Source organism: Maribacter sp. PR1 (assembly GCF_028464145.1).
Classification (GTDB): domain Bacteria; phylum Bacteroidota; class Bacteroidia; order Flavobacteriales; family Flavobacteriaceae; genus Maribacter.
In genome coordinates, this window is record NZ_JAQPCG010000001.1 from 115,344 (window position 1) to 230,686 (window position 115,343).

Annotated in this window: 119 protein-coding genes (2 of these 119 cut by a window edge); 38 read left to right on the plus strand and 81 right to left on the minus strand. The window is 38.3% G+C overall.

The window, feature by feature from the left end:
• Positions 1-913, plus strand: the end of a protein-coding gene (locus tag PP182_RS00520) for an FdhF/YdeP family oxidoreductase (RefSeq protein WP_272649375.1). Its footprint begins 1,385 nt before the window's first position; only the last 913 of its 2,298 coding nucleotides appear in the window; its start codon lies beyond the left edge, outside the window; it ends in the stop codon at positions 911-913.
• A gap of 93 nt (positions 914-1,006) precedes the next feature.
• Positions 1,007-2,398: an exonuclease domain-containing protein gene (locus tag PP182_RS00525; protein ID WP_272649376.1), complete on the plus strand. Its 1,392-nt coding sequence runs from the start codon at positions 1,007-1,009 to the stop codon at positions 2,396-2,398.
• A 394-nt stretch (positions 2,399-2,792) separates the two neighbouring features.
• Here PP182_RS00525 and PP182_RS00530 read toward each other — a convergent pair whose 3' ends face one another.
• From PP182_RS00530 to PP182_RS00555, 6 genes are all read right to left on the minus strand, one after another.
• On the minus strand, positions 2,793-2,918 hold the full coding sequence (locus tag PP182_RS00530; protein WP_272649377.1) for a hypothetical protein: 126 nt from the start codon (positions 2,916-2,918) through the stop codon (positions 2,793-2,795).
• A 168-nt stretch (positions 2,919-3,086) separates the two neighbouring features.
• A complete protein-coding gene (locus PP182_RS00535) occupies positions 3,087-4,814 on the minus strand; it encodes a SulP family inorganic anion transporter (protein WP_272649378.1) in 1,728 nt (575 codons plus the stop codon).
• Positions 4,815-4,845: 31 nt separating this feature from the next.
• Positions 4,846-5,193, minus strand: a complete 348-nt coding sequence (locus PP182_RS00540) for a TfoX/Sxy family protein (RefSeq protein WP_272649379.1) — start codon at positions 5,191-5,193, stop codon at positions 4,846-4,848.
• 7 nt (positions 5,194-5,200) lie between these two features.
• Entirely contained in the window at positions 5,201-5,980 is a 780-nt protein-coding gene (locus PP182_RS00545) for an aldose epimerase family protein (protein ID WP_272649380.1), read from the minus strand.
• A gap of 1 nt (position 5,981) precedes the next feature.
• Positions 5,982-7,277, minus strand: a complete 1,296-nt coding sequence (locus PP182_RS00550) for a M20/M25/M40 family metallo-hydrolase (protein ID WP_272649381.1) — start codon at positions 7,275-7,277, stop codon at positions 5,982-5,984.
• Between the two features lie 152 nt (positions 7,278-7,429).
• Entirely contained in the window at positions 7,430-8,671 is a 1,242-nt protein-coding gene (locus PP182_RS00555; protein ID WP_272649382.1) for an ABC transporter permease, read from the minus strand.
• 3 nt (positions 8,672-8,674) lie between these two features.
• Here PP182_RS00555 and PP182_RS00560 point away from each other — a divergent pair, with 3 nt between their 5' ends.
• Complete coding sequence (locus tag PP182_RS00560) at positions 8,675-9,913, plus strand: exo-beta-N-acetylmuramidase NamZ family protein (protein ID WP_272649975.1); 1,239 nt, start codon at positions 8,675-8,677, stop codon at positions 9,911-9,913.
• A gap of 6 nt (positions 9,914-9,919) precedes the next feature.
• On the opposite strand, the gene PP182_RS00565 is transcribed toward PP182_RS00560, so the two are convergent.
• On the minus strand, positions 9,920-10,759 hold the full coding sequence (locus tag PP182_RS00565) for a sterol desaturase family protein (protein WP_272649383.1): 840 nt from the start codon (positions 10,757-10,759) through the stop codon (positions 9,920-9,922).
• Between the two features lie 48 nt (positions 10,760-10,807).
• Complete coding sequence (locus PP182_RS00570; protein ID WP_272649384.1) at positions 10,808-11,305, minus strand: YkgJ family cysteine cluster protein; 498 nt, start codon at positions 11,303-11,305, stop codon at positions 10,808-10,810.
• Between the two features lie 77 nt (positions 11,306-11,382).
• Between PP182_RS00570 and PP182_RS00575 the strand changes: the two genes are divergently transcribed.
• Both PP182_RS00575 and PP182_RS00580 read left to right on the plus strand, forming a co-directional pair.
• A complete protein-coding gene (locus PP182_RS00575; RefSeq protein WP_272649385.1) occupies positions 11,383-12,087 on the plus strand; it encodes a class I SAM-dependent methyltransferase in 705 nt (234 codons plus the stop codon).
• A gap of 45 nt (positions 12,088-12,132) precedes the next feature.
• Complete coding sequence (locus tag PP182_RS00580) at positions 12,133-12,999, plus strand: hypothetical protein (RefSeq protein ID WP_272649386.1); 867 nt, start codon at positions 12,133-12,135, stop codon at positions 12,997-12,999.
• Between the two features lie 23 nt (positions 13,000-13,022).
• Here PP182_RS00580 and PP182_RS00585 read toward each other — a convergent pair whose 3' ends face one another.
• Together PP182_RS00585 and PP182_RS00590 are read right to left on the minus strand one after the other, a co-directional pair.
• A complete protein-coding gene (locus tag PP182_RS00585; protein WP_272649387.1) occupies positions 13,023-13,655 on the minus strand; it encodes a 7-carboxy-7-deazaguanine synthase QueE in 633 nt (210 codons plus the stop codon).
• 52 nt (positions 13,656-13,707) lie between these two features.
• Positions 13,708-15,468: a PQQ-dependent sugar dehydrogenase gene (locus PP182_RS00590; protein WP_272649388.1), complete on the minus strand. Its 1,761-nt coding sequence runs from the start codon at positions 15,466-15,468 to the stop codon at positions 13,708-13,710.
• Positions 15,469-15,709: 241 nt separating this feature from the next.
• On the opposite strand from PP182_RS00590, the gene PP182_RS00595 reads away from it, so the two are divergent.
• The gene (locus PP182_RS00595) at positions 15,710-17,221 is read left to right on the plus strand and encodes a helicase HerA-like domain-containing protein (protein ID WP_272649389.1); all 1,512 of its coding nucleotides are present in this window, start codon (positions 15,710-15,712) and stop codon (positions 17,219-17,221) included.
• 5 nt (positions 17,222-17,226) lie between these two features.
• Positions 17,227-17,781, plus strand: a complete 555-nt coding sequence (locus PP182_RS00600) for a hypothetical protein (protein ID WP_272649390.1) — start codon at positions 17,227-17,229, stop codon at positions 17,779-17,781.
• 18 nt (positions 17,782-17,799) lie between these two features.
• On the opposite strand, the gene PP182_RS00605 is transcribed toward PP182_RS00600, so the two are convergent.
• Entirely contained in the window at positions 17,800-18,228 is a 429-nt protein-coding gene (locus tag PP182_RS00605) for a winged helix-turn-helix transcriptional regulator (protein ID WP_272649391.1), read from the minus strand.
• Between the two features lie 91 nt (positions 18,229-18,319).
• On the opposite strand from PP182_RS00605, the gene PP182_RS00610 reads away from it, so the two are divergent.
• Genes PP182_RS00610 through PP182_RS00620 form a run of 3 tightly spaced genes read left to right on the plus strand, consistent with a single transcriptional unit; the run spans position 18,320 to position 19,900 of the window.
• On the plus strand, positions 18,320-19,159 hold the full coding sequence (locus PP182_RS00610) for an alpha/beta fold hydrolase (protein ID WP_272649392.1): 840 nt from the start codon (positions 18,320-18,322) through the stop codon (positions 19,157-19,159).
• A 60-nt stretch (positions 19,160-19,219) separates the two neighbouring features.
• Complete coding sequence (locus PP182_RS00615; RefSeq protein WP_272649393.1) at positions 19,220-19,471, plus strand: DUF7218 family protein; 252 nt, start codon at positions 19,220-19,222, stop codon at positions 19,469-19,471.
• 3 nt (positions 19,472-19,474) lie between these two features.
• Positions 19,475-19,900, plus strand: coding sequence for a VOC family protein (locus PP182_RS00620; RefSeq protein ID WP_272649394.1), 426 nt, complete (start codon positions 19,475-19,477; stop codon positions 19,898-19,900).
• Position 19,901: 1 nt separating this feature from the next.
• On the opposite strand, the gene PP182_RS00625 is transcribed toward PP182_RS00620, so the two are convergent.
• From PP182_RS00625 to PP182_RS00640, 4 genes are all read right to left on the minus strand, one after another.
• A complete protein-coding gene (locus tag PP182_RS00625) occupies positions 19,902-20,873 on the minus strand; it encodes an aldo/keto reductase (protein ID WP_272649395.1) in 972 nt (323 codons plus the stop codon).
• A 207-nt stretch (positions 20,874-21,080) separates the two neighbouring features.
• The gene (locus PP182_RS00630) at positions 21,081-22,109 is read right to left on the minus strand and encodes a glycoside hydrolase family 43 protein (RefSeq protein ID WP_272649396.1); all 1,029 of its coding nucleotides are present in this window, start codon (positions 22,107-22,109) and stop codon (positions 21,081-21,083) included.
• Between the two features lie 100 nt (positions 22,110-22,209).
• The gene (locus PP182_RS00635; RefSeq protein WP_272649397.1) at positions 22,210-22,830 is read right to left on the minus strand and encodes a DUF2306 domain-containing protein; all 621 of its coding nucleotides are present in this window, start codon (positions 22,828-22,830) and stop codon (positions 22,210-22,212) included.
• Complete coding sequence (locus PP182_RS00640; protein WP_272649398.1) at positions 22,823-24,586, minus strand: alpha/beta hydrolase-fold protein; 1,764 nt, start codon at positions 24,584-24,586, stop codon at positions 22,823-22,825. Before PP182_RS00640 ends, PP182_RS00635 begins: the two co-directional genes overlap by 8 nt.
• 175 nt (positions 24,587-24,761) lie before the next feature.
• Here PP182_RS00640 and PP182_RS00645 point away from each other — a divergent pair, with 175 nt between their 5' ends.
• A complete protein-coding gene (locus PP182_RS00645) occupies positions 24,762-24,902 on the plus strand; it encodes a hypothetical protein (RefSeq protein ID WP_272649399.1) in 141 nt (46 codons plus the stop codon).
• A 55-nt stretch (positions 24,903-24,957) separates the two neighbouring features.
• On the opposite strand, the gene folD is transcribed toward PP182_RS00645, so the two are convergent.
• From folD to PP182_RS00665, 4 genes are all read right to left on the minus strand, one after another.
• Positions 24,958-25,842, minus strand: a complete 885-nt coding sequence (gene folD, locus PP182_RS00650) for a bifunctional methylenetetrahydrofolate dehydrogenase/methenyltetrahydrofolate cyclohydrolase FolD (protein ID WP_272649400.1) — start codon at positions 25,840-25,842, stop codon at positions 24,958-24,960.
• 39 nt (positions 25,843-25,881) lie between these two features.
• Positions 25,882-27,213: a signal recognition particle protein gene (gene ffh, locus PP182_RS00655; RefSeq protein WP_272649401.1), complete on the minus strand. Its 1,332-nt coding sequence runs from the start codon at positions 27,211-27,213 to the stop codon at positions 25,882-25,884.
• Positions 27,214-27,467: 254 nt separating this feature from the next.
• Positions 27,468-27,947: a hypothetical protein gene (locus PP182_RS00660; protein ID WP_272649402.1), complete on the minus strand. Its 480-nt coding sequence runs from the start codon at positions 27,945-27,947 to the stop codon at positions 27,468-27,470.
• A gap of 68 nt (positions 27,948-28,015) precedes the next feature.
• Positions 28,016-29,776 (minus strand): hypothetical protein, encoded by a 1,761-nt coding sequence (locus PP182_RS00665; protein WP_272649403.1) that lies wholly within the window; start codon positions 29,774-29,776, stop codon positions 28,016-28,018.
• A 113-nt stretch (positions 29,777-29,889) separates the two neighbouring features.
• Here PP182_RS00665 and PP182_RS00670 point away from each other — a divergent pair, with 113 nt between their 5' ends.
• From PP182_RS00670 to PP182_RS00680, 3 genes are all read left to right on the plus strand, one after another.
• Positions 29,890-30,396: an RNA polymerase sigma factor gene (locus PP182_RS00670; RefSeq protein ID WP_272649404.1), complete on the plus strand. Its 507-nt coding sequence runs from the start codon at positions 29,890-29,892 to the stop codon at positions 30,394-30,396.
• Positions 30,397-30,547: 151 nt separating this feature from the next.
• Positions 30,548-31,459, plus strand: coding sequence for a FecR family protein (locus PP182_RS00675; protein WP_272649405.1), 912 nt, complete (start codon positions 30,548-30,550; stop codon positions 31,457-31,459).
• Positions 31,440-33,968: a TonB-dependent receptor gene (locus PP182_RS00680; RefSeq protein ID WP_272649406.1), complete on the plus strand. Its 2,529-nt coding sequence runs from the start codon at positions 31,440-31,442 to the stop codon at positions 33,966-33,968. The genes PP182_RS00675 and PP182_RS00680 overlap by 20 nt, the downstream gene beginning before the upstream one ends.
• Before the next feature lie 4 nt (positions 33,969-33,972).
• On the opposite strand, the gene argS is transcribed toward PP182_RS00680, so the two are convergent.
• A complete protein-coding gene (argS, locus tag PP182_RS00685) occupies positions 33,973-35,754 on the minus strand; it encodes an arginine--tRNA ligase (RefSeq protein ID WP_272649407.1) in 1,782 nt (593 codons plus the stop codon).
• A gap of 124 nt (positions 35,755-35,878) precedes the next feature.
• Here argS and PP182_RS00690 point away from each other — a divergent pair, with 124 nt between their 5' ends.
• From PP182_RS00690 to PP182_RS00700, 3 genes are all read left to right on the plus strand, one after another.
• On the plus strand, positions 35,879-36,304 hold the full coding sequence (locus PP182_RS00690; protein WP_272649408.1) for a hypothetical protein: 426 nt from the start codon (positions 35,879-35,881) through the stop codon (positions 36,302-36,304).
• 62 nt (positions 36,305-36,366) lie between these two features.
• On the plus strand, positions 36,367-37,794 hold the full coding sequence (locus PP182_RS00695; protein WP_272649409.1) for an SDR family oxidoreductase: 1,428 nt from the start codon (positions 36,367-36,369) through the stop codon (positions 37,792-37,794).
• A gap of 3 nt (positions 37,795-37,797) precedes the next feature.
• Positions 37,798-39,171: an aldehyde dehydrogenase gene (locus PP182_RS00700; RefSeq protein ID WP_272649410.1), complete on the plus strand. Its 1,374-nt coding sequence runs from the start codon at positions 37,798-37,800 to the stop codon at positions 39,169-39,171.
• A gap of 73 nt (positions 39,172-39,244) precedes the next feature.
• On the opposite strand, the gene ctlX is transcribed toward PP182_RS00700, so the two are convergent.
• The 38 genes from ctlX to rpsL all read right to left on the minus strand — a co-directional run bounded on the left by ctlX (position 39,245) and on the right by rpsL (position 64,081).
• The gene (gene ctlX / locus PP182_RS00705) at positions 39,245-40,177 is read right to left on the minus strand and encodes a citrulline utilization hydrolase CtlX (protein WP_272649976.1); all 933 of its coding nucleotides are present in this window, start codon (positions 40,175-40,177) and stop codon (positions 39,245-39,247) included.
• A gap of 3 nt (positions 40,178-40,180) precedes the next feature.
• A complete protein-coding gene (locus PP182_RS00710) occupies positions 40,181-41,092 on the minus strand; it encodes a dimethylarginine dimethylaminohydrolase family protein (protein WP_272649411.1) in 912 nt (303 codons plus the stop codon).
• Positions 41,093-41,182: 90 nt separating this feature from the next.
• Positions 41,183-42,469 carry a citrate synthase gene (locus PP182_RS00715; protein WP_272649412.1) on the minus strand — a complete coding sequence of 429 codons (1,287 nt, stop codon included), beginning with the start codon at positions 42,467-42,469 and terminating at the stop codon, positions 41,183-41,185.
• A gap of 116 nt (positions 42,470-42,585) precedes the next feature.
• Positions 42,586-44,121, minus strand: coding sequence for a glycogen synthase (locus PP182_RS00720; protein ID WP_272649413.1), 1,536 nt, complete (start codon positions 44,119-44,121; stop codon positions 42,586-42,588).
• Between the two features lie 104 nt (positions 44,122-44,225).
• Positions 44,226-45,518: a phosphopyruvate hydratase gene (eno, locus tag PP182_RS00725; RefSeq protein ID WP_272649414.1), complete on the minus strand. Its 1,293-nt coding sequence runs from the start codon at positions 45,516-45,518 to the stop codon at positions 44,226-44,228.
• Between the two features lie 97 nt (positions 45,519-45,615).
• On the minus strand, positions 45,616-46,743 hold the full coding sequence (carA, locus tag PP182_RS00730; RefSeq protein ID WP_272649415.1) for a glutamine-hydrolyzing carbamoyl-phosphate synthase small subunit: 1,128 nt from the start codon (positions 46,741-46,743) through the stop codon (positions 45,616-45,618).
• 97 nt (positions 46,744-46,840) lie between these two features.
• Positions 46,841-47,425 carry a 50S ribosomal protein L17 gene (gene rplQ / locus PP182_RS00735; protein WP_272649416.1) on the minus strand — a complete coding sequence of 195 codons (585 nt, stop codon included), beginning with the start codon at positions 47,423-47,425 and terminating at the stop codon, positions 46,841-46,843.
• A 59-nt stretch (positions 47,426-47,484) separates the two neighbouring features.
• Positions 47,485-48,477 carry a DNA-directed RNA polymerase subunit alpha gene (locus PP182_RS00740; protein WP_272649417.1) on the minus strand — a complete coding sequence of 331 codons (993 nt, stop codon included), beginning with the start codon at positions 48,475-48,477 and terminating at the stop codon, positions 47,485-47,487.
• Positions 48,478-48,496: 19 nt separating this feature from the next.
• A complete protein-coding gene (gene rpsD / locus PP182_RS00745; protein ID WP_272649418.1) occupies positions 48,497-49,102 on the minus strand; it encodes a 30S ribosomal protein S4 in 606 nt (201 codons plus the stop codon).
• Between the two features lie 91 nt (positions 49,103-49,193).
• Entirely contained in the window at positions 49,194-49,586 is a 393-nt protein-coding gene (gene rpsK, locus PP182_RS00750) for a 30S ribosomal protein S11 (RefSeq protein WP_272649419.1), read from the minus strand.
• Between the two features lie 9 nt (positions 49,587-49,595).
• On the minus strand, positions 49,596-49,970 hold the full coding sequence (gene rpsM, locus PP182_RS00755) for a 30S ribosomal protein S13 (RefSeq protein WP_272649420.1): 375 nt from the start codon (positions 49,968-49,970) through the stop codon (positions 49,596-49,598).
• Positions 49,971-49,972: 2 nt separating this feature from the next.
• Entirely contained in the window at positions 49,973-50,089 is a 117-nt protein-coding gene (gene ykgO / locus PP182_RS00760; protein ID WP_010519235.1) for a type B 50S ribosomal protein L36, read from the minus strand.
• A gap of 13 nt (positions 50,090-50,102) precedes the next feature.
• Complete coding sequence (gene infA, locus PP182_RS00765; RefSeq protein WP_013305172.1) at positions 50,103-50,318, minus strand: translation initiation factor IF-1; 216 nt, start codon at positions 50,316-50,318, stop codon at positions 50,103-50,105.
• Positions 50,319-50,321: 3 nt separating this feature from the next.
• Positions 50,322-51,665: a preprotein translocase subunit SecY gene (gene secY / locus PP182_RS00770; RefSeq protein ID WP_272649421.1), complete on the minus strand. Its 1,344-nt coding sequence runs from the start codon at positions 51,663-51,665 to the stop codon at positions 50,322-50,324.
• Positions 51,666-51,679: 14 nt separating this feature from the next.
• The gene (gene rplO, locus PP182_RS00775; protein WP_272649422.1) at positions 51,680-52,132 is read right to left on the minus strand and encodes a 50S ribosomal protein L15; all 453 of its coding nucleotides are present in this window, start codon (positions 52,130-52,132) and stop codon (positions 51,680-51,682) included.
• Between the two features lie 11 nt (positions 52,133-52,143).
• Positions 52,144-52,323 carry a 50S ribosomal protein L30 gene (rpmD, locus tag PP182_RS00780; RefSeq protein WP_272649423.1) on the minus strand — a complete coding sequence of 60 codons (180 nt, stop codon included), beginning with the start codon at positions 52,321-52,323 and terminating at the stop codon, positions 52,144-52,146.
• Positions 52,324-52,420: 97 nt separating this feature from the next.
• The gene (rpsE, locus tag PP182_RS00785; RefSeq protein WP_272649424.1) at positions 52,421-52,945 is read right to left on the minus strand and encodes a 30S ribosomal protein S5; all 525 of its coding nucleotides are present in this window, start codon (positions 52,943-52,945) and stop codon (positions 52,421-52,423) included.
• 9 nt (positions 52,946-52,954) lie between these two features.
• Positions 52,955-53,311, minus strand: a complete 357-nt coding sequence (gene rplR / locus PP182_RS00790; protein ID WP_272649425.1) for a 50S ribosomal protein L18 — start codon at positions 53,309-53,311, stop codon at positions 52,955-52,957.
• 10 nt (positions 53,312-53,321) lie between these two features.
• On the minus strand, positions 53,322-53,864 hold the full coding sequence (gene rplF, locus PP182_RS00795) for a 50S ribosomal protein L6 (protein ID WP_272649426.1): 543 nt from the start codon (positions 53,862-53,864) through the stop codon (positions 53,322-53,324).
• A gap of 20 nt (positions 53,865-53,884) precedes the next feature.
• Positions 53,885-54,283 (minus strand): 30S ribosomal protein S8, encoded by a 399-nt coding sequence (gene rpsH / locus PP182_RS00800; RefSeq protein WP_272649427.1) that lies wholly within the window; start codon positions 54,281-54,283, stop codon positions 53,885-53,887.
• 66 nt (positions 54,284-54,349) lie between these two features.
• Entirely contained in the window at positions 54,350-54,619 is a 270-nt protein-coding gene (gene rpsN / locus PP182_RS00805; protein WP_099546261.1) for a 30S ribosomal protein S14, read from the minus strand.
• A 1-nt stretch (position 54,620) separates the two neighbouring features.
• Positions 54,621-55,172 carry a 50S ribosomal protein L5 gene (gene rplE / locus PP182_RS00810; RefSeq protein WP_272649428.1) on the minus strand — a complete coding sequence of 184 codons (552 nt, stop codon included), beginning with the start codon at positions 55,170-55,172 and terminating at the stop codon, positions 54,621-54,623.
• 2 nt (positions 55,173-55,174) lie between these two features.
• On the minus strand, positions 55,175-55,489 hold the full coding sequence (gene rplX, locus PP182_RS00815) for a 50S ribosomal protein L24 (RefSeq protein WP_272649429.1): 315 nt from the start codon (positions 55,487-55,489) through the stop codon (positions 55,175-55,177).
• Between the two features lie 13 nt (positions 55,490-55,502).
• The gene (gene rplN / locus PP182_RS00820) at positions 55,503-55,871 is read right to left on the minus strand and encodes a 50S ribosomal protein L14 (RefSeq protein ID WP_013993867.1); all 369 of its coding nucleotides are present in this window, start codon (positions 55,869-55,871) and stop codon (positions 55,503-55,505) included.
• Between the two features lie 3 nt (positions 55,872-55,874).
• On the minus strand, positions 55,875-56,132 hold the full coding sequence (rpsQ, locus tag PP182_RS00825) for a 30S ribosomal protein S17 (protein ID WP_079510393.1): 258 nt from the start codon (positions 56,130-56,132) through the stop codon (positions 55,875-55,877).
• Between the two features lie 13 nt (positions 56,133-56,145).
• Entirely contained in the window at positions 56,146-56,337 is a 192-nt protein-coding gene (rpmC, locus tag PP182_RS00830) for a 50S ribosomal protein L29 (protein ID WP_047246268.1), read from the minus strand.
• 12 nt (positions 56,338-56,349) lie between these two features.
• Positions 56,350-56,775, minus strand: coding sequence for a 50S ribosomal protein L16 (gene rplP / locus PP182_RS00835; RefSeq protein WP_094996005.1), 426 nt, complete (start codon positions 56,773-56,775; stop codon positions 56,350-56,352).
• Positions 56,776-56,796: 21 nt separating this feature from the next.
• The gene (rpsC, locus tag PP182_RS00840; RefSeq protein WP_272649430.1) at positions 56,797-57,516 is read right to left on the minus strand and encodes a 30S ribosomal protein S3; all 720 of its coding nucleotides are present in this window, start codon (positions 57,514-57,516) and stop codon (positions 56,797-56,799) included.
• Between the two features lies 1 nt (position 57,517).
• Positions 57,518-57,925 (minus strand): 50S ribosomal protein L22, encoded by a 408-nt coding sequence (rplV, locus tag PP182_RS00845; RefSeq protein WP_272649431.1) that lies wholly within the window; start codon positions 57,923-57,925, stop codon positions 57,518-57,520.
• A 3-nt stretch (positions 57,926-57,928) separates the two neighbouring features.
• Positions 57,929-58,207 (minus strand): 30S ribosomal protein S19, encoded by a 279-nt coding sequence (gene rpsS, locus PP182_RS00850; RefSeq protein ID WP_272649432.1) that lies wholly within the window; start codon positions 58,205-58,207, stop codon positions 57,929-57,931.
• Positions 58,208-58,220: 13 nt separating this feature from the next.
• Positions 58,221-59,045 carry a 50S ribosomal protein L2 gene (gene rplB, locus PP182_RS00855; protein ID WP_272649433.1) on the minus strand — a complete coding sequence of 275 codons (825 nt, stop codon included), beginning with the start codon at positions 59,043-59,045 and terminating at the stop codon, positions 58,221-58,223.
• Positions 59,046-59,054: 9 nt separating this feature from the next.
• A complete protein-coding gene (rplW, locus tag PP182_RS00860; protein WP_272649434.1) occupies positions 59,055-59,345 on the minus strand; it encodes a 50S ribosomal protein L23 in 291 nt (96 codons plus the stop codon).
• 4 nt (positions 59,346-59,349) lie between these two features.
• Positions 59,350-59,982: a 50S ribosomal protein L4 gene (gene rplD / locus PP182_RS00865; RefSeq protein WP_272649435.1), complete on the minus strand. Its 633-nt coding sequence runs from the start codon at positions 59,980-59,982 to the stop codon at positions 59,350-59,352.
• Positions 59,982-60,605 carry a 50S ribosomal protein L3 gene (gene rplC, locus PP182_RS00870; protein ID WP_272649436.1) on the minus strand — a complete coding sequence of 208 codons (624 nt, stop codon included), beginning with the start codon at positions 60,603-60,605 and terminating at the stop codon, positions 59,982-59,984. Before rplC ends, rplD begins: the two co-directional genes overlap by 1 nt.
• 147 nt (positions 60,606-60,752) lie before the next feature.
• Positions 60,753-61,058, minus strand: a complete 306-nt coding sequence (gene rpsJ / locus PP182_RS00875) for a 30S ribosomal protein S10 (RefSeq protein WP_007094989.1) — start codon at positions 61,056-61,058, stop codon at positions 60,753-60,755.
• A gap of 9 nt (positions 61,059-61,067) precedes the next feature.
• Positions 61,068-63,200: an elongation factor G gene (fusA, locus tag PP182_RS00880; RefSeq protein WP_272649437.1), complete on the minus strand. Its 2,133-nt coding sequence runs from the start codon at positions 63,198-63,200 to the stop codon at positions 61,068-61,070.
• A gap of 6 nt (positions 63,201-63,206) precedes the next feature.
• Positions 63,207-63,683, minus strand: coding sequence for a 30S ribosomal protein S7 (rpsG, locus tag PP182_RS00885; RefSeq protein ID WP_272649438.1), 477 nt, complete (start codon positions 63,681-63,683; stop codon positions 63,207-63,209).
• Positions 63,684-63,706: 23 nt separating this feature from the next.
• A complete protein-coding gene (gene rpsL / locus PP182_RS00890; RefSeq protein WP_272649439.1) occupies positions 63,707-64,081 on the minus strand; it encodes a 30S ribosomal protein S12 in 375 nt (124 codons plus the stop codon).
• A gap of 406 nt (positions 64,082-64,487) precedes the next feature.
• Here rpsL and PP182_RS00895 point away from each other — a divergent pair, with 406 nt between their 5' ends.
• From PP182_RS00895 to rlmB, 6 genes are all read left to right on the plus strand, one after another.
• On the plus strand, positions 64,488-67,721 hold the full coding sequence (locus PP182_RS00895; protein WP_272649440.1) for a SusC/RagA family TonB-linked outer membrane protein: 3,234 nt from the start codon (positions 64,488-64,490) through the stop codon (positions 67,719-67,721).
• Positions 67,722-67,747: 26 nt separating this feature from the next.
• Positions 67,748-69,478, plus strand: a complete 1,731-nt coding sequence (locus PP182_RS00900; RefSeq protein ID WP_272649441.1) for a SusD/RagB family nutrient-binding outer membrane lipoprotein — start codon at positions 67,748-67,750, stop codon at positions 69,476-69,478.
• 24 nt (positions 69,479-69,502) lie between these two features.
• Positions 69,503-70,462 (plus strand): hypothetical protein, encoded by a 960-nt coding sequence (locus PP182_RS00905; protein ID WP_272649442.1) that lies wholly within the window; start codon positions 69,503-69,505, stop codon positions 70,460-70,462.
• Between the two features lie 187 nt (positions 70,463-70,649).
• Positions 70,650-71,981: an aryl-sulfate sulfotransferase gene (locus tag PP182_RS00910; protein ID WP_272649443.1), complete on the plus strand. Its 1,332-nt coding sequence runs from the start codon at positions 70,650-70,652 to the stop codon at positions 71,979-71,981.
• A gap of 66 nt (positions 71,982-72,047) precedes the next feature.
• Positions 72,048-72,800: a hypothetical protein gene (locus tag PP182_RS00915; protein WP_272649444.1), complete on the plus strand. Its 753-nt coding sequence runs from the start codon at positions 72,048-72,050 to the stop codon at positions 72,798-72,800.
• Positions 72,801-72,933: 133 nt separating this feature from the next.
• Positions 72,934-73,674: a 23S rRNA (guanosine(2251)-2'-O)-methyltransferase RlmB gene (gene rlmB, locus PP182_RS00920; RefSeq protein ID WP_272649445.1), complete on the plus strand. Its 741-nt coding sequence runs from the start codon at positions 72,934-72,936 to the stop codon at positions 73,672-73,674.
• Here the strand turns inward: rlmB and PP182_RS00925 are convergent.
• Positions 73,671-74,399, minus strand: a complete 729-nt coding sequence (locus tag PP182_RS00925) for a rhomboid family intramembrane serine protease (RefSeq protein ID WP_272649446.1) — start codon at positions 74,397-74,399, stop codon at positions 73,671-73,673. The two genes, rlmB and PP182_RS00925, sit on opposite strands and share 4 nt — an antisense overlap.
• A 137-nt stretch (positions 74,400-74,536) precedes the next feature.
• Between PP182_RS00925 and PP182_RS00930 the strand changes: the two genes are divergently transcribed.
• On the plus strand, positions 74,537-75,814 hold the full coding sequence (locus PP182_RS00930; RefSeq protein ID WP_272649447.1) for a replication-associated recombination protein A: 1,278 nt from the start codon (positions 74,537-74,539) through the stop codon (positions 75,812-75,814).
• On the opposite strand, the gene PP182_RS00935 is transcribed toward PP182_RS00930, so the two are convergent.
• From PP182_RS00935 to PP182_RS00970, 8 genes are all read right to left on the minus strand, one after another.
• A complete protein-coding gene (locus tag PP182_RS00935; protein WP_272649448.1) occupies positions 75,811-76,707 on the minus strand; it encodes a hypothetical protein in 897 nt (298 codons plus the stop codon). The genes PP182_RS00930 and PP182_RS00935 overlap by 4 nt on opposite strands.
• A gap of 64 nt (positions 76,708-76,771) precedes the next feature.
• Positions 76,772-78,208 (minus strand): DUF5723 family protein, encoded by a 1,437-nt coding sequence (locus PP182_RS00940; RefSeq protein WP_272649449.1) that lies wholly within the window; start codon positions 78,206-78,208, stop codon positions 76,772-76,774.
• On the minus strand, positions 78,205-78,714 hold the full coding sequence (locus PP182_RS00945) for a hypothetical protein (RefSeq protein WP_272649450.1): 510 nt from the start codon (positions 78,712-78,714) through the stop codon (positions 78,205-78,207). The genes PP182_RS00940 and PP182_RS00945 overlap by 4 nt, the downstream gene beginning before the upstream one ends.
• A 90-nt stretch (positions 78,715-78,804) precedes the next feature.
• Complete coding sequence (locus tag PP182_RS00950) at positions 78,805-79,494, minus strand: YjjG family noncanonical pyrimidine nucleotidase (RefSeq protein WP_272649451.1); 690 nt, start codon at positions 79,492-79,494, stop codon at positions 78,805-78,807.
• Positions 79,487-80,782: a polysaccharide deacetylase family protein gene (locus PP182_RS00955; RefSeq protein WP_272649452.1), complete on the minus strand. Its 1,296-nt coding sequence runs from the start codon at positions 80,780-80,782 to the stop codon at positions 79,487-79,489. The genes PP182_RS00950 and PP182_RS00955 overlap by 8 nt, the downstream gene beginning before the upstream one ends.
• Complete coding sequence (radC, locus tag PP182_RS00960) at positions 80,783-81,481, minus strand: RadC family protein (RefSeq protein ID WP_272649453.1); 699 nt, start codon at positions 81,479-81,481, stop codon at positions 80,783-80,785.
• A gap of 70 nt (positions 81,482-81,551) precedes the next feature.
• Positions 81,552-81,740: a hypothetical protein gene (locus PP182_RS00965; protein ID WP_272649454.1), complete on the minus strand. Its 189-nt coding sequence runs from the start codon at positions 81,738-81,740 to the stop codon at positions 81,552-81,554.
• Between the two features lie 68 nt (positions 81,741-81,808).
• Positions 81,809-83,167, minus strand: coding sequence for a UDP-N-acetylmuramate--L-alanine ligase (locus tag PP182_RS00970; RefSeq protein ID WP_272649455.1), 1,359 nt, complete (start codon positions 83,165-83,167; stop codon positions 81,809-81,811).
• Positions 83,168-83,269: 102 nt separating this feature from the next.
• Between PP182_RS00970 and PP182_RS00975 the strand changes: the two genes are divergently transcribed.
• The 5 genes from PP182_RS00975 to PP182_RS00995 all read left to right on the plus strand — a co-directional run bounded on the left by PP182_RS00975 (position 83,270) and on the right by PP182_RS00995 (position 92,428).
• Positions 83,270-83,587, plus strand: coding sequence for a cupin domain-containing protein (locus PP182_RS00975; RefSeq protein ID WP_272649456.1), 318 nt, complete (start codon positions 83,270-83,272; stop codon positions 83,585-83,587).
• A gap of 7 nt (positions 83,588-83,594) precedes the next feature.
• Positions 83,595-84,380, plus strand: coding sequence for an SDR family oxidoreductase (locus tag PP182_RS00980; RefSeq protein WP_272649457.1), 786 nt, complete (start codon positions 83,595-83,597; stop codon positions 84,378-84,380).
• 91 nt (positions 84,381-84,471) lie between these two features.
• Complete coding sequence (locus tag PP182_RS00985; protein WP_272649458.1) at positions 84,472-90,570, plus strand: alpha-2-macroglobulin family protein; 6,099 nt, start codon at positions 84,472-84,474, stop codon at positions 90,568-90,570.
• Positions 90,571-90,683: 113 nt separating this feature from the next.
• Positions 90,684-91,412, plus strand: coding sequence for a carboxypeptidase-like regulatory domain-containing protein (locus PP182_RS00990; RefSeq protein WP_272649459.1), 729 nt, complete (start codon positions 90,684-90,686; stop codon positions 91,410-91,412).
• The gene (locus PP182_RS00995) at positions 91,412-92,428 is read left to right on the plus strand and encodes a transglutaminase domain-containing protein (RefSeq protein ID WP_272649460.1); all 1,017 of its coding nucleotides are present in this window, start codon (positions 91,412-91,414) and stop codon (positions 92,426-92,428) included. Before PP182_RS00990 ends, PP182_RS00995 begins: the two co-directional genes overlap by 1 nt.
• Before the next feature lie 50 nt (positions 92,429-92,478).
• Here PP182_RS00995 and PP182_RS01000 read toward each other — a convergent pair whose 3' ends face one another.
• The 7 genes from PP182_RS01000 to PP182_RS01030 all read right to left on the minus strand — a co-directional run bounded on the left by PP182_RS01000 (position 92,479) and on the right by PP182_RS01030 (position 98,544).
• Positions 92,479-93,210 (minus strand): LytR/AlgR family response regulator transcription factor, encoded by a 732-nt coding sequence (locus tag PP182_RS01000; protein WP_272649461.1) that lies wholly within the window; start codon positions 93,208-93,210, stop codon positions 92,479-92,481.
• Positions 93,207-94,277, minus strand: a complete 1,071-nt coding sequence (locus PP182_RS01005) for a sensor histidine kinase (protein WP_272649462.1) — start codon at positions 94,275-94,277, stop codon at positions 93,207-93,209. The genes PP182_RS01000 and PP182_RS01005 overlap by 4 nt, the downstream gene beginning before the upstream one ends.
• Before the next feature lie 152 nt (positions 94,278-94,429).
• Complete coding sequence (locus PP182_RS01010) at positions 94,430-94,624, minus strand: hypothetical protein (RefSeq protein ID WP_272649463.1); 195 nt, start codon at positions 94,622-94,624, stop codon at positions 94,430-94,432.
• A 242-nt stretch (positions 94,625-94,866) separates the two neighbouring features.
• Positions 94,867-95,394, minus strand: a complete 528-nt coding sequence (locus PP182_RS01015; RefSeq protein ID WP_272649464.1) for a DUF4136 domain-containing protein — start codon at positions 95,392-95,394, stop codon at positions 94,867-94,869.
• Between the two features lie 31 nt (positions 95,395-95,425).
• Positions 95,426-96,136, minus strand: coding sequence for an ion transporter (locus PP182_RS01020; RefSeq protein WP_272649465.1), 711 nt, complete (start codon positions 96,134-96,136; stop codon positions 95,426-95,428).
• A 12-nt stretch (positions 96,137-96,148) separates the two neighbouring features.
• The gene (gene obgE / locus PP182_RS01025; protein ID WP_272649466.1) at positions 96,149-97,150 is read right to left on the minus strand and encodes a GTPase ObgE; all 1,002 of its coding nucleotides are present in this window, start codon (positions 97,148-97,150) and stop codon (positions 96,149-96,151) included.
• Between the two features lie 287 nt (positions 97,151-97,437).
• Positions 97,438-98,544 (minus strand): adenylate kinase, encoded by a 1,107-nt coding sequence (locus PP182_RS01030; RefSeq protein ID WP_272649467.1) that lies wholly within the window; start codon positions 98,542-98,544, stop codon positions 97,438-97,440.
• 102 nt (positions 98,545-98,646) lie between these two features.
• Between PP182_RS01030 and PP182_RS01035 the strand changes: the two genes are divergently transcribed.
• The 3 genes from PP182_RS01035 to PP182_RS01045 all read left to right on the plus strand — a co-directional run bounded on the left by PP182_RS01035 (position 98,647) and on the right by PP182_RS01045 (position 102,385).
• Positions 98,647-99,801: a 5-(carboxyamino)imidazole ribonucleotide synthase gene (locus tag PP182_RS01035; protein WP_272649468.1), complete on the plus strand. Its 1,155-nt coding sequence runs from the start codon at positions 98,647-98,649 to the stop codon at positions 99,799-99,801.
• Between the two features lie 3 nt (positions 99,802-99,804).
• Entirely contained in the window at positions 99,805-100,293 is a 489-nt protein-coding gene (purE, locus tag PP182_RS01040; protein ID WP_272649469.1) for a 5-(carboxyamino)imidazole ribonucleotide mutase, read from the plus strand.
• Between the two features lie 67 nt (positions 100,294-100,360).
• The gene (locus PP182_RS01045) at positions 100,361-102,385 is read left to right on the plus strand and encodes a M3 family metallopeptidase (protein WP_272649470.1); all 2,025 of its coding nucleotides are present in this window, start codon (positions 100,361-100,363) and stop codon (positions 102,383-102,385) included.
• Positions 102,386-102,658: 273 nt separating this feature from the next.
• Here the strand turns inward: PP182_RS01045 and PP182_RS01050 are convergent, their stop codons facing one another.
• On the minus strand, positions 102,659-103,012 hold the full coding sequence (locus PP182_RS01050; protein WP_272649471.1) for a rhodanese-like domain-containing protein: 354 nt from the start codon (positions 103,010-103,012) through the stop codon (positions 102,659-102,661).
• Between the two features lie 178 nt (positions 103,013-103,190).
• On the opposite strand from PP182_RS01050, the gene PP182_RS01055 reads away from it, so the two are divergent.
• Together PP182_RS01055 and PP182_RS01060 are read left to right on the plus strand one after the other, a co-directional pair.
• On the plus strand, positions 103,191-103,748 hold the full coding sequence (locus PP182_RS01055; RefSeq protein WP_272649472.1) for a sigma-70 family RNA polymerase sigma factor: 558 nt from the start codon (positions 103,191-103,193) through the stop codon (positions 103,746-103,748).
• Entirely contained in the window at positions 103,748-103,975 is a 228-nt protein-coding gene (locus PP182_RS01060; RefSeq protein ID WP_272649473.1) for a hypothetical protein, read from the plus strand. Before PP182_RS01055 ends, PP182_RS01060 begins: the two co-directional genes overlap by 1 nt.
• On the opposite strand, the gene PP182_RS01065 is transcribed toward PP182_RS01060, so the two are convergent.
• Positions 103,972-104,793 carry a hypothetical protein gene (locus tag PP182_RS01065; RefSeq protein WP_272649474.1) on the minus strand — a complete coding sequence of 274 codons (822 nt, stop codon included), beginning with the start codon at positions 104,791-104,793 and terminating at the stop codon, positions 103,972-103,974. The genes PP182_RS01060 and PP182_RS01065 overlap by 4 nt on opposite strands.
• Before the next feature lie 127 nt (positions 104,794-104,920).
• On the opposite strand from PP182_RS01065, the gene gcvP reads away from it, so the two are divergent.
• From gcvP to PP182_RS01085, 4 genes are all read left to right on the plus strand, one after another.
• On the plus strand, positions 104,921-107,770 hold the full coding sequence (gene gcvP / locus PP182_RS01070) for an aminomethyl-transferring glycine dehydrogenase (protein ID WP_272649475.1): 2,850 nt from the start codon (positions 104,921-104,923) through the stop codon (positions 107,768-107,770).
• A 162-nt stretch (positions 107,771-107,932) separates the two neighbouring features.
• Entirely contained in the window at positions 107,933-108,988 is a 1,056-nt protein-coding gene (locus tag PP182_RS01075; protein WP_272649476.1) for a 3-oxoacyl-ACP synthase III family protein, read from the plus strand.
• Between the two features lies 1 nt (position 108,989).
• Positions 108,990-109,520 carry a methyltransferase gene (locus PP182_RS01080; RefSeq protein ID WP_272649477.1) on the plus strand — a complete coding sequence of 177 codons (531 nt, stop codon included), beginning with the start codon at positions 108,990-108,992 and terminating at the stop codon, positions 109,518-109,520.
• A 10-nt stretch (positions 109,521-109,530) separates the two neighbouring features.
• Complete coding sequence (locus PP182_RS01085; RefSeq protein WP_272649478.1) at positions 109,531-110,385, plus strand: glycosyltransferase family 2 protein; 855 nt, start codon at positions 109,531-109,533, stop codon at positions 110,383-110,385.
• 48 nt (positions 110,386-110,433) lie between these two features.
• Here the strand turns inward: PP182_RS01085 and PP182_RS01090 are convergent, their stop codons facing one another.
• From PP182_RS01090 to porG, 5 genes are all read right to left on the minus strand, one after another.
• Positions 110,434-110,943 (minus strand): OmpH family outer membrane protein, encoded by a 510-nt coding sequence (locus PP182_RS01090; RefSeq protein ID WP_272649479.1) that lies wholly within the window; start codon positions 110,941-110,943, stop codon positions 110,434-110,436.
• 49 nt (positions 110,944-110,992) lie between these two features.
• Positions 110,993-111,835 carry an OmpH family outer membrane protein gene (locus PP182_RS01095; RefSeq protein WP_272649977.1) on the minus strand — a complete coding sequence of 281 codons (843 nt, stop codon included), beginning with the start codon at positions 111,833-111,835 and terminating at the stop codon, positions 110,993-110,995.
• A gap of 104 nt (positions 111,836-111,939) precedes the next feature.
• Positions 111,940-114,543 (minus strand): BamA/OMP85 family outer membrane protein, encoded by a 2,604-nt coding sequence (locus tag PP182_RS01100; protein WP_272649480.1) that lies wholly within the window; start codon positions 114,541-114,543, stop codon positions 111,940-111,942.
• 4 nt (positions 114,544-114,547) lie between these two features.
• Positions 114,548-115,291, minus strand: a complete 744-nt coding sequence (locus PP182_RS01105; RefSeq protein ID WP_272649481.1) for an isoprenyl transferase — start codon at positions 115,289-115,291, stop codon at positions 114,548-114,550.
• 6 nt (positions 115,292-115,297) lie between these two features.
• Positions 115,298-115,343: the 3' portion of a type IX secretion system protein PorG gene (porG, locus tag PP182_RS01110; protein ID WP_419197717.1), read on the minus strand. 644 nt of this gene lie beyond the right edge of the window; only the last 46 of its 690 coding nucleotides appear in the window; its start codon lies beyond the right edge, outside the window; its stop codon occupies positions 115,298-115,300.

The following is a 115,343-nucleotide window of genomic DNA, read 5'->3' on the forward strand; positions in this document are numbered from 1 at the left end:
GCATCAGGGCAAGGCCAAGGTGTTCATTGCTTTGGGCGGAAATTTTGCATCCGCCGTTTCAGATACGCAATACGCGGCAGAAGCCCTTCAAAATTGTTCCTTGACCGTTCAAATAAGTACCAAACTAAACCGTAGTCACTTAGTTACCGGAAAAACCGCATTGATTCTTCCTACTTTGGGGAGGTCCGAAAAAGATTCAAAAAATGGTAAAGACCGATTTTTAACCGTGGAAAACAGTATGGGTAAGGTGCATAGATCCAAGGGTGTTTTAAAACCTAAATCTGACCAATTAAAAAGCGAGCCCGAAATAGTAGGTGGTATCGCAGATGCCTACTTTATGGGACAACATCCCGTAGCTTGGAAGGAACTAGCTGGGGACTATGACCAAATACGTAAAAAAATGTCCCAGACCTTACAGGGTTTTGAAGAAGTCCAAAAGGCATCTGAAGGTACCGGATATTATCTACCGAACAACGTTAGGGATCTAGACTTTAACAAACTAAAAAACGGGAAGGCCCAATTTAGCATTTGTAAGAGGGCCGCCCATAATCTCAAATCCAATGAGTTTCTTTTAATGACCATTAGGTCGCATGATCAGTTCAACACCACTATTTACGGTCTAAACGATAGGTATAGAGGAATAAAAAACGAACGTAGGGTCGTTTTCATGAACAAGGTCGATATGCAAAAGATAGGCTTTAATCCCATGGATGTTGTGGACCTTGTTAGTAACTACGAGAATATTGAAAGAAGGGCAAAGCAATTTTTGGTGATTCCCTATAACATTCCAAAAGGGAATCTTGGCGCTTATTTTCCCGAAGCTAATATGGTTGTTCCGCATAATCACTATGCGGAAAAAAGTAATACTCCGATTAGTAAATCAATCGTTGTTCATCTGGAAAAATACAAATAGGTACTATTCCCTAGTTCCACCTTCCAAATGAAATTGGATTACCATTTTTCAAAATAAATGGTCTAACTTTAATGGGTAAGTTTCAATTATATCTTGTACTGCATCGTTGACATAGAAACCACCGGGAACGGCATCAAAGGAAATCGCATTACCGAAATATCCATTTTTAAATATGATGGGCATGAAGTTATCGATGAGTTTACCTCTTTGGTAAACCCGGAGTGTGAAATCCCCTATTTTATTACCGGACTTACTGGAATTGATAATGATATGGTTAGGAATGCCCCTAAGTTATTGGAAATTGCACCTAAAATATTGGATATTACTTCTGAATCGATTTTCGTTGCCCACAGCGTCAATTTTGATTACAATGTGATAAAGAATGAATTTCAACAAATAGGTCTTGAATTCGTAAGAAAGAAATTATGTACGGTAAGATTGTCCCGAAAACTAATTCCTGGATATAATTCCTATAGTCTTGGAAAACTATGTTCTTCTGTGGGAATCCCATTGTCCGATAGGCATAGAGCCAGGGGCGATGCCCATGCTACCATGTTATTGTTCCATAAATTATTGAGATGCCATGGGGCGGAACAAGTATTTAAATCCTTTTTGAATGCAAGGTCACAAGAAGCTACATTACCACCATCACTCCCCAAAACGGAATTTGAAAAATTACCCTCCACACCTGGAATCTACTATTTTAAGGACCAAAAGGGAAACATTATTTATGTAGGTAAAGCCCTAAATATAAAAAAGCGCGTATTAAGTCATTTTTACGATAAGTCTACTAAAGAAATCTCACTTTGCCGTGAGACTGCTTATCTAGATTTTCAAGAAACCGGAAATGAACTTATTGCTCTATTACAGGAATCCTCGGAAATAAAAAAACATTACCCCAAATACAACAGGGCCCAAAAAAGAAGGGTACAGAAATATGCCATCTTTAGCTATGAAGATAGAAGCGGTATCCTTCACTTGGCATACAACAAAATAAAAATGGCTCCTAACCCACTCCTAGTTTTTTATAATATTTCCGAGTGTAGGGAATTTTTAGAAAAGCTTTGTGAGGCATTTGAACTTTGTGCCAAATATTGTCACCTACAGGATAATGTTGCCACATGTTCCCATTTTAGAATTAAGCAGTGCATTGGAATTTGTTCTGATTTAAAATATCTTGAAAATTACAACGAAAGAGTAAATAGCGCCATCCAATCATTGACAGAATCGAGGTCCGACTATATAATTAAGGTCAAAGGAAGAAATTCAGAAGAGGAAGCTTTCGTACTTGCCAGAGAGAGCCTATATATTGGTTTTGGTTTCGTGCCCAAGGATTCTGCACCTTTAGCTCCAGATGATATTGAAACATTTTTAATCAGACAGAATAATACTTTGGAAACGCAGCGTATTGTTGAAGCATTTATAAGAAAAAACCCTTCAAAGGTTTCAAGTTTTGACCCATTCAAAGAATGTTTGTTGAATTAGTCTTTCATTTTATGATACATCCGAATCACAAAATAAAGCCAAAGGACAAAGATTGCACCAACTATCAAGGAATAGATTAATACGACCTCCACTATTCCCTATATTTTAAATAGTTCATAAAACCTAGAATAGTTGGCGCCCAAAAGGCTATAAAAATTGCTTCCAATTTATTTCCTCTTAAGAACATAACTTCGGAAACAATAATAATAGAAAGAACAACTAAGAGCATGATAAAGTTCATTACTCCGATACGTTTAATAAAACTCTTTATCATACCTGCAATACAATCTTACTTAAAGGAATTAATAATAATTCGCCTTCAAAAGATATAAATCTTAAGACCCTTTTAAAAATACAAAATAATTTAATCTCTCTATGGTAGATGTTCAAGTTCTTATTTACCCTTGCCACTGTTCATTAGACTAAGCAGCACCAAAACCAAAGCGACCACAACTGCAGCAAAAACCCCAATCATTATAATACCGTTACTCCAATTCACTAAGGGAATTACCTCTTTCATATTTATTTAATTTAGAATTGTTCATTAATCTTCAACATGGATTCCTACTTATTTTCAATATCGAAGAACCCTAATAAAGATTTGCAGGTAAAAATAGATGCCCGCTCCATTGAATTTTATGATTTATATCATAAGTTGAAGTAGGTAGTACGATTTTGGTACATACAATTATTTGGTTTTCTTGTTTTCATAAGCCACCTTGGCTCCTAAGGTTGATAACTGATCGGCGTTATCGAAAAAGTCCACGGCCTCTTGCGTCTTTACAAATAAAAATTCCTTTTGAAGTTCGTTAATAATACTACTTGTAAAAATAATGTCGCGCATAGGTCCTATTGCTCCGGCAATATAAAACTGCAGTCCCTTTTCATGGATTTCATGAATTAACTTTGAAAGCACATCAGCTGCGGTGGCATCTATATAGGTAATTGCTTCCGCATTCAAAATCACCGCTTTTAGTGCCGACCCCTTGCCCTTTATCTGTTTTAGTAATTCTTTCTTAAAATAAGCCGAATTACCAAAATAAAGCTGGGAATCGAACCGGATTATTAATATATCCTTCCTAATAATGACCTCATCGTCAAATCTCTTGATATTCTTATAATAATCGGAGCCTTTTACATTTCCAAGTTCCGCAAAATGTGGTTTTGACGTGCGATACACCATTAATAGTAAAGCTAATAGTACCCCTACGACGATTCCTTGTGTTATTCCAATAAATAGGGTTACCAAAAATGTAACCATCAACACTGTAAACTCATCCTTCCTGTCTATCCATAATGATTTGGCATAATTAACATCAATAAGGCCAAAAACAGATACCATAATAATACTGGCCAATACAGTAATTGGAAGATACTGGAATACTGGTGTTAAGAACAAAAGCGTCAACACAACTAAGGTTACACTAAAAAAGCCGGACAAATTGGTTTTTGCACCAGACTCCTGATTGATTGCCGACCTGGAGAAGCTGGCTGTAGAGGTATATCCCTGAAAAAATGAACCCACCATATTAGCGGCTCCTAAAGCTATCAATTCCTTGTTGGGATCAATGGTTTCTTCCCCACTTTTAGTTTCCATAGCCTTACCAATAGAAATGGTTTCTAAGTAACCTACTAAGGACAAGGCTATGGCCATGGGCCAAAGATTTTTAAAATTTTCAAAATTCAAATTGGGGATTGTAAGGGAAGGTAGCCCCTTTGGCACTTCGCCCACCAATTTCATTCCATACTTTCCTAAACCAAGATAATATACCGCCAGAATTCCAAGTAACACCACCAATAATATGGCTGGGAAGCTTTTCTTCCACCTTTTGAACCCGAGTATACATAAAATCCCAATTATACCAATAACCAAATCCAGCGGGTTTGTATCTCCCAATCTCCCTAAGGTTTCTATAAGTATTTCATGAAAATGATCATTGGTGGGTACGGTTATTCCCAAAAGATGTTTTAATTGACTCACAATAATTATCATCGCAGCAGCCGAAGTAAATCCACTGATTACAGGCTTGGATAAAAAATTCACTAAAAAGCCCATTCTAAATATCCCGAGCAAAAATTGGGTAGCTCCAACCAATAACACCAATACAATTACGGTAGCAATGTAGTTTTCTATCCCAGAAATGGACAATGATCCTAGCGCTGCGGCTACCAACAATGAATCCATGGCCACTGGACCTACCGCCACCTTTCTTGATGTTCCCAAAAAGACATAGGTCAAAACCGGGAAAAGTGCCGTATAAAGGCCATAGACCGGGGGCAATCCGGCTATCATAGCGTAGGCCATACCCTGAGGTACCAGAACGATGCCAACGGTAAGCCCTGCAATAAGGTCCTTGGTAAAATAGGCTTTTTTATAGCTTGATGCCCATTCCAAAAAAGGTAGAAAACGCTTCACTTCTCAAAGTTAATTAAATAAAAAGCCTTTTTTAATCCTGCAGAAGTAACTTGTTAAACGCTAAGGCTTTCTCTACCCAAAAATCCAAGTCCTCCTCGGTATCGAAACCCTCGGGATATATATACAGGAAGCCTCGCATGGGTCTCCCGGTAAAGTCCATCTTTTTACTTCCCTCCTTCGTAAGTAATTCCTCGTAATTTAATTTACCCACACGAACCATGAGTCGGTCTTGTTGGTTGTCCTTATCGATATCAATTCCTATGCACATTTTCCCGTTGACCATAAAAAGATATCCACCCATCATTTTTTTCTCTTCCAACACCCCTGTTCCTTTTAGTTGGCGTCTTACCCTATCTACTACGTATTCACTATAGGCCATAATATTTTTATATAGGAATAAATGATACTTTAAATACTTTAGGTTTCACACGCTCTAAGAAATCAAATCCATCATTAAGATTGATTTGTTTAACTGCGTAGGGATAAAAGGTTATCGGCTCTATACATACCATATTTTCCACCTCTGTCCAAAGCATAAAATGATTGAAACCCTCCGTCCTAATCAATAGTTCTCTTACGTCCCTTAAGGTTATCGTGGATTGGCTAGGTATCTGAAGCGCCCTACTCCCCACAGCCATAACTTCAGGGATTGTAACCACTTTTTCACCTGCTATGATTTCTACTGATTCTGAGGTCAATTTAAATGCCGGGTGATATCCCAACATAAAAGGCATTCCTTCTTCACCATTGATTTTAAATTGTATTTCTAAACCCTGATCATTCAAAAAAAATATTTTTTTGAAGGTAAAGTCATAAGGCCAGGAAAGGTTTTCCGCAGAGGATTTGTTAGGATACTTAGAATTCCCAACCAAGGTATTAGCAAGATACTTTTTAATGAACACAGCTTTTGTTTCCGATGCTATGTGGGTTTCATATTGCATTTCCCGTAAGAGACCATGTTGATCTTGGATGGCCATACCGCGTGGCGTATTTACCTTAAAACCGGCCTCGTTGGTCGGACCTATAGTGGGAAACATCTCAGTATCGGAATTTCGCCAACCGGGGCTACCTTTTTGATGGATAAATTCATGTCCTTCCACTTGATAGCCAACCAATTCGCCTTGATCGATTCGAACTTCTTGATTGCCTAATTTAAGTATGGTCATACTATTCGTTTATTAACCTATAAATAAGTATCGCCGTTCTTTTGGTCAAAGCTTCAATGGTTTTTAGATTTACGGTTTCCTCGGGTGTATGTGCTCCTGAACCCATGGTCCCAAGACCATCCAAACAATCTACATACTGTGCCACGAAAGAAGTATCCGCGGCTCCTCTTTTCCCTGGGTCATATGCCAATACTTCACCTTGACCCAGATCTAGACTTACTTTGTTCAACTTCTTTAAAAGTTCCTTGTTACCTTCTGTGGGCCCCATGGCCGGATAACTGTCCGTAAAAGAAATAGTTGCCGATGTCCTAGGCAAATTATTGGAGACAACAGTTCTCATTTTATCCCTTGTCCTTTCTTTTTGATCCTCCGAAATAAATCGAAGCCCGCCTCGTACCTCCGCTTTTTGTGCCACAACGTTCGTCTTACCAAAAACAGTACCCTTACTTGTTTTGTCATCAAAGGTTACAAAAGTACCTCCAATCAACGTTCCCGGATTAAAGGTTAATAGATCTTCTCCTTTCACATCCCTATAAAACTCGTGCAATATCCGAGACATTTCAAATATAGCCCCGGCTCCTGTATTTTCACTAAAAATTCCTGAAGAGTGTGCTCGCTTTCCTTCCACTTCTACCTTCCAACCGGAAGAACCACGCCGGGCAACTGTTGCATAATTAAACCCTGTGGAAGTCTCAAAGCCCAACGCTATATCGCTGCGTTTGGCTGCATCGATCAAATCCTTACGACTTATACTTAAAGGGTCTCCAGTGCTTTCTTCATCCCCTGTAAAGGCCACTATGATTTGTGCATCGTCTAGCAGGTTATTTTCCTTTAAGGCTTTCATAGCATATAAAATAATAACATCCCCTCCTTTCATATCATTACCACCCGGAGCGTGTGCAATGCTATCATTGACCATGCTAAAAGTTTGAAAGGGGCTATCTTCTTCAAAAACCGTATCCAAATGACCTATCAATAATAATTTTTTACCCTGAGACCCTTGGGTTTCAGCAAAAAGATGTCCCGCCCTGTTCATTTCCTTTGGCATGGGAATCCAATCGGTTTGAAATCCGAGTGCATCAAAGGCAGTACTAAACTCTGACCCCACCTTTTTTACACCTTCCAAATTAAGAGTACCACTATTGATATTTACAACCTTTTCCAAGAAGTCGATGGCCTCGCTATTATTGGCTTCAATACTTCTAATGATTTTTCTTTCTGTTCTCGAAAGTTTTTGACAAAAGGCACTGTGTGTAGTAGTAATTATAACTAGTAGGAATAGTATTTTTTTTATCATTTCTCCTGGTTTAATTGATAATCGTGGATTCATTATTTAGAAGTTTGACACACTGAGGGTATTTCGCTTTAAATAGTCCTTAGTCATATCAAAGCATTTCTTCAAATGTACCTAAAACACGTTAAAATGAAATAGAACCCAATTAAATAGAATCATTCGAAACGAATTGCCTTGACCGGCGTTATTTTGGTAATGATATAGGATGGAATCAATAACATTAACAAACACAAGAACAGCACACCGATATTCAATGAGAGAATGGTAAAAAGATTAATGTGCACAGGAATATATTCAATATAGTATTCTTCTGGGTTTGGAAACTTAAATAATTTAAATCTATCCTGAAGAAAAATAAACCCAAGACCAATCAGATTTCCCCAAAAAAGACCTATCCCGATCAGATAGGCGGCATTATATAAAAAAACCTTGCGTATACTCCAATTGGTAGATCCCAAAGCTTTTAGAATGCCAATCATTGGGGTGCGCTCCAAAATTAAAACGAGAAGGGCGGTTATCATATTAATACCTCCCACGATAACCATTATACCAATGATCAAGGCAATATTGAAATCGAACAGCCCTATCCATTCAAATATTTTATAATACTTGTCCTTTAAGGTAGTAGTGTTTAAGTTGGATATTGTTTTATTATAGATTTCGGCACTTTTCAGATCGATATCCTCAAAACTTTGCAGGAAAACTTCAAAGTTACCCACTTCGTCATCTTCCCATTTGTTCATTTGTTGAATGTGACGGATATCAATAAAAATATATTTGCTATCAATCTCCTCAAATCCACTGTCATAGATACCAACAATATTGAATTTTCGTTGATTTGGAATTTTATTGGTGTCATCATCCCTAAGAAAAAAGGTAAAAAATGAATCGCCCACCCCTAATTTCAAGCGATTGGCCGTAATACTGGAAATCAAGACGTCCGAATTCAATACTCCATCGTAATCTGGTAATTTGCCCTCTACCAAATACTCTTCCATGGGCGTCCAATAATAGTCTTTGCCAACTCCTTTGGCAATGACTCCCTCAAAGGTATCTTCTGTACGGATAATGCCTCCTTTTGTCGCTACTGCCTGGATATGTAATATACCCTTGATATCGTTGAACTTTGGGTAAAACTCTTGATTGGTGGAAACGGGTACCACCGATACTTCAGAACGATTATTATCGTAATTGGAAATCTGTACATGACCATTAAAGGCCGTAACTTTCTCCCTAATCTTATATTTAAGCCCAACACCTGTGGCTATGGCAATAAGCATCATGATAACACCAATGGAAATCGCCGCTATCGCTATTTTTATTATTGGCGCGGAAATACTAATTTTATGTTCCTTACCCGTAATAAGCCGTTTGGCAATAAAATATTCTAAGTTCAAATGATGTTATTTTTAGACCAACTCAAAAATACCCTTTTTTTATCTTTTTTGATTTGCCTATCCTGTGGAAACTCGGGAAAAAAAAGTGTAGAACAATCAGATAAAGGCACAACAACCAAAGTCGAAAAAAGTTATGCCCCAATAACGGTTGCAGCCAATAGGACCAATGAATACACCCCCTTGCTGAAAGGTAAATCCGTTGGAATCGTGGCGAATCAGACTTCCGTTATTTTTACGGATTCGGGTTATACCCATTTGGTAGATTCCCTTTTATCAATGGATATTGATATCAAAAAAGTATTCTCTCCGGAACATGGTTTTAGGGGCAAAGCGGATGCGGGAGAAAAAGTAGAAGACGGTATTGACCAACAAACAGGATTGCCTATTGTTTCTTTATATGGAAAAAACAGAAAGCCTTCTGCGGATCAATTAAAAGGTCTAGATGTTGTGCTTTTTGATATCCAGGATGCTGGTACCAGATTTTATACCTATATCGCCACCTTACAACTCATTATGGAGGCTTGTGCCGATAGCAATATTCCTGTAATTGTTTTGGATAGGCCGAATCCCAACGCCCATTATGTCGATGGACCCACCATGAAAAAAGAACATTTTGGTTTTTTAGGAATGAATGAAATACCGTTGGTTTATGGTATGTCCATTGGTGAATATGCCAATATGATCAATGAGGAAGGATGGCTTAAAAGTTCTGAAAAAACGGATTTGACGGTAATCCCTTTAGAAAACTGGACCCACGAATCCGTTTATCATTTACCCATTAGACCTTCACCAAATTTACCAAACGATATAGCTATAAACCTGTATCCCAGTCTTGGCCTTTTCGAGGGTACCCATGTGAATGCAGGACGGGGAACAGAGTATCAATTTCAGCGATATGGTGCTTCCTTTATGGATTCTACCGCCTACAGTTTCTCCTATATACCGGAACCGAATTTTGGCTCCAAATACCCCAAAGAAGAAGGGAAAATCTGCTATGGAAAAGACCTTTCCAATACCTCGAGAATAAACCAAGTATCCTTGCGGTGGATATTGGATGCCTATAACAACACAAAGGACAAGAGTTTATTTTTTCTCACTGCTGGATTCACCAAACACGCCGGAACTGCCGAACTTCAAAAACAGATTGAAGCCGGACTTTCCGAGGAAGAAATAAAGAAATCTTGGCAAGAAGATTTAGAAAAATTCAAAAAAATTCGAGGTAAATATTTAATGTATGATTAGTTCAATTCAGTCTTTATCCAAAATGGTTGTAGGTCGCCTATAGGTATGAAAAGGCTGTTTTAAAAGACCCTGGATACTTGAATTCTCTTTTTCATCGGGAAAGGTGTCCACTCCGTAGACAATAGCATCCCTGTCCAAATATCTGTAAGTCCCCAATAATCGGTCCCAAATGGAAAAAATATTTCCATAGTTACTATCCGTATAGGGTAATACATAATGATGATGTACTTTGTGCATATCCGGGGAGACCACGACCCAACTCAAAAATTTATCGATTTTTCGTGGGAGCTTAATGTTGGCATGATTGAATTGTGACAATACCACCGAAAGACTCTGATAAAGCATTATTATCCCGATTGGGGCACCCACTACAAAAACTCCGACCAATGTAAAAACATATCTTATCAAAGATTCTAAGGGGTGGTGTCTATTAGCAGTGGTCGTATCCACATGGTGATCGGAATGATGCACCAAATGAACCATCCATAATGGTTTTACCTTGTGCTCTACCCAATGGGCTAAATAAGCACCAATAAAATCCAACAACATTAATCCCAATACTACATACAACCACAAGGGCATGTTCGGTAACCAATTGATAATACCGAAATCATTGGCTATGGTCCAGTCCGATGTTTTTAAAAGAAGAAAAGCCAAGGGAAAATTGACGATAATTGTGGTAAGGGTAAAAAAGAAATTAGGAAGGGCATGTCGCCATTTTCCATACCTAACCGTGAACAAGGGAACGATTCCCTCCAAAACCCAAAAAAAGGTAATTCCCCCTACAAGTATCAGGGATCGATGTAAGGAAGGAATGTTTTCAAAATATTGGATCAACTGCTCCATAAACTAAATATACAAAATTGGAATGTTTAATTGCATTTAGCGGAGAGTTCAAAAAATAGGAATACGACGTTTCATTTCCTCTACGATATTATAAGCTGCCGGGCAAATGGCTACATTTTTAATGGTCAAATGACTAATTTGCTGAAACTTTTTCCTATCCGTATGCGGAAACTCCTTGCATGCCTTGGGACGTACATCATAGATAGAACAATAATTATCCTGACCTAAAAAAGCACAGGGAACTTCTTGTAAAATATAATCGTTCTCTTCATCTATTCGTAAATAGGTATCTATAAATTCCTGGGGCTTTTGCTTAAAATGTTTCGCAATTCTCTCAATATCGGAATTGGTAAATAATGGTCCTGTGGTTTTGCAGCAATTGGCACAGGTAAGACAGTCCGTTCGTTCAAATTCCTGATCGTGCAATTCCTGCATTATAGAGTCCAATTTCTTTGGTGGCCTCCTTTTCAACTTGGCAAAGAATTTCTTGTTTTCCGGTTTTTTATCCGATGCCCGTTGTGGGAGTTTTTGCAGCACTTTTTCCATCTTCGAATTTTTCTCCTCAAAACTAGGCAAGTCGTTTTAAAAAGGAGATTTTTGTAAAATAAAAATTAAAAAGATCAATGGACATTTTGGGCAAGGCCTTGATGGATTACCATAATCGTTCATATACGGAGGAGATTATTACTCATTCTTCTTTAGACGAAGAAGATGTACTTCCCCTACCCTACATGTTTCGGGAATACAAACAAATGCCTGTGCTGGAACAGGTAGCGCTAAACCATTGTAAAGGAGAAATTTTGGATGTGGGTTGTGGTGCTGGAAGCCATAGTCTTTACTTACAGAAAAATGGATTCAACGTTACAGGATTAGACAAATCACCAGGCGCTATATCCGTCTGCAAACAAAGGGGGATATTGAAAACAATTAACAAAGATTTTCTTGGTATAGAAAAAATGCAGTTCGACACCTTATTATTCTTAATGAATGGAATAGGAATTGCAGGCAAACTAAAAAATCTGGACCGATTTTTGAACCAAATAAAATTAGTATTACGTCCAGAGGGTCAAGTTTTGCTAGATTCCAGTGATATTTTATATATGTTTAAGGCCGATGATGACGGAGGGTATTGGATACCTGATGATTTGAGTTATTATGGGGAAGTAACCTTTAAAATGACCTATAAGAATGAAGAAAGTGAACCTTTTGAGTGGTTGTACGTAGATTTTAACACCTTAAGTAGGGCAGCCAATTTTAATGGAATGGCGTGTGAACTTATAAAGGAAGGGGAACATAGCGACTATTTAGCACGTTTAACCTTTAAATAATACTAGTACCTTATCTTTATCGTTTTACTTAGGAAAAAATAGATTATGAAAGAACTTAGGATTTTGTATATGCTGGTGTTTGGGTTTTTAGCATTTTCATGCTCTAAAGATTCCGAACCAGAAGTGGTTATAGATAAGTCGGCCAATTTATTATCGGCAGGAGATTCAGCAAATGATATCCTATCCAACGAGACTTATGACAAAATCCAAATAGAAATTGCCTATGTTACTGGATTTAGACCTACTGTTACGGCAATTTCTGATTTTACGGATTTCTTAAACCAACATACCTTTAAACAAAATATTGAAATAATATACAATGAACTAGAATCCCCTAACGAAGAAAATTTAACCTTGCAGAAGGTTGCAGAATTAGAAAAAGAAAATAGAACGGCCTACAGCAGTGGGGATACCTTAGCAATATATATCTATTTTGCAGATTCCCCTTCCGAGGACGATGATGAGGATGAGGGTTTAGTTACTTTAGGGGCAGTTTATAGAAATACATCCATGATTATTCATGAAATTACCATTCGTAAGTTGGCCAGCCAAAGCCTTGCTATTTCCAATGCGGATGTAGAGGCTGCGACCCTAAATCATGAATCTGGACACTTATTTGGGCTTGTAAATTTAGGCACTACCGCATTATCTGACCATGAGGATACAGAGGCGGAGAACCATTGCAACGTTGATGGTTGCCTTATGCGTGCAGAACTACAATTTACACTTTCCGGAAAATCCAAATATGACCCTTTAACTGGTGTCTATGCGAAAAATCAGAATCCGGCCTGCATACTTTCAGGAGCCACTATCATGAGTTTATTAAGTCCTACAAAAACAGGTAAAACTGTTGAAGTACCTGGACTGGACGCTGCTTGCATAGCGGATATTCAAGGAAACGGCGGACGATAAAACGCCATTTTCTATCCTAAAGATCAAGGTATATTTAAGTATTTATGCGTCTGTAAGGAAACCTTCCATTTTGGATTTTTCATTACATAATCCACAATCATTGGGGTAACCTTATCCCGAACACTCCATTCAGGCTGTAAATACAGAATACAGTCCTTATTCGTCAAGGCAGCCTGCTCTTCGGCGAAAATTAAATCATGTTTATTATAAACGATGACTTTAAGTTCATGCGCTTCATTATAAATTCGACCAACCGGAAGTTTGTTTTTTTTTGGTGAAAGACAAATCCAATCCCAGTCTCCCGTTAGCGGATACGCTCCAGATGTCTCAATATGCGTTTTAAGGTTTCTGCCCTTTAACCTATCGGTTAACGGTCCCATATCCCAAGTAAGAGGTTCTCCCCCTGTAACCACAATGGTATCCGAGTATTTGGCGGCATTTTCAACAATGAGTTCGATATCGGTTGGCGGATGCGTTTCGGCATTCCAACTTTCCTTTACATCACACCAATGACAACCTACGTCGCACCCTCCTACTCGAATGAAATAAGCTGCAGTACCTTTGTGAAATCCTTCGCCTTGAATCGTATAGAATTCCTCCATCAACGGGAGTAGCAGTCCCTTATCCACCAACGCCATGGTATCCTTTTTTTCCATTCGGCAAAGATAAGAAAAGACATGGGCATAGTTTCAGCGGAGCGAACCAATTTTAGGATGAAGCGGCTTCTCCTTCAATGCAATCCACCACCTTGTAGACCTTGCCGTCATATTTGGTGAAAAGATAGAGCTCGCCCACGCCGTCCATGCCCCATCTAAGGTCTACCCGGGCACCGCCCAACAAGGCATCAAAGGTAGTGGCCTCTCCGCCTAGGAGAAATTCCATTTTTTGGATGGATGCTTGATGGCCACTCTGTACACTATCGACATCTGCGATAAAAAGGGTGCCACGTGGAATATCCCCAAAGAGATATTTGCCTTGTAATTGTCCTAACTTTCCATAATACACATAGCCCCCAGAAACAGCATTGCCCTCGTCATGGTCATATTGTATGATGGGATAGGCGAAGCCCTTGTCATCTTTGGGAAGTGGATAGACAACCTCAGTATTGGCACCGGAATCAAATACAAAGGTACCCTCCCTATTCGGCCAACCGTAATTACGCCCTTTTTCCACAAGGTTCACTTCCTCAACACTATGTCTGCCTATGTTGGAAACATACATGCGTTGCGCATCCAAAGCATCCCAAGAAATCCGATGGGGATTCCTGAATCCGTAAGCCCATATTTCTGGGATGCCCTCCTTATTCCCTACAAATGGATTATTGGACGGAATTCCATATTGACCATTGGTGCTGTTTCTTCCCAAGGGGTCTATACGAATCACCGACCCCCATATTTGGTCCTTTTGGCCAACCAATTGAGGCTGATTAGCATATATGGCCCCTCCATCACCAACGCAAAGGTATAGGCGTCCGTAATCGGAATCCCCCCTTTTTGCAAAAGGATTGAAGGAAACCTCTTGAAATCCGTGCACGGTACCTATCATATCTATTCGTAGTAGTTCCCTTTTTGATCCCTTGAACCGTAAAGCTCCGGGATTTTCGGTCTTCCATTCGGTAAGGACCCATTGCAACCCTACCTTTAAACTATCTGGCAGTGCGAAATCAGCTTCTTGTGTATGGGCCGGATCCGTATGGGTGGAATATAGCAGACCGTTTTCCTCAAAATTTGGGTGAAAATCAAAACTGCCCAAACCGGTTCCAAAACCCGGGATATTGATGAATTTGGGTAACTGCTGGGCCATGTCCAGATACGGTTTGACTTGGGAACCCTTGACCTCATATAAAATCCCATTAAGATCCGAAATGAAAAGTCGTTCACCAATAGAGGAAGGCAAGGCCGCCAATTTATTGATACGGGCCTTAGGGTGATGGTCCGCACTGGCGGGTACTTGAAATACCTCTTCTAAAACCAACAAGAGATTAGACTGGGTTATTTTTTCTGTAATGGGGTCCGTTATGGCCCCTGGTCTTTTCTTCTTGCTCTTTATTTCTGCCTCTGAAAACTTATGAATAAATCCCAATAATGCTTCCAATTCATCCACCGAAAAATGTTCAAAAGCAGGCATATAGCTCCTGTAGTTTTCGTAAAGCCGAACGCTTCTTTCATCACCAGCCTCTATTTTTTTCTTGGGGTTTTTTATAAAATCGATAAGCCAAGCCTTGTTCACTTTACCTGTAACACCAGCCAAATTTGGACCTATGATATCAGCATTAAAATCATGGCAACTGGCACAATGCATATTGAACAATTGCATACCCTCCTGCACGGATAGTTCATCTTGCTGGTAGTTGTCTACTAGGTCCTCTTTATCTTGACTCGTCTTTTCGCCATTGCTTTTACAGGAAAAAAGGACGAGACTGAGGCCGAAAAGCATGGAAATCTGCCTCTTTGGTATAAAAAATAACATATTCCTAATTTAAATGATATGTCGCTAAAGCAAGGTTAAACCCTTTTCAGCGCACTAAACATAATGATTTCACTTGATTTTTGAGGGCTTGCAACCCACACTGTACGAACCCTAAGATACATATAGCAACATAAATACGATATATAGGACTGGTGCTTAATGGTATCTTTTTTCAATCATGGCATACATTCTCTTTTTCTATTGCTCAAAAATCTTCTATTTTTAACAAAAAATAAAACGAATGGCTTCCAAGGAAGATTTTTTTGAACATATTGAAAAAGGGTATAGCACCAAAGGAGACTTTATTACCATGGGTGCGGCCATGTTGAACGGTGAAGCCATTAACAGTGCCTTGGTAAAGGTACCCCTCAAAACATTGAACCGGCATGGTCTAATTGCGGGAGCTACCGGAACCGGAAAGACAAAAACCTTGCAGGTACTGGCTGAAAATTTATCGGATAAAGGTATTCCGGTACTTTTAATGGATTTAAAAGGGGATTTGAGTGGACTTGCGCAACCCAGTCCAGGCCATCCAAAGATTGATGAACGCCATGCAAAAATTGGAATTCCTTTTGAGCCAAAACGTTTTCCGGTTGAAATTTTATCCTTATCGGAACAAGATGGCGTAAAACTAAGAGCGACAGTTTCGGAATTTGGGCCTGTGCTACTTTCTAGAATCCTAGATCTTTCCGAAACTCAGGAAGGAATTACGGCCGTTATTTTTAAGTATTGCGACGACAACAAACTACCGCTTTTAGATTTAAAGGATTTTAAGAAAGTGTTACAATATGCTACCGGTGAGGGAAAAGAAGAATTCACAAAAGAATACGGACGCATTTCTACAAGTTCTACTGGTACCATACTACGGAAAATAATTGAGCTTGAACAGCAGGGTGCCGATTTGTTTTTTGGAGAAAAGTCGTTCGATGTAAATGACCTTACACGTATAGACGAAGAAGGTAGAGGCTACATTAACATTTTAAGATTAACGGACATCCAGGATAGACCTAAGCTATTTTCGACATTTATGCTAAGTCTTCTTGCCGAGATCTACGATACCTTCCCGGAACTTGGGGATAGTGAACGTCCCGAATTGATATTATTTATTGATGAGGCCCATCTTATATTTAACGAAGCCTCTAAAGCGCTGTTAGATCAAATTGAGAGTATTGTAAAATTGATTCGATCAAAAGGCATAGGTCTTTATTTTGTAACCCAGAACCCAACCGATGTCCCTAATGAAGTACTGGCTCAATTGGGCTTAAAGGTACAACACGCTTTAAGGGCGTTTACCGCGAGAGACAGAAAGGCCATAAAGCTAACTGCAGAGAACTATCCTTTATCTGAGTTCTATGATACCAAAGAGGTGTTAACATCTTTAGGGATTGGCGAAGCCTTAATTTCAGCTTTGGATGAAAAGGGACGGCCAACACCCTTGGCGGCTACTTTGCTGAGAGCACCAATGAGCCGTATGGATATCCTCACTGAGAATGAATTGAAGGATGTTATTGATTCCTCCAAATTGGTTAAAAAATATGGAGAAGTCATAGACAGAGAGAGTGCCTATGAAATTTTAAACGAGAAAATAGAGAAGGCCGAAGAATTGGCAAAAGAGGAAAAAGAAGAGGCTCAAACGAAAAGAAGAACATCTAATACCCGAAGAAGTACCAGACAAAATCCAGTTATTAAAGTTCTCACCAGTGCTACCTTTATAAGAGGAGTCCTCGGTGTATTAAAAAAAGTGATGCGTTAAAATTTATGAAATCAATCAAAACAATCATTATCCTGTTTTCTTTTATAATGCTTACCCAATGTAAAAAAGAGGAGGATGCAACTTTTAAGATTACCACAAATAATGTAGGCAAACTGGATAAGGCCAGCCTTGCAAGAGACATTGACCTAATTTATGCGAAAGATTCCATTGTTAAAGATACTATAGAATCGAACTTTGGCCATGGCTCCAGTAAGATCAAAATTTTTGAAAAGGGAGGACCATTACTTCTAACACTTACTCCAAACTCCGATAGCATCCCTACAATACAAAACGTATTGATAAACGATAAGCGCTTTAAGACGGATAAGGGTATCAATATTGAGAGTACTTTCAAGGATATTCAGGAGAATTATGAAATCAAAAAAATAATTACATCCATTAATAATGTAGTTATCCTACTAAAGGATAGTGATATTTATTTTACGATTGACAAGGATCAATTGCCCGAAAGTCTTCGCTACAATGCCAATACAAACATCGAAGCGGTACAAATACCCGATGCGGCTAAAATAAAATATATGATGGTAGGTTGGGATTAATAGAAGTAATGAACTACCCTATTTTACTTGAAACTTTTTCTTATTCTTCAAAACCTTAGGGCTATTGATCTGCATCCACTCGGTAAGCTCTATCAATTTGTCTACATAATTTTTACCAAAATTTGTCAATCGATATTCTACACGTATGGGAACTTCGGCATACATCCTTCTGGTTAGATAACCATCGCTTTCCAAAGCTTTTAAACGCTCGCTCAACACCTTATTGGATATTCCATACACATATTTTTTTAGCTTATTGAACCGCAACACCGGAAAAAAACCCAGGTAAAGAATAATTAAGATGCTCCATTTGTCCGAAGCCAGGGAGAGCACATCTCGAACAGGGCACATTTCCGGAGGATTCTTATAATCGATATGCCCGAACATCTTTTTTAATTTTTTTGCCGTCTCAATCTGCTGATTATCAGCACTGGTTACCATTTCCATACTATGTTATTTAAAACTCCCCTGACCTATTTTAAAAAAGGTTTTATTACTTTTGATTACAATTACCTACTAAGTTACAAAAAGTAACCTAATGAAAAAATTACTAAATAGGGTTATTCCTAAATGCTATGGGGCCTTCTTAAACGTATATGTATTTTTTAATCCAAAAAAAGCTGCTGCCAAAGCATTTAAAATATTTTCTAAAGTAAGGAAGGGAAGTGTTTTACCCCATCAAAAAACCTATTTGGACCCTGTGAAGCATAAACGCCTTAATGTTTCCGATCACACGATACAAACCTACCAATGGAAGGGTTCCAGAGAAACCGTTCTATTAGTACATGGTTGGGAAAGCAATACTTGGCGTTGGCATAAATTATTAGAGAAACTCACGGAGGCCGACTTTAATATTATTGCTTTTGATGCTCCCGCACACGGTTATTCCTCTGGTAAATATTTATACGTACCTCTTTACGCAGAAATAGTGGAGCATATGATTCATTCCTTTCAACCCAAGCATTTAATAGGTCACTCTGTTGGTGGAATGACCATCCTTTACAACGAGTATAAAAACCCTAAAACAAACATTAAAAAAATAGTAACAATAGGCTCCCCTTCGGAATTTCATGAAATCATGGCTCATTTTCAAAATCTTTTAGGGTTATCAAACCGTATGTTACAAGCTCTGGAAAAATATATTAAAAAGAGGTTTGGATTTACCATTAGAGAATTTTCTTCCTCTATTTTCGTAAAAGCAAACAACAAAAAAGGACTACTTCTACATGACCGCCTAGATAAAATAACGCCCTACCATGCTTCTGAAAAGGTCCATGCGGTATGGGCCGAAAGTAAATTGATCAGTACAGAAGGTTTGGGGCATTCCATGCACCAAGAAGAGGTAAACGATCAAATTATTGCTTTTTTACAAGAATAATGTACCCTATCCATTTTCATACCCCTTTCACCTTTCATTTTTGGCTATTTTTAAAGAAAAATGCCTAAAGACAAGAAAAGATCCAGAGTTAAGAACGAGGATCAATACGAAGCCTTAGTTGAAAAAGGGTATAGCAAAGAAAAAGCAGCACGTATCGCCAATTCACCCAATTCGGGCAAAAAGGGAGGTAAAGCCTCTAATTACGAGGAGCGTTCCAAAAAAGAGCTCTATGAAAAAGCCAAGGAAATTGATATAGAAGGGCGTTCCAAAATGAACAAAAAAGAGTTAATTTCGGCTTTAAGAAATAACTGAAATATGAGCCACGTGTCACCCTTTCATATTGCCATACCCGTTCACAACTTGGCAGAATGCAGAAAATTCTATGGAGAAATACTAAATTGTAAAGAAGGAAGAAGTAGCGACCAATGGGTCGATTTTAACCTTTTTGGTCATCAATTGGTCATCCACTACAAACCAAAATCCGAAACGGAGGAACTTCACCATAATCCTGTGGATGGGCACGATGTGCCCGTTCCACATTATGGTGTTGTGCTACCTTGGGAAACCTTTGAGAGTTTCTCCGAGGAGCTTAAGAAAAAAAATGTCAAATTCGTGATTGAACCTTATATCCGATTCAAAGGATTGGCTGGGGAACAAGCCACGATGTTCTTTTTGGACCCTGCCGGAAATGCTCTAGAATTTAAGGCGTTTAAGGATATGGGGCAATTATTTGCCAAATAGCCTATTGCGACCAAGAAGTTGGCACCCTGTCCCAGCGATGCTTTTTAAGTTCCGCATAAAGTTCTTTAGGTAGGGACTTACCATCACTTGTTGCGGTATTGGCCAATACATTACGCTGTTTCCTCATTCCCGGAATTGTCGTACCTACATTCTTATTCTCCAAGATAAATCGAAGAGCCATCTCTGCCATGGTCATACCGTCCGGAATTAATGGCCTCAACGCATCAGCATGTTCTACGGATGAATTTAGATTCTCAGGAACAAAATAAGTGCCCCTCCAGTCCCCCTCTGGAAAAGTGGTCTCCTTTGTAATATTGCCGGTTAAAGTACCCTCATCGAAAGGAACACGTGCAATGACTCCAATATCCAGTTTTTCACAAAGTGGGAAAAGTTCGTCCTTAGGAGCTTGGTCAAAAATATTATAAATGACCTGCACAGCATCCAACAATCCTGTTTTAAGCGCTAAAATTCCATTTTCTGGCTCCCAACGGTTCATACTTATACCCATAGCAGCAATCTTACCGGATTTCTTTAAATCCTCAACGGCCCTTTGCCACTCTTCCCTGGAACTCCAGGTATCGTCCCAAGTATGAAATTGCATCAAGTCTATTTGTTCCAGTCCCAAATTTTTGAGGGTTTTATGGGTATATTCCATAATATGCTCCACGGGATATGAGTCTTCAAAGGCGTATTCCGGTTTGGCCGGCCATTGAAAGTTTTTTGGTGGAATCTTACTTGCCGTATATAGTTTTTGCGAAGGATGTCTTTTTACTAGGTCACCCAATAGTTCCTCACTATGACCTTCACCATAACCCCAAGCAGTATCAAAAAAATTGACTCCGTTTTCCACAGCCAAATCCAATGATTTTGCGGATTGTTCGTCATCCGAGGCTTTCCAACCTGCCATTCCCCACATACCATACCCTATTTCACTTACTTTCCAATCTGTTTTTCCAAATCTTCTATAATTCATTACTGGTAATCTTTTTAAATATTCATATTAAATTCTATTACACTTTTGCCTCTAGCTTTTCCGTGTTACATCAGATAAAATAATATAAATGCTATTTCATCAAAAGTCCCGGAATAAGGTCTCGCATCTCGACTGCGCTCGACATGAAGGCTCGACCTGACGCCTCAATCCGTTTTATTATGGACAAGGACTACACTTTTTTATTCACTATTTGATTATCCTTCTCTCAACTCCCTCAAAAGTGATTTTCACTGGTTTAATCGTTCCGTCTTCATTGAATTCCATTTTATCCAGGCAAGTTACTCTATGGTCCCTATCCTCATTGGGAATAGGTCTGCGATGGTACACCATGATCCACTCATCCTTGCCAGGCACATTAATTACCGAATGATGACCTGCTCCAGTAGCAACTTTCTCATCAGAATCCAATACGGTTCCGATACGTTTATAGGGCCCTGTTACGGCATCTGCCATGGCGTACACCACTCTATAACTTCCGTCCGTCCAATTTCCTTCGGACCACATAAAATAATAGATTCCTTTTCTTAAAAACATAAATGGACCTTCAACATAGCCCTCCGGAGTGATCTCCCTGAATAAATTTCCATCCTCCCAAGGAATAAAACCTGTAAAATCCTCATTCAGTTTTCCCAAGTTACAATGACTCCAGCCCCCATAGAAGAAGTAATGGGTTCCATCCACATCTTTAAATACAAACTGATCTATAGGTTGTGCGTCATTATAAAAATCCGAAATCAGTGGTTCACCTAAATAATCTTCAAATGGTCCTCGTGGATTTTCGGCAACTGCTACCCCAATGCCCCCGTAATGGTTAATATCGTTATTAGGGTCGTATGATGACCTTCCTGGTCTTTGAATATCGTTTGCTCCAAAAAATAAATAATACTTATCATTCCTTTCTACAATAGATGGAGCCCATAGCGCCTGCCTTAACCACTTTATTTTTGTAGTATCCAATATATTCTCATGTTTTTCCCATTGAATTAAGTCCTTTGAGGAAAAAGCATCAAAATGTAATTGTTTATCATAATCATCAGAATACGTAGGGTATATCCAATATTCATTACCAAAAACAACACCCTCCGGATCAGCATACCAACCTTCAAATATAGGGTTACCGGACATTGTTATAGATTCTGTCCTTTCTATAGTTGCAGACTTACATCCCAACATCAAAGAAACTGCAGAACACAGTACAAATAGTTTTTTTATCATTTTATGATATTCGAAAATAGATTCAATTATTATAATTCTTTTGGAAGATATTTAATTGATAGCGAATACACCGGTTTAACAAAGTAAAATTCAAGAATTTTCACCCTATTATAAGCCCTTTGCGCCTAACCCAAAAATAAGCAAAAACAAGATTAGGAACCCAAGCCAACCAGGCAACAATTCTATATGCAGGAATAAATGACCCAATAATAAGCGTTAACAAGGGCAACCAAATACGAAGCGTCACTGCACCAAAACATGCGGCGTAACTATAAATCATAAATACCCTATGTTTCTCGATATCACCATTTCTAATGGCCAAATACGCAGAAAGCGTAAAAAACAGCCAAACAACGGCCAAAGAGAAAAAGCCCAACTTCGCTATAAAACCACCCGTAGCATAAAATGCTATAAAACCACCACAAAGTCCGCTAATCAATGCTGTAATCACATAAAGTTTACCTATTGCCCTATGCCTTTCTAAATTTGAATTGCGAAAGCGTTTACTGAATTGAACCCAGCCCACCATAAGTGCAACGCCACCGAATAAAATATGCCCATAAAATCCAATGTTCCAAATAGTATTGGACAGCAGTTCCTTGCTTTTGGATAATAGCAATCCCATTTCTCCTTCTGCAAAAACATAGCTTAACGGATAAAGGCCTACACCAATGGCCAAAAAACCAAAAACAAACCAGGCTATTTTGTTTGTCTTATTCATATCTCCAACTCGTTAAATCGGCATTATTTGGGGCACTTTCAGCAATTCGCTCCATAATCTTTGGCACATACATAGAATTATATCGCAATCTACTTATGGCATTGGGCAATTCGGGGTCACCATTCCAACAATGCTCGGCTCGGTCCCCGTATAGGACCTCCCCATCATAATAGGGCTCCGTTGTACTTTCGAGAAAGTCCTCCATTAAATAGACTGCATTATTGAGGTAGTAGTTATCCATATCTCCACAATATATATGGATTTTTCCCTTAAGATCTTCTCCCAATTTATCCCAGTCGCGCTCCATGATATAGCGCAAATCATAATTTTCTTTCCAATACTCCGCTACATCATGGTCGATAACACCTGTCATTTTATCCCAAATCCTAACGGGATATCCATCTTCACCTTGGGGAGAATAGGTTGCCTCCCAAATATCCCATTGTTGACCGGACCTGGATTTATCACCCAGCACGAGTTCTAAATGATTTCCTTGTTTCAAAGTAGATTGAATGTTACCCAAATAATCCCTATGGGAAGGTACTTCCAATTTCTTGTGAGGGGCATCATAGTAATAAGCGTTTTCATCCTCATAGATATTGGTAAGACAATAGGCCCTAAAATCGATAGGGTCTGGACAAGCGGCAAAACAACCATTATACTCCTCTGGGTATTTAACTTGAACGGCCAATGCCTCCCAGCCTCCGGTAGAACCTCCATATAAAAAGCGTGACCAACCCTCACCCATACCCCGAAATTCCTTTTCAATGTAAGGAATAAGTTCATACGTGATGGCATCACCATAGGGTCCTTGACTGGCAGAATTAACGGCATAGGAATCATCATAATAAGGCGTTGGATGCTGAATTTCAATAATCAACATTCTTGGAAAGTCAGGTTCATTCCATCTTTTGTAAAAATCATAGGCTTCCTGCTGTTGAATAATATTGTAACCCTCCAGGTCAAAACGTTCCGAATATTCTGGCTCCAAGTCAGGATCCGGGGGAGTTGTTCTAAAACCTCCAAAATCACCCGGAAAATGTCCATGAAAAACCATCAAAGGATATTTTGCTTCGGGATGTTCTTCAAAACCTTTAGGTAATAAAACATGAGCTCCCAGGTACATATCCCGACCATAAAATTCTGACAGTTTCTCCGATTTTATTTTTATATGCTTTATCCATTCCGTATCCTCTGGTTCCGGTATCGGTGGAATGACTTGGTCCATTACCACTGAAACATTTTCAATACCAGTGCTGCCCACTCTAATCTTAAATGGCTTGCTATAGAGGTTGCCTGGTGAACTTCGCCACTGCTGACCTTCGCCATTGTCCATAGGTAATTTTACGGTGTGGCCTGTTGCCAAATTGAAGGTTTCATACACATGTAACAGCGCCTGAACATTGTATTCTCCAGGTGGAATCTCTGCCATACTAGAATAGGGATATCCAAATACAGTTTCATCAAAGGTTATCGCCTCACCTGGTGACAAACTATCCACGTTAACGCCGAAAATTAACTGCGTATTCAATCCATCATTTATCTGAAAACGAGGTTCTTTGCTATCGTCCGTAGAGAGCATCAACAGCAATCTTCCATCCATATTATCAGAGCTTGCCGACTCCGTAAAACTTACATCAATATTATAGGTTGATTCCTTTATTTTCTTGCAGGAAGAAAATATAAGAACACAAATGCAACTAAATAAGAAATATCGGGTCATAAGGTCGGTTTTTGGATTAAAAAGGTAGTCCATTTTACCAACAATCCAAAGTAGTCCCGATTTTTAGTTTGATAATATCTGAATGAAGAACTATTAAAAAGGAAAGCTTAAGGCTCGATTATACCAATACACGAATTTTTACGTTTTATGTTTGGCTGAGATTGAAACATTTCATGCTAAAACTTGAAGGACCCCAATTCTTAAGACTATGAAAAAACTAATGGCAATATTAATTATTTTACTCGCTATTTTTGCCGTAAGTAGCTGCGATTACGATGACAGTGATGATATTGATATTCTTACACCCAATGATTCTACGGAGACCGGGATAGAGGCTTCTAAACATTAAAATTAAAAACCTAATAAAGCAACTGTAGGGTAAAATACTTTCCCAAAAGCTATTTCTAATTTTTACTTGTATGCCTTTCTCTCGCTAACAACGTATTTTTAAGTAGCATAGCAATGGTCATGGGACCTACCCCACCTGGTACTGGTGTGATATATGAGGCTTTTTCCTTCACCTTTTCATAATCCACATCACCGGTAATATAATATCCCTTTTCACGGGTTTCGTCCGGAACACGGGTTATGCCCACATCAATTACGGTAACACCTTCTTTTACCATATCGGCTTTTAAAAATTTAGGAACCCCCAAAGCTGAGATTATAATATCCGCCTGAAGGGTCAACTCCTTTAAATTTTTGGTTCTACTATGTGCAAGGGTTACGGTAGCATTTCCTGGATTTCCTTTTTGGCTCATTAATATACTAATGGGCCTACCTACAATATGGGACCTACCTATAACTACGGTATGCTTACCCTCAGTATCCACGTTATAGCGCTTAAACAATTCCATGATACCAAAGGGAGTAGCAGAAATGAAGGTTTCCATATCCAAGGCCATTTTTCCAAAATTTGTAGGGTGAAATCCATCTACGTCCTTGTCCGGGTCAACGGCCATAAGGACTTTTTCCTCATCGATATGTTTTGGCAATGGAAGTTGAACAATATAACCATCAATCTCCGGGTCATTGTTCAATTGTCGTACCCTATTCAATAATTCGTCTTCAGTAGTCTCTTCGGGGAGATGTATCAAAGTAGACTCGAATCCTATCTTTTTACAAGATCGTACCTTACTGCCCACATAGGTTAAGCTTGCACCGTCATTACCCACCAAAACAGCAGCCAAATGAGGTACCTTCTCCCCTCGCTTTTTCATTTGTGCAACCTCAACGGTTATTTCTTCTTTTATCTGGTTCGATACTTTTTTTCCGTCAAGTATTTCCATGTTGGCCTTTTACTAAATTATTTTTGGTAACTATTATTCTTAACGGCCCAGACCGCTCATCATTTGCATCATTTTTTTACCGCCACCACCTTGCATCATCTTCATCATTTTGCTCATCTGGTTAAACTGTTTTAGAAGTTGATTTACTTCCTGTACCTCTCTACCACTACCTTTGGCAATGCGTTTTTTTCTACTTGCATTTAATTTTGATGGATTAGATCTTTCATCAGGGGTCATTGAATATATAATCGCTTCAATATGTTTAAAGGCATCATCATCGATATCCATGCCCTTGAGCGCTTTTCCGGCACCAGGAATCATCCCCATGAGGTCTTTCATGTTACCCATTTTCTTTATTTGCTGAATCTGTCCTAAGAAATCATCAAAACCAAATTTGTTCTTGGCTATTTTCTTCTGAATCTTTCTTGCTTCCTCTTCGTCAAATTGTTCCTGAGCCCTTTCCACCAGAGAAACTACATCTCCCATTCCCAGAATACGATCCGCCATACGCGATGGGTAGAAAACATCTATGGCCTCCATCTTCTCACCGGTACCAATAAACTTAATCGGTTTGTTTACCACCGATTTAATGGAAATGGCAGCACCGCCTCTGGTATCACCATCCAATTTGGTAAGGATAACACCATCAAAATTTAAAAGATCATTAAAGGCTTTTGCCGTATTTACGGCATCTTGTCCTGTCATTGAATCTACTACGAACAAGGTTTCCTGTGGTTTTATCGCCTTGTGGATATCGGAAATTTCGTTCATCATCTTTTCGTCTACGGCCAAACGACCAGCAGTATCAATAATGACAACATTGTTTCCTTCGGCCTTTGCCTTTGCTATACCCGCTTTTGCTATGGCTACGGGGTCTTTATTTTCCCTATCCGAAAATACGGGTACGTTAATTTGTTCACCGACCACATGCAATTGGTCTATCGCTGCAGGACGATACACGTCACAAGCCACCAATAATGGGTTCTTGGATTTTTTAGTCTTTAAAAAGTTGGCAAGCTTACCGGAAAAGGTCGTTTTACCAGACCCTTGCAAACCGGACATTAAAATGACCGAAGGATTGCCGGAAAGGTCGATGCCTTCAGACTCACCCCCCATTAACTGTGTCAGCTCATCCTTGACAATTTTGACCATCAATTGGCTTGGTTGCAGGGTATTTAGAACATTTTGCCCCAAAGCCTTTTCCTTCACTCTGTTGGTGAATTCTTTGGCTATTTTAAAATTGACATCTGCATCTAGAAGTGCTCTACGAACCTCTTTGGTAGTCTCTGCTACATTAATTTCCGTTATCTGCCCGTGACCTTTAAGTACGTGAAGGGCCTTATCTAACTTATCGCTTAAATTATCAAACATCCTATTATAATTTATGGGGAATGCAAATTTAAGAATATCATCGCCAAATGGGCATAAACACTACGAAAATCTATAAAACAAAAAGAGCATCCAAATATTTGGATGCTCTTCGTTCTGGGATGTGGGGCAAAAAAGGTATTAAATGTTAATCATTTCAATAATACTCCCAGTTAAAACCTCCATCAACACCACCAACGAGGCCCAACTCTTTACTGTCGGCGGTGTGTTTTTGGATGTTTTTTTATCTAAAAATCTTAAATTTTCTCAAAAACCAATCGATCAACGCTTCCATCACCTCCGCTCTCGTCCACAAGCTCTATTCTAGAGCTACTATAAGAAACGATTTCCCAATCCTCAGAAATCTCAGCGAAGTTTACCGGTGAAGAGAAAAATATATTAAAGTCAATATCATCATCCGAGCTACTATCATCATCACTACTATTGGAGTCTGAAGTAATGCTCCAAGCACCTGAAAGAGATGTTTCACCGTTATCCGCACTTAGTTCTCCCGTAGCGGCAAAGACAAAGGTGTAATCTGTAAAATAAGAAGTTTGATTAACCCCATCTTCTTCAAAAAGGGTTATTACCCAGTTACCGGAAGTTACGGTAGACTTGATATCTTCCACATTGGCAATGGAATTCATATCGTTCGAATCATCAGTTGATTCACATGATGTAAAAAACAAACTAGCATAAACGATAACAGCTAAACTTAAAAATTTTAATCTTCTCATTCTATTTTTAGTTTTAAGTGGTATAAAATGAGTCCATCGGGTTTATTCCCGATGGACTCTTCAGAAATTTATTTTTCTAGAACCAAAACACTCACGGTACCATCACCGCTAATGTCCTTTAGCTCCAATCTACCTTCTTCTACGGAGACAAAATCCCAATCATCGGTCAATTCATCAAAAGGCATGTTATCTCCAAAGTTTAGATAGACCTTAAGTTTTTGATCTGCATTTCTAATTACTCTCCAAAGTCCGGCTCCAAAAGTTTCGCCACCTTCTTTGATTGCTATTTGGTATTCCGTCATAAAATTGACACTATAACCGCCATAGCTATCTGTTTGGTCATTATCACCCTCAACATAAGAAGCAACACTCCAGTCACCACCCATCATAAAGTTTCTAATTTCCATAACATCCCCATCTCCGGCATTGTCATCACAAACACGTTGTAAAATAAGTTCATAATCAATTTCATCCACTTCGAATTTTAATCTACTGTTGGTCAACTCACGGATTGGCCACTCAAAACTAACTCCTGGCTCATCTCCCATAGTAATTGCCATTACCAACTTAGCTTCCGTATTTAGGGCAACCTCCCATGTACCTTCGGATGTATTTATCCCGTTGCTCAAGGTAATTACACCATCGGTCATGAATTTGAACTCATATCCCAATAAACGGTCAATCTCTTCTCCTTGATTTTTCACTTTTTTTATCACCCATTCACATTCTTTAAGTATTTCCCTTAAAGAATCTGGATCGTTTTCATTAGGATTATCACCACAAATCTGTTTCATGATAATTCGATTACCCTCACCATTGTAAAGTTTAATCCTTCCTTCTTCAATCTCATAAATTCTCCATTCCAAGGTAAAATCCACCAAAGCTTCGAATTCCATGGTCAATATTGCACCATTATCGTCCATCGAGGTACTCCATGTACCATACAAAAACTGTTCTGAACCTGTAATTGCTGTGACTTCTCCGTTTTCCTTGAAATTTAAAGCATAGTCAAAATACTGATCGGTTTGATCAACATCGTTTCTGTCAAATTCTTTTATGAACCAAGGGCACTCCATTAAATAAGCATCAAGACGTTCCTCGTCAAAATCATCATCGTTATAATCATTGTCATCATCTTCATCACATGCATCCTTGGCATTTCTAATGTTCATTGCCAACTCTTCATTACTGTTTACCTCCACTTTAGAACCATCGTACAATTCTAGCGTAATGGGAAAATCAAAGCTTACAAGATCGTTGTCCCCTAAACCTTTAAAGAAAAGTCTCAGATCCATATCACTTTCAACAAACACCTCTCCCGTTTGTTCTAGATTGATGTCGAATGTATAAAGGGTCATAGGGTATACAAAATCTATGCATTCAATATCATCGTCTTCTCCACCTTCCTTACATTGCTCAGCCAACGCTCTTAAATCTTCTAACCCATTTATGGTAATTTCAGTAAAATCACCAGAGGTAATGGTAACAGGAAATAATATTTCCAAGAAATCTTCGTCATCATCTAAAGAATCAAAAATTTCCTCGATCAATTTCAAATCTGCTCGTGCATTTATGGTCAATTCCAATCCATTTGCCTCTACGGTGTATGGAAACTTAATATCATAACAACTAGTGCCATCTACAATATTATCAAAAGACCCATCTTTTGTCGCTGTGTTCTGTATGAGAACTGCGGTTGAAGAACTTGCGGTAATTGCCGCCTGGTCTTCACCAGTATTAATCTCTTCGAATTCATCTTGACATGAAGTAAAACTCAATGCCATAATAACTAAGCTTAGGTAAGCTGCATAACTCAAAAACTTTTTCATAACGATTTGGTATTGTTTGTTTATTCAGCATTAAAACAATTGACTTTAAAAAAACCCTACCTACATTTTTATTTTTTTTAAAATATCTTTGGTAAAAACCAGTCAATCTGAATATGGACGACCACCAAAATGTCTGTAAGGAAAGTACGTATAGCGAATTGTTTCATGCTCATTCAAAAACGATTTTCAATTACATATATTATAAGTTCGGTAACAAGGAAAAAGCACATGATGCCGTGCAGGAAGCTTTTGTAAAACTTTGGGAGAACTGTGCAAAGGTTACCCCGGGAAAAGCCAAATCCTACTTATACACAGTTGCAAACAATCTGTATTTAAATGTAATTAAAGCTGACAAGGTTAGGCTTAAATATGCCGATAAGACCCTTAAAACAATACATGAGACGCCAGAATTTATAATGGAGGAGAATGAGTTCAAGGCAAAGTTGGATAAAGCTCTTAACGATTTGCCCGAAAATCAACGGTCCACGTTTTTATTAAATAGAATTGATGGTAAAAAGTATGCAGAGATTGCCGAATTGGAAGGTGTAAGTATTAAGGCCATTGAAAAACGGATGCATTTGGCATTAAAAACACTAAGGGAAAAAATTGATGGAATTTAACTATGATAGTCGATATCATGAATAATTAATTTTCTGTAAAATCGATTTGATAAAGAAAAATTATAAATGGCGACGATTGAATACTGTATACTGAAATAAAAAGTAGGGTTTTTCAATCGATAGTTGTTAATAAGGTATAACGCTAGAAATCATGCAAGAAAATTACTTGGCAAAATGGCTTAACGGTGAGCTTTCGGAAAAAGAGGTTTCCGAATTTAAAAAGTCCAAAGAATACGCTTCTTATCTTAAGATTGCGAATGCTTCCCAGGATTTACGGGCACCGAATTTCGACGTGAATCAATCTTGGGAACTCCTACAGGCACAAAATGCCCAAAAGCATCCAAAAGTGATTACTATATCTCCGTTTAAATCCTTCTTAAGGGTGGCTGCAGTAATTGCCGTATTACTTACTGGTGCCTATTTTTATATCAATACCCTTGACGATAACATCAAGACGCAACTAGCTGAAAACAAGGAGATAATTTTACCAGATAATTCTGAAATTCTTCTAAATGCAGAATCGGAACTATCCTACAGCGAAAAAAATTGGGATAGTAAAAGAGCTATTAAATTAGAGGGCGAGGCATTTTTTAAAGTGGCCAAAGGTAAAAAATTTACCGTTACTACCGACCAAGGAACAATCGCTGTATTGGGTACGCAATTTAATGTTGAGAACAGGGACGGTTTTTTTGAAGTAACTTGTTTCGAAGGCTTGGTCAGTGTTACTATTGATGGGGAAGAGCAAAAGCTTCCGGCCGGTAATTCCATCATTTCACTCAACGGTAATATAACAAAGTCACAAGTTGAAATCAATGGACAACCCTCTTGGTTAAATCAAGAGAGTTCCTTTAAAAGTATTCCTTTGAAATACGTACTTGCGGAATTTCAGCGACAACATAATATAGAAGTCGAATTAAAGGATATAGACGAAAATCTGCTATTCACAGGAACCTTTAGTAACATCGATAGAGATTTAGCGTTAAAAAGCATAAGTACCCCTCTCCAAATAAAGTTTAAATTAGAGGGAAACAAAGTGCTATTCTATGAAGAAAGCGCCCCTTAAAAAGCTTACGGTCCACCTCACACTACTCTTCCTGGTGTTCCTTGGGAACATAAGTAGTGCACAGGAAAAAACCATCAAAGAGATTACGATTATAGATTATCTCCATGAACTGGAAAATTCATTTAGCGTTAAATTTTCCTTTATCGATGCAGATTTAGTCGGATTGCAAATTCCAAAATCCAATACGGATGACTTGGAATCTTCATTGAAGCACATCTTACGGAATACCCCACTGGAAATACAAAAATTAAGTGAGCGTTATTATTCAATAATACTTAAAAACAAACTTTCAATTTGCGGGACAGTCCTCGACAATTTTGAAGATAATGCCATTTCTGGAGCTACTATACGAGTATTGGATGGTAAAAAATCGACCATTTCAGATAACACAGGGACATTTTACTTGGAGGATGTACCTAGAAACTCGGTTATACAAATCAGCCACTTGGGTTTCAAACCCTTTTTAACCAAAGCTGAATACCTCATCAGTTCCACTCCCTGTGCTACGATTACTTTAGCCCTTAGTTATCAAGAGTTGGAAGAAGTGGTTGTTTACAAATTTCTTACAGATGGTCTAGCTAAATTTTCTGACGGAAGTATACAAATGAATACGAGCGAATTTGGTATACTACCCGGACTCATTGAACCGGATATATTACAAACAGCCCAATCCCTTCCCGGTATTAAAAGTGTTGATGAAACCGTTTCGGACATCAATATTAGAGGAGGTACCAATGACCAAAACCTGATTCTTTGGGATGGAATTAAAATGTACCAGTCCGGTCATTTTTTTGGTCTTATATCGGCTTTTAATCCTTACTTAACGGATAAGATTACGATTATAAAAAATGGCACTAGCTCAATTTATGGGGATGGTGTCAGCGGTGTCATGGATATGCGCACCAAAAATTCCATTGAAACCAGTTTTTTTGGAGGTGCAGGAATTAATCTAATCAGTGGTGATATTTTTGGTCAAGTCCCTCTTGCCGAAAATTTAGCTATACAATTCTCCGGTAGACGTTCCCTTACAGATTTTTTGCAAACACCTACATATAATACCTTTTCGGAAAAAGCCTTTCAAGATAGTGAAGTAAATACCGATAATGACTTTTTCTTTTACGACTTTACGGGCAAGTTGTTGTACGATATCAGCCCCGATCACAAAATTAGGTTGAGTCTTATACATATCAACAACGACCTTGACAATATAACAACGAATACCAATGATAACGAGGCCACAGAAAGTTCCTTGGACCAAATCAACATTTCCTTCGGCGGAAGCCTTGAAAGCGAATGGACAGATAACTTTTACACCCAGGCGAACCTCTATTATACCCAATACAGGCTCACGGCCTTTAGTATTACGGAAAATGCGTCCCGGCAATTATATCAAAATAACCTCGTAAAGGAATCCAGTGCAAAATTCAATACCATTTACAAAATAGCACCCACTTTACAATGGACGAACGGATATCAATTCACGGAAACCGGTATTGAAAACATTACCAGAATAAACCAACCCTTCTTTGAAAGCAGTATAAAGGGCGTCATAAGGTCGCAAAGCCTATATTCAGAATTTCGCCTTGAGACGGAAGACAAAAATTTCTTTGCCCAATTTGGGGGAAGGCTTAATTATATTGCAAACATCAATACTTTTGAACAAGTATTGGTAGAACCCAGATTAAGTATCTCCTATGAGTTCGCCCCCTATTTTAAATTGGAGGCCTTGGGCGAATTCAAGAGCCAATACACCAACCAGATTATTGACCTCGAACAAAACTTTTTAGGCCTGGAAAAAAGAAGATGGACCCTTGCAGATGGCAATGTCCTACCTATTGTCCAAAGCAAACAAGGTTCTTTTGGCATCAACTATGATGAAAACCGCCTCTACATAGGTGTTGAAGGCTTTTATAAAAAGGTTACGGGTATCAACGTATATACACAAGGGTTTCAGAACCAAAACCAGTTCAATGGTGAAATTGGACAGTATCTAATTAAGGGCGTCGAATTTCTAATAAACAAAAAAACCAATGACTACAGCGCTTGGTTCAGTTATGCATACAATGACAACAATTACACTTTTGAAACTATAACACCCCCTAACTTCCCAAATAATCTAGAACTTAAACATTCCTTTACCCTGGCAGGAAATTATAACTATAACAATTTTAAGCTGGGTATTGGATTTAATTATCGATCAGGAAGACCATTTACAGAACCCAGTACAAATAACCCGGTCAATACGAGTGTAGTTCCAAATGAAATCAATTATAATACTCCAAATAGTAGTAGCTTACCGGAATATTTTAGAGCAGATGCCTCCGCTACCTATGATTTTAATATAAGTAGTTCCATAAAGGGATCAGTGGGAGCTTCCATACTGAATTTCACCAACAGAAAAAATATACTGAACACCTATTACAGACTCAATGAAACGAATGAGATAGAAACTGTACAACGTGTGTCTTTGGGCGTTACTCCCAATGCCAGTTTTCGAGTTAATTTTTAAAATCCTACATTCTTTCAGGAACCTCTATACCTAGCAATTTGAATGACGCTTGTATTGTATCCCCAACTTTTTCGGACAATTGCACCCTCAATATCTTCTTCTCCTCGTCTACTTCACCTAAAATGGAAACCTGTTGGTAAAAAGAATTAAACTCCTTTACTAGGTCGTAGGTATAATTAGCGATCAAGGCGGGACTATAGTTTTCCGCAGCTAGTTGAATAGTATCGGGGAATAACTGAATTTGTTTTATCAGCTCTTTCTCCTTAGGGTGTAGTTCAGTGATCTTTGCGGTGGATTTTTTCTCTACGTTCATCTCCTCCGCCTTTCTTAAGATTGATTGAATCCTTGCATACGTATATTGAATAAAAGGACCGGTGTTACCCTGAAAATCCACCGATTCTTCGGGGTCAAATAAAATTCTTTTCTTTGGATCAACTTTAAGTATATAATATTTCAAGGCACCTAAGCCTATCATCTTATACAATCGTTGACGTTCTTCTTCGGAATACCCTTCCAGCTTGCCCAACTCCTCCGAAATATCCCTAGCAGTTTTGGTCATATCGGCCATTAAATCATCTGCATCCACAACAGTTCCTTCCCTGCTCTTCATTTTACCGCTTGGAAGATCTACCATTCCATAGCTTAAATGATACAACTTCTCTGCCCATGAAAAGCCAAGTTTTTTTAAGATTAAGAACAAAACCTTAAAATGATAATCCTGTTCATTTCCTACGGTATACACCATACCATTAATATCAGGATGATCCTTGACACGTTGAATGGCCGTGCCAATATCCTGTGTCATATAAACAGCAGTTCCATCGGAGCGAAGTACAATTTTCTCGTCAAGCCCTTCATCGGTCAAATCTATCCACACACTACCGTCTTCCTTTTTGTAAAAGACACCTTTCTTTAGTCCATCAGCAACAACATCCTTACCCAGTAAATAGGTATCACTTTCGTAATAATAGGTATCAAAGTCTACTCCGAGATTTTTATAGGTTTCTTCAAAACCAGCATAGACCCAACCATTCATTTTCTTCCATAAAGCTACAACTTCCTCATCTCCAGCTTCCCATTTCTGAAGCATTTGTTGGGCCTCCAATAAAATCGGCGCTTCTTTTTCTGCTACTTTTTTATCTATTCCTTCAGCTATGAGTTCGGTAATTTCTTCCTTATAGGCTTTATCAAAAGCGACATAGTAGTTACCAACCAACTTATCCCCTTTTATACCGGTTTTTTCTGGAGTTTCCCCATTCCCAAATCGCTGCCATGCCAACATACTCTTGCATATATGGATGCCACGATCATTAATGATCTGAGTCTTGTAAACTTTCTTCCCCGAAGCTTTTAAAATCTCGGAAACAGAATAGCCCAACAAATTATTACGAATATGCCCTAAATGAAGCGGTTTGTTCGTATTTGGCGAAGAATATTCTACCATTACGGCATCGGTCGATGTTGGTACTAAACCGAAGTTGGTGTCGTTCTTTATTTTGTTGAAAAATTCAAGATAAGACCTATCCGATATAATTATGTTCAGAAAGCCTTTTACCACATTAAAGCCAGCAACCTCCTCCATCTCCCTTTCCAAAAAGACACCTATCTTTTCTCCTATTTGTAAGGGGTTGCCTTTAATTTGTCTTAGCATCGGGAAAACTACTACGGTTATGTCCCCCTCAAAATCCTTTCTCGTCGGCTGAAATTCTATAGAAGATAATTCTACATCATAAGCGGCCATGACCACTTCTTTCACTTTCGCTTCAATGACACTCTCTATATTCATCAGCTTGGAATTAAGGCTGCAAAACTAAGCATTTTTTGTCCTTTTATAGGCAATGCCTGTTCATTCCTCCTTCTTTTCGTTAACTTTAATTAAAAATGACAAATAGTTATGAAAGAAGAAAGTTATGATATTAAATGTCTCCTATAACAATAAGTCCATTACCCGTAAAATTGAAAATGAAGTTGGCAAGCCCTTTACCCTTAAAGAGCGGTGGGCAATAGGAGGTATTGGGTCTCCAAGACTTATCATTACAGAAACTAGTTTAGAAATAAATAATCTGCTTATTTTAGATAATAATAGGGACACCTGTAATATAGAGCTTAGACCAAAAGGCATTATTGTTAGGTTCAGATCTCTATTGGAAACCTTTGCCCTAATTATTCCGTTCTACAAACTAACCTTATATAAAGGAGAATCCTCGGTTTACTCTATTTACAGAGACAATTATTTCATTAAGGTAGCTTCTGACACCAAAGCCGTTCAGAAATTTTTCAAAAAGCTATTGGCGTATAAAGCAGATAATGCACCCACCTCATTGGAAGATTTGTAATATTTCCTAGAAGGAATTTCAATATTACACCAAAACATATAAATGAATAAAGTCTCTAAATCATGAAAATCTTACTCACTGGTGCCAATGGTTATATTGGAATGCGCTTACTACCGCAATTGATTGCCGCAGGCCATAACATGGTATGTACTGTCCGGGATATTGGTAGATTTTCTATTGATGAGGAGACGAAGGGTAAAATAGAAATTATCGAAATAGATTTTCTTAAGGAGGTCATCCAAGATAAACTTCCCAAAGATTTGGATGCAGCTTATTTCCTTATTCACTCCATGAGCTCTTCCACAAAAGATTTTGATGAAAAGGAAGCCGAAATGGCAAGAAATTTTAACGCCTATATCAACCAAACCAACATAAAACAGGTTATTTATTTAAGTGGTATCGTTAACGATAAAAAACTATCGAAGCATTTGAGCTCTAGGAAAAATGTAGAAGATATTCTAAATAAAGGTAATTTTTCATTGACCGTATTACGCGCTGGTATTATTGTAGGTTCAGGAAGTTCTTCCTTTGAAATTATTCGGGATCTCTGTGAAAAACTACCCATAATGATAACCCCAAAGTGGGTGCTGACTAAAACCCATCCAATAGCCATTAGGGATGTTATTGCCTTTTTGACGGGTGTTTTAGGTAATCAAAAGACGTATGACTCCTCCTTTGATATAGCTGGACCAAATGTACTTACCTACAAGGAAATGTTGCATCAATATGCTGACGTTCGCGGATTCAAAAACTGGATTTTTACGGTTCCGGTTATGACTCCCAAACTTTCCTCCTACTGGTTATATTTTGTCACCTCAACCTCTTATAAGTTAGCACTGAACCTAGTTGATAGCATGAAAATTGAGGTTATAGCCCAAGACAACGAACTTGCAGATTGGTTACAGATAAAACCCCATAGCTACAAAGAAGCTATAGCACTTGCCTTTAAAAAAATAGAGCAGAATTTGGTGATTAGCAGTTGGAAAGACAGTATGGTGAGCGGACGTTTTAACAAAAGCTTGGAAAAATATATACAGGTACCCAAATACGGTGTTCTAAAGGATGAGCAGACAATTAAAGTTGACGACCCTAAAAAAGTAATGGATAATATTTGGAAAATTGGAGGGGAACATGGTTGGTATTACGGTAATATGCTATGGAAAATCAGGGGGTTTTTGGACAAATTAATAGGGGGTGTAGGACTAAGAAGGGGTAGAACGCATCCGGATAAAATATATTCAGGTGATTCATTGGATTTTTGGCGTGTGTTATTAGCGGAAAAAAAGAAAAAAAGACTTTTGCTTTTTGCTGAAATGAGACTACCCGGAGAAGCTTGGTTGGAGTTTAAAATTGATGAGGATAACGTATTGCATCAAACCGCTACGTTTCGTCCAAGAGGGCTCAAAGGAAGATTGTACTGGTATTGCCTAATTCCTTTCCATTATTTTATTTTTGGAGGAATGATAAAAAACATTGCAAAAACGAGTTAATAGATGATTACATCATTGGTGAAAAAGCAAAAGGACTTTTTTAGTTCCGGATCTACAAAAGATTTAAAATTCAGGAAGACTTACCTAAAAAAACTGCAAAAAGCCCTGACCTATTACGAGGATCAAATTTGTGATACCTTATATGAAGATTTTAAAAAGCCTAAGTTCGAATCACTAGCCTCGGAAACGCAGTTTGTACTTTTTGAACTAAAGGAAGCTCTTAAGAACATTGATTCTTGGAGCAGACCCAAGCGTGTATCCGGTACCTGGATAAATTTTCCTTCTTCCGATTGGATCTATTCGGAACCTTATGGAAATGTACTGATCATGGCCCCATGGAACTATCCGTTCCTTCTTAGCTTATCACCCCTTATTGGAGCCTTAGCGGCCGGGAATACCGCTATCCTAAAACCTTCGGAATTCACACCCGCCACCTCTGGTATTATAACGAAGATCATTGCGGAAATTTTCCCCGAGGAATATGTAACAGTGATTGAGGGGGGAATTAAGGAATCCCAAGAGCTTCTTTCACAGAAATTTGATTATATTTTTTTTACAGGAAGTACCAAAGTTGGTAAAATAGTGTATCAAAAAGCTGCCGAAAACCTTACCCCCGTAACCCTGGAACTAGGAGGAAAATCTCCTTGCATTATTGATAATACGGTATCCATTCCAGTTACTGCAAAACGAATCGCCTGGGGAAAGTTTTTAAATTGTGGACAAACCTGTATAGCGCCCGATTACCTTTTGGTTCATAAAGATGTAAAAACTAAATTGGTTGAGGCCCTTATAAAAAGTATCAAGGAATTGTATGGTAATTCTCCCCAGGAATCTCCAGATTTAGCCCGCATTGCCCATAATTCACATTACAACACTCTAAAAGAAATGTTGATAGGTGAACAACTTTTATTTGGTGGTGATTTTAATGATAAAACGCTATTTATTTCTCCAGCTTTAGTGGATGAACCCGATTTAAAAAGTAAAATTATGGAGGATGAAATCTTTGGGCCTTTACTTCCCATCATTTCGTACGATTCTGAAGAGGATATTAAAAAACATCTCTCCCACTATGGAAAGCCCCTCGCCCTATACATTTTTAGCAAAAATAAAAAGTTCAGAGAAAGACTATTAAACGGATATAGTTTTGGGGGAGGCGTAATTAACGATACCCTTTTACATATAACCAACAGCAAACTTCCTTTTGGTGGTGTAGGAGCTTCTGGAGTAGGACACTACCAAGGTAAATATTCCTTTGAATCCTTTTCACACCAAAAGTCGATTATCAAAAAAAGATTTTGGCCAGAAATCCCTTTTCGATATGCACCCTATAAGGTTACGGAAAAAATAGCAAAAAAACTTAAGTATCTATTTAATTAAAAGGAACTGTAAAAGGAACTGTAAAAGGAACTGTAAAAGGAACTGTAAAAGGAACTGTAAAGGGAAAAAACTATTATTCCTTAGGTAAAAAAACCTCGGCCATCATACAACGAGCGCTTCCACCACCACATGCTTCAATAGTATCCAAAGGACTATGAACAATTTTACAATGTTCTTCAATTTTTGCAATCTGACCTTTATCCAAGCTACTATAGGCCGCTGAACTCATCACCAAAAGTCTTTGGTCCCCACTGCCCAACACTTCGAGCATATTACCAGCAAAGCTATGCATCTGTTGCTCACTTATAGCGATAATTTCCTTTTGGTCATTTTTAAGACTGTCAACGACTAATTTTCGCTCTTTTTTGTTATCGATACTATCCAAACATATAACAACTAAATTTTCGCCCAAGGCCATCATTACATTGGTATGATAAATAGGCAGTCTTTTTCCATCCACGGATTGATTGGCCGTAAAAATAACCGGCATAAAATCAAAATCCTCACAAAATTCGATGAACAGGTCCTCGTCCGCGCGTTCGGAAAGTGCACAATATGCTTTTTTATGTATTCGATCCATAATAATACTTCCTGTACCTTCTAAAAAAAGCCCTTCCTCTTCGGCCGAGGTATAGTCCATAACATTATTAATCTGAAACCCATTTTTCTCAAGTACCTCTAAGATATCCTCTCTGCGCTCATTTCTTCTGTTCTCAGCAAACATGGGATATACACCTACGGTTCCATCTGCATGAAAAGAAATCCAATTATTCGGGAAAATACTGTCTGGCGTATCTGGTTCTTCCGTATCATCAATAACAATTACATGGACTCCTGCGGACCTAAGCACCGCTACAAAGACATCAAACTCTTGTTGAGCCTTAGAATTAATCGAATTGTTTTTTTCGTCCAAATCTTCCATAAAATAATTATTTACGGCAGTTTGTTCGTTCATTCTAAAACGTACTGGACGAATCATCAATATAGAATTGGTAATCTGCATCATCATCTATTCTCTTATTAAGGGTAATGTACTACACCGCAATAGGCCTTCCTGTTTTGATATTTCGGCATAGGGAACCTCCTCTACGGTAAAACCTTGCACTCTTAGCCAATTATTTAATCTTGTAAAATTTTTTTCGGAAACGACCACTTTCGGAGAAATTGAAAATACATTGCTAAACATTTGATACATTTCCTCAGAAGTAATTTCAAATATGTTTTCCTTACCAAAGAAATCTACCAACCATTGATATTCCTCTTCTACTAAAAAACCATTTTTATGGAGGATAGCCTTGCCCATGCCCAAGGGTTGGAAACAGCAATCTAGATGAAGTGCGTTCTCCTTGGCATTTTTTGACTTTCTCAGTTCAAAGGACTTTACAGTTTTATCTGGAAACTGATTCCTTAAGTAGTCTACGGCCTGTTCGTTTGTTCTTGCCGTAATATGATTAGCGTAATCCGTTCCCGTGTATGTGCCAACAAAAATATAATTGTTCCATGGCATTACATCACCTCCCTCTACGTGGACCTCCTCGGGAGGGTGCAAAATGTTCTCCTCGGCAATCCTATCAAGAACATGTAGAATGGCATCGACCTCCTTTTCCCTTTCAGGCAAAATATTGGAAATAATTAATTTATCCTCTATTACAAAGGCAATATCCCGAGAAAAAATCTGATTACAATTTTCCAAGACTTCAGGCCTAAAAACAGCAACTCCGTATTTTTTTAAAATGTTTGAAAAAGCCTCCATCTCCTCAATCATATCCTCCTCTGTAGGATAGGTGCCTGCAAGAATATGCTCCAATGATTTTGGATCATAGGCTTCTTCGGGCCTCGGAGTTGGACCACTACTTTCTGCTGTTCCAAGTACGACCGCCTTTAACCGTGATACTTCATCCTTAATACGTAGCCTAAGCATAATTATAAATTTAGGCGCTAAGTTAGCATTAAAAAACGCCCTCTTAAAACTTAAGAGGGCGTATGATACTATTAATCCTATTATCCTAAATTATCTAGATTTTAAATCTACAAAAGGACGTAAATTTTCTCCTATATACACCTGGCGTGGTCTTCCTATCGGTTCTCCCCTTAAACGCATTTCTCTCCACTGTGCAATCCAACCGGGCAATCTACCCAAGGCAAACATTACAGTAAACATCTCCGTTGGAATTCCTAGGGCACGATAAATTATTCCGGAGTAAAAATCAACATTCGGATATAATTTTCTATCCACGAAATATTTATCCTCTAGGGCCTCTTTTTCCAAACCTTTGGCAATATCCAGAATAGGGTCGTCTATTCCCAGATCACCTAACACCTCATCCGCCGCCTTTTTAATAATTTTCGCCCTTGGGTCAAAGTTTTTATAAACTCTATGACCAAAGCCCATCAGCCTAAAAGGGTCATTTTTATCCTTTGCTTTTGCCATATACTTTTTAGTATCACCACCGTCAGCTTCAATGGCCTCTAACATCTCTAACACAGCTTGATTTGCACCACCGTGAAGTGGTCCCCAAAGTGCAGATATGCCAGCGGAAAGGGATGCAAATAATCCCGCATGTGAAGAACCTACGATCCTTACGGTAGAAGTAGAACAGTTTTGTTCATGATCTGCATGGAGAATCAAAAGTTTGTCCAATGCTTCAATGACAACCTTGTTCTTATTGTATTCTTTATTTGGACGCTTAAACATCATCTTATGAATGTTTTCAACATAACCTAACGTATCATCGCCGTAGTCCAAAGGCAAGCCTTTTTTCTTGCGTAAAGTCCATGCTACCAGTACAGGGAATTTTGCCAGAATTCGGACGATTGATCGATACATATCCTTCTCTGAGCTTACATCGACGGTAGTAGGATTAAATGCTATCAAAGCACTAGTAAGAGAGGATAGGACACCCATAGGATGGGCAGATTTTGGAAATCCGTCCAAAATCTTTTTCATTTCTTCGTCCACATGCGATTCGTCCTTAATATCCTTATGGAATTTCGCCAATTCTTCTTTATTTGGTAATTCCCCAAAAATCAACAGATAAGCCACTTCCAAAAAGTCAGCTTTTTCGGCAAGTTCTTCTATGGAATATCCACGATATCTTAAAATACCCTTTTCACCATCCAAAAAAGTAATGGCACTTTCACAGGAACCCGTGTTTTTGTAACCTGGGTCAATAGTAATGATACCTCCTGTAGAGGCTCTCAAGGTTTTAATATCAATGGCAAGTTCATTTTCCGTTCCTTCAATAACCGGAAACTCAAACTTTTTACCATTATATTCTAAAGTAGCTTTATCTGACATTTTAAAATTTTACGTGTTATTCTATTAACGGTAAATTTACTAAAACAGGAGTATTTTAACAATATACCAAACCTGTTTGGGCTAAAATTAACAATAAGTCCGTTATGGGGAAAAACCTATAACAAATAGAGGTCTTTGTAGTATTCATCCACAGATACTTCCCAAGTAAATCGCATCTTTTTGGCATTGGCCTTAATACGGTTCCATTTAGGCCTATCATTCTCCCATATGTTCAAAGCCTCATCGAAAACCTTAACCATATTTTTTATTTGGAGCTCATATGTTTTACCTTCAAAAGCAAATCCGGTCTTCAGATGACTTACGGTATCTTTCAACCCTCCAGTGTGATGAACAAGACAAGGGTTACCATTTCTCATAGCCAACATTTGGCTAATCCCACAAGGTTCGAACAGACTGGGCATAAAGTACAAGTCCGTTTCCAAATACATGGAGTCGATTAAATCCTCGGACTGACCATTGGTAAAAACAAAATTCTTGTGCTTGTAGCTCATTTTACGAAACAAATCCTCATAATCCGGATTTCCAGTCCCCAGTAACATAAAAATACCCCCCACTTTATCCAGACGCTTAAGAATCTTTTCAAAAGCTTCGGGAGATCGCATTAAAAAGTAAAACTTCTGCTCTGTCAATCTCGCTACACTGGAAACAATAAACCTAGGCCTATTACCAACGTACTGCATAATTTTTTCACCGGTATGCGCCAAAAAATCAGCCTTGTACTTTTTTGATTCATCCTGAAGCCATCTAAACAAAGCCTTAACCGTATTACGATAAAGATTTCCTTTTTCTACCGTTCGAATGTTATTGTAATTCGATGCATTTAAAATTCCGAACAACCTGCCTTCATTATTTGCCCTCTGCAAGTCCTTTTCCAATCCTTCTCCTCCAATAAATTCCGGTGGTCTACTTGGAAGCATAACATCTTCCTTGTAAGATGGTGAAACTGTATGAACGGCATCGGCAAGCCGTATACCTACGGCCATTAAGTTTATACAATCAGGATACCTTGGGTCCATTAAAGCCTTATGATCTAATTGAATCTCAGGGAACCAATTATTTACAGATGCATAATTATTGTAAAAAGGCCTAATACCTTGAATCGCTAAATTATGTATACTATATACATATCGCATCTTTTTTAAATCGCGATATTCCGGATGATACGACTTTAGAAATAAGAGCGCACTGGAATGCCAATCATGCATATGTACAATATCCAATTCTCCAAAGGCACCTATCTTTATTGCCTCCGCAACAGCTGTCGAGAATATCATGAACTTTACGAAGTCATTAAAAAAAGGTTCGGTAGGATCATCATGATAAATGTGTGCAATACCACCTTCCTGAATTTCAGGATGGTGTATCACATAATGTGTGATGTTTTTGAGGGTTTTTTTGGGTAGTACCTCATATAATTCGGCTTTATAGACCGTTCCCCTTAAATTGAATTCCAATGTTGCCTTAAAAATTCCATTTTGGTGTAATCTTCCATAAGAAGGAACTACAACATTTGCATTGTCCCCGCGCCTAGCAATTTCCCTAGGGACATCCCTGACTACGTCTCCCATTCCACCAGCTTTACAATCTGGAATTGCATCGTTCTCCGCAGAAACAAAAAGAAAATTATTCATACACAAAAAATAGGGGGTTGATAACCAAGAAAAGGTAACTAAAGTTTTAGACTGTTCCAAAAAAAAAGGCTTTCTAAAAAGAAAGCCTTTTAAATTATAAGTAGTTATTTGACCTTAAAGGCCTTTTCTTGAGGATAGTAGGCCATACTTCCCAATTCTTCTTCGATTCTTAACAGCTGATTGTATTTTGCCATACGATCTGATCTCGAAGCAGAACCTGTCTTTATCTGACCTGTATTCAATGCTACCGCCAAATCCGCGATAGTATTATCTTCAGTTTCTCCGGATCGGTGAGACATTACAGAGGTATAACCAGCGTTCTTGGCCATGTTTACCGCCGCGATAGTTTCAGTGAGCGTTCCTATTTGGTTAACTTTTATCAAAATAGAATTAGCAATGCCTTTTTCAATTCCAGTAGACAATCTCTCCACGTTGGTTACAAATAAATCATCACCTACCAATTGAACCTTGTCCCCAACTTTTTCCGTCAGGGCTTTCCACCCATCCCAGTCATTTTCATCCATTCCATCCTCAATAGAAATAATTGGGTATTTCTCGGACAAATCAGCAAGGTATTGAGCTTGCTCTTCAGAAGTTCTTACCACTCCCTTACTACCTTCAAATTTAGTATAGTCATAAGCACCGTCTACATAAAATTCAGCAGATGCACAATCCAAGGCAATCATTACATCGTCCCCCAGCTTGTAACCAGCTTTCTCCACAGCTTTTGCTATTGTATCCAGTGCATCTTCTGTACCACCAGCAAGATTAGGCGCAAATCCACCTTCATCTCCCACTGCCGTACTTAAACCTCTATCATGTAATACTTTTTTTAGGTTATGAAATATTTCAGTACCCATCTGCATCGCATGGGAAAAACTTTTAGCCTTAACTGGCATTACCATAAACTCCTGAAAAGCTATTGGTGCATCAGAATGAGAGCCTCCGTTAATGATGTTCATCATGGGAACCGGTAAAGTATTGGCGCTAACCCCACCAATATAGCGATAAAGAGAAAGACCCAATTCGTTAGCTGCAGCTTTTGCTGCGGCCAAAGAAACACCTAAAATAGCATTCGCTCCAAGTTTTGATTTATTTGGAGTACCGTCCAAATCAATCATGGTCTGGTCTAAAAGATTTTGTTCAAACACGGACATGCCAAGGATTTCTTCCGCAATAATCGTATTTACATTCTCAACAGCCTTCATCACTCCCTTACCCATGTAGGTATTACCCCCATCTCGAAGCTCTACAGCCTCGTGCTCCCCGGTAGAAGCTCCAGAAGGAACGGCAGCACGTCCCATTACACCATTTTCGGTAATTACATCTACTTCTACAGTAGGGTTACCCCTTGAATCTAAAATTTGTCTTGCGTGAACGCTTAGTATGATACTCATTTGAATTGTTTCTTTAATAAATTGATTAGCAAAGATACAAACGTTAGCCGCACATTGCTAAATTCCCTCTTCCAATTCTAAATAATATAACGATTTTTTAAACTTCCGTGGATTGCATTGAATTTTTCTCGATCAATTTGAAAAATTCATCAAAAAGATAATCGGCATCGTGTGGGCCAGGACTAGCTTCCGGGTGATATTGAACGGAAAACACATCTTTATTTTTCATCCTAATACCCGCGACCGTTTTGTCGTTAAGATGCACATGGGTAATTTCCAAATTCTTATTTGCCTCGGTTTCCTCCCTATTGATGGCAAAACCGTGGTTTTGTGAAGTGATTTCTCCCTTCCCGGTAACCAAATTTAATATAGGATGGTTTATTCCTCGATGTCCGTTATGCATTTTGTACGTGGACACACCATTGGCCAATGCAATAATTTGATGCCCTAAACATATTCCGAATAAAGGTTTATTCGTTTTTATTATCTCCTTGGCTAGGTCAATTGCCTCTGTTAAAGGTTCTGGGTCCCCTGGGCCATTGGATATAAAATAGGCATCGGGATTCCAAGCAGACATTTCCGAAAAAGTTGCGTTATATGGGAACACTTTAATATAAGCACCTCGCTTTTCAAGATTTCTCAGTATATTCTTTTTTATACCAATATCCAAAGCTGCTATTCTAAAATTTGAGGACTCATTACCAACGAAATAGGGCTCCTTTGTCGCCACCTTGGATGCCAACTCCAAACCTTCCATACCAGGAACTTTTTCCAGTTGCCTCTTTAACCCAGGAATGTTATCTACATCTGTGGATATTACAGCGTTCATAGCTCCATTATCCCTTATATAACTAACCAAAGCGCGAGTATCTACATCTGATATTGCAAAAAGTTTATTCTTATCCAAGAATTCCTCCAAGCTAGCATCGGCTAATGGTCGTGAATACTCATAACTAAAGTTTCTACAGATTAAACCGGAAATCTTTACACTATCGGATTCTACTTCTTCTGAATTTGTTCCATAGTTCCCAATATGCGCATTGGTGGTAACCATTAATTGCCCAAAATACGATGGGTCCGTAAAAATCTCTTGATACCCTGTCATACCCGTATTGAAACAAACTTCCCCAAAGGAAGTCCCCTCCTTGCCCCCCACAGATTTACCATAAAAAATTGTTCCATCCGCAAGTAATATTAACGCTTTCTTTTTGGCTTGATACTTCATGCTATTTCTCTACTTTTTATCTATTCACAAAAAAACATAAAAAAAGGATAAGCTTTAAGGCTTATCCTTTTATAATTATCAATATTTATTGACATTTTTATTCTTTAGAATCATCTTCCTTTTTAACCTCGTTTTCAGGTTGGGTTTCAGCTTCCTGTTTGGACGCTACTTCTGGAGCTTCTTCTGCCACAGGCTCCTTAACCTCTACTTCTTCAACCTTAGATGCTTCCTCATTAGAACTCTTACCTCCTCTTCTACTTCTTCTAGTAGATTTCTTCTTAGGTTTACCTGCATTATAAAGCTCATTAAAGTCTACCAACTCTATCATGGCCATATCTGCATTATCACCAAGACGGTTTCCTAATTTGATGATTCTTGTGTAACCACCTGGCCTATCAGCAACCTTTTCAGATACTACGCTAAACAATTCGTTAACAGCATATTTATCCCTGAGGTTTTTAAAAACAATACGCCTGTTATGGGTTCCTTTTTCGGCGGACTGATTATTTTCGGCTTTTGACTTTGTTATCAATGGCTCAACAAATTGTTTCAAAGCCTTGGCTTTAGCAACTGTAGTGTTGATTCTCTTATGTTCGATTAAAGAACATGCCATATTCGCCAACATAGCCTTTCTATGCGCAGCCTTTCTACCTAAGTGGTTAACTTTTTTACCGTGTCTCATTTTATAGTATTATCATCTTGCTACCAAACTCGAAAGAACGAGGAGCAAAATATGATTAATTAATCCTTATCTAATTTGTATTTTGATAAATCCATTCCAAAGCTAAGACCTTTGTTGATGACCAACTCCTCTAGCTCAGTTAAAGACTTTTTACCGAAGTTTCTAAACTTCATCAAATCATTTTTGTTGAAAGAAACCAAATCACCTAAGGTGTCCACTTCTGCCGCCTTTAAACAATTTAAGGCACGTACAGAAAGATCCATATCGACCAATTTAGTTTTCAACAACTGTCTCATGTGTAATGACTCCTCATCATACGTCTCTGTCTGAGCAATCTCATCAGCTTCTAGCGTAATACGCTCATCGGAGAACAACATGAAATGGTGAATTAAAACCTTGGCAGCTTCTGTTAAGGCATCCTTTGGATGTATAGAGCCATCAGAAACAATTTCGAAAACTAATTTTTCGTAGTCCGTTTTTTGTTCAACACGAAAGTTCTCGATACTATACTTAACATTCTTTATTGGAGTAAAGATAGAGTCAACTGCAATAGTCCCAATTGGTGCACCAGATTTTTTGTTCTCCTCTGCAGGAACATAGCCTCTTCCCTTATCAATAGTAATCTCCATATTGATACTCACCTTTGGATCCATGTTACAGATAACCAGGTCAGGGTTCAACACTTGATAGCCAGAAATAAATTTTTGGAAATCCCCAGCAGTTAATTGTTCCTTTCCACTTACCGAGATAGAAACCACCTCTGCCTCCGAGTCCTCGATTTGTTTTTTAAAGCGAACTTGCTTCAAGTTCAATATAATTTCGGTTACATCTTCTACAACACCGGAAATTACAGAGAACTCATGTTCTACCTTGTCTATCCTTACGGATGTAATGGCATGGCCTTCCAAGGAAGAAAGCAACACCCTTCTTAATGCATTCCCAACAGTTAATCCATAACCAGGTTCCAAAGGACGAAATTCGAACTTTCCTTCGAAATCTGAGGAATCGATCATTATTACTTTATCGGGTTTCTGAAAATTAAATAATGCCATAATTGGATCAGTGTTGTTTTTATTTAGAGTATAACTCGACTATTAATTGTTCTTTGATGTTTTCTGGAATCTGAAGTCTTTCAGGAACAGTAACAAACGTTCCTTCCTTTTTCTCAGTATTCCAAGTAATCCACTCGTAAACACTACTGCTAGCAGCTAGTGAATCTTGAATACTCTGTAAGGATTTAGACTTTTCCCTAACACCAACTACGTCTCCAGCTTTTAGGGAGTAAGATGGAATATTAACTATCTCTCCATTAACTGTTATGTGTCTATGCGAAACTAATTGTCTTGCACCACTTCTTGTAGGGGAAATACCCATTCTAAAAACCACATTGTCCAGACGGCTTTCACATAATTGCAATAGGATTTCACCAGTTACTCCTTCTTTTCTTTTTGCGGTGGAGAAAAGATTTCTAAACTGTTTTTCTAAAATACCGTATGTATATTTAGCTTTTTGTTTCTCCATTAACTGTACGGAATACTCAGACTTTTTTCCTCTACGTCTGTTATTCCCATGCTGTCCTGGAGGGTAATTTTTCTTTTCAAAAGACTTATCGTCTCCGAATATCGCCTCACCAAACTTACGGGCGATTTTTGATTTTGGTCCTGTATATCTTGCCATTTTCTAAAATTGTGAAGATGAGATTATGAATTAAGGCTTATCCTTCGATAATCGTAACTACACCTTCGGTGAAATTTATATTAATACTTGATTAAACTCTTCTTCTTTTTGGAGGCCTACATCCATTATGTGGCATTGGAGTAACATCAATAATTTCTGTTACCTCAATTCCTGAATTATGAATCGAACGGATTGCAGATTCCCTGCCGTTTCCTGGTCCTTTAACATAAACCTTTACTTTGCGTAAGCCCGCCTCATGGGCAACCTTCGCACAATCTTCCGCTGCTACCTGAGCCGCATAAGGAGTATTCTTTTTGGAACCTCTAAAACCTAACTTACCAGCCGATGACCAAGAAATAACATCTCCCTTCTTATTTGTCAATGATATGATGATATTGTTAAATGAAGCCGTTACGTGGGCCTCACCTACTGAATCAACTATAACTTTACGCTTTTTGGTTACCTTAGTATTTGCCTTTGCCATAACTATCTATTATTTAGTAGCTTTCTTCTTGTTAGCAACTGTTTTTCTCTTTCCTTTTCTAGTCCTAGAGTTGTTCTTTGTACGTTGACCTCTTAATGGCAAGCCGGATCTATGACGTATACCTCTGTAACATCCAATATCCATTAATCGCTTAATGTTCAATTGAGTTTCAGAACGTAACTCACCTTCAATAGTGTAGGAAGAAACTGCATCCCTAATACGACCTATTTCATCATCGTTCCAATCAGAAACCTTAGTATCCTCACTAACTTGGGCTTTTTCCAAAATTTCCTTGGCCCTACTTTTTCCAATCCCGAAAATATAGGTCAAGGCTATTACGCCCCTCTTTTGTTTTGGTATATCAATACCCGCGATTCTTGCCATAATTACCCTTGTCTTTGTTTAAATCTAGGATTCTTTTTGTTGATTACGTACAATCTGCCTTTTCTGCGAACTATTTTGCAGTCGGCACTTCTCTTTTTTATTGATGCTCTTACTTTCATCTTACTTGCTTTCTTAGTATCTATAAGTAATTCTTGCTTTCGTAAGGTCATATGGACTCATCTCCAATTTAACCTTGTCTCCAGGTAACAACTTTATATAATGCATGCGCATCTTACCTGAAATATGCGCTGTAACTACATGTCCATTTTCCAATTCTACTCGAAACATTGCATTTGACAATGCTTCTATAATGGATCCATCTTGTTCTATCGCTGCTTGTTTAGCCATAAATTATGCTACTTTTCTATTTTTTCCGGTTTTCATTAATCCGTCATAATGTCTATTCAAAAGGTAAGAATTTACCTGTTGCACAGTATCTATTGCCACTCCCACCATAATTAACAGGGAAGTACCTCCATAAAATAAGGCCCATCCTGCTTGTACATCTAACAATTTTACCACTATTGCGGGCAAAACGGCCAGCAAAGCTAAAAATATAGATCCAGGTAACGTAATTAATGACATTATTTTATCCAAGAAATCTCCAGTTTCCTTTCCTGGCCTAATACCTGGGATAAATCCGCCACTACGTTTTAGATCATCGGCCATTTTATTTGTTGGTACGGTAATAGCCGTGTAGAAATACGTGAAAATAATGATTAGAAAGGCGAACAATAAATTATAGGCCCAACCAAAAATATCACTGAACTGTACTTGCATCCATTGTCCAAATGATGTATCATCAAAAGCTCCTCCAATCATTCCAGGCACAAACATGATTGCTTGGGCAAATATGATTGGCATAACCCCGGAGGCATTTAATTTTAGAGGAATGTATTGCCTTGAGCCCATGACATTCTTTTCATATCCACCAGATGCCGTTCTCCTAGCATACTGTACGGGTATTTGACGAGTTGCCATAACTAAAAGCACACTAGCCAAAATAACCAGGAACCATACAATTACCTCTATAAGTATAAACATTAAACCACCATTATTATTGGTAGTTCTTGAAACAAATTCTTGAACAAAAGATTGGGGCATTGTTGCTATAATACCAATCATAATCAATAAAGAAATACCATTTCCAATACCTTTATCCGTAATTTTCTCGCCCAACCACATGGCAAATACACATCCAGATACCAATATAATTACGGCCGGAATCATAAAATCCAAACCTTTTCCAAGTATAAAGGCAGTATCAGGAACACCAAAAGCTCCCAATCCATACAAATATGCCGGTGCCTGAACGATACAAATACCAATTGTTAACCAACGGGTAATTTGATTAATCGTTTTTCTTCCGCTTTCACCTTCCTTCTGTAATTTTTGAAGGTAAGGAATCGCAATACCCATTAACTGAACCACAATCGAAGCGGAGATATAAGGCATAATACCCAATGCAAAAATGGAAGCATTGGCAAAAGCCCCACCGGTAAAAGCATTTAATAGACCAAAAATACCCTGATCTGTACCGTCGGCCAATCCCCCTAACTGGGTTGAGTCTATACCTGGAAGAACAATTTGGCAACCAAATCTATAAACCAATAGAAGGCCTAGAGTTATGATAATTCTATTCCTTAGCTCTTCTATCTTCCAAATATTGGATATTGTATCGATAAATTTCTTCATGTTCCCGCTTATACTTATAAACTTATTGCTTCACCACCTGCAGCTTCAATAGCAGCTTTTGCCGAAGCAGAAAATTTATGTACAGATACTTTAAGGGCAGCCTTCAATTCTCCTCCCCCTAAAATTTTAACCAAATCATTTTTACCCACTAAACCATTCTCAACCAAAGTATCGAAAGAGACAGCGTCTTTTATTACCTTATCATCTACTAGTTCCTGTAGCTTATTAAGGTTTATACCTTTGTAGTCCTTACGATTAATATTCGTAAAACCAAACTTGGGAACACGTCTTTGCAAAGGCATTTGACCACCTTCAAACCCGATTTTCTTTGAGTAACCAGATCTAGATTTAGCACCTTTATGGCCTCTTGCAGCAGTACCACCCTTTCCAGAGCCCTGACCTCTACCTAATCGTTTACCATCTCTATTTACGGAACCTTCTGCAGGTTTTAGATTACTTAAATTCATTAGATCTATATTTAAGCTTCTTCTGTAGAAACTAAATGTTTAACTTTATTTATCATGCCCAGAATATTGGGTGTTGCATCGTGCTCAACTACCTGTCCAATTCTTTTCAGTCCAAGAGCTTCCAAAGTCCTTTTTTGATTTTGAGGCTTTTTAATACCGCTCTTAAGTTGTGTTACTTTAATCTTTGCCATTTTATATAGTAATTAGTTTAGTATTTAATAAAAAGTACTGGATTTCTGTTCAGATAACTTTAAGTACTTCTTTCTATATACTTTTTACTATTAATATTTATCCTTTAAAAACCTTATCCATAGAAATTCCACGTTGTTGTGAAATTGTTCTGGCATCCCTTAATTGCAACAATGCATCAAAAGTGGCTTTTACTACATTGTGAGGGTTGGAAGACCCTTGTGACTTGGACAATACATCATGAACACCAACAGCTTCCAATACGGCCCTTACTGCACCTCCGGCAATCACACCTGTACCATGTGAAGCTGGCTGAATATATACACGCGCACCTCCATATTTTCCTTTTTGCTCATGAGGGAGGGTGCCTTTATTCAAAGGAATTCGAATCAAATTCTTTTTACCATCTTCAATTGCCTTGGCAATTGCAGTAGCAACCTCTTTTGACTTTCCAAGACCGTGCCCTACAACACCATTCTCATCACCAACAACAACGATAGCAGAAAAACCGAAAGCCCTACCACCTTTAGTTACCTTGGTTACACGTTGTACCCCAACTAACCTATCTTTTAAATCTAAACCTCCCGGTTTAACAGTTTCTACGTTTTTGTATTTTTGGAACATACCTTTAATTTAGAATTTTAATCCTGCTTCCCTTGCGCCTTCCGCTAAAGACTTAACTCGTCCGTGATAAAGGTTACCACCTCTATCAAATGCAACCTTTTCTATTCCAGCCGCTTTAGATTTCTCAGCGATAGCCTTGCCTACAAGTGCAGCAATTTCTGTTTTGTTACCCTTAGAGGTAGCAATATCCTTATCTCTGGATGAAGCTGCAGCCAAGGTTACACCTTTTACATCATCTATCAATTGTGCATAGATTTCGCTGTTACTTCTAAAGACTGATAGTCTTGGCCTTTCGGCAGTTCCATTGGATACCTTACGGATTCTCCTTCGAATTCTATACTTTCTTTGTGTTTTTGATAATCCCATAATACTTTTATTAAGCCGATTTACCAGCTTTTCTTCTTAATTGTTCACCAACAAATTTGACTCCTTTTCCTTTGTAAGGCTCAGGCTTACGAAATGATCTGATTTTTGCCGCTATATGTCCCACTAACTGCTTATCGTGAGAAGTTAATTTAACTATAGGGTTCTTTCCTTTTTCAGAAATAGTTTCAACTTTAACCTCTGGTGCCAAGTCAAAAACGATATTGTGAGAAAAACCTAATGCCAAATCAAGCTTTTGACCCTGATTACTGGCACGGTAACCAACACCTACCAACTCTAGTTCTTTAGTCCACCCTTTGGATACACCTTCAACCATGTTAAGTATCAAAGATCGATACAAACCGTGTTTTGCTTTATGCTCTTTAGAGTCTGACGGTCTTGTTACCCAAGCCTGTCCATCTTCTACTTTTACATCAACACCTGAAAAATCTTGAGTCAACTCACCTAATTTACCTTTTACGGTAATTACCTTGTCTTTGACTTCAATTGTAACTCCATCAGGAATTGCTATCGGATTATTTCCTATTCTAGACATCTTCTAACTCTTTAATTCTATTAATAAACGTAGCATAAAACCTCTCCACCAACATTCTCCGCCTTGGCCTGCTTACTCGTCATAACACCATGTGATGTCGACACAATAGCAATACCGAGACCGTTAAGGACTCTAGGCAAATTATCATTGGATGAATACTTTCTCAAACCTGGCTTACTTATACGTTGTATTCTCTTGATTACAGGTTCTTTCGTCATCTTATCATATTTCAGGGCAATCTTAATTGTTCCCTGAACTTTATCATCTTCGAACTTGTAACTTAAAATATATCCTTGGTCGAATAATATTTTAGTTATTTCCTTTTTTAGGTTGGAAGCCGGGATTTCCACAACTCTGTGTCCTGCCCTACTCGCGTTTCTAACTCTTGTTAGATAATCTGCTATAGTATCTGTTACCATTTATATATAATTCGGTGACGGTTTTTAGCGTTAGACTAAACCTGAAACCAGTTATTAATTCTATTTCTACCAGCTGGCCTTTTTAACCCCAGGTATCAAACCTTGGTTAGCCATTTCCCTGAACATAACCCTAGAGATTCCAAAAGTCCTCATATAACCTTTAGGTCTACCAGTAAGCTTACATCTGTTGTGCATACGTACTGGTGAGGCATTTTTTGGCAATTTCTGTAGTGCTTCGTAATCGCCAGCCTCCTTAAGAGCCTTACGCTTTTCAGCATATTTAGCTACAGTCTTTGCCCTTTTTCTCTCACGGGCTTTCATTGATTCTTTAGCCATTCTAGTTCTTTTTAAAAGGTAATCCTAATTCCGTTAATAATGACTTTGCTTCCTTGTCCGTTTCGGCCGAGGTAACAAAAGTTACGTCCATCCCATTAATTCTATTGATTTTATCAATATTAATCTCTGGGAAGATAATCTGTTCGGTAATTCCTAGATTATAGTTTCCACGTCCATCAAAGCCTGTAGCCTTAATTCCTTGAAAATCCCTAACCCTAGGCAATGCGGAGGTAACCAATCTATCTAAAAATTCATACATCCGATCGCCACGTAATGTTACTTTTGCCCCAATTGGCATTCCCTTTCTTAACTTGAAAGCAGCAACATCCTTTTTAGAAAGAGTAGCAACAGCTTTCTGACCAGTAATCATGGTCATTTCATCCACTGCATGGTCAATAAGCTTCTTATCCGCTACCGCTGCACCAACTCCTCTACTAACAACAATTTTTTTCAACTTAGGAACTTGCATTACGTTATTGTAACCAAATTCTTCGGTCAAGGCCGCAACTATACGGTCCTTGTATTCTTTCTTTAATCTTGCAACGTAAGCCATAACTAAATTACTTCATTTGATTTCTTGGAAAACCTAACCTTTTTTCCATCTCTCATTTCATACCCAACTCGTGTAGTTTCACCCGATTTGGAATCAATTAACGATAGATTGGAAACATGAATAAAAGCTTCCTTTTTTACGATACCACCTTGAGGGTTCTTTGCACTTGGCTTCTCATGTTTAGAAACCATATTTACTCCCTCTACAATCGCTTTATTCTTTTCAAGATTTACGGTCATTACCTTACCTTCAGAACCTTTATGGTCCCCAGCAACGACTCTTACCGTATCTCCTGTTTTTATTTTTAACTTTTTCATCTTGATAATCAAATTATAGTACCTCCGGGGCCAATGAAACAATTTTCATAAACTGCTTGTCCCTAAGCTCTCTTGCCACAGGACCAAATACACGAGTTCCGCGCATTTCACCAGTAGGGTTTAACAAAACACATGCGTTATCATCAAAACGGATATAAGAACCATCCGGTCTTCTAACCTCCTTTTTTGTTCTAACCACTACAGCAGTAGAAACAGCACCTTTTTTTATACCTCCGTTTGGAGTAGCTTCCTTAACGGTAACAACAATTTTATCACCAATAGAAGCATATCTTCTTTTTGTACCCCCAAGAACACGGATAGTTAAAACTTCCTTTGCTCCGGTATTATCCGCTACCTTTAATCTAGATTCTTGCTGTAACATAACTTATTTGGCTCTTTCTAAGATTTCTACTAACCTCCAACACTTGGTCTTGCTCATAGGACGTGTCTCCATAATCTTTACGGTATCACCGATATTACAATCGTTCTTTTCGTCATGAGCAACATATTTCTTTGTTTTCAAAACGAACTTACCGTACATGGGGTGTTTTACTCTTTTAACCTCGGCGACAACGATGGATTTTTCCATTTTATCACTTGTTACTACCCCGACTCTCTCTTTTCTTAAGTTTCTTTTTTCCATAAAGCAGAACCAATTATTGGTTTTCCCTTTTAGTTAATTCAGTAGCTAATCTTGCAACCGTTCTTCTTACTTTTCTAATTTGAAGAGGGTTTTCCAATGGAGTCACAAAATGAGCCATTTTTAAATCCGCATGCTGCTTTTTATACTCTGCAAGTTTTTCCGTAAGTCCTTCAACAGACAATTCCTTAATTTCTTGTTTTTTCATGATTTCCTACGATTAATTGTCAACTGTATAATCTCTTGCAACAATAAATTTTGTTCTAACAGGAAGTTTCTGTGCGGCCAGTCTAAGCGCCTCCTTAGCTATATCGATAGAAACACCTGCAATTTCAAACATTACCCTTCCAGGTTTCACAACGGCTACAAAATATTCCGGCGCACCCTTACCTTTACCCATACGTACTTCTAGAGGTTTTTTGGTAATCGGCTTATCTGGAAATATTTTAATCCATAATTGACCTTCCCTTTTCATATATCTCGTAGCTGCAATACGAGCGGCTTCGATTTGACGGGATGTCAAAAAAGAAGAGTCCATAGATTTTATTCCGAACATACCATTTGAAAGTTGATGCCCTCTACCGGCATTGCCTTTCATACGGCCTTTCTGCATTTTTCGGAACTTCGTTCTTTTTGGTTGTAACATTTTTCTCTACTTCTTTAATTATTACTTTCTACGACGAGGTTTTCTTCCACCGTCTTTCTTTCCACCTTTAGATGATTGTCCTTTTTGCATTCCAACCAATGGAGAAAGCTCTCTTTTTCCGTAAACCTCACCCTTCATAATCCAAACCTTGATACCTAGTTTTCCATAAGTAGTCTGGGCTTCGTGCAAGGCATAATCTATATCCGCCCTAAAAGTAGACAGCGGAATCCTTCCATCTTTATAAGATTCGGAACGCGCCATCTCAGCTCCGTTAAGACGACCTGAAATTTGAATTTTAATACCTTCGGCATTCATTCTCATAGCAGCTGCAATCGCCATTTTTATAGCCCTTCTAAATGAAATTCTACTTTCTATTTGGCGTGCAATACTCGCAGCCACAAGGTTGGCATCCAACTCCGGTCTCTTAATCTCGTAAATATTAATCTGAACCTCCTTGTTGGTAATTTTCTTAAGCTCTTCCTTTAGCTTATCTACTTCTTGCCCACCTTTACCGATAATAATACCCGGTCTAGCAGTGGTTACAGTAACCGTTATCAATTTTAGCGTTCTTTCTATAATAACTCTAGAAACACTTGCCTTTGACAACCTAGCATGGATATACTTTCTGATTTTGTCGTCCTCTGCCAGTTTATCACCGTAATCATTTCCTCCGTACCAGTTAGATTCCCATCCCCTGATGATTCCTAGACGATTTCCTATTGGATTAGTTTTCTGTCCCATTCTAGCTTTCTGTATTATTATTAGAACCCAAAATTAAGGTTACATGGTTCGAACGTTTTCTTATCCTGTGTGCTCTTCCTTGTGGAGCCGGACGTAATCTTTTCAACATAGCGCCACTATCCACACGAATTTCGGCAACAACCAAATCTGCATCCTCCAAGCTGGCATCTTCATTTTTTGCTTGCCAATTAGCTAAAGCTGAAAGCAATAATTTTTCCAACTTTCTTGAAGCTTCCTTAGGGTTAAACCTTAAGATAGCAAGGGCCTTTTCAACCTTCTCACCACGAACCAAATCAGCTACTAGCCTCATTTTTCTTGGCGAAGTAGGGCAATTGTTCAATTTTGCAAAAGCCACTTTTTGCTTTTCTGCCTTTATTCTTTCGGCCATTTGTTTTTTACGAACTCCCATAGCTTACTTCTTACCTTTATTCTTTGCACCTGCATGACCTCTAAAGGAACGCGTTGGTGAAAATTCTCCTAATTTATGTCCTACCATATTCTCAGTAATGAAAACAGGTACAAATTGTCTTCCATTATGAACAGCTATTGTAAGCCCTACAAAATCCGGAGTAATCATTGATGCTCTAGACCATGTTTTTATTACGGACTTTTTACCGGAAGAAACACTTTGCTGTATCTTCTTCTCTAAACTGTAATGAACGTAAGGTCCTTTTTTTAGTGAACGTGCCATTTCTTTCTACTTTTTATTTCTTTCTACGTTCTATTATATATTTATTGGTACTTTTTGTTCTAGAACGAGTTCTATACCCTTTAGCAGGCACACCGTTTCTAGATCTTGGATGACCACCAGACGCTCTACCTTCTCCACCTCCCATTGGGTGATCGACAGGGTTCATAGCAACCGGTCTAGTACGTGGTCTTCTACCCAACCATCTACTTCTACCAGCTTTACCGGAAACCAACAATTGATGATCCGAGTTTGAAACTGCACCAACAGTTGCCATACATCCAGACAAAATCAATCTGGTTTCACCTGAAGGCATTTTAACGGTGACAAACTTACCGTCCTTGGCCATTAACTGTGCAAATGTACCGGCACTTCTCGCCATTACAGCACCTTGACCCGGACGTAATTCTATACAGGAAACAATAGTCCCTAATGGAATTTCACTTAAAGGCAGTGCATTCCCTATCTCAGGGGCAGATCCTGACCCAGCAGAAACCTGTTGATCAACCTTTAAACCGTTTTGTGCAACCACATATCGCTTTTCACCATCAGCATACTCCAACAAAGCAATAAATGCAGTTCTATTAGGATCGTATTGAATTGATTTTACGGTAGCCGCAACATCTTGCTTATCCCTTTTAAAATCAATAACACGATATCTTCTCTTATGACCGCCGCCTTTCTGACGTATAGTCATTTTTCCTTGACTGTTTCTACCTCCCGACTTTTTTAACGGAGCAAGCAAGCTTTTCTCCGGCTTATCAGTAGTTATGGCGTCAAACCCATTAACTACTCTAAAACGCTGTCCAGGAGTGATTGGTTTTAATTTTCTAACTGACATTTCTCGTCTTTATAGATTACTGTAAAAATCAATTATATCACCCTCTACAACATCAACAATTGCCTTTTTCGTAACATTTGTTTTTCCATGTTGTACACCAGTTTTCGTATATCTGGATTTTCTTGTAGGCCCATAATTCATGGTTCTAACTTTTTTGACCGAAACACCATAAGTAGCCTCAACAGCATCCTTAATCTGAATCTTGTTGGCCTTCGGATCAACCAGGAAACCATAACGGTTGTTCAACTCGCTGTCCGCAGTCATTTTTTCCGTTATAATTGGTTTTATCAACACACTCATGATTCTACTTATTATTTAAATTCGATTCAATTCCTTCTAGAGAGCCCTCCAACAACACAACACTTGATGCATTTAGTATTTTGTAAGTGCTTAATTCTGAATTAGTTATAACATCAGAACCCCCAAAATTACGAGAAGACAAATATACGCCTTTATTTGAATCACCCAACACAATTAAAGACTTTTTGTTTTCCAATCCCAAAGACTTTAAAACATTTACAAAATCCTTTGTTTTCGGGGTGTCAAAATCAAAGTCCTCAACTACCATTATAGCCTTGTCTTTAGACTTAATGCTAAGAGCGGATTTTCTGGCCAAACGCTTCAAATTTTTATTCAATTTTTGCGTATAATCCTTTGGTCTTGGCCCAAAAATTCTTCCTCCTCCTCTAAAGATCGGAGATTTAATACTACCGGCTCTTGCCGTACCCGTACCTTTTTGCTTCTTTATCTTTCTTGTACTCCCGGCAATCTCACCACGCTCCTTAGCTTTGTGAGTACCTTGTCGCTGATGAGCCAAATATTGCTTAACATCTAAATAAACCGCATGTTCGTTTGGCTCTATTCCAAAAACGGTATCAGAAAGTTCCGCCTTTCTGCCTGTATCTTTTCCTGTAATATCTAAAACTGCTACTTTCATTACATCCACCTTTGTATGGTTACATAAGCATTCTTATGGCCCGGAACACAACCTTTTACAACCAAAAGATTTTTTTCTGGAACTACTTTTAAAACTCTTAGATTTTGTACCGTAACACGATCAGAACCCATTCTACCAGCCATTTTCATTCCTTTGAAAACTCTAGCCGGATAAGACGCGGCACCAATAGAACCAGGAGCTCTAAGTCTGTTGTGCTGGCCGTGGGTAGATTGTCCAACACCACCGAAGCCATGCCTTTTAACAACCCCCTGAAAACCTTTACCTTTAGATGTTCCTATCACATCTACAAATTCACCTTCTACAAAAACGTCCACACCTACAGTGTCTCCCAATTTGTAACCCTCTCCAAAACCATGAAATTCAACGACTTTTTTCTTGGGAGAAGCACCTGCTTTTTTAAAGTGACCGGATTCGGCCTTATTAGCACGTTTTTCTGCCTTGTCATCGAAACCAAGCTGAAGGGCTTTATACCCGTCAACCTCTTCGGTTCTGACTTGGGTAACTACACATGGTCCAGCTTCTATAACGGTACATGGAATGTTTTTTCCATTCTCGTCGAAAATGCTAGTCATGCCTACTTTTTTTCCTATTAACCCAGACATACTTAAATTATTAATTACTTGTTATTAAAAATTATTCAAAAAAATAGGGTCAAAAATAATTCAACCCTGAAATTATTTTATCTCCGTTTTTCCCTCGCCCGCAGCTCAGGACATGTAGTTGGAAGTTATTTACTTCCAACTTTAAACTTATACCTTTATCTCTACCTCAACACCACTGGGAAGCTCCAACTTCATTAGGGCGTCAATTGTTTTGGAAGAGGAGCTATAAATATCCAAAAGTCTTTTATATGAACTTAACTGGAACTGCTCTCTCGATTTCTTATTCACGTGCGGTGAACGCAATACTGTGAATATTTTCTTATGTGTTGGCAAAGGAATTGGTCCCGTCACAACAGCACCGGTAGTCTTTACCGTTTTTACGATTTTCTCAGCAGACTTATCTACCAAATTGTGATCGTAAGATTTAAGTTTTATTCTAATTTTCTGACTCATTACCTTAGATTATGCTGTTATACCTTTTGCTGCCTTTATCACTTCTTCAGATATATTTGAAGGTGTTTCCGCATAGTGCGAGAACTCCATGGTAGAAGTTGCTCTACCAGATGAGAGGGTTCTTAAAGAAGTTACGTACCCGAACATTTCTGATAATGGAACGGTACCTTTAACTACTTTAGCACCTGCCCTATCACTCATATTACTTATCGTACCCCTTCTTCTATTCAAATCACCTACTATATCACCCATGTTTTCTTCAGGTGTGATAACCTCTATTTTCATTACCGGCTCCATGATTACCGCACCAGCTGCTTTACCAGCGGCCTTATAACCCATTTTTGCCGCCAATTCGAAAGAAAGGGCATCTGAATCCACAGGGTGGAAAGATCCATCCTTCAACACAACTTTCATCGTATCCATTTCATATCCGGCTAAAGGCCCGTTTTGCATAGCAGCGGTAAATCCTTTCTCCACAGCAGGAATGAATTCTTTTGGTATACGACCTCCTTTAATTTCATCTACGAACTGCAATCCTTCCCCTTCAAAATCTTCATCAGCAGGTCCCATTTCAAAGACAATGTCACCAAATTTACCACGACCACCAGATTGCTTTTTATAAGTTTCCCTGTGTGCAGCTGTTTTCGTTAAAGCTTCCTTATATTCAACTTGTGGCTCACCTTGTGTAACCTCAACCTTGAATTCTCTTCTTAATCTATCAACAATAATATCCAAGTGAAGCTCACCCATTCCTGAGATGATGGTTTGCCCTGATGACTCATCAGTTTTTACCTGGAAAGTTGGATCCTCTTCAGCTAATTTGGCCAAAGCCATACCTAGCTTGTCTACATCAACTTTAGTTTTAGGCTCAACAGCGATACCAATAACCGGATCAGGGAAGTTCATACTCTCCAAAACAATAGGATGTTTTTCAGAAGACATGGTATCTCCTGTTTTAATATCCTTAAAACCTACGGCAGCACCAATATCACCCGCTTCAATGAAGTCAATAGCATTCTGTTTATTTGAATGCATCTGATAAATACGTGAGATACGTTCCTTTTTACCTGACCTATTATTTAAGATATAAGAACCTGCATCCAAACGACCGGAGTAGGTTCTAAAGAATGCCAGCCTACCAACAAACGGGTCGGTTGCAATCTTAAAGGCCAATGCAGAGAAAGGTTCCTTTACATTTGGCTTGCGGCTTTCTACCTCACCTGTTTCAGGATTAGTTCCTTCAATAGCCTCTTTGTCTATTGGTGAAGGCAAATACCTACATACTGCGTCCAACAAAAATTGAACACCTTTGTTCTTAAAGGAAGAACCACAAATCATAGGTATAATAGCCCTATCCATTACAGCCGCTCTTAAGGCCGCATGTACTTCTTCTTCTGTTATGGAATCTTCATCTTCAAAGAATTTTTCCATCAACTCTTCATCATATTCAGCAACAGCTTCTATTAGGGCAGCTCTAAACTCCTTAACTTCAGCCTTCATTTCTTCAGGAATATCAATAACATCGAAAGTAGAACCAAAGTTATCTTCATGCCAAACGATAGCCCTGTTCTTTGCCAAATCGACGATTCCTTTAAAATCGGCTTCCTCACCAATAGGAAGAACAATAGGAACAGCATTTGAACCTAACATCTCCTTAACTTGCTTACATACCATAAGGAAGTTAGAACCTTGACGGTCCATTTTATTGACGAAACCTATTCTTGGCACCTTATAGTTATCGGCCAATCTCCAGTTAGTCTCCGATTGAGGCTCAACACCATCAACAGCACTAAACAAAAAGACCAATCCATCCAAGACACGCAAAGATCTGTTTACCTCAACGGTAAAATCAACGTGGCCTGGGGTATCTATAATATTAAAATGGTAATCCTTTGCATCCGGTGTAGGCTGTGCATTTTCCATAGGAAAAGTCCATGAGCACGTAGTTGCAGCGGACGTTATGGTAATACCTCTTTCCTGCTCCTGCTCCATCCAGTCCATCGTGGCAGCACCATCATGAACCTCACCAATTTTATGGCTTACACCTGTATAAAAAAGTATACGCTCCGTTGTTGTTGTTTTACCAGCATCAATATGAGCCGCAATACCTATATTTCTTGTATATTTTAAATCTCTTGCCATTTCTGATTAAAATCTAAAGTGAGAAAATGCTTTATTCGCTTCTGCCATCTTGTGGGTATCAACCCTTTTCTTAACGGCAGCACCTTCTTCCTTAGCTGCAGCTAAAATTTCAGCTGCCAACTTTTGGGACATTCCTTTTTCATTACGCTTTCTTGAATAGCTTATCAGCCATTTCATTGCCGTAGAAATCTTTCTATCCGGCCTAATCTGCATTGGTATCTGAAAGGTTGCACCTCCAACTCTTCTACTTCTAACTTCAACGTGAGGCATTACATTACTCAATGCATCTTTCCAAAGCTCTAAAGCAGTTTTTTCTTCATCGGTTTTTTTTGCATCCACGATATCGATCGCATCATAGAAAACACTGAACGCTACCGATTTCTTACCATCCCACATCATCATGTTGACGAATCTGGTTACCAACTGATCGTTAAATCTCGGATCTGGTAAAAGTGGTCTTTTCTTTGCCTGTCTTTTTCTCATTACTTCTCTTTAAAAAGTGTTAATTACTTCTTAGGACGTTTAGCTCCGTACTTAGACCTACGTTGGGTTCTACCGGCCACACCTGCTGTGTCCAATGCCCCACGAACGATATGATATCTAACTCCTGGCAAATCCTTAACTCTTCCGCCTCTTACCAATACTATCGAGTGCTCTTGCAAATTGTGACCCTCACCTGGGATGTAGGCGTTAACCTCTTTCCCATTAGTCAACCTCACCCTAGCAACCTTTCGCATTGCAGAGTTTGGTTTCTTAGGGGTAGTCGTATATACACGTGTACATACTCCCCTCCTTTGAGGACACGAATCCAAAGCAGCCGATTTACTCTTCTTGGTAACTGTGGCCCTTCCTGTTCGTACTAATTGTGAAATTGTTGGCATACTATATAAATATGTATAAAAATTACCCTTTGTTTAAGGGTCGGCAAATGTAGTGATATTTCACTATAAATCAAACCCTGTTGTAAAAATTTTCAAAGTTTTTTTAAGACCCCGTTAGAACCTGATTTGATTATTCGAAAAAGCAATTCTAAACCACTTGACAACGAAGAATACTCAACATCTTCTAAAAGGAACTACGGGCAAGTCATATTTTTGTTCGGGAATTTGAAAAACATTATGATATTCTCAATAATTCACGTGTTATATTACATAATGTAAAATCCCAATAGTGTTTAATCTATAACTTCTGATAATACTTCGGATTCTTAAAGTTTTATTAAAATTCACTTGGATTATTAACTCCATTTTGTGATTTTTGCCTCTAGCTAATTCAAATAATTAAAAAATGAGAACAAAACTAAATGGATTGTTGACGCTCTTGTTGGCGTTGATTGTGCATATTACCTATGCACAGGAAAAAACGGTTTCTGGTACAGTTACCGACCAAAGTGGACTCCCGTTGCCCGGCGTAAATATAGTTGTGCAGGGCACAACTACAGGTACACAGTCGGATTTTGATGGGAACTATTCCATAACTGCTTCTGTAGGGCAAAATTTATTGTTCACTTACATTGGCCAAAGACCAGTAACACAAACTGTAGGTGCCAGTAGTACAATTAATGTACAAATGGAAGAGGACGCCCAAGCTTTGGAAGAGGTTGTAGTGGTAGCACAAAACATAAAAAGGGAGGCAGGTTCTCTTGGATATGCCGTAAGTGATGTTGGAAGTGAGCAAATCGAGGACCGAGCGCAAGGCGATATCGGTAGGATTTTACAAGGTAAAGCCGCTGGTGTAAATATTACCGCCACCAATGGTGTTTCCGGTTCGGGTACTAATTTTATTATTCGTGGTTACACCTCAATATCGGGAAGTAACCAACCCCTATTCATTGTAGATGGGGTACCTTTTGATGGTGGCGCAAATGAACAATCCGATTTCTTTGATAGTGCGGGTGAATCTAGCCGTTTCTTGGATTTAGATCCAAATTCAATAGAAAACGTTAAAGTTTTGAAAGGTTTGAGTGCTACGGTACTTTATGGTGAAAGAGGTAGAAACGGTGTTGTTTTGATTACTACCAAAGGAGGTAGTTCTAAGGCTACAGCAGAAAAACTGGAAGTTTCGGTTAACTCATCTTACTTTATAAGTAATGCGATCTTGCCAAAATTCCAAAAACAATATGGAGGAGGTTTCCACCAAGCATTTGGATTCTTTTTCAGTAACTGGGGACCCGATTTTGCCGACCAGAGACAGTTTCCTTATGGATCAAATTTCCGAGGAATTGCTGATGATGGTACAGTATTGGTTCGCCATCCATTTTCTGCGATAAACGATAACACCTTAACTGCCGAATTTCAAGATTTAGCAGCGTCGGACTATAGGTATCAAAATTATAATAGTGTCCAGGAATTCTTTAGAACGGGTGGTGTTTCAACGAACTCGGTAAACCTTCGTGGTTCTTCTGACAACGCAACCTATAATGTTAATTTAGGACATTTGGAAGATAAAGGATTTACCCCTGGCAATAAAGTTATTCGTAACAATATTAGTCTTGGAGGTTCTGCTAACCTATCCAATAAAATAACGGTAAGCGGTACATTAAATTACGCAAATACAGACTACAGGACACCACCAATATCGGCTTCTGCTGGTAGTGGTACCGTCGGAGATGGTTCCTCCGTATTCGGAGATGTAATGTATACTCCAAGAGGAGTCGATTTATTTGGACTTCCATTTCAAACTTCAACCGGTAGGAGTATTTATTATCGTTCTGGTAATGATATCCAAAACCCTCGTTGGACGTTGGCGAATGCCAAAACCAGTCAAAATACGGAACGTATATATGGTAATTTAAGTTTTAACTATCAGATTTCCGATGTGCTTGGACTATCTTATCAATTAGGCCTTGATACCTATACGGAATTGGGAACTTATGGACAAAATAAAGGTGGTGTTGATGGTGACCCAAATGGTATATTTAGAACTACTACCGTAAAAAATAAAATTTGGAACCATACAATAAATCTTACATACGATAAGGATTTATCTGAAGACTTTAGTTTGCAGACCGTCCTAGGGGCGCAATCACGTAATGACACGTTTGACAGGGATGGTGTTGAAAGTACCCAACAATTGGCTTTCGGGGTTTTAAGACATTTCAATTTTGTAAACCACGCTACGGTAAATAGCTTTACCGGTAACGAAATTGCGTTTCTATCCGAAGAAAACCAAATGGGTATATATGGAGATGTAACTCTAGGTTACAAAGAAGGATTGTTCCTGAACTTGGCAGCCAGAAATGACTGGAGCTCAACCTTGGAGCGGGACAACTATAGTATTTTCTATCCAGCGGCCAGTGTATCCTTTATTCCTACCAAATTTATAGAAGGAATGGTTAGCGATAATTTCTTGAGTAGTTTAAAAATGAGGGTAGGCTACGGTACATCCGCAGGTTTCCCAGATGTATATGGAACAAGAAATCAACTATCATTGTCTTCACGGGCATTTGTTAATCAAGGAGGTACTGTTTTATCCAGTAATTCAGTTGCCAATCGATTAGGTAATCCTAATTTAAAGGCGGAAACCGTATCCGAAATAGAAGCTGGGATAGATGCCCAATTCTTTAGAAATCGCCTTTCCTTGAATGTGAGTGTTTACAAAAAAACTTCTGAGGACTTGATTACCGATCAAAATCTAGATCCTTCAACCGGTTTTGAAGTAACACGAATTAACGCAGGTTCATTGGAAACCAAGGGTATCGAGGTAGATTTTGATTTCACGCCGATCAGTACACAAGACTTTAGATGGAACCTTTCCGGTAACTTTTTTGCCGATGAAAGTTTGGTGACTGCCTTACCAGAAGGAACCGATCAAATTGTATTGACTTCCTCTATTGGCGGTCGACCTGCTAATTACGCTGTAGAAGGCCAACCATTTGGTGTTTTACAAGGTAGGGCTACACTTAGAGACGATGCAGGAAACAGGATTGTTGGTGGTGATGGTCTTTATTTAGTGGGCAACGATATAGAAATTATCGGAGACCCTAACCCTGACTGGAATGCAGGTTTAACAACATCTTTTACCTACAAAGGATTATCATTATCGGCAAATATCTTATATCGTCATGGTGGGGATATTTTCTCTCAAACCGCCTCAACCCTTTTAGGTAGAGGAACCGTAGCAGTTGCCGGTGTTGATCGTGAGGCTACTTACATTCTACCAGGTGTATTGGAAAATGGTGACCCGAACAATATACAGGTAACCGCTACAAACGTCGGTTTTGACATTATCGGTTTTAGTGACGGGAACGACCTTCAAATTTACGATGGAACTACGCTAAGACTTAACGAAGTAAGCATAGGTTACGCCATGCCACAAAAATGGTTGGATAAAACTCCCTTCGGCAAACTAAGCTTTACGTTAAGCGGTAACAATATTTGGTACAAGGCATTTAACTTCCCGGATGATGTAAGATTCGACACCAATACCCTAAGTACTGGAGTTGGTAACGGACAGGGAATTGATTACATCACAGGACCAAGTTCTCGAAGATATGGTCTTAGTATAAATGCAACATTTTAATGATAAACGCTATAAATTTTAAAAAAATGTTAAAAAAATATCAACAAACAATAAACAAAGGACTGGGTGTTTTAGCCCTTGCCTTTGGATTGAATGCTTGTGAAAGCACGGAGTTGCAAATACTGGACAGTCCAAATGCATTAACTCCTGCACAAGCTGATGCAGATTTATTCTTGAACTCTATCGAAGTAGGGCTTGGTATCTTCTTTGATGGCGACGCAAGAGGGTTGACTACAATAGGCGTATCGGAGGAAGGGGCCGAGGTAACTAGAATGTTACACATGTTCGGACCAACGTATACAAACGCATATCCACCAAGTGACTTTGACACGGCATGGGAACAGGCGTATTCGGAAGTTCTTGCGGACGTAAGGGCAATTGAACCAATTGCAGAGGAAGCGCAATTGTATACTCACATTGGTATAAGTAAAACTATTGAAGCTTATATCGTAATGACTTTAGTAGACTATTTTGGTGAAATACCTTATTCTGAAGCTTTGTTAGGCGCAGAAAACACAAATCCAACTTTGGATGATGATGCGGCTATTTATGCAGCGGTAGAAACTCTTTTAGACGAAGCGATTACTCAGTTTAACAGAGATGAACTTAATGGTGCTCCATCTGATATATTTTATGGCGGGGATGAATCCAAATGGATTAATTTAGCCAATACACTTAAGCTAAAACTGTATTTACAGACACGATTAGTAGATTCAAGTGTAGGAGGTAAAATTAATGCCCTTTTAAGCGAGGGAAATCTAATTTTATCCGAAGCTGATGATTTTGCATATCAATATTCTGCTACCAACGCCAACCCGGATAGTAGACATCCTTTGTTTACAAGAAATTTTAATGTACCAGCGGATGTGGCAGACTATATGTCCAATTCCTATATGGTAAGGGTTAAGGATGAGTATTTAGGTAGGGACCCAAGAACTCGTTACTATTTCTACAGACAATCATTGGACTTTACCGAAGACCCCAATGAAGCAGAATGTATAACACAACCAAGACCAACTAGCTACTCTCCAAGTGATGTGTTCTGTGATCCGGGAGGTGGTTATTGGGGCCGTGATCATGGCGATAACGACGGAATTCCACCAGATGGAGGATTACGTTCAACTTGGGGAGTATACCCAGTTGGGGGTCTATTTGACGACAGTAGAGGTGAAGCAGTATCAGGAAGGTTTATTGGATTGCAAGGTGCAGGAATTTCTCCAATCATGCTATCTTCCTTTACTAATTTCATGTTGGCCGAAGGAGCTTTGACCGCTGGTGTAAACGGAGATGCCAGGGCCTATTTAGAAGCAGGTATAAGGGCATCCATCACAAAGGTAATTGGATTTGGAGAAAGATTGGACTATTTGGATGATGTAGTAATCGCCGATGATCCAGATACGGCAGAGGACGAATCACTAACGGTTCGCGATCTTTATGTTCCTACTACGGAGGATGTTGATAGCTACGTAGACACTGTATTATCCGCTTACGATAGTGCTAGTGGGGATGACAGATTGGAAATAGTTGTTAACGAGTATATGAAAGCTCTTTGGGGCAACGGTGTTGAAGCCTATAACACCTATAGACGTACAGGCTTCCCATCAGATATGCAGCCTACTTATTTATCCAATCCTGGAGATTACATAAACTCTTTCCTTTATCCAAACGAATTAGTGAACCAAAATTCCAATGCTGAACAAAAAGCTAGTCAAGCTGAGAGAGTTTTCTGGGCAGAAGGTGGTCCAACTTTAGAATAGTATTAATCTTAAGAAACTAGAATCATGAAAAAAATAAATAAATTATTACTTTTTCTTCCTGCCCTTCTTGTTGTTGTGGCATGTACGGACGAAGAAAAAAATCCTTTCCCTCTGGATGCATTGGACCAGGCTGCAGTTCTAAGAACTATAGATGTAGTCAGTCCTAGGAATATCAACAAAAGTGCCCCGGAAGGATCTAATTTCTTCGTAGAAGTGGAAGCCGATGACTTCCAAGGCGGTACTCGTTTTGCATCTATGGAAGTTTATCTTTCCCTATTGGACAACTTTGTTGATGTTGAGGGAGAAACCGAAACCGAATTGGATGATGAAGATATCAGTATTCCCGATGTTTTGTTCACAACAGTTCCTGCTTCGGAATTTACCATAAGCACGGAGAGTGGCAAACCAAGATATGTATTGAACATCAATGGAGCGGATGCCATATCAACACTGAACATAGGTGATGACCTTCCAAGAGTAGATGGTGGAGACATTATCAGAGTTCGTTTAGCGATGATTTTGGAAGATGGATCTGTGTATACGAGTACCAACGTAAACGGAAATGTTACAGGTCAATTTTTTGCATCCGGATTTCAATATGACAATACGATCGTATGTATTTTGGATTCACCTCCTGCCGGGGATTATACCGTTGTAATGCAAGATTCTTATGGAGATGGTTGGCAAACTTCCAATACCTCCGGTGGCCCTGGGATAACAATTACCTTATCGAATGGTGATGAAATCCAAGTTGGTCTTTGTTCTCCATATGAAACACCAGGTTACCCGTGTATAGATGACCCAAGTCAAGGAACGGCTACTGTTACTATTCCATCGGGTTTAACGTCAGCTGATTGGTTCTTTCCCGGAGATGCCTACGGAGAAATATCCTTTCAAATATACGCTCCCAGCGGAAATTTAATTGCTTCTTATGAAGCCGGGTCCGCTGCCGGGCCCATACCATTGAATCTATGTAACGAATAGTGGTTTAAACATACATTTCAGTTGTAAAAAAAGTCAATCTAGAAATAGGTTGGCTTTTTTTATTTAATAAGCTATTTGAATACACTGATCGAACAAAAAGAGACTAGCATTTTTCGGATAAGCTTAATTAAAGTCCCGTTCTTTTAGTAATTTAGTTCATACAACCTTTTATTAGTTATTAATAATAATGAAAAGATTTTTTTTGTACCCGTTTCTTTTGTTTTGCACTTTGGGTTGCCTTATCATTTCTTGTGAAAATCAATCGGATTCACCCATAATCGAAGAAATATCAGAAGAAAATATTTTATCCGAAGATGAAATAGAAGAAGAAATAGATAGTGAAATAGAAGAAGGTATTACCTACTCCCTTCCCTCTGAGGTTTATGATGGTTTGGTACTTATAAATGATGCCGCCGCCAATAGAGTTTACTTGATCAACAAGAATGGTAAAACCATTTATGAATGGCCTCTAGGGGAAGAACGTCTTGGTAATGATGTATACCTAATGGATAATGGAAAATTACTCGCAATGCTAGAAGTTCCAGATCCAAAAATTAAGCTTGGAGGTTTTGGGGGTAAAGTTTCAATCCTTAACAAAGATGCATCTGTAGAATGGTCTTATACCTATGCTACAGATAATTATATTCTTCACCATGATGCGCTTATGCTACCTAATGGAAATGTTCTAACTATGGTTTGGGAACGTAAAACAAGTACTGAATCTATTGAAGCGGGATACATCTTAAATACAGAAACATTTCCAGACGGACTCATTGAAATTAACCCTGACACAAATACAATTGTTTGGGAGTGGTATGTTTGGGATCATTTAATACAAGATTTTGATGAGACCAAGGCAAACTACGGTAATGTATCTGCAAACCCACAACGAATAGACATAAATTATACAGTTGACGAAAGCGGTGACCTTACCCATGGGAATGGTATAGCATATGACGCCAGCAAGGACGTGATATACCTTAGTGCAAATTTCTATAGTGAAATTTGGGTTATAGATCACAGTACAACCAAGGAAGAGGCAAAGGGTAGTAATGGAGGGAACTACAGCAAAGGAGGAGACTTAATATATAGATTCGGAAACCCATCAGCTTATAAAAATAATGCAGGAAAGAGACTTTTTACTAATAATCATTTTCCAAATCTTCTTGAGGGGATTGATACTGGAAAAATTATGATATTTTCAAACGGAGGAGAACTAGAAAGATCCACCGTTTATGAAATTCAACTTCCAAACGAATTTGATTTGCACACTGGCATAGATAATGAACCGAATGTAACTTGGACTTACACCAACCAAAACCTTTATGCTCCCAAGGTATCCGGAGCAGTTAAATTACCTAACGGAAATGTATTAATCGCCGAAGGTGATTTTGGATTATGGGAAGTTACCAAGGAAAAACAAATTGCCTGGAAGTTTAAGAGAAATGGTTTCTACTGGAGAGCTTATCACTATAACGAAAATGACGATTCCATTATAAATCTTGGTTTAGAAGAATAAAATATAAATTGTGCTATTTGGTACAATTTTTGATATTATTCTAAGGAACATCTAAAAACAATAAATATGAAAACATTTCAACTACTCTCAGTATTTTTTTCGCTACTATTTACAAGTTTAACCGCATTTTCACAATATGGAAATGTAAATGGACGTCAATCAAATGCGAATTTTGAAGCCAATCTTGCCGCTAATAATATGATGCGTAGTAGAGATATATTTCAAGAGGTGCTAAAAAAAGGTATGAACAATGAACTTAAGGTTGAAGAAATTGAGGGTGAACCTTATTTTGATGAAATGTTCGTGAATGGAGAATTATCTTTTAAAGATAGTTTGGACTTAGGGCAATTCTTAATGAGGTATAATGCTTATGCAGACGAAATGGAGGTCAGTAACCCAAAAGGTAACAACTTTATAAATAAAGTAGATGGTATTGCAGTCATATTAAAAAACGAAAAGTATGTAGTCCTTAATTACAAAAGTGATGACCAAACTATCAAGAAGGGTTTTTTTATAGAAAAAAGTGATGGTAACAAAGTAAATTTGTACTTACGAAAATACGTTACACTAAAACCAGCAAAGGAAGCTAAAACTAGTTTTCACACAGCTACTCCAGCTAGCTTTAATAAGCATGAAGCTTATTTTCTAAAGTTTGGAAATGACGCACCTATTGAGATTAAATTGAAAAAGTCTAAAATACTAAATTCCTTTCCAGACAAGTATGATACTTTAAAAAAGTACGTTTCTACTGAAAAATTAAATTTAGAAAAGGAAGAAGATTTAATTAAACTAGTCCAATATTACGATAGTTTGAACTAACTGTATATTTTACTATTTAATCTTTTTTTAATTTTATTAAAGAATAGGTTCTTTTAAAAGGGTAAATTTGTACTACAAATTTAATTATATGTCTATTGATTTTATAATAGCGATGTAGTTTTTTATTTACTCCATGCAAAAAACCACTCAAGTTTATGGTATTAGGGCCATTATAGAAGCCGTTAATTCCAAGGAGGAAATAGATAAGGTATTTCTACAAAAGGGGCTTAAAGGCGATTTAATGAAGGAATTGGAAGGCCTACTACGCCAGAACAATATCAATCTGGTGTATGTACCTGTAGAAAAATTAAATCGTCTTACAAAAAACAACCATCAGGGTGCAGTTGCCAATATATCCCCAATAACGTTTCATAATCTTGAAGAATTGGTTGAGAGGGCCAATAAAAAGTCTACCCCTCCCCTATTTTTACTATTGGATCAGTTATCCGATGTTCGAAATTTTGGAGCTATCATAAGGACGGCGGAATGTACCGGAGTAGATGGTATCATCATTCAGAAAAAAGGTGCAGCACCAGTAACTTCGGACACCATTAAAACATCCGCTGGGGCCGCCTTTAAAGTTCCCATTGCAAAGGTGGACCATATTAAAGATGCCCTATTTTTTCTACAGGCTTCAGGAATAAAAATTGTCTCCGCAACGGAAAAAACCAATGATTCCATTTATGACATTTCATTTAAAGAACCGATCGCAATTATTATGGGTGCGGAAGATCAAGGTATTTCACCTTCTATTTTAAAAGCCTCCGATTATTGTGCCAAACTCCCTCTGTTAGGAGAAATTAAATCGCTTAACGTTTCTGTTGCTTGTGCTGTTTTCCTCTATGAAGCAGTTAGGCAAAGAATGTCCAATTAATCCGTATCGTCTTTTTTATAATGGTACTTTATTGAGATTGTCTCCTCCGCTTCGTTTTCATCATCGGATTCTATAAAATTACCATCGTCATCAAAATGTTTCAGAAATGGGTCTTCATCCTCATTATAATCCTCATGTTCCCATTCAAACTTTTTGGGCTTCGGGACTTTGGCATTTATGATAAAGGCAAAAATTAACCCAGTAAGAAAGCCTCCCAAGTGTCCTTCCCATGAAATACCCTCCTTAACCGGAAAAATATACCATAAAAGACTGCCATAAATAAAAACCACGATTAGGGATAAGGAGACCAATCGAAAGTGTTTGGCAAAAATACCTTTAAAAAAAATAAAACTTGCCAGCACGTATATGAGTCCGCTGGCACCAATATGATAAGAGGGTCTACCTATTCCCCAAGTTATCAACCCAGATAGCAAAATACCGAAAAACAATACTTTTAGGGCTACATTTCTATAAAAATAAAAGAGAGCGGCAAGTAATATGGCCAATGGAATCGTATTGTTATACAAATGCTCTAATGAACCATGAATAAAAGGGCTGAAAATAATCCCTTTTATCCCTGACAAGGTTCTCGGGTAAATACCAAAGTCGTTGAAATTGGTTTCATTCAACAATTCCATCCAAAAGGTAAACCAAATCGCTAAAACACCAAATAGGGGTGCCAAAAGGACTGAATTAGAAAATGTAAAATGTTCGTTATCGGACATAAATAATTAAATATCAATTAACCCGCCAAAAATTAAAATCGGTTAAAATGTCATTTCTCTAGAATCAACTCTTAAACCCAATTTTATATTGTAATGATACTCAATGAATTTCTACAACTTTATTCTATTTTTATACCATGAACGAGCCATTAGCAGAAAGAGTACGCCCAAAAAATCTTGAGGAATATATTAGTCAGCACCATTTGGTAGGAGAAAATGGCTCCCTTACCAATCAAATAAAAAAAGGTATCATTCCTTCACTAATCCTATGGGGACCACCGGGTACCGGTAAAACTACCTTGGCCCATATCGTTGCCAAGGAAAGTGAAAGACCTTTCTACGTACTCAGTGCTATTAATAGCGGTGTAAAGGATATCAGGGAAGTCATAGACAAGGCAAAACAGGCGGGTGGGCTATTTACTTCCAAGAACCCAATTCTATTTATCGATGAGATTCATCGGTTTAGTAAATCACAACAGGATTCCTTGCTTGCTGCCGTTGAAAAGGGATGGGTAACCTTAATAGGTGCAACCACGGAAAACCCCAGCTTTGAAGTAATACCGGCATTGTTATCCAGATGTCAGGTATATATTTTAAATGCTTTTGGAAAAGAGGATTTGGAGCTTCTTTTGGAGCGTGCCATGCATAATGACCCAATTTTAAAATCCAAAAGAATAAAACTTCAGGAAACCGAAGCCCTCTTGCGTTTATCGGGAGGTGATGGTAGAAAACTATTGAATATTTTTGAACTGGTTGTCAATTCCGAACCTAATGATGAAATCATCATAACAGACGACCTTGTTCTTTCAAAAGCCCAGAAAAATACGGTCCTATACGATAAAACAGGGGAACAACATTATGATATCATATCAGCCTTTATTAAATCGATTCGGGGTAGCGACCCCAATGGGGCAGTTTATTGGCTCGCTAGAATGATAGAAGGAGGTGAGGATGTAAAATTTATTGCAAGAAGAATGTTGATTTCAGCCTCAGAAGATATTGGGCTTGCTAATCCGACCGCATTGGTTATGGCCACTACCACCTTCCAAGCCGTTACTACCATTGGCTATCCTGAAGCAAGAATCATTCTAAGCCAGTGTGCAATTTACCTAGCCACCTCGGCAAAAAGTAACGCTAGTTATATGGCTATTGGAAAAGCCCAACAATCTGTTCGGCAAACCGGAAATCTTTCGGTGCCGCTTCACTTGAGAAATGCACCAACAAAACTTATGAAGGACTTGGGCTATGGTGAGGATTATAAATACGCCCACGATTTTAAAAATAACTTTGTAAACGAAGAGTTTTTACCTGATGAATTGACAGGAACATCATACTATCAACCTGGAAAAAACCAAAGAGAAAATGCTTTGAGTGATTTTCTTAAAAAGCGTTGGAAGGATAAATATGATTTTTAAAACTTAAGGTTCAATTGTTCCTGAACAAGTTTATCCCCCTCGTAATATTCAAAAATCCATTGCCCATCTTTTTGATACACCATTCCACTTTTTCCTTCGGACTGTGCCATAAACATGTTTTCATTTGAACTCTTGAACAATTTCATCCTTACTTTAGGGCTGCTATCTACTAATTGATAACCATTCGGTATTACTTGTGCGTACCATATTTCTTCTACAGCAGTATCATTGTTTACTCGACTGGCCCCGATATTTGAGGATACGGGCTCCATGCTTTTATAAGATTGGTTTTCAGTAGTGGCTTCCTGTACCACCATAGGTTTTTTATTCTTCGGTTCCTTATATTGTACCTTATCCGTATTGGTTCCTTTTGGTTCCAATTTTTCAGCTATCTTTTTGTTTTTTAGACTTTTAACATCATTCTTAAAGCTAACGACCAAAGGCTTTTTTTCCTTTTCTTGCTTACCGGAATAGACGTAATTTAAGCCATTGAAACTTATCATAGCTTCTTTGATAGCCTCATTATATGCCCCCCTGTATTCTTTTATTTTACTTTTCCCTTCCATGGTTAGAAAGATTTCTACACCATTGCAATCTTTTAGGCTCAAAGAAGTTTTAGTCGTGAACATGGTGGAATCATCTTTTAAACCGACTAGCAAGCCTAAACATCTATTGATGTTCAAATCCTGTGGGAGTGCATCATCATAAACCACGTTAAACCCTCTTTCAGAAAAAAGAAATTTCACCAAAGTACTGGTTTGGTATTGGTTCACTTCCTTAAATGCCTCAAAACGCTTGGGAACGACAATATATTTGTAATCGTTCAAGTTTATTTGTGCCGATATCAAATTACTTAGTAACATCGTTAGGACTAATAACAGGCTTCTCAACATCTATGGTGTTTTATTTTATAACTATACTATGAAAAAAGTGTGCCACAATTTGAAAAATGTGCCCTTACTTCCTGCCCCAAGATATAATATTTAATCCTAACTGAAAAGATGCATAATTGCTCGCTGCTATGTTTCTATATGAAAGTAGATTGTCCGCCATGGCATATAGATTTATTGGTCCTGCTTGAAGACTAAAACCAAAACCCATATTGGTATAACTAAACTTGTCCGCTGTATAGGTAGCCTTGAGCGCCAAAATATTACCTAACCTCCTCATATAGAAAGCCGTTATGGCACTTTGAGGTCCACGCGGTCTGTTGACCAAAAATACGTGACCACCAATCGAATTCCTATAGGCCACTCGAGACAAACTTCTGCTACCGGAGTTTATGGTACAATCACAATTTTCCAATGAGTTACCTATGGGCTTACCGAAATCATAGCGCAATGAAACATTCAGTTTTGTGGGTCTAAATGTGATGTAGCCTGACTCACTACTTTCAAAAGGAACCAATTCCTCTATTTCATCGACCAGATCCTGCCAGAAATCACGATTCAAATTTGAAAAATCACGTAGTACATTTATTTCGATACCTTCAGAGCTTGCATTTCCCGTTAAACTATAACTTTTGGTATCTCCGCTGTGATAGATAAACCCAACATCCAGCAGACTTCCTGTAAGTACGGTTTGCTTATTGAAACGATAAGAAAAACCAAGATCTAACCCCAACCCTAAGTCTCCACCAAAAAGAGCACGTTTTACCAGTGTATTTGAAAGTGTTCCGTCATCTGATGCACTATCCAAAGCTCCAAAACCGGAGGTTCTTAGCTCTAAATCCGAACTTAAAGTGGTCGTAAATGTATTATTCTGTCCTTCGGTATTCACCAAATACCCGTCATTTCTAGTAGAATTATAATCAACGATTCCTGAATATATTTTACCTCGGGCACCAATAGTCAATTTATCATCTATCTTTTTATTCATCCCGATATGATAGACACTTACCAAGGACCCTCTTGTTTTTAAATCCCCTAAATCGAATCTACGGTTCAATTGATCCGCATTACCATCAAAAATTAAATAGGCGTAATCCTGTGGCCAATAGGTAATTTCATCCAACTCCAGATAGGCACCCATGGAATAAAAAATATCTGGGTCTGCACCTCTGAAACCAAAGTTTATTAATTCTAATTGAATATTACCGCTGAACTCATCTCTTGGCGTCATACGATAGACCATGCGCTGCCGGACTTTATCATTAATATCCAGCCCATCCTCGGCAAAAATATCATTTACGGATATTCCATTGGTACCACCATATCCTGAAACACCCGAGATTAAGGGTATTCCAGAGTACCATTTAAAATCGGTTTCTACTCCAGGGTTTATGAGTAACGATTGTGGTATTTCATTAAAATCATAAAGTATTTGCTTGTTCTGGGCCATCAGAAAATTGCAAAACAACAACAGAAAAAAAGAAAGACTTTTCAATAAATTCATTTTATCCTGACCATGAATTTTGCACTGGACCTTAAAATGATGGCCGGATCTGGTAGGTTAGACGTACTCGAATTATCACCAAGGTTTTCGGCACTTAACCTAATTTCTGAGGTGTTCCTAAGTATATCAAGATTCTTACCTGCTCCACCGTAAGCAACTTCCCGCGTTAAAAGTGCACTTGGAGTCGCATTCATCTGAAAAAGTTCGCTATCAAGAACATTACCACTCTCATCCAAAAATTGGATACTGATCTCTATATCCTTACTCGTGGTATTTTCCAATTGGTAGGTGATTGATCCTTCCAGAACCCTTTCGGCAAACAAGTCATCCTCAAAGGCATCAAAATTAAAGTCTTGGGAGAAAAAATTAATGCCTGTAACCCTATTGATTATAGACTCCTGTGTCTTAACATAAAAGATGCTTGTTTCATAGGTAGGTGTTATAGTAAGGTCATCATACTGCCCAAAATCCTGTTTCTCCGAACAGGACATCAGTATGAAAATCATAGAAACGATGATAAGTAGATTTCGATACACACCCATCTATACAATACTTTTTTAAGACTAGAACAACGTCCCTGTATATAGGGTATAACTCTATAAAAAGGTTTTTATTTCCCTTAAAGTGGTAATAATTGGAGCGTGGTCATGCTCAGGATCTCCATGTGCATTAAAGTGTAATGTATGTAGCCCGACAGATTTCGCTCCCAAGATATCTGCCTCTAAACTATCGCCTATCATTAAGGATTTTTGTGGGTGGACATTAGCCTTGTCCAAAGCCAATTTAAAGATTATAGGGTTAGGTTTTTTGACCCCGGCCATTTCGGAATCCACGATGTGCTCAAAATAGTGGTGAATACCCGAGTTTTTTAACTTTTTCTCCTGGATCTCCTGAAATCCATTGGTTATAATATGAAGTCGGTACCTCGGTCGAAGATAATCCAGTATGGTTACCGTATCTGGAAATAGATGGTTATAAGTGGACAAATGATTTATATACTCATTGGACAAACTATGAATAACCTCATCAGAAACTATAAGGCCTAATTGATCGAACACTGTTTTAAGACGTTGATACCTTAACTCTGACTTTGTAATTTTTTCCTCCCGGTACAATTTCCAAAAAGCCAAATTTGTAGGAACATACACGTCCAAAAAATGCTGTAATGAAATCTCAATATGATGGTCTACCAGTATTTTTTTAAAGGTTAGTGAAGAATTCTTTTCAAAGTCCCATAGCGTATGGTCCAAATCAAAAAATATATCCGTGACCAGATTTTTAAACATTATACTTGGTTATTAATTGATAATAAACCTCTTTCCAATCGAATTTATGTTGAGACCCTAATAGTTCGTTGGAAAAAACAGAGATGAATGTTCCCTTTACTAATTTAATTTCGTTGTAAATAGCATCCATCCTTCTTTCCAGTTCCAATTTTTTATCAATTTCCAACAAGGAATAATCGTGCAATACAAAAGGAAAAATCTTTATAGGTTGTTGGACTTCCAAAGGAATGTCATAAAATTGAAAAGGCGTACAGGTTCCGGCCCTAAAACCAATTTGGTGGCTATATCCCATGGTAAAATCGTCTGTAAATTCCGCTGTAATCAAATTTCGGTACGTTTCCGGAACATCTACACGATTGTATCGCATCCTTGAATAATTTACCGGTCTGTTGACCACATTTTCAAGATTATGCTTTTCATTTTTTAAAAGTTCCACATTGTCAAACGAACTATAGGATGCCGCCAAAGCTACCTTAGAGTAATCCCCTATGTATTTTATTAGTGACCTAAAATTGTTACTATTCGTGGATACATTTTTATCGTATTTGGAATAATTGGCAAATTGAAAGAAGAATATGCTATTAACATTTAGTTTTTTATGCCATTCAATTAGGGTCGCAAAATTATCGTAGGGGTCTCCTTTTATTTTTAGTCCCACGGCAATCCTTTCTACCAATCTTTTTAATTTGAATGTACCCAAATCTAACAAGAAACCAGCAGCACCCCTAATCACTCCTCTGTTTGCATAGCAATGTGATGTAGTTACGTCTATCAAGGACATGAACTTATACTTTCTTGGACCCTGTACAAGACTAGGAAACCTTTCTTTTAAAACTACAAATAACTTCATGGCCCAGATATCCACAACGGGACGTTCCAAAAATTTGTGTTCATAGGCCAGACTTCCTCTAAAGGGAAAACGTCCATGGGCATCCTTTACATGGGGCAGGTACTCTTCATATCTACTTATTAAGTAAAAAGAGGCGGCGAAGATATCATAGGGAAGATTACTTCTTTCCCCCGCAAAAAAGAAGCAAGGAACATTATCCCAGCTCATTACGTTTATTTCAACATCATTTACGCCCTGCTCAAACAAAAGTTCATGACTTCGTATGAAAAACTCATTCTGTAAGGGTTGTTTAGTGTAGGTTATCTTTTCTTCCTTATGCTTAATAAAATCTTCTACTTTCGTGGTAAACCCAATCTCTATTCCCAAAATTTTGGTGAATACCTGCTTCATGGTATAGGTTAAGCGCGGTGTTATTTTATGGGTATAGATTAAAAGCATTTATATAATTTGATTATCCACAAAACTAAAATATTCCCTTTGAGTAATTATAAGATGGTCCAAAACGCGAATATCCAAAGCTTCCGAGGCATTCTTTATTTTTTGGGTTATCTCTTTGTCCGCGTTACTAGGTTTTAAAGTACCCGAGGGATGGTTATGCGCTAATATCAGGGCAACGGCTCCCAGCTCCAAGCATTGTTTCATTACCAAGCGGACATCCACCAAAGTCCCTGTTATACTTCCCTTACTCAATTGAGCCTTATGCAAAATCTTATTGGAGTTATTTAAATATAGAATCCAAAATTCCTCATGCTCTAAATCTCCTATTATAGGGTGCAATACGTCAAAGACATCATGGCTACTCCCTATTTTTTCAATCTTCAGGGAGTCCTCCCCTCTCCTCCTTCGACCTATTTCCAGTGCTGCGGCAATGCTAATGGCCTTCGCTTCCCCAATACCCTTGAATTTCATCAATTGCTGAATTGACAGTTTTCCCAATTCGTTAAGGTTATTGTCTACAGAGGCCAAAATTCTTTTCGAGAGTTCTACCGCACTTTCATCCCTACTCCCGGATCCAATAAGAATAGCGATTAATTCAGCATTGGATAGTGCCGAACGACCTTTATTGACCAGCTTTTCCCTGGGCTTATCATCATCTGACCAGTTTTTAATCGAAAAGGAAATCGGCTTTTCTTCCATTCCTCAAATATACAGAACTAATTATTTCAACATTAGGTTATTGGCAATAGGGTAAAATCCATTTACCCATCTAATCCTCTTCCTCCGTTTGGTCCTGGCGTTTCTCTATTTTAAATCGGGCGTCATGGATAGTCCTATCCTCTTGATTAATAACATTGGATATGCCCAACATAAATGCGACCAAAAATGTATAAAGCAATTTGGCCAATATGACACTATACATTCTGAACACTCTTAGCCAAGTTGATTTCTTCCGCATAAAAAAAGAAAATCAATAGCTATGCCCAATAAGCCGACACTGCCAAAAGGTCATTAACCAATTGCTTGTCAATGCCCTACAACCTGTTTCACTTCGTTCAAATCCAAACCGCCATAATTCCCGGAACTCATTAGCAAAAGGGTGGTGTTAGCATATTCCTTGTTTTTAATAAAGGAATGAAAAGGCCCTGCCTCGGTAAATATTTTCAAATCGATTTTGTCAAAAGCCTGGAAAACTTGCTCCTTGGTTACTTCTTTTAATTTTTTTATCGCCACGGATTCCGGTAAAAAGAAAACGACGGCTTCATCGGCAGCGTCTAAAGATCCTTTATATTCCTTTAGGAATTCTGGATTGAAGCTACTGTACGTATGAAGTTCCAAACAGGCCACCAGTTTTCTATCCGGATACTGTTCCTTGACCGCATTGGTTGTGGCCTTAACTTTGCTCGGACTATGGGCAAAATCCTTAAAGGCGACACTATTGGGACCCTCTGCAATTTTCTCCAGGCGTTTTGAAGCTCCTTTAAAAGAAGCTATTGCCTCATAAAAATCATCTTCATCAACCCCCATATTCTGGCAAATCCACTTTGCCCCGGCAAGATTACTCAGGTTATGTTTACCGAAAACCGCTATGGGCATTGGCCCCTCAGGTGTGGCAAGAAGTGTTTCTCCATTCATAACTTCATAGTTGGGAGTACTATAGGGTAACTTTCGAATAGCATTTTCAGAAGATTCCACCACTTCCCTAACCTCAGCATCCTCCTCGTTATAGGTAATGCTTCCGCCCTTCACTATACTGTCCACAAATATTTTAAACTGTTCCACGTAATTCTCAAAGGTTGGAAATACATTGATATGGTCCCAGGCGATTCCACTGAGCAAAGCGATGTTGGGTTTATACAAATGAAATTTGGGTCTCCTGTCTATTGGGGAGGATAGATATTCATCGCCTTCCAAAACAATAAAATCGTTTTCCTCGGTTAAATGCACCATTCTGTCAAATCCCTCCAACTGTGCACCCACCATAAAATCTACCTTAATTTCATGATAATTGAGAACATGTAAAATCATCGAAGTGATGGTCGTTTTACCATGGCTACCTCCGATAACCACTCTAGTCTTGTCCTTGGATTGCTCATATAAAAATTCAGGGTAGGAATAAATGGTCAAACCAAGTCCCTGTGCCCTTAAAAGCTCGGGATTATCCGCCTTGGCATGCATTCCCAAAACAATGGCATCCAAATCGTCTTGAATCTTTTCAGGAAACCAACCAAATTCCGAAGGCAATAATCCCTTTTCCTTCAACCTGGATTTTGAAGGTTCAAAAATAACATCGTCGCTTCCGGTAATTTGGTATCCCTTATGGGCCAACGCCAACGCCAGATTGTGCATGGCACTCCCTCCAATGGCGATAAAGTGTATCTTCATTATCCTAAATTATGCGGTAAAGATACATATTGACCTTTGCAGCACAAACGATTTTAGCCAGTGTGATATTCTTTTTACCTTAGAAGCATAATCGTAGAAACAATGCACTTGAATCTTAAAAATATCAACTCAAAGGAAATAATGCCCGGATACCATGGCAAATTGGTCCATGCAGAAACCATGAGCATCGCCTATTGGAACGTAGAAAAGAATGCCCAAGTACCGGAACATTCCCACATGCATGAACAGGTCATGTATGTTTTGGAAGGTGAATTTAAATTTACATTGGAGGGCGAAACCAAGACCTATTATCCAGGAGATATTGTAATTATTGCTCCTCACAAAAAACATAGTGGCAAAGCATTGACCCCATGTAAATTGATGGATGTTTTTAGTCCCGTCAGGGAAGAATATAAATAATATAAAAATGAACATATCCTTAAAAGGTAAAAAAGCACTGATTGGTGGAAGTAGCGCAGGTATCGGTAAGGCCATAGCCATACAAATGGCGGAAAGCGGGGCCAGTGTTACCCTAATGTCACATAGCGAGGACAAATTGGCCACCATAGTTTCCAACCTACCGGTAGACCAAGGTCAAAAACATCAATATTTAAAAGTAGATTTTAACGATTTTAAAAGTTACCAAAAAATAATTGAAGGGTATTTCCAACAAAACCAGGTCGATATTCTGGTGAACAATACCCAAGGACCCAGCGCCGGGAGCGCTCTGGAAAAAAAGGTCACCGACTATCAAGAAGCTTTCGACTTATTATTCAAAACAGTTGTTTTTACCACGGAATTAGCTCTGGAATCTATGATGAAAAATAATTGGGGGCGTATCATCAATGTCGCCTCCATATCGGTGAAGGAACCACTCTCCTATTTGGCGCTTTCCAATTCTATTCGCGCCGCGGTTGTAACCTGGGCCAAATCCTTGGCCAGGGATGTTGGTAAACATAAAATCACCGTAAACAATGTCCTCACTGGATATTTTGATACCGACCGTATCACCCAACTGAATGCTAAAAAAGCAGAACAAATGGGAGTCCCCCAAGATGAGGTACGAAAGGAAATGGAAATGCGAGTACCTTTAAAACGTATTGGCGACCCGAAGGAATATGGTTATTTGGCAACCTTCTTGGCCTCGGAAAATGCCTCTTTCATCACAGGGACCAATATTCCCATAGACGGCGGATTGCTTAAAAGTCTATAACGCCCTTTCCCTTATTCAAAAGACCATTTCACTAAGTTGTACTTTAGGTTGGTACGTCTTTTGTTGACATTTGTTATGTAAATTTATAACGATGAAAACATTGATAGCTACTTTGACTCTCGTCCTTTTTTCGCAATTGCTTCCTTCCCAAGAATTTAGCGATTCCTATTCGGAACTTTGGGCAAAAGTCCATAAACTGGAAAAGGAAGCCTTGACAAAGTCGGCATTGGAAATGGTCCAAAATATTTCGGCAAAGGCCAAAAGGGAACAGAATTCCAGCCAGATTATAAAGTCGCTCCTTTTTACTTCCAAATATGCATTGATATTGGAAGAAAATGCTCAACTAAAAGTCGTCAACGACTTAAAAAATGAAATTTCCAATGCAAACTTTCCAGTCTCCAACATTCTGGAAAGTTATCTTGCCAACTTGTATTGGCAGTATTTTCAACAGAATCGCTATCAATTTTACGATAGGACTACTACCGAAGTAAAGGTAGATACCGTTGATTTTAGAACTTGGGACTTGACGACGCTTTTTAAGGAAATAAGTATCCATTTTGAAAAATCGCTCCAAAATCCCGAAGACCTTCAAAAAGAAAAGCTAAAGGATTTTAAGGAGGTAATCGATTCACAGGAGGATTCGGAGATTTATCGGCCAACATTGTTCGATTTATTGGCACATACCGCTTTACAGTTTTATAAGACCGATGAAAATAGCATCACCAGACCTGCAGATAAATTTGAAATCGATTCCCCAGATTACCTATGCGATGCCTACTCTTTTACCCAACTGAAGATTCCTGAAGTAGATGCTACCTCATTACAATCAAAAGCCTTAAAAATATATCAGGAACTGATTTCCTTTCATTTTTCGAATCCAAACTTGGAACCTTTGGTAACGGTGGATATAGAACGGTTAAACTATACCTATTCAAAAGCTGTTTTCCCAGATAAGGATACCATTCTTTTAAGTATACTTACAGCATCCGCGGAAAATCTGAAACATCATGAGTCATCCGCACTCTACCGCTATGAAATAGCATCGCTATTAAAGACCCAAGGAGATGTCTATGTAGCAGAAAAAAATGAAGAAAGTAGATGGAAACTAAAGGAGGCCATTAGTATTTGTGATGCCGTTTACGCAAATTTCCCAAACAGTCTAGGTGCTGAAAAATGTGCCGTTTTAAAATCCCGAATACTAGCGCCCAACCTCGGTATCAGGGCAGAGCGGAATGTTCCAATCAAACAAGCTTCAAGGTTATTGATTACCTACAAGAATCATGATGCATTAAAACTCGCAGCATATAGGATAAATCAAGAGCAATTGGAGGATTTACAAGACTTGTATCCCATACAAAAGCAACTGGAGTATATTGAAGAATTGAAACTTGAGACGAGCTGGACCGCCAAGCTTAAAAATGAAGGTGATTATCAGCAACACAGCATGGAAATACCTATGCCCCAACTTCCCAATGGCCAATACATAGTTTTAGCTATGCCGGCATTGGAAGAAAATGAGGACGCTGCAGATAAAAGTTTTGCCTTTAGCCCAATACAAGTAACAAACATGGCACTTTTGGAAACTAGAGCCCCTGACCAGCATATTTTTCAAGTGGTAGATAGAAATATGGGCAAACCCATATCCGGGGCTAAAATCACCCTGTACTACCAACGCAATTATCGTGGCACTGAGCTCACCAATAATTTTGTGACGGATAAAATGGGTTTTGCACAGCTAGATTTAGACAGAAATTCAATTTCTGTTAACAAAATTAAGATTGATGCAGCTGATGAAACTGCATTTTTTGGCAATACCTATATCAATCAAAAACAGCAGAAGGATAAGCGGCCAAGGATTTCCTATAAAACCTTTCTTTTTAAGGACAGAAGTATCTACCGACCGGGCCAACCGCTTTATTTTAAGGGAATTCTTATTGAGAACGATGGTGGACTTTCAAAAGTGGTATCTGGCGAATCGGTAACGGTAGGCTTTTATGATGTAAACGGACAGAAAATTTCTGAAATGGAAGCTGAAACCAATGAATTTGGCTCCTTCACGGGAGAATTTATCTTACCAAGCTCGGGACTTACCGGCCAACATTATCTTGAAGTTTACGGTGTATCCGGTTTGGTGGACGAAGATTTTTATTTCTCGGTGGAAGAATACAAAAGGCCAAAGTTTGAAACTTCTTTTAAGCCCATAACAGCAACCTTCAAAGTAAACGATACTATTACCGTAAAAGGCACGGCCATGGCTTTAGCAGGAAGTACTATTTCTGGGGCCAAGGTATCGTACAGGGTACAGCGTAATATAAACTACCCGCCTTGGTTCTATTGGAAAAGATCTTATTTTTATGGTGAACCACAGGAAATTGCGCATGGAGAAGTCATTACAAATGATAATGGGGAGTACGAGATAGTTTTTAAAGCCATTCCTGACCTATCCGCTAACAAGGAAAATCTTCCAATTTTTAGCTACACGGTAACCGCAGACGTTACCGATATTAACGGAGAAACCCGAAGCGCATCTACAAATGTAAACGTAGGCTACCATGCTATGACTGCCAGTATTGTTGTCGATTCGCAACTGGATAAGTCCGAGAAAGACCAAACTGTCAGCATAAGCACGCAAAACCTCAACGGGCAGCCGGTTTTTTCGAAAGGCGTTCTAAAAGTTTACAAGTTAAAATCGCCAGAATACGTGCTGCGTGATAGACCTTGGCCCGCGCCCAACTATCAATATTGGTCAAAGCAAGATTTCAAGGCACTTTATCCACATGATTCATATAATACGGAACATGACCCCAATACCTGGGAAAAGGGAGAATTGGTTATGGAAACTGATTTTGATACCGAAAAAAGTACGGAAATACCATTGAAAAATATTAAAAAGTGGGAATCCGGCCAATATCTTTTTGAACTGGAGACTAAAGATAGCTTCGGACAAAAGGTTCAGGCAAAATCCAGAACCAATGTCTATAGTGAAAACGAAAAGAAATTAGCAGACAACCAACTGTTTGATGTAAAAACCGATAAATCTGCTTACGCCATAGGCGATGAAGCGGAGTTAACCTTTTATACTAATGCCAAAGAAGTATTTGTAACGGTCAAGGTTGAAAAAAATAAGGAAATAATCCGGACGGAAATATTGAAACTGAACGAAGGTTGCAAATCCATCAGTATTCCGGTATCTAAGGATGATGAGGGTGGATTTGTGGTGCATTACAGCTATTCCATTTACAATTCTTTTCAGTCAGGCAATGTGACTATTTCCGTTCCATATCCAACTACCGATTTGGAAATCGAAACCTTAACCTTCAGGGATAAACTCCAACCAGGAACAGAAGAAACCTGGAGTTTTAAAATTAAAGGACCAAAAGGAGAAAAGGTTACTGCGGAATTACTGGCGAACATGTATGACGCCTCCTTAGATCAATTTGCAAGTAATTCCTGGTATTTTAATCCGATTCAACAGCCCTATTATTATTCCTACATGTATACGGAAGCCAATCATAGTTTTGGCAATGTTTATTTTAAGAATTACAGCGGTTACTCAATTAAAGGTGAAATAGCTCAAAGCTTTTCCCGTTTGAAGTGGTTTGGTCTAAATTTTGGGTCCTACTTAAGAACAAGAGGCTACACGGTTGGTTCCCAAGTTTCAAGAATGACGAAAAAATCCGGTACTGAAACAGAAATAGTTGCGGAAGAGATGGAAATGGATGCGGCTTTTGGGAATCAACTTCAAGGACAGGTGGCAGGCGTAAGCATTACTTCTGCGCCGAAAGAAGAAGCCGAAGTCATAGATGAGAACGTTGATTTTAGTGCGGTACAAATCCGAAAGAACCTTCAGGAAACAGCCTTCTTTCTTCCTAAATTATTGACCGATTCCGAAGGAAACATTTCTTTTACTTTTACCACACCGGAGGCGCTCACACGTTGGAACGTACAGTTATTGGCACATACCAAAGATTTAAAAAAAGTAACCAATAGCTTATCCACGGTTACCCAAAAAGAATTGATGGTGTTGCCAAACCCTCCAAGATTCTTGCGAGAAGGTGATGTTGTCACCATTAGCTCTAAAATTTCCAATTTGTCGGATAAAAGTCTGGAAGGTTTTGGACAATTGGAACTGACCAACGCGCTTACAGGAAAAGCTATTGACTCCCTTCTGGAAAATATCATGAAGACTCAGCAATTCTCGGTTACAGCAAAGGGAAACATACAGTTATCTTGGAACATCCGCATACCTAAAGGCTTACAGGCCGTACAGTATAAAATTGTGGCGAAAGCAGGAGATTTCAGTGATGGCGAACAAAATGTTTTACCGGTGCTTACCAATCGGATGTTGATAACGGAAACCCTTCCAATGTGGGTACGGAGCAATCAAAAAAAGACATTTACATTGGAAAAACTGAGGGATAATACCTCTACGACCTTTAGCAATCACAAACTTACTTTGGAAATCACCTCCAACCCTGCATGGTACGCGGTACAAGCCCTGCCGTATTTGATGGAGTATCCATATGAGTGCAATGAGCAGACCTTTTCGCGATTTTATGCCAATTCCTTGGCCAGTCATATTGCCAATTCCAATCCAAGAATCCGAGAAGTATTTAATCTATGGGCAAATTCTGATGCACTACTTAGCAATTTGGAGAAAAATGAGGAACTGAAATCACTTTTAATACAAGAAACTCCATGGCTCAGGGATGCACAATCTGAATCCGAACAGAAAAAACGAATTGCCCTATTGTTCAATATGAACAAAATGCAAAACGAAAAGGAAATCGCTCTGCGAAAATTGAAAAGCAATCAAATGGCTTCGGGTGCGTGGCCTTGGTTTAAAGGTGGCAGGGAAAACCGATATATCACACAGCATATAATATCCGGCTTGGCCCATTTACAAAAGCTCACTTCAAGTACGCTAGGCGACCCAAAATCCGATACGAACCGAGATGAAAATATAGAACTGGAGCAAATTATCAAAAGAGGGATAAGTTATTTGGATGACGAATTTATAGCGGAATATGAGCGCATGAAAAAGTACTCGGACGATTTGTCCAAAGATCACCTAACTCCTATTCAGATCCAATTTTTATATATGCGTAGCTTTTTCAAGGATATAAAAACGTCGAAAAAAGTTGATGATATCACGGATTATTATTTAGGCCAAGCAGTGAAGTATTGGACGAAGAAAAATCTGTATTCCAAAGGCATGCTGGCCTTGATAGCGCATCGTTCTGGCGACGAGGTAACAGCAAAAAAAATACTTCGTGCCTTAAAAGAGAACAGTGTTAATTCAGAAGAGCTAGGCATGTACTGGAAAGAAAACAAAAGTTCTTGGTATTGGTATCAGGCTCCTATTGAAACCCATTCCTTACTGATCGAATCTTTTTCGGAAATTGAAAAGGATACTACCACCGTTGACAACCTAAAAATCTGGTTGCTTAAAAATAAGCAGACCAACCAATGGAAAACCACTAAGGCAACAACTGAGGCCGTCTATGCCCTTTTACTCCAAGGTAGTGATTGGTTATCCGTAACGGATGCCGTTGATGTTCTGATTGGAGGGGAAAAAATAGATCCATCGAATTTGGAGCATGTAAAAGTTGAGGCCGGTACAGGTTACTATAAAACCACTTGGGACGGGAATGAGATTAGCCCTAAAATGTCAGAGATTGAACTCACTAAAAAAGGTAACGGTATTGCTTGGGGAGCTTTGTATTGGCAGTACTTTGAGGATTTGGATAAAATAACCTTTGCAGAGACTCCACTTCAATTAAAAAAGAAGCTCTTTTTGAAGAAGAATACGGATACCGGAGAGAGAATCAGTGAAATAACCGCCCAAACGGATTTAAAAGTTGGGGACTTGGTACGGGTTCGTATCGAACTAAAATCCGATAGGGATATGGAATACATACATATGAAAGACATGCGCGCCGCAGGTTTTGAACCCGTCAATGTCCTTTCCCAATACAAATGGCAAGATGATTTGGGTTATTATGAAAGCACAAAGGACGCAAGTACCAATTTCTTTTTCGATTACTTGCCCAAAGGTGTTTACGTTTTCGAATATGATGTTAGGGTGAACAATGCAGGGGATTTTAGCAATGGCATTACTACGATTCAAAGTATGTACGCCCCTGAATTTAGCAGTCACAGTGAAGGTATACGGGTGCAAGTAGATTAAGTAAAACAAAGTATTGGAAAGTTCCCTCATTCAAGTAGCCCTTTCACTAAAACTGAATTTTTAAAGCAATCAAACTAACATAGTTTAGAGGTAATCATTAAAACCACTTAATTATGAAAAAAGCATTTAGAATTTCCGTAAACCAGCCTTGTTCAGAAAATTTCATTAATTTTAAAAAGACCGAATTAGGTGGTCATTGTAACCGTTGTCAAAAAGAAGTCATTGATTTTACCCAATTTTCAGATTTGGACATAGCAAGGCACTTTACAAATGATAATGGAAAAACATGTGGACGTTTTAGGACTTCACAACTTAAGAATTATGAATTTGATTCCGTAAATAACATGAACACAAATCTATTCTCCAGAACTTTAGGCATTGCCAGCTTTTCACTTTTGGCCTTATGTGTAACAGCTCCTATTGTTGCACAAGATGTTGCCCAAGCAAATCCTGTGATGGAAATGACCATATCCAAAGAATTAAAAAGTGATTCCGTTGCCAAAGTGGATAGCTATACAGTTACCGGCACAGTATTGGACGAAAGCAATTTACCGATACCGGGGGTCAACGTCATCCTAAAGGGAACCTCTGAAGGTACTTCGACCGATTATGATGGAAAATTTGAGTTTCCAAGACAATTGGAAGCTAACGATGTATTGGTGTTCAGTTATATTGGTTACGACACCAAAGAATACACGGTAAAAGAAAGTACAAGCGAAACCATAGATATCACCATTGTTTTTGATGCTACCGATATTGAACTCATGGGCGATATCGTTGTGGGCGGTGCCTACAAATCCAAAAGAAATATTTTTCAAAAATTTATCGCTCTATTCAAATAATGCGATATAGCTTCTTAGTTTTCTTGCTCCTTTGCACCTCTGCTATTGGGCAGTACAATCCTACAAAAACTATCAATTATAAAAAGGCGGATAGTATTGCTTTAGCGCATAGCGGGCAAAGTTTAAGAAACTTGCCGTTACTGACCCACGAATTAACGGTCAATTTAAAAACTGATATTGAAAAGTTTAGGGCAATATATACATGGGTCTGTACCAATATTGAAAATGACTACCATTCCTATTTAAAAACCCGTAAGAAACGGAGAAAAATGGAAAAGGACAGGGAGGCATTTTTAGCATGGAACAGCAGTTTTACACCCAAAGTCTTTGAGCGACTGGTAGAAGAAAAAAAAACAGCCTGCACGGGTTATGCGTATTTAATCAATGAAATGGCAAATCTTGCCGGTTTTAAATCCAAGATCATCAATGGATATGGAAGAACCCCTACCCTATTATTGGATGCCGAAAATCCACCGAACCACTCTTGGAATGCCATACAACTAGAGGATAAATGGTATTTGTGCGATGCCACGTGGTCCGCAGGAAGAATTTTGCTCGATGACGATGGCCCACGATTTGAACAAAAATATGATGATGTCTATTTTCTTGCTGACCCTGTTTTATTTATAAAGAACCATTTTCCATTGGAAAAAGAGTTATCGCTTTTGGATGAAACACCCACATTGGAAGAGTTTATTGAAGGACCGGTGATGTACAAGGAGGCCTTTTCGAATGAGGTAATTCCACACCTACCAAAAAAAATGCATGTGGAAGTCGCCAAAAATGAAATAATCACATTTGATTTTATCGTTCCTGAAAACTTTGACACCAAATCACTCCACATAGACCTGAACAATAGAGGCAGGGATATCATGGTTGAACCGAGCATTAAATTCTTACAAGGCAATATAGTGCGCTTGGAGTATAAATTTGAAAGAACCGGGTTATATGACACACATATCAAAATAGGTGAAGATTTGGTAGCTACTTATGTGGTTAGAGTACATAGGAAGTAAACAATCAGCATGGAAGGTACATTATATTTTAATCTGAATGATCGTATACACTAGAGGCTCATTTTGTCCTTGAATAGATAGGACTGTCTTCTTGAAACTTCCACTTCTTCTCCATTCATCATGGTCAACTTAAGTTTGCCATTGAACCATGGGACCACGGTATCAATAAAATTAGTATTTATTATTTGCTGGCGATTAGCCCTGAAAAAATACTTTTCGGGCAACTTCTCCTCTACTTGATTTAAAGACTTGTACAACATGGGTTTTTCATCCTGGAAAAATACTCTAGTGTAGTTTCCCACAATCTCAAAATGGGAAATATCTCCAACTTTAATAAGCCAACATTTTTCACCATCCTTTATAAATATTTGACTGTTACCTGTTAATCTTTGGTCGTTCTCATCACTCCTTTCCTTGGTATCCTCCAGCTTTTCCTCGACTTTTTCTATGGCTTTGGCAAAGCGCTTTTCATTTATGGGCTTCAATAGATAGTCTAAAGCATTATAATCGAAGGACTTTATGGCGTATTCGTCAAAGGCAGTTGTAAATATGGTGATAGGTACCTCATCTAACATCTCCAATAACTCAAAACCATCTTTTTCCGGCATGTTGATGTCCAAAAAAAGTAAGTCGGGAGAATTTTCATTGATTAACTTAAAACCATCGTCCACATTCTCCGCTTCCCCAATTATTACTATTTGGGAATAACCCTTAATAAATTCCTTTAACTCATTACGCGCTAATCGAGAATCCTCAACTATGACAGCTTTTATCTGGCTCATGACAATGGGATAATTATGGTTGCGACTACCTCATCATCAACCTCTTTAAGAAAAAAGGAGGCTTCGTTTCCATAGAGTAGTCTTAATCGTTGTTTAATATTTTGAAGGCCCAGTTGTGTGGAGTCCTTAGCAATTTGCAAACTTCCCGTATTTATGACCTTAATAATCAAACCTTGGATGTCCTTTTCTGTAATTAATTTTATTGTTCCGCCTGTTTTAAGGTTAGAAATACCATGTTTTGCCGCATTTTCTACCAAGAGTTGAATAATCATCGGTGGAATTTTTATTTCCAATGTATCATCCTGAACCTTCTTTACAAACTGCAATCTTTCCTCAAATTGAATCTTGGAAAGCGCTATATAATTCTCTACCATTTCCAGCTCTTCTTCCAAATTAATGGCATTGACATTGTTTTTTGCCAAAGAGTAACGGAGCATTTCCGAAAGTTTGGTCAGCATATCCCGAGATTTATCAACATCTTCTAGCATCAATCCTCTTATATTATTTAAACTATTAAACATAAAATGTGGATTTATCTGTCCTTTCAAGGTATTCAATTGAGCTTGCCTTAGTGTAGCGTTTAGTTCGGCGCGTTCCAACCTATCAGCATTTAATTTGGCAACTATCTTTACGGAAAGGTAAAATATGGTCCAGCCAAAAATAGTTATGAAAGAGTTGATCACCATTAAACCCACACCAAAGTCCTTATACATTTCAGGAACTTTAATATCTTCCTCGGCAAATTTACCCATACAATAACCTGTACCATAGGACAAGCCAAAATAAACTAGGGCAGCCACAGCAATACCTAATAGTATTTTTAGGATTTGAGAGGACTCAAAAACATCAAAATTTATTATTCTCTTTAAGTAGTAACGTAGAAGACTTGTTGAAATAAGACCCACAAAAAATGTAGATAAAAGCCCATACTTAAAAGTATCCGTTCCTTTATACCCATCAGCATCCGGAGTAAAGGCATAGGCAATAAAGACCAATCCGCCCCAAGACATGAATTGGACAAACCAAAATGAAATTGCCCAACGATGTTTTTTAATGAAGGAAGCCATTTTTTAAATTATAAGGTAAATATAGGGGAACCAAAAAAATTAGTTTCAGCCTCTATGGCTGAAACTAAAATAATACCTGAATAACTAGTACCATAATAAATTTTACAATTGCGATCATGCTCTTTGTTTTATTGTTTTATGGATTGGATTAATTAAGCTTTGCTGGCAATTTCCTCTTTGCTAGTCTCCCTATTTAAAAGAGATACTCCTACCAGTGTTAAACCAGCATATAATGGAAAAAAGTAATTCATTAGACTTAATTCTTTGTAAGCTCCTATTAGTGATACAAGTACGGTTAAAGTACCGATAGCTAATACAGTTAATTTTGTTTTGTCGATTGTTTTCATGACGTTGTTTTTAATTGATTAATAATACGATGTAAAACTAATGGACAAGTATGAAGAATTTAAATGATTTATGATGAACGGTAGAAAGATATGACCGAACGGGAATTTTATCTTACCAAAATGTAAATATTTGATTACTAAGTAATTATACCGTTTTAATATGACAAAAGAAGGCTCAGAACCTCCATAAATAGGAGGTTCCCAAAGAAAGTAGGGGTATTTCACCAACTACAGTATAAAGACTATTTCCGGGTTTTTGGAGGGTACTTCTCGAATATTCTAACAACCAATTCTTGCATGTTTTTTTCTCGAGCTGAAGGTGTTTCACCTTCCCTGTAAGGAGCTTTGCTTATGGCCTGCCAAATTAGGACATCCTTTTTGGCATCTATGAAATTCACCTCAATTTCCCTGGTAAGTTTGGGCGATCCCACGGGGATACCCATAGAAACACCACCACCAAGCGCCCCCCTTCCACCACCTACGCCAATACCTACACTATTACCGGACTGGGATTCGTATACCACACTTTTTACGTCAATAATCAAATCGGGCTCTTCTGAAAATTTTAGTCCCTTGGACTGCAATGTAATATCCATTGCCCTGAAGAATCGTTTCTCATCCAACTCGGCGATACCAGTCTGCATATGCTCCAAATAATTGTAAGTTGTGTAACTGGAAAAGTCCGTTCCTCTTTCATAATCATAGTTCACATTTATAGAACTACATGAGCAGCACAGTATCAGTACCATTAAAATATTTAAATATTTCATTATCAATATTTTAATTCAAGATAAGAAAAAATCAATCCTCATCTTTCTTATCCACACTTTTTGTAAGGGCAGATGAAATGATTCCTGTTGGGATGGCCACAATACCCAAACCTATCATTAAAATAAAAAAGGTAAATATTCTTCCGCCAATTGTTATTGGATAAACATCTCCATAGCCCACTGTGGTCAACGTTATTATGGCCCACCAAAGACTGTCGAAAACCGAGGAAAAATGTTCTGGTTGTGCTTGGTTCTCAAAATAATAAATCCCGACAGCTGAAAAATATATCAGAATAAGCGTGACAAATAAAAAAAGAAGAATCTCCTCCTTGGCCATAATGATGGCTCTTGTAAAGTGTTTAATCGCCCTGTTATAGCGCATTAGTTTAAGCATCCTAAACAACCGTAAAAATCTAAGTGCCCTCAATGACCTTAGGTCAACACCCATAGACAGGTAAAATGGAAGAATCGCCAGAAAATCTATGATACCAAAAAAGCTGAAAATAAACTTGCCTTTTTGGTCAGATACATAAATACGTAACGCATACTCTAGCGTAAACACAATGACACAAAATACTTCTATCCCGCGTAATAAATTTCTGGTTTCAGGTTTAAGATCGGGAACAGTTTCAAAAGAGAAGGAAACAATTGAAACTAAAATCAAAATCTGAATAAAATAGGCAAAGAATTTGCTTTTGGGATTTTCATTTAACTCCACAATATTTTTTAGATACTGTTTCATTCGGTAATCGATTTAATCATTCAACATCTTCCAGAGTTTATCCTTAAGTTCGGTGATTCCCATTTGTGCTACGGAAGATATGAACATATAGGGAACCCCTTTAAAATCTATATCCAGTTCCTTTTTCATTTCATCCATCAATTCATCGTCCAACATATCACTTTTAGAAATGGCGACCAATCGTTCCTTATGTAATAATTCTGGATTATATCTTTTTAGTTCATCCAACAAAATAGCATACTCCTGACTTATATCCTTACTATCTGCAGGAATTAAAAACAGCAAAGTAGCATTACGTTCTATGTGTCTTAGAAAATAATGACCTAAACCCTTTCCTTCGGCCGCCCCTTCAATAATACCGGGAATATCCGCCATGACAAAACTTTGAAAATCCCTATATTCAACAATTCCCAAATTAGGTTTAAGCGTGGTAAACTCATAATCTGCAATTTTTGGTTTTGCCGAAGTGATAACCGATAATAAAGTAGATTTCCCCGCGTTGGGGAAGCCCACTAGACCAACATCCGCCAAGACTTTTAGTTCCAGTAAAAAATAGGCTTCTTGACCTTCTATTCCTGGCTGTGCATATCTCGGCGTTTGGTTCGTTGAAGTCTTAAAATGCCAATTTCCGCGACCTCCCATACCACCTTCCAAAGCAATTTTTTCTTCACCATGCTCCGTAATTTCAAACAACACCTCATTGGTATCCGGATTCTTTACCACCGTCCCCAATGGCACATCCAAATAAACATCTGCACCATCAGCACCCGTACTTCTACTTTTGCTGCCATGTTCCCCATGTTCGGCCTTAAAATGCTTTTTGAACTTAAAATTCACTAAAGTCCAAAGATTCTGATTACCGCGAATAATCACATGACCTCCGCGACCACCGTCACCACCATCCGGTCCACCCTTGGTAATGTACTTTTCGCGATGAAGGTGCACGGAACCCTTACCGCCATTTCCGGAGGCTAGAAATACTTTTACATAATCAACAAAATTACCTTCTGTCATCCTGGGTGCAATTAATATAAATTGGGTACAAAGCTAAACAATATAGAAGAAGCACGGGGGCATCTTCAGGTTAACGAGTCATTAAAATAATATAGGTAAATTAAATAGGCCACAGCAATGAGAATGACCGTTAATATTGAACCGCAACCCATAAAAAAGCAGCTTTTTAAAGCGTCTTTTGGCCTAATTACTTCTTCCGCCATAGGCTTTACTACTTTTTAAGACTACTATATCTTGGTTATCTCTAAAGAGTATCTTAATCAAGATGTTATTTATGACAACTTAAATTACAAATTCTCAATGACCTTGGTTAATCGCAGGGTAATTTCATCAATAGTACCTATACCATTAACACTATGAAATTTGTTTTGTTCCTCATAGTATTCTTTAAGTGGAGCGGTCTTTAAGTTGTATTCGTCAAAACGGTTCCTAATCTTCTCCACATCTTGGTCATCCGATCTTCCACTGACCTTTCCTCTTTCTAAAAGACGTTCAATAAGGACTTCATCATTAGCCTCCAAAGCAATAGTTGCATCCACCTTCATATCCTTTGATTCCAAAAAGTTATCTAGTGCCTCCGCCTGTGCGACAGTTCTTGGAAAACCGTCAAAAATGAATCCGTCAGCTTCCGGGTTCTTGTCCACTTCCTCCTCCAACATTTTTATCGTTACCTCGTCTGGCACTAAATCTCCCTTATCAATGTAGGATTTTGCCAAAGTTCCCAATGCTGTACCGTTTTTAATATTATAACGAAATACATCACCTGTTGAGATATGTTTTAAATTGTATTTTTCTTTCAAAAATTGAGCTTGTGTGCCCTTACCCGCCCCTGGCTTACCAAAGAGTACAAGATTGATCATATGTTTTTGGTTTAATTGGTATACTTCTCTGAGATTTCTTCCTAATTCCTTATAGTCTAATCCATATCCCACAATAAATTTATTCGGTATTTCAAGACCTACATAATCTATAGGGTATTCTCCATTATAGACCTCTGCTTTGTAAAAAAGACTTGCAATTTTGAATTCCTTGACCTTGGTATTACCGAACAAATGCACCAATTTTTGCAAAGTTCGGCCTGTATCTATTATATCCTCGAGTATAATTATGCTCCGACCTTCTATATTATCGGGAACATCTAAAAGTGTTTCCACTATTCCAGTAGAAGTAAGGCCTTGATATGAACTCAATTTTACAAATGAAACTTCGCAAGCATGTGGGTAAGCCTTTAAAAAATCGGACACGAACATAAAAGCGCCATTAAGAACACCAACGAAAATAGGTGTTTGGTCCTCGTATTCCACGGCAATTTCCTTGGCCATTCTTTCAATAGCATCCAATATTTCCTTTTCGCTAAGAAAAGGTTTGAATAATTTGTCGTGTAATTGTATCAATTATAAAAAAATTAGTAAGGTTGGCAAATATAGGGTTTTGCCCTGTGTTTTTGAATAATGGGGAATCAGATTCTAAGATTTAAGCGTATTTTTGTATCACTTATGAACTATTTCTCTTCTGAATTTAAACTAGGAATCCTTGGTGGGGGTCAACTGGGCAAAATGATGCTCTACGAAACCCGAAAATGGGATGTTTGGACCAAGGTACTGGACGCTTCACCAGAAGCTCCCTGTAAAATTTCATGCAACCAATTTGTTAAAGGTAGCCTGCTCGATTACGACACAGTTTATGAATTTGGCCAAGGGTTGGACGTACTTACCATAGAAATCGAAAACGTAAATCTTGATGCTTTAGACCAACTAGAGAAAGATGGACTAAAAGTGTTTCCCCAACCAAGAGCATTACGTATCATTCAAAATAAGGCGAAACAAAAGCTTTTTTATGTGGACCATGGAATCCCAACAGCGGATTTTCAACGTTTTGCTTACTTAAGCGAAATTGAGGACAGCATTCAAAACGGAGGCCTAAAATTTCCTTTTGTATGGAAGGCGGCACAATTTGGTTACGATGGCCAAGGAGTTAAGGTGGTTAGAGCTTTAAGTGACTTGGAGGGTTTACCGGCCGGTGAATGTATAGCCGAAACAATGATTCCATTTAAAAACGAACTTGCTGTCATTGTTGCAAGAAATGACGACGGAGAAATAAGAACCTACCCTGTCGTTGAAATGGAATTTCATCCGGAAGCCAATCAGGTAGAATATGTTATCTGTCCGGCTCGAATTGACGATAAAGTAGCGAGCAAGGCTAGGGAACTTGCCCTAAAGGTTGCCCAAAAAATTAAACTGACCGGATTATTGGCCGTTGAAATGTTCCAGACCGAGGATGATAAAATTTTGGTCAACGAAGTAGCACCAAGGCCACATAATAGTGGGCATTATAGTATTGAAGCCAGTTACACCAATCAATTTGAACAACATATCCGATGTATTTTAAATTTACCCCTTGGCGCCACAGAAAGTAAGGTGGCTGGGATTATGGTAAACTTGGTTGGAGATGAAGGTCATACAGGTGATGTGGTCTACGAAAATATAAATCGGATATTGGAGATGGACGGGGTTACCCCACATATTTACGGAAAAAAACAGACGAGACCATTCCGAAAAATGGGACATGTAACCATTGTGGACCAGAACATTGACCAAGCTAGAAAAACTGCACAAAAAGTAAAGGAAACGATTAAAGTAATCAGTAAATAAATTATGAGTAAAGTAGCCGTAGTAATGGGAAGCACAAGTGACCTGCCGGTAATGCAGGATGCTATTGATATCTTAAGGGGCTTTGATATTGAAGTTGATGTTGATATAGTATCGGCCCATAGAACTCCCGAAAAACTATTCGACTTTAGTAAAAATGCCCACAAAAATGGATATTCCGTTATCATAGCCGGTGCGGGCGGAGCAGCACATTTACCAGGTATGGTAGCTTCCATGTCACCACTACCGGTTATTGGCGTACCCGTAAAAAGTAGTAACTCTATAGATGGCTGGGATTCCGTACTATCCATTCTTCAAATGCCCGGCGGAGTTCCTGTCGCCACAGTTGCCCTTAATGGAGCTAAAAATGCAGGCATCCTTGCCGCTCAAATTATAGGTAGTTCGGATAAGTGTGTTCTGGACAAAATAATACTATACAAAGAAGGCCTTAAACAAAAGGTAATCGATGGAGCAAAGTCAGTAAGTAAAAAATAGTTAGTTGTAAATTAATTTTGATTGCGAAAAATAATCCGCAGACAAATAGAAAACATAGCACCATAAAATGAATCCCCTTTTAGAATCTTTTGATACCGCACCTTTTTCAATAATAAAAACCGAGCATTTTAAGCCCGCCTTCATACAGGCCATGAAAGACGCAAAAGCTGAAATTGATGCAATTACGGCTAATACCGAAAAACCTACTTTTGAGAATACTATCGAAGCTTTAGAATTTGCAGGTCAACAGTTGGAAAGAATATCAAGTACATTTTTCAACCTTAATTCTGCCGAAACCAATGAAGAAATCCAGAAGATTGCCCAAGAGGTTTCTCCGATGCTTTCGGAGTTCGGGAACGACATCACGTTAAATGAAGCCTTGTTTAAAAGAATCAAAGCGGTCTACGAACGAATGGACTCCTTGAATCTGGACGTGGAACAAAAGACCTTACTAGAAAAAAAGTATAAGAACTTTAGTAGAAATGGTGCAAATCTGCCAGAAGACAAGAAGCGAAAATTACGCGAAATAGATACCGAACTTTCCAAACTGAAACTACAGTTTGGAGAAAACGTATTAGCGGAAACCAACAAATATCAATTACATCTTGCGGATGAGAACGACCTTGACGGTTTACCCGATGGTGAAAAAGAAGCTGCTGCCCACTTAGCTTCCTTAAAGGGAAAGGAAGGTGGATGGATGATAACACTCGATTACCCGAGTTATATTCCATTTATGAAATACGCCAAAAATAGGGAGCTAAGAAAAACCCTTTCAATTGCTTTTGGCAGTAAAGGTTTTCACAAAGATGAATTGGACAATCAAGAAAATGTTTTAAGAATTGCCAAACTAAGATATGACCGGGCAAATTTACTTGGGTACGAAACCCATGCCCATTTTGTGTTGGAAGAGAGAATGGCGGAAAGCCCTGGTAAAGTCCATGATTTTCTAAAGGAAATTCTTGAAAAGGCCAAACCAGCAGCCGAACGGGAATTTAAACAATTACGGGATTTTGCCAACAAAACGGACGGTATTGAAAACTTGGAAAAATGGGATGGTAGCTACTATTCGGAGAAATTAAAGCAAAAACTCTTTGATCTGGATGATGAAAAACTAAAACCATATTTTAAACTCGAGAATGTCATTGAGGGAGTTTTCAAAGTTGCCGAAAAACTGTTCGATTTAAAATTTGAAGAGGTTTTTGATATTGATAAGTACCATGAAGATGTAAAAACCTACAGGGTTGTTGATGGCGAAGGACAATTTATATCCTTGTTTTATGCGGATTTTCATCCAAGACCAGGAAAACGTGGAGGTGCTTGGATGACCTCTTACAAATCTCAATGGAAACGCAATGGTGAAAATGTTCGCCCACATATTAGTAATGTTTGCAACTTTACCCCATCAACAAAAAGCAAACCGTCTTTGCTTACTTTTAATGAGGTGACTACACTATTCCACGAGTTTGGACATGGTTTGCACGGAATGTTGGCCAATACAAAATATCCCAGCCTATCGGGTACTTCGGTGTATTGGGACTTTGTTGAGCTTCCCAGTCAGGTAATGGAAAATTGGTGTTATGAGCCGGAAGCTTTGGAACTATTTGCAAAACACTATGAAACTGGTGAGGTCATTCCTGTAGAACTCATCACCAAAATTAAGGAGTCGGCCACCTTTCAAGAAGGAATGCAAACCTTGAGACAATTGAGCTTTGGCCTATTGGATATGTCATGGCATGGAATTAACCCTTCTGAGGTAACCGATGTTAAAAAACATGAGGATGAGGCATTTGAAGGAACAAAACTTTATCCAGATACTCCAGAGACCTGTATGAGTACTTCGTTTGCCCATATTTTTCAAGGAGGTTATTCCTCAGGATACTACAGCTATAAATGGGCAGAAGTCCTAGATGCAGATGCCTTTGCCTACTTTAAAAAGGAAGGCATCTTCAACAAAGAGGTTGCCAACAAATTCAAAGAGAATATACTTGCTAAGGGGGGTACCGAAAATCCTATGACCCTTTATAAACGTTTTAGAGGTGCGGAACCGAAAGTGGAAGCACTATTGAAGAGAGCTGGACTTCTGGACGAATAGTGTTTTAATAAAATTCGAAATTTTAGTATTAGAATACAATCTTTAGAAAGATTAAGTATAACTTTTTCTACGGTTATTTGGCACACTTTGTTTTGGCAACCTTAAACATGAAGCGTTAACCCTTACCAAGAAAATTTGAACTAGGAATTAAGGTTATTTTCATTGCTTCTTGCAATATATATTCTGTAAGTACAATGGAAGAGATTAAAATGAGTTACCAGGTAATTAATTTAAAATCGTTTTCCGATAACTATACCCCCGTCAAATGTTATATCAATTTTGTTTATAGGCATCATAACCACCCTCGAGATTTATGACATTTTTGTAGCCCAAGGAAAAAAGTCTTTGTTGGGCTTTGGCACTCCTTCCCCCAACCTTACAGTAGACATAAATGGTCTCGTCCTTATCAATTTTTTCAACCTGTTTGTCAAAATCTTCATCGAACCAGTTAACGTTAACAGCGTTTTCTATATGGCCCTGACTATATTCCTCTGGAGTTCTGACATCCAAAAGTGTTATTTCGGAAAGCTCTTCCTGAGTGACACTTGTAATAGGTTTGGAAGAGGGCGTTTGAGCGCAGGATACAGTTAAAAGAATAGAAAAAAATAAAAACAATTTAAATTTCATGACAGCAATGTTATGTTTAAAATACTTAGAAGATTGATGAGATAGTAAAAAAGTACCATTCTTTTGTTAATACCCTAATTATTAAATTACTACCACTTGGTAAATATAAATATTATGAAGCTAGTAAAATTGATTCCTTAAAAGGAAAATTCTATTACTTTTGGAACAATTTAATAAAATGACCGAACATCAATTATATCCTGATACTTGGGTAGATAACTATGCCGACTACCTTTTTAACTATGCTGTTGGAAGAGTTAGCGACAGTGAGGTTGCCAAAGACTTAGTATCGGAAACTTTTTTGGCGGGTCTTAAATCGGCTAAAAACTACAAGGGTGAGGCAGCCGAAAGAACCTGGCTAATCGCTATTCTAAAAAGAAAAGTCATAGATTATTACCGCAAATCCAATTCAAAAAAAGGTAAGGCAGAGGTTCGTATGAGTTCTAGTTCATATGGCGACAGTGAAGGGGATTGGCTCGAGGAAAAAGTCGCTGACCCAAACGGTAATATGGCCGACGGTTTCATGGAAAATGAAGAATTGGGCCTTGCAATACAAGCATGCATTGCCAAATTACCACAAAAACAGGCTCTAGTTTTTAAAATGAAAACGATTCAAGGTATTAGTACCGAAGAAATATGTAATGAACTAGGAATAAACCCGTCTAATCTATGGGTTTTGGTTCATAGAGCTAGAACAGCGTTAATGGAATGTCTAAATCAAAAATGGTTTAAATAATGATTTCTTGTGAAAAAGCAGCGGATATTTGTACCAGGGCTCAATATAATGAAGCCTCTTTTACGGAAAGGATGAAATTAAAATTTCATCTCCTTTTTTGTAAAATTTGTGCAGAGTATAGCAAGTACAATAGAACCCTCACTACATTATGTAGCCAGGCACGGCTTAAAACACTATCTGAACAGGAAAAATTGGAATTAAAAGAACGTATGAAGAGCGGACTTTAAATTAACTCTACTATTAAAATTAGAAAATACCAAGCAATAGGAATTGCTTCTACCCAGAAGGAGGCAAAATATTTACCTTGATTCCTACCAAAGGAGAACATCAAGATTTCCAGACCCAAAAAAAGTATTGATTTTACCCATATTTCACTTTCGGATATTTCATCCTTTAAAAAAGTGACTAAGAAAAATAGTAAGACAATTATACTGCCGATAAATTTTGTTGCTTGTACTCCAATTCTTTGAGGAAGGGTTTTTAGCTCCGGACTGTCATACTTTAAATCCCTTACTTCAAACGGGATTAATAAGACCAAAACAAATAAGATTCTTTGTAAGGATTCTATCCAAACATCCCAAGAAATAGGCTCATTTGCCCCAAGGCAAGGGAGGATAACGGTAGCTCCAGACCAAACTAAAGCAACGATAAATATTTTAAGCCCCCCTAAGTTCCTTAGATTTTGCATTTTCGGTAGTACCGGAATCGCATATAATCCAGTCAATGCCACCAAAAATAATAGGGCTATCCATATATCTAGATTAAGAAAATAAGCATGATACAAACAGATAAAAATTGCGATAAAACTTACGAGTTGGATACTCTTGTGATAAGGATTGGCTACAATTATATACTTCTCGGCCTCTACCCCATATTTTATAAAGTTATAGCAGGCAATTGTGCCAAATAAAAGGAACCAAGCTAAATGTTCATCCCTTTGAAAATCGAATGTTTCAATGGTTATATGGGTAAGTGCATAAACTCCAAAGGCAACATGGATACTTGCATTGATATAAAATTTAAAAAAACGATGCAAGCTCTTCATAAAACAAAAATACCCAAACTGTTTATAAACACATTTTTTGGTTAAAAACTTTCCCTCAGGAAGCTAGCCCATAGGTCTTTTTTCATACAATTATTGCCTAATTTTGCACGACTAATTTATTCAAATCATGAAGACTGACGTGTTCGCATCCCGCCATATTGGAATAACCGAAGAAGATTTTGATCACATGCTAAAAACGGTATCCGTAGATAGCCTGGACCAATTAATCCATGAGACCATTCCAGATGACATTAAGCTCAAAAAAGTATTGGATTTAGATGCTCCTATGAGCGAACATAAATTTTTAGCACACTTGGAAACGCTATCCAAGAAAAACAAGGTCTTCCGTTCGTATATTGGTTTAGGCTATCATGAAAGTCTTACCCCATCGGTAATTAAAAGAAATATTCTCGAAAACCCCGGATGGTATACGGCATATACTCCATACCAGGCAGAAATTGCGCAAGGTAGACTGGAAGCCTTATTGAACTTTCAAACCGTGGTTTCGGACCTTACGGGGATGGAACTTGCCAATGCATCGTTATTGGATGAAAGTACCGCCGCAGCCGAAGCAATGACTATGTTGTTTGATGTGAGGTCGCGGGAACAAAAGAAAAATGGTATTACTAAGTTTTTTGTTTCAGAGGAAGTACTGCCCCAAACCTTAGCTCTACTTGAGACACGTGCCAACCCTTTGGGTATCGAATTGGTCCTAGGAAAACATGATGACTTTGACTTCGCCGATGGATTCTATGGTGCATTGCTTCAATACCCTGGTAAATACGGTCAAGTTTTTGACTACAGAAGTTTTGTTGAAAAGGCCAAGGAAAAAGATATCAAAGTTGCCGTAGCCACAGACATTCTAAGTTTAGTGCTTTTAACACCACCGGGAGAGATCGGTGTAGATGTGGTAGTTGGTACTACTCAAAGATTTGGAATCCCCTTAGGTTATGGTGGTCCCCATGCTGCTTTTTTTGCTACAAAGGAAGAATATAAAAGGAATATTCCAGGTAGAATTATTGGTGTTACCAAAGATAGGGACGACAAACCAGCTTTGAGAATGGCATTGCAGACACGTGAACAGCATATTAAAAGAGACAAGGCTACTTCCAATATATGCACTGCTCAAGTTCTATTGGCCGTTATGGCGGGTATGTATGCTGTTTATCATGGCCCCAAAGGCTTAGGATATATCGCCAACAAAGTTCATTCAACGGCCACAACTCTAGCGGATGCCATAGAAAAGTTGGGATACTACCAAACGAACAGTGCCTTTTTCGATACTATTTTGGTCAAGGCAAATCCCGAAGTTATTCGTCCCATTGCCGAAAGCGAAGAGGTAAACTTTTTATACCCAGAATCTGACTCCGTAGTTATTTCGGTAAACGAAGCCACTTCCATAAAGGACCTAAATCAAATCATCAATATTTTTGCCAAAGCAAAGGAAAAAGAAGAGGTAGAAGTTCAAAAATTAATTAGCACGTCTAGCATCCCTCGGGAATTACAGAGGACTACTAAATTTTTAGAGAACAAAGTATTTAATAGTTACCATTCTGAAACAGGGTTAATGCGTTACATTAAAAAATTGGAGCGCAAGGATCTATCCTTAAATCATAGTATGATTTCTCTGGGAAGTTGTACCATGAAATTGAACGCAGCATCAGAAATGCTGCCCTTGAGTAGTGCCAGTTGGAGTAATATTCATCCGTTTGTTCCCATTGAACAAGCAGAAGGTTATCAAATCATGCTGAAAGAGCTTGCAAAAGATTTAACTACAATTACGGGATTTGCTGATACCTCGTTGCAGCCGAACTCCGGTGCGCAGGGAGAATATGCGGGCCTTATGGTAATACGTGCCTACCACGAATCCAACGGAGAAGGGCATCGAAATATTTGCTTGATACCCGCCTCCGCTCATGGGACCAACCCTGCTTCTGCTGTAATGGCTGGCATGAAGGTTGTAGTGACCAAGACCGACGAAAAGGGAAATATCGATGTTGAAGATTTAGAAGAAAAAGTAAAAGCCCATGCTGAAAATCTTGCTGCCCTTATGGTCACCTACCCCTCTACACATGGGGTTTTCGAATCTTCCATCAGACAGATAACAAAATTAATTCACGATCATGGTGGCCAAGTTTATATGGACGGAGCCAATATGAACGCTCAAGTAGGATTAACGAATCCTGCCACAATAGGTGCAGATGTATGTCACCTCAACTTGCACAAAACTTTTGCCATTCCCCACGGAGGAGGTGGACCAGGAGTTGGCCCTATCTGTGTTGCTCCACAACTAGTGCCATTTTTGCCAAGTAATCCAGTAATTAAGACCGGAGGAAAAGAAGCTATTTCGGCCATATCGGCTGCGCCCTGGGGAAGTTCATTGGTATGCCTTATTTCATATGGATACATTAAGATGTTGGGCTTGGAAGGTTTAGCCAATTCCACAAAAATTGCAATTCTAAATGCCAATTACATCAAACATCGTCTAAGTGGAAAATATGATGTCCTTTATACAGGAGAGAAAGGAAGGGCCGCACATGAAATGATTATTGATTGCAGGTCCTTTAAACAACGGGGTATTGAGGTTACAGATATTGCCAAAAGGTTGATGGATTATGGATTTCATGCACCAACGGTATCCTTCCCTGTTGCAGGTACTCTTATGATCGAGCCTACTGAAAGCGAAAACTTAGCGGAACTAGATCGTTTTTGTGATGCTATGATTTCTATACGGGAAGAAATTGATAAGGCAGAACCGGACGAACCAAATAATGTTTTAAAGAATGCTCCACATACCTTGGAGATGGTCACAAGCGATATATGGGATTTTTCATATTCTAGACAACAGGCAGCTTTTCCATTGCCTTATGTATCGGAAAATAAATTCTGGCCATCCGTTCGCAGAGTGGATGATGCGTATGGAGACCGTAATTTAATTTGTACTTGTGCGCCAATTGAAGCATATGCAGAAGCATAAATTAAACACAAAGCCCCTAAAATAGGAACCTGAAGTCCTTACTCAACATTTTGATTTTATCACCTTAGGTTAGGTGTTAAAATTGAACATCGTAAAGCTTATTATGCATGCATAATAAGCTTTACGATTTATAGTACCTTTTGTGCTCTTAAAAATGGGTATATGAATGTTAGTATTACAGGAACGGGCAGTTTTATACCTGAAAATCGTGTTAGGAACGAATCCTTTTTAAATCAAAAATTCCTAAATAGTGATGGCAGTAAATTTCAACAAACAAATGAAATCATAATTGAAAAATTCAAAGGTATTACGGGTATCAAGGAAAGACGTTATGTTAAGGAAGACTTAAACACCTCTGACATTGCCTTTATAGCCTCTGAACGGGCAATTCTCGATGCCGGTATTGATAAGGAAAATATTGATTATATCATTTTTGCTCATAATTTTGGTGACGTTCCTGCAGGTAAGTCACAGGGAGACACCTTGCCAAGTCTTGCGGCCCGTGTAAAACATCTACTAAAAATCAAAAACCCTAAATGCGTTGCCTATGACATGCTTTTTGGTTGTCCTGGCTGGATAGAGGGTGTAATCCAAGCCAATGCATTTATAAAAAGTGGAATCGCAAAAACGTGTTTAATCATTGGTGCAGAAACCTTGTCCAGAATAGTAGATCCATATGATAGAGATTCTATGATATATGCCGATGGAGCCGGAGCAGTAATCTTGGAAGAATCCAACAACACTCATGGTATAATTTCACACAATAGTGCATCATTTACCTATAAGGAAGCCTACTATCTTTTTTATGGTAAGAGTTACAATAAGTCCGAGCAAGAAATTAAATATATTAAGATGCTTGGACGAAAAATATATGAATTTGCGGTAACTCATGTTCCTAGCGCAATGGCCGAATGCTTGAAAGAGAGTTGTTTTGATATCAGAGAAGTGAAAAAAATCCTGATTCATCAAGCCAATGAAAAAATGGACGAAGCCATTGTCTCCAGGTTCTACGCTCTTTTTAATAGGGAGGTCCCAAAAGACATTATGCCCATGACCATTGATAAACTAGGAAACAGTTCAGTAGCCACAATACCCACGCTATTGGACCAAATACTAAAAGGAAAAGTAGAAAATCATCACTTACACACTGGTGATGTTATTATCTTTGCAAGTGTTGGCGCTGGAATGAACGTCAATGCCATTGTTTACAAGATCTAAAATGTACGAAAACACCTTTCCAAACAAAAGATTTAAATATACCCTAGAGTTCTTAAAAAAACATGTAAAACCAAATGAAAACATTTTGGATTTAGGTGTAGCCAATCCATTTTCTAAAATAATGCTCAAGGAAGGTTATAAAGTTGAAAACACAAAAGGTGAGGATTTAGATCTTGATTTTTCTTCAGTATTAAATTCGGAAGCGGAAGTAGTCACTGCCTTTGAAATATTTGAACACCTGTTGGCACCTTTAAATGTATTGTCTAAAATAAAAGCAGATAAGTTAGTGGCAAGCGTACCCCTCAAATTATGGTTTTCACCTGCATATAGAAGCAAAACCGACCCTTGGGACAGGCATTATCATGAATTTGAAGATTGGCAATTTAATTGGTTGTTAGAGAAATCCGGGTGGGAAATTAAAGCGACAAAAAAATGGTCCCATCCAGTAAATAAAATAGGTATTAGACCAATTTTAAGGATGTTTACCCATAGATACTATATGGTATACGCTACCCGAAAACCTAATAATTAAGAAGCTTGGTTTGGAATATTATGTTATCATACCCGCTCATAACGAAGAGGCCTATCTTAAGTTGGCACTTGAGTCCATAACACTACAAACATTACCACCAAAAAAAGTGGTCGTAGTCAATGATAATTCTACAGACAATACAGAGAAAATTATTGATGAATACACATCGAGCATACCTTATATTCAAAAACTAAATACCACTTCGTCAAATATTCATTTACCTGGAAGCAAAGTTGTTAACGCATTCCAAAGCGGCTTGAAATTATTAGATGAGAAATATGATTTTCTGGTGAAGCTCGATGCAGACATTATTTTACCCGCAGACTATTTTGAGAAAACAGCCCAAATATTTTCAAAAAGAAAAAAGGTTGGGATTGCAGGTGGCTTTGCCTATGAACAAAACGAAAAAAAAGAATGGAAGCTCAATCATCCTATGGATACAAATCATGTTCGTGGAGCTTTCAAAGCATATTCAAAAAAATGTTTTAATACCATCGGCGGACTAAAACGTGCAATGGGTTGGGATACAGTAGACGAACTATTAGCCCAATTTCATGGGTTTGAAGTTTACACGGATGATACATTAAAGGTGAAACATCTAAGGCCAACTGGAAAGGGTTACAACGCTAAAGCCAAGTTGCTGCAGGGAAAAGCGATGTATTCCATGAGATATGGATTCTGGATTACACTAGTAGCATCCATCAAAATGGCCTATTTGTCCAAGAACGCAAAGGTTTTTATTGACAACCTGACCGGTTATTTAGATGCGCAAAGAAAAAAAGAAAAATTTTTGGTCACCAAGAAGGAGGGTAAGTTTATCCGTAGTTTTCGATGGAAAAAAATAAAATCCAAGTTGATGACATAAAAAAACCATTCCTATTGGAATGGTTCCTTTTTTTTGAAAAGAGAGTCTTTATATACCCAATTCCTTTTTTACATCAGCTAAGAGATCTTTACCATTCGCAACAAGCAGTCCACTGCCTGCCTGTGCATCAATCACATAATCAAACCCTTGAGCTGTCGCTACCTTTTCTATAGCGGCCTTGGCCTTTTCTGAAATGGGAGCGAACAATTCTGCTTGCTTTTTTTGAATTTCCTGTTGTGCATTTTGTTGGAACTCACCAACAGTTTTCTCCATACCTTGAAGCTCTACCGCCCTTTTTTCATTCTCTTCCTTTGATTTCGATGTGGCCTCATTCTGATATTGTGTATATTTATTACGCAACTCAGTCATGGAAGCTTGAATATCCGCACCATAAGTTTCTTGAAGTTTCTTAAGCTCCGCTTCGGCAGCTTTCATTTCTGGCATAGATGATAGTAATTGTGTTACATCTATATGTGCCACTTTACTCTGCGCATTTACAAAACTGGTCGCCGCCACGAACAACATTAAGGCTACCGCTATTTTCTTTACTTGTTTCATGAGTTAAAATTTAATTCTTATTTGAGTATTAATTAATGGTTAATATTTTCTAATTATTATCTGAATTTACTTCCTGATTATCTTTATTTCTTTCCGCTTCCTTTTCCTTTCTTTTTGCTTCTCGCTCTTCTAATAATTTTTTCCTTCTTTCTTCGTATGCCTTCTTACGCTCCTCACGTAATTTAAGTTGTTCAGCTCTTTTCTCAGCAGCGGTTTTCTCTCTCGCCTCCTCTGCTTCTTTCGCTCTATCTATACGTTCTTGAAGGGCTTCGCTAACTACTTCTTCCTCTTCCTCAATATCTTCACCTTCAAAGGCCTCCAACCTACTTCTGGAATCATTATTACCCTTAGGTTTACTTATCTTCCTTGTTCTAGCGATACCCCTTAAAACTAAGTCACTGATATCGTGTCTTTTTTCGGAGTACAACATTACAACATCCGCAGATTTATCAAAAATAAAATCATATTTTTTATTCGCCCCTAACTTTTGAACCTCATTAAAGACTTGATCTTGTATTGGCTGAATCAATCTACGTTTTTGCAATACCAAATCCCCCTGTGGGCCAAATCTATCTTGCTGATACTCTATCATTTCTTTTTCCAGAATTTGAATTTCCTCTTCCCTTTCCGAAATAAGTTCAGGCGTCAAAAGTACTTTTTCTGCCATTAAATCCTTCTTCATCTGCTCTACGACACTTTGCTTTTGTTCTATCTCCACCTTCCACTTCTGAACTTTAGTGTCTAGCTGTTCACTAGCATCCCTATATTCTTCCACATTTTCCAATATGTACTCCATGTCGACATAGGCAATCCTGACCCCTCTTTGGGCAACGGCTATGAATCCCGTTAAGGCGGTTACAAGAAATATAAGAACTTTTGTTTTTGACTTCATCATTGATATCGTTTAACCTAATAGAAAATATCGTGCCAAAATTACTAAAACTTTTAAAATGAAAGGATTAGCATGAAGGTCGATAGTGAAATTTCAAATTAATATTAAAACTGTTGACCAATAATGAAGTGCGTTTGCCATCCGCTTGGACCGCTACCAATAGATTGTGGTCTCAAATCCTCATCGAACCCGTAACCGAAATCAATTCCAAGCAAACCAAACGCTGGCATAAAGATGCGAAGCCCCACACCGGCCGATCGTTTTAATTGAAACGGATTAAACTGCTGAAAATTGTTGAAAGCGTTACCACCTTCTAAAAAGGCAAGCCCGTAAATGGACGCTGAAGGTTTAAGTGTCAATGGATATCTAAGCTCCATGGAGAATTTATTGTAAATCAAACCACCCTCTTGTTGACCGGTTATGGGGTCTATAGGGGTAAGCGATTGGTTTTCATAACCTCTTAACTGTACAACATCCCTACCATCTAATGTAAAGTTACCAAGACCGTCACCTCCCACAAAAAAACGTTCAAAAGGAACATCACCAGTATCACTATTGTAATTACCCAAGAAACCAAACTCGGCATTAGTTCTAAGAACCAATTTGTCTACCAAAGTAGTATACCAGTCTCCTTTAAATTTTATTTTATAATATTCCAGTAATCTAAAACGTTCTTGGTCAATATCCTGTAATTCATCTGATTCTGCTGCGGTTAAACCACCACCACTATATTGCTTATCCGTAAGTTCGTTACTACGATCTTTTAAACCAGCGAAATCCTTGTCACTAAACAAAGAGTATGGCGGTGTGAATTTTGCCGTTACTTCAAAGTTGGAACCACCTCTGGGAAAGATACGACCCCCCAAAGTTGCGTTCCTTGATATCCCCAAAGTATACGCCAAAGAATTAGCCTTACCGTTACCAAAATTGAACAAACCAATATTATAATTCCTAAAGTCATATAATTGATAGCCTAGGGAGTGGGAAATGGTAAAGTAATCATCTGGCCACTGTACTCTTTTAGCCAATCCAAGACTAACTCCAGTAATTGAAAATTGTCTATCCTTATTCACCTCTATACCACGACCACCATAAGAAGCAGCAAATTGTTGAGTTCTGGAAAGACTTAAGTTAAATCTTACCGGCTTTTTACCTCCTAACCAAGGTTCTGAAAAATTTAAACTATACACCCTAAAAGTTCTGCTAGCCTGCAAACGTAAGGCGAAGGTTTGACCATCTCCCATGGGTACTGGTTTATAAGCCTCTCCTTTAAATAAGTTTTGAATGGAAAAGTTACTAAATGAAAGCCCCAAAGTACCAATGAAACCACCTCCCCCATAACCACCTTGCAATTCAATCTGGCTAGAGCCCGACTCAACCAAATTCCAAGCTAAATCCACTGTACCTTCATTAGGGTTGGCATTAAGAACGTCTGGCGTTATTTGCTCGGCATCAAAAAATCCAAGCTGTCCCAACTCTCGAATACTTCTAATAATATCGGATTTATTATATTTCTGACCCGGACGTGTTCTTAATTCCCTAAAAATTACATGATCGTTTGTTTTTTCATTGCCGGATACCGTTACATGATCCAAAAATGTTTCTTTTCCTTCAATAATTCGAATCTCGAAATTTATAGTGTCATTGGCAGCGGAGACCTCAACGGGATTAATAGTTGAGAATAGGTAACCATTATTTTGATACATACTGGTCACATCATTTGGATCCGGTTTTGAATTATCCGCAATTCTTTCCCTTAAAAGAACCCCATTATACGTTTCACCCTTTTTAATTCCTAAAACCTGATTTAATTGACGATCGGTATAAACCGTATTCCCTACGAAATCAATATCCCCAAAATAATACTTATTACCCTCCTCAACTTTGATGTTTAACAAAATATTATTTTCATCAACCTTTATTATGGAGTCGGAAATAACCCTTGCATCACGATATCCATTTTCGGCATATTTGTCTATTAACAAACCTAAATCCTCTTCATAATCGTCCTGTATGAACTTTGATTTTTTCCAAAAGCGACCAAATCTTTTACGTTTTGTACTTTTTAGTGACTTTCTTAGTTTTTTATCGGAGAGCTCTTCATTACCTTCAAAAACAATATTTTTTATTTTAACCTTATCACCCTTGTTAACGTTGACCACCATTCTTCTTGCATTGGTCTCAGAGGTATCAACTGCAGTGATTATATTGACTTTGGTATTTAAGTAGCCCTGTTTTTTATATTTATTGGTGAGGTAATTTTTGGTATTTGATATGAGACTTTCCGTAATCTTTTTACCCTTTTTAAGATCTGTATCATTTCTAAGTTCATCTACCTTTCTGGGCTTAATACCATTAAAGGTAACATCTGTTAATGTAGGTCGCTCGATAATGTTCAATTCAAGAAAAATAGTATTACCCTCAATATTGGCAATATAAAAATCGATGGAACTAAAAAGCTCCAACCCCCATAATTTATTGATAACCTCACTGATTTCCTCTCCCGGAATTGTTATAGGCTGACCAACCCTAAGCCCCGTATAGGTCTTTACGGTCTGCTCATTATAACTTTCAAGTCCAGTTACTTCTAATCCTCCCAAAATATAGGACTTACCATTTTCATAGGACATTTCCTGTGAAACGACGTTGGTAAGGACAAAAAGTAATAGGATGGTTAGTAGATGGTTCGTAGATATGAACCTGGTCATATCGCTAAATGAGTTGTTCGCTAGTTTTTCCAAATCTTCGTTCTCTGTTCTGGTAATTTTTTATGGCCTCTACCAAATGATGCTCATTAAAATCGGGCCAAAATACATCAATAAAATATAATTCGGCATATGCAATCTGCCATAATAAAAAATTGCTGATCCGATGTTCTCCACTGGTTCGGATTAGCAAGTCTACGTCTGGCAAATTTCGCGTGTAAAGATGGTTATTAATAATGGTTTCGTCAATATTTTCTGGCGAAATTATATTATTTTTAACTTTGGAGGCTATCGATTTTATAGCCGATTGCAGCTCCTCTCGAGAACCATAACTTAATGCCAAGGTAAGGGTCATGCCCGTGTTATCCTTGGTTTTTTTCATCACCTCCAAAAGCTCACCATGAGCTTTGTCCGGCAATGCCGAAATGTTGCCGATAGTATTTAATTTGATATTATTTTTGTTAAAAGTTGCCAACTCCTTCTTTAAGGAGGAAACTAAAAGACGCATTAAGGTCTCCACCTCCAACTTTGGTCGATTCCAGTTTTCCGTTGAAAAGGTGTACAATGTGAGATATTCTATTCCTATTTTAGCGCAATTTTTTACAGTAGACCTCACGGTTTTCACTCCATTCTCATGGCCAAAAACCCTTAGCTTGCCTCTTTCCTTAGCCCATCTACCATTGCCATCCATAATAATCGCCATGTGCCTTGGCAGGTTATGCGCATCAATGTCATCTATCTTACTCTCCATTGTAATTTATTGAAAGCAATCTCGGCAAGGTTTTCTTCCAAAGGTATATGTT

Excerpts from the sequence above, each read along its gene's own strand:
- PP182_RS00530 (WP_272649377.1), bottom strand. The coding sequence starts at position 2,918 with ATGAAAGAGGTAATTCCCTTAGTGAATTGGAGTAACGGTATTATAATG.
- PP182_RS00540 (WP_272649379.1), bottom strand. The coding sequence starts at position 5,193 with ATGGCCTATAGTGAATACGTAGTAGATAGGGTAAGACGCCAACTAAAA.
- PP182_RS00545 (WP_272649380.1), bottom strand. The coding sequence starts at position 5,980 with ATGACCATACTTAAATTAGGCAATCAAGAAGTTCGAATCGATCAAGGC.
- PP182_RS00550 (WP_272649381.1), bottom strand. The coding sequence starts at position 7,277 with ATGATAAAAAAAATACTATTCCTACTAGTTATAATTACTACTACACAC.
- PP182_RS00560 (WP_272649975.1), top strand. The coding sequence starts at position 8,675 with ATGTTATTTTTAGACCAACTCAAAAATACCCTTTTTTTATCTTTTTTG.
- PP182_RS00565 (WP_272649383.1), bottom strand. The coding sequence starts at position 10,759 with ATGGAGCAGTTGATCCAATATTTTGAAAACATTCCTTCCTTACATCGA.
- PP182_RS00570 (WP_272649384.1), bottom strand. The coding sequence starts at position 11,305 with ATGGAAAAAGTGCTGCAAAAACTCCCACAACGGGCATCGGATAAAAAA.
- PP182_RS00575 (WP_272649385.1), top strand. The coding sequence starts at position 11,383 with ATGGACATTTTGGGCAAGGCCTTGATGGATTACCATAATCGTTCATAT.
- PP182_RS00580 (WP_272649386.1), top strand. The coding sequence starts at position 12,133 with ATGAAAGAACTTAGGATTTTGTATATGCTGGTGTTTGGGTTTTTAGCA.
- PP182_RS00585 (WP_272649387.1), bottom strand. The coding sequence starts at position 13,655 with ATGGAAAAAAAGGATACCATGGCGTTGGTGGATAAGGGACTGCTACTC.
- PP182_RS00590 (WP_272649388.1), bottom strand. The coding sequence starts at position 15,468 with ATGTTATTTTTTATACCAAAGAGGCAGATTTCCATGCTTTTCGGCCTC.
- PP182_RS00595 (WP_272649389.1), top strand. The coding sequence starts at position 15,710 with ATGGCTTCCAAGGAAGATTTTTTTGAACATATTGAAAAAGGGTATAGC.
- PP182_RS00600 (WP_272649390.1), top strand. The coding sequence starts at position 17,227 with ATGAAATCAATCAAAACAATCATTATCCTGTTTTCTTTTATAATGCTT.
- PP182_RS00605 (WP_272649391.1), bottom strand. The coding sequence starts at position 18,228 with ATGGAAATGGTAACCAGTGCTGATAATCAGCAGATTGAGACGGCAAAA.
- PP182_RS00610 (WP_272649392.1), top strand. The coding sequence starts at position 18,320 with ATGAAAAAATTACTAAATAGGGTTATTCCTAAATGCTATGGGGCCTTC.
- PP182_RS00615 (WP_272649393.1), top strand. The coding sequence starts at position 19,220 with ATGCCTAAAGACAAGAAAAGATCCAGAGTTAAGAACGAGGATCAATAC.
- PP182_RS00620 (WP_272649394.1), top strand. The coding sequence starts at position 19,475 with ATGAGCCACGTGTCACCCTTTCATATTGCCATACCCGTTCACAACTTG.
- PP182_RS00625 (WP_272649395.1), bottom strand. The coding sequence starts at position 20,873 with ATGAATTATAGAAGATTTGGAAAAACAGATTGGAAAGTAAGTGAAATA.
- PP182_RS00630 (WP_272649396.1), bottom strand. The coding sequence starts at position 22,109 with ATGATAAAAAAACTATTTGTACTGTGTTCTGCAGTTTCTTTGATGTTG.
- PP182_RS00635 (WP_272649397.1), bottom strand. The coding sequence starts at position 22,830 with ATGAATAAGACAAACAAAATAGCCTGGTTTGTTTTTGGTTTTTTGGCC.
- PP182_RS00640 (WP_272649398.1), bottom strand. The coding sequence starts at position 24,586 with ATGGACTACCTTTTTAATCCAAAAACCGACCTTATGACCCGATATTTC.
- PP182_RS00645 (WP_272649399.1), top strand. The coding sequence starts at position 24,762 with ATGAAAAAACTAATGGCAATATTAATTATTTTACTCGCTATTTTTGCC.
- folD (WP_272649400.1), bottom strand. The coding sequence starts at position 25,842 with ATGGAAATACTTGACGGAAAAAAAGTATCGAACCAGATAAAAGAAGAA.
- ffh (WP_272649401.1), bottom strand. The coding sequence starts at position 27,213 with ATGTTTGATAATTTAAGCGATAAGTTAGATAAGGCCCTTCACGTACTT.
- PP182_RS00660 (WP_272649402.1), bottom strand. The coding sequence starts at position 27,947 with ATGAGAAGATTAAAATTTTTAAGTTTAGCTGTTATCGTTTATGCTAGT.
- PP182_RS00665 (WP_272649403.1), bottom strand. The coding sequence starts at position 29,776 with ATGAAAAAGTTTTTGAGTTATGCAGCTTACCTAAGCTTAGTTATTATG.
- PP182_RS00670 (WP_272649404.1), top strand. The coding sequence starts at position 29,890 with ATGGACGACCACCAAAATGTCTGTAAGGAAAGTACGTATAGCGAATTG.
- PP182_RS00675 (WP_272649405.1), top strand. The coding sequence starts at position 30,548 with ATGCAAGAAAATTACTTGGCAAAATGGCTTAACGGTGAGCTTTCGGAA.
- PP182_RS00680 (WP_272649406.1), top strand. The coding sequence starts at position 31,440 with ATGAAGAAAGCGCCCCTTAAAAAGCTTACGGTCCACCTCACACTACTC.
- argS (WP_272649407.1), bottom strand. The coding sequence starts at position 35,754 with ATGAATATAGAGAGTGTCATTGAAGCGAAAGTGAAAGAAGTGGTCATG.
- PP182_RS00690 (WP_272649408.1), top strand. The coding sequence starts at position 35,879 with ATGATATTAAATGTCTCCTATAACAATAAGTCCATTACCCGTAAAATT.
- PP182_RS00695 (WP_272649409.1), top strand. The coding sequence starts at position 36,367 with ATGAAAATCTTACTCACTGGTGCCAATGGTTATATTGGAATGCGCTTA.
- PP182_RS00700 (WP_272649410.1), top strand. The coding sequence starts at position 37,798 with ATGATTACATCATTGGTGAAAAAGCAAAAGGACTTTTTTAGTTCCGGA.
- ctlX (WP_272649976.1), bottom strand. The coding sequence starts at position 40,177 with ATGATGCAGATTACCAATTCTATATTGATGATTCGTCCAGTACGTTTT.
- PP182_RS00710 (WP_272649411.1), bottom strand. The coding sequence starts at position 41,092 with ATGCTTAGGCTACGTATTAAGGATGAAGTATCACGGTTAAAGGCGGTC.
- PP182_RS00715 (WP_272649412.1), bottom strand. The coding sequence starts at position 42,469 with ATGTCAGATAAAGCTACTTTAGAATATAATGGTAAAAAGTTTGAGTTT.
- PP182_RS00720 (WP_272649413.1), bottom strand. The coding sequence starts at position 44,121 with ATGAATAATTTTCTTTTTGTTTCTGCGGAGAACGATGCAATTCCAGAT.
- eno (WP_272649414.1), bottom strand. The coding sequence starts at position 45,518 with ATGAGTATCATACTAAGCGTTCACGCAAGACAAATTTTAGATTCAAGG.
- carA (WP_272649415.1), bottom strand. The coding sequence starts at position 46,743 with ATGAAGTATCAAGCCAAAAAGAAAGCGTTAATATTACTTGCGGATGGA.
- rplQ (WP_272649416.1), bottom strand. The coding sequence starts at position 47,425 with ATGAGACACGGTAAAAAAGTTAACCACTTAGGTAGAAAGGCTGCGCAT.
- PP182_RS00740 (WP_272649417.1), bottom strand. The coding sequence starts at position 48,477 with ATGGCATTATTTAATTTTCAGAAACCCGATAAAGTAATAATGATCGAT.
- rpsD (WP_272649418.1), bottom strand. The coding sequence starts at position 49,102 with ATGGCAAGATATACAGGACCAAAATCAAAAATCGCCCGTAAGTTTGGT.
- rpsK (WP_272649419.1), bottom strand. The coding sequence starts at position 49,586 with ATGGCAAAGGCAAATACTAAGGTAACCAAAAAGCGTAAAGTTATAGTT.
- rpsM (WP_272649420.1), bottom strand. The coding sequence starts at position 49,970 with ATGGCAAGAATCGCGGGTATTGATATACCAAAACAAAAGAGGGGCGTA.
- ykgO (WP_010519235.1), bottom strand. The coding sequence starts at position 50,089 with ATGAAAGTAAGAGCATCAATAAAAAAGAGAAGTGCCGACTGCAAAATA.
- infA (WP_013305172.1), bottom strand. The coding sequence starts at position 50,318 with ATGGCTAAACAAGCAGCGATAGAACAAGATGGATCCATTATAGAAGCA.
- secY (WP_272649421.1), bottom strand. The coding sequence starts at position 51,665 with ATGAAGAAATTTATCGATACAATATCCAATATTTGGAAGATAGAAGAG.
- rplO (WP_272649422.1), bottom strand. The coding sequence starts at position 52,132 with ATGAATTTAAGTAATCTAAAACCTGCAGAAGGTTCCGTAAATAGAGAT.
- rpmD (WP_272649423.1), bottom strand. The coding sequence starts at position 52,323 with ATGGCAAAGATTAAAGTAACACAACTTAAGAGCGGTATTAAAAAGCCT.
- rpsE (WP_272649424.1), bottom strand. The coding sequence starts at position 52,945 with ATGTTCCAAAAATACAAAAACGTAGAAACTGTTAAACCGGGAGGTTTA.
- rplR (WP_272649425.1), bottom strand. The coding sequence starts at position 53,311 with ATGGGATTATCAAAAACACAAAGAAAGTATAGAATTCGAAGGAGAATC.
- rplF (WP_272649426.1), bottom strand. The coding sequence starts at position 53,864 with ATGTCTAGAATAGGAAATAATCCGATAGCAATTCCTGATGGAGTTACA.
- rpsH (WP_272649427.1), bottom strand. The coding sequence starts at position 54,283 with ATGGTAACAGATACTATAGCAGATTATCTAACAAGAGTTAGAAACGCG.
- rpsN (WP_099546261.1), bottom strand. The coding sequence starts at position 54,619 with ATGGCTAAAGAATCAATGAAAGCCCGTGAGAGAAAAAGGGCAAAGACT.
- rplE (WP_272649428.1), bottom strand. The coding sequence starts at position 55,172 with ATGGCTTACGTTGCAAGATTAAAGAAAGAATACAAGGACCGTATAGTT.
- rplX (WP_272649429.1), bottom strand. The coding sequence starts at position 55,489 with ATGAAAAAGTTAAAAATAAAAACAGGAGATACGGTAAGAGTCGTTGCT.
- rplN (WP_013993867.1), bottom strand. The coding sequence starts at position 55,871 with ATGTTACAGCAAGAATCTAGATTAAAGGTAGCGGATAATACCGGAGCA.
- rpsQ (WP_079510393.1), bottom strand. The coding sequence starts at position 56,132 with ATGGAAAAAAGAAACTTAAGAAAAGAGAGAGTCGGGGTAGTAACAAGT.
- rpmC (WP_047246268.1), bottom strand. The coding sequence starts at position 56,337 with ATGAAAAAACAAGAAATTAAGGAATTGTCTGTTGAAGGACTTACGGAA.
- rplP (WP_094996005.1), bottom strand. The coding sequence starts at position 56,775 with ATGTTACAACCAAAAAGAACGAAGTTCCGAAAAATGCAGAAAGGCCGT.
- rpsC (WP_272649430.1), bottom strand. The coding sequence starts at position 57,516 with ATGGGACAGAAAACTAATCCAATAGGAAATCGTCTAGGAATCATCAGG.
- rplV (WP_272649431.1), bottom strand. The coding sequence starts at position 57,925 with ATGGGAGTTCGTAAAAAACAAATGGCCGAAAGAATAAAGGCAGAAAAG.
- rpsS (WP_272649432.1), bottom strand. The coding sequence starts at position 58,207 with ATGGCACGTTCACTAAAAAAAGGACCTTACGTTCATTACAGTTTAGAG.
- rplB (WP_272649433.1), bottom strand. The coding sequence starts at position 59,045 with ATGTCAGTTAGAAAATTAAAACCAATCACTCCTGGACAGCGTTTTAGA.
- rplW (WP_272649434.1), bottom strand. The coding sequence starts at position 59,345 with ATGAGTGTGTTGATAAAACCAATTATAACGGAAAAAATGACTGCGGAC.
- rplD (WP_272649435.1), bottom strand. The coding sequence starts at position 59,982 with ATGAAAGTAGCAGTTTTAGATATTACAGGAAAAGATACAGGCAGAAAG.
- rplC (WP_272649436.1), bottom strand. The coding sequence starts at position 60,605 with ATGTCTGGGTTAATAGGAAAAAAAGTAGGCATGACTAGCATTTTCGAC.
- rpsJ (WP_007094989.1), bottom strand. The coding sequence starts at position 61,058 with ATGAGTCAGAAAATTAGAATAAAACTTAAATCTTACGATCACAATTTG.
- fusA (WP_272649437.1), bottom strand. The coding sequence starts at position 63,200 with ATGGCAAGAGATTTAAAATATACAAGAAATATAGGTATTGCGGCTCAT.
- rpsG (WP_272649438.1), bottom strand. The coding sequence starts at position 63,683 with ATGAGAAAAAGACAGGCAAAGAAAAGACCACTTTTACCAGATCCGAGA.
- rpsL (WP_272649439.1), bottom strand. The coding sequence starts at position 64,081 with ATGCCAACAATTTCACAATTAGTACGAACAGGAAGGGCCACAGTTACC.
- PP182_RS00895 (WP_272649440.1), top strand. The coding sequence starts at position 64,488 with ATGAGAACAAAACTAAATGGATTGTTGACGCTCTTGTTGGCGTTGATT.
- PP182_RS00900 (WP_272649441.1), top strand. The coding sequence starts at position 67,748 with ATGTTAAAAAAATATCAACAAACAATAAACAAAGGACTGGGTGTTTTA.
- PP182_RS00905 (WP_272649442.1), top strand. The coding sequence starts at position 69,503 with ATGAAAAAAATAAATAAATTATTACTTTTTCTTCCTGCCCTTCTTGTT.
- PP182_RS00910 (WP_272649443.1), top strand. The coding sequence starts at position 70,650 with ATGAAAAGATTTTTTTTGTACCCGTTTCTTTTGTTTTGCACTTTGGGT.
- PP182_RS00915 (WP_272649444.1), top strand. The coding sequence starts at position 72,048 with ATGAAAACATTTCAACTACTCTCAGTATTTTTTTCGCTACTATTTACA.
- rlmB (WP_272649445.1), top strand. The coding sequence starts at position 72,934 with ATGCAAAAAACCACTCAAGTTTATGGTATTAGGGCCATTATAGAAGCC.
- PP182_RS00925 (WP_272649446.1), bottom strand. The coding sequence starts at position 74,399 with ATGTCCGATAACGAACATTTTACATTTTCTAATTCAGTCCTTTTGGCA.
- PP182_RS00930 (WP_272649447.1), top strand. The coding sequence starts at position 74,537 with ATGAACGAGCCATTAGCAGAAAGAGTACGCCCAAAAAATCTTGAGGAA.
- PP182_RS00935 (WP_272649448.1), bottom strand. The coding sequence starts at position 76,707 with ATGTTGAGAAGCCTGTTATTAGTCCTAACGATGTTACTAAGTAATTTG.
- PP182_RS00940 (WP_272649449.1), bottom strand. The coding sequence starts at position 78,208 with ATGAATTTATTGAAAAGTCTTTCTTTTTTTCTGTTGTTGTTTTGCAAT.
- PP182_RS00945 (WP_272649450.1), bottom strand. The coding sequence starts at position 78,714 with ATGATTTTCATACTGATGTCCTGTTCGGAGAAACAGGATTTTGGGCAG.
- PP182_RS00950 (WP_272649451.1), bottom strand. The coding sequence starts at position 79,494 with ATGTTTAAAAATCTGGTCACGGATATATTTTTTGATTTGGACCATACG.
- PP182_RS00955 (WP_272649452.1), bottom strand. The coding sequence starts at position 80,782 with ATGCTTTTAATCTATACCCATAAAATAACACCGCGCTTAACCTATACC.
- radC (WP_272649453.1), bottom strand. The coding sequence starts at position 81,481 with ATGGAAGAAAAGCCGATTTCCTTTTCGATTAAAAACTGGTCAGATGAT.
- PP182_RS00965 (WP_272649454.1), bottom strand. The coding sequence starts at position 81,740 with ATGCGGAAGAAATCAACTTGGCTAAGAGTGTTCAGAATGTATAGTGTC.
- PP182_RS00970 (WP_272649455.1), bottom strand. The coding sequence starts at position 83,167 with ATGAAGATACACTTTATCGCCATTGGAGGGAGTGCCATGCACAATCTG.
- PP182_RS00975 (WP_272649456.1), top strand. The coding sequence starts at position 83,270 with ATGCACTTGAATCTTAAAAATATCAACTCAAAGGAAATAATGCCCGGA.
- PP182_RS00980 (WP_272649457.1), top strand. The coding sequence starts at position 83,595 with ATGAACATATCCTTAAAAGGTAAAAAAGCACTGATTGGTGGAAGTAGC.
- PP182_RS00985 (WP_272649458.1), top strand. The coding sequence starts at position 84,472 with ATGAAAACATTGATAGCTACTTTGACTCTCGTCCTTTTTTCGCAATTG.
- PP182_RS00990 (WP_272649459.1), top strand. The coding sequence starts at position 90,684 with ATGAAAAAAGCATTTAGAATTTCCGTAAACCAGCCTTGTTCAGAAAAT.
- PP182_RS00995 (WP_272649460.1), top strand. The coding sequence starts at position 91,412 with ATGCGATATAGCTTCTTAGTTTTCTTGCTCCTTTGCACCTCTGCTATT.
- PP182_RS01000 (WP_272649461.1), bottom strand. The coding sequence starts at position 93,210 with ATGAGCCAGATAAAAGCTGTCATAGTTGAGGATTCTCGATTAGCGCGT.
- PP182_RS01005 (WP_272649462.1), bottom strand. The coding sequence starts at position 94,277 with ATGGCTTCCTTCATTAAAAAACATCGTTGGGCAATTTCATTTTGGTTT.
- PP182_RS01010 (WP_272649463.1), bottom strand. The coding sequence starts at position 94,624 with ATGAAAACAATCGACAAAACAAAATTAACTGTATTAGCTATCGGTACT.
- PP182_RS01015 (WP_272649464.1), bottom strand. The coding sequence starts at position 95,394 with ATGAAATATTTAAATATTTTAATGGTACTGATACTGTGCTGCTCATGT.
- PP182_RS01020 (WP_272649465.1), bottom strand. The coding sequence starts at position 96,136 with ATGAAACAGTATCTAAAAAATATTGTGGAGTTAAATGAAAATCCCAAA.
- obgE (WP_272649466.1), bottom strand. The coding sequence starts at position 97,150 with ATGACAGAAGGTAATTTTGTTGATTATGTAAAAGTATTTCTAGCCTCC.
- PP182_RS01035 (WP_272649468.1), top strand. The coding sequence starts at position 98,647 with ATGAACTATTTCTCTTCTGAATTTAAACTAGGAATCCTTGGTGGGGGT.
- purE (WP_272649469.1), top strand. The coding sequence starts at position 99,805 with ATGAGTAAAGTAGCCGTAGTAATGGGAAGCACAAGTGACCTGCCGGTA.
- PP182_RS01045 (WP_272649470.1), top strand. The coding sequence starts at position 100,361 with ATGAATCCCCTTTTAGAATCTTTTGATACCGCACCTTTTTCAATAATA.
- PP182_RS01050 (WP_272649471.1), bottom strand. The coding sequence starts at position 103,012 with ATGAAATTTAAATTGTTTTTATTTTTTTCTATTCTTTTAACTGTATCC.
- PP182_RS01055 (WP_272649472.1), top strand. The coding sequence starts at position 103,191 with ATGACCGAACATCAATTATATCCTGATACTTGGGTAGATAACTATGCC.
- PP182_RS01060 (WP_272649473.1), top strand. The coding sequence starts at position 103,748 with ATGATTTCTTGTGAAAAAGCAGCGGATATTTGTACCAGGGCTCAATAT.
- PP182_RS01065 (WP_272649474.1), bottom strand. The coding sequence starts at position 104,793 with ATGAAGAGCTTGCATCGTTTTTTTAAATTTTATATCAATGCAAGTATC.
- gcvP (WP_272649475.1), top strand. The coding sequence starts at position 104,921 with ATGAAGACTGACGTGTTCGCATCCCGCCATATTGGAATAACCGAAGAA.
- PP182_RS01075 (WP_272649476.1), top strand. The coding sequence starts at position 107,933 with ATGAATGTTAGTATTACAGGAACGGGCAGTTTTATACCTGAAAATCGT.
- PP182_RS01080 (WP_272649477.1), top strand. The coding sequence starts at position 108,990 with ATGTACGAAAACACCTTTCCAAACAAAAGATTTAAATATACCCTAGAG.
- PP182_RS01090 (WP_272649479.1), bottom strand. The coding sequence starts at position 110,943 with ATGAAACAAGTAAAGAAAATAGCGGTAGCCTTAATGTTGTTCGTGGCG.
- PP182_RS01095 (WP_272649977.1), bottom strand. The coding sequence starts at position 111,835 with ATGAAGTCAAAAACAAAAGTTCTTATATTTCTTGTAACCGCCTTAACG.
- PP182_RS01100 (WP_272649480.1), bottom strand. The coding sequence starts at position 114,543 with ATGACCAGGTTCATATCTACGAACCATCTACTAACCATCCTATTACTT.
- PP182_RS01105 (WP_272649481.1), bottom strand. The coding sequence starts at position 115,291 with ATGGAGAGTAAGATAGATGACATTGATGCGCATAACCTGCCAAGGCAC.